The 115,343-nt window shown below is 61.5% G+C and carries 106 protein-coding genes and 3 pseudogenes (1 of these 109 only partly in view); 60 read left to right on the forward strand and 49 right to left on the reverse strand.

Annotated features, from left to right (window positions below; all coding sequences use genetic code 11):
- On the reverse strand, nt 1-620 hold a 620-nt coding region (locus JQ46_RS03965; RefSeq protein ID WP_034985870.1), incomplete at its 3' end, for an SWIM zinc finger family protein.
- A complete protein-coding gene (locus tag JQ46_RS03970) occupies nt 613-3,351 on the reverse strand; it encodes a DEAD/DEAH box helicase (protein WP_237744714.1) in 2,739 nt (912 codons plus the stop codon). The genes JQ46_RS03965 and JQ46_RS03970, both read right to left, overlap by 8 nt.
- Nucleotides 3,352-3,883: 532 nt before the next feature.
- Here JQ46_RS03970 and putP point away from each other — a divergent pair.
- The 3 genes from putP to JQ46_RS03985 all read left to right on the forward strand — a co-directional run bounded on the left by putP (nt 3,884) and on the right by JQ46_RS03985 (nt 6,713).
- Nucleotides 3,884-5,464, forward strand: a complete 1,581-nt coding sequence (gene putP / locus JQ46_RS03975; RefSeq protein ID WP_034985872.1) for a sodium/proline symporter PutP — start codon at nt 3,884-3,886, stop codon at nt 5,462-5,464.
- 132 nt (nt 5,465-5,596) lie between these two features.
- Nucleotides 5,597-6,172, forward strand: coding sequence for an HNH endonuclease family protein (locus JQ46_RS03980; RefSeq protein WP_237744715.1), 576 nt, complete (start codon nt 5,597-5,599; stop codon nt 6,170-6,172).
- Between the two features lie 55 nt (nt 6,173-6,227).
- Nucleotides 6,228-6,713, forward strand: coding sequence for a hypothetical protein (locus JQ46_RS03985; RefSeq protein WP_034985635.1), 486 nt, complete (start codon nt 6,228-6,230; stop codon nt 6,711-6,713).
- A gap of 274 nt (nt 6,714-6,987) precedes the next feature.
- Here JQ46_RS03985 and JQ46_RS03990 read toward each other — a convergent pair whose 3' ends face one another.
- Both JQ46_RS03990 and JQ46_RS03995 read right to left on the reverse strand, forming a co-directional pair.
- Complete coding sequence (locus tag JQ46_RS03990; protein ID WP_034985637.1) at nt 6,988-9,108, reverse strand: DEAD/DEAH box helicase; 2,121 nt, start codon at nt 9,106-9,108, stop codon at nt 6,988-6,990.
- A 115-nt stretch (nt 9,109-9,223) separates the two neighbouring features.
- Nucleotides 9,224-10,540 (reverse strand): NAD(P)/FAD-dependent oxidoreductase, encoded by a 1,317-nt coding sequence (locus tag JQ46_RS03995; RefSeq protein ID WP_034985640.1) that lies wholly within the window; start codon nt 10,538-10,540, stop codon nt 9,224-9,226.
- Between the two features lie 268 nt (nt 10,541-10,808).
- Here JQ46_RS03995 and JQ46_RS04000 point away from each other — a divergent pair, with 268 nt between their 5' ends.
- Nucleotides 10,809-11,342, forward strand: coding sequence for a hypothetical protein (locus tag JQ46_RS04000; protein WP_034985642.1), 534 nt, complete (start codon nt 10,809-10,811; stop codon nt 11,340-11,342).
- Nucleotide 11,343: 1 nt separating this feature from the next.
- Here the strand turns inward: JQ46_RS04000 and JQ46_RS04005 are convergent, their stop codons facing one another.
- Nucleotides 11,344-12,132, reverse strand: a complete 789-nt coding sequence (locus JQ46_RS04005; RefSeq protein ID WP_034985874.1) for a hypothetical protein — start codon at nt 12,130-12,132, stop codon at nt 11,344-11,346.
- Nucleotides 12,133-12,367: 235 nt separating this feature from the next.
- Nucleotides 12,368-13,882 carry a carboxylesterase/lipase family protein gene (locus JQ46_RS04010; protein ID WP_034985644.1) on the reverse strand — a complete coding sequence of 505 codons (1,515 nt, stop codon included), beginning with the start codon at nt 13,880-13,882 and terminating at the stop codon, nt 12,368-12,370.
- A gap of 87 nt (nt 13,883-13,969) precedes the next feature.
- On the opposite strand from JQ46_RS04010, the gene JQ46_RS04015 reads away from it, so the two are divergent.
- From JQ46_RS04015 to JQ46_RS04025, 3 genes are read left to right on the forward strand one after another with little or no spacing between them, the layout of a single operon-like run.
- Nucleotides 13,970-14,737, forward strand: coding sequence for a hypothetical protein (locus tag JQ46_RS04015; protein WP_237744716.1), 768 nt, complete (start codon nt 13,970-13,972; stop codon nt 14,735-14,737).
- Between the two features lie 41 nt (nt 14,738-14,778).
- Nucleotides 14,779-18,216 (forward strand): ABC transporter ATP-binding protein, encoded by a 3,438-nt coding sequence (locus JQ46_RS04020; protein ID WP_237744717.1) that lies wholly within the window; start codon nt 14,779-14,781, stop codon nt 18,214-18,216.
- 53 nt (nt 18,217-18,269) lie between these two features.
- Nucleotides 18,270-21,965 (forward strand): multifunctional oxoglutarate decarboxylase/oxoglutarate dehydrogenase thiamine pyrophosphate-binding subunit/dihydrolipoyllysine-residue succinyltransferase subunit, encoded by a 3,696-nt coding sequence (locus tag JQ46_RS04025; RefSeq protein WP_034985648.1) that lies wholly within the window; start codon nt 18,270-18,272, stop codon nt 21,963-21,965.
- Nucleotides 21,966-22,097: 132 nt separating this feature from the next.
- Here the strand turns inward: JQ46_RS04025 and JQ46_RS04030 are convergent, their stop codons facing one another.
- A complete protein-coding gene (locus JQ46_RS04030) occupies nt 22,098-22,697 on the reverse strand; it encodes a hypothetical protein (protein WP_034985650.1) in 600 nt (199 codons plus the stop codon).
- Between the two features lie 101 nt (nt 22,698-22,798).
- On the opposite strand from JQ46_RS04030, the gene JQ46_RS04035 reads away from it, so the two are divergent.
- The 3 genes from JQ46_RS04035 (at nt 22,799) to JQ46_RS04045 (ending at nt 25,855) form a co-directional block, all read left to right on the forward strand.
- Entirely contained in the window at nt 22,799-24,115 is a 1,317-nt protein-coding gene (locus tag JQ46_RS04035; RefSeq protein ID WP_034985651.1) for a magnesium transporter MgtE N-terminal domain-containing protein, read from the forward strand.
- 7 nt (nt 24,116-24,122) lie between these two features.
- Nucleotides 24,123-24,659 carry a DUF1003 domain-containing protein gene (locus JQ46_RS04040; protein WP_034985652.1) on the forward strand — a complete coding sequence of 179 codons (537 nt, stop codon included), beginning with the start codon at nt 24,123-24,125 and terminating at the stop codon, nt 24,657-24,659.
- Nucleotides 24,660-24,724: 65 nt separating this feature from the next.
- Nucleotides 24,725-25,855, forward strand: a complete 1,131-nt coding sequence (locus JQ46_RS04045) for an Mrp/NBP35 family ATP-binding protein (protein WP_034985654.1) — start codon at nt 24,725-24,727, stop codon at nt 25,853-25,855.
- Between the two features lie 31 nt (nt 25,856-25,886).
- Here the strand turns inward: JQ46_RS04045 and tatB are convergent, their stop codons facing one another.
- From tatB to sigE, 3 genes are all read right to left on the reverse strand, one after another.
- The gene (gene tatB / locus JQ46_RS04050; protein WP_034985655.1) at nt 25,887-26,474 is read right to left on the reverse strand and encodes a Sec-independent protein translocase subunit TatB; all 588 of its coding nucleotides are present in this window, start codon (nt 26,472-26,474) and stop codon (nt 25,887-25,889) included.
- A gap of 36 nt (nt 26,475-26,510) precedes the next feature.
- Nucleotides 26,511-26,879: an anti-sigma factor family protein gene (locus tag JQ46_RS04055; protein WP_034985657.1), complete on the reverse strand. Its 369-nt coding sequence runs from the start codon at nt 26,877-26,879 to the stop codon at nt 26,511-26,513.
- A 93-nt stretch (nt 26,880-26,972) separates the two neighbouring features.
- On the reverse strand, nt 26,973-27,557 hold the full coding sequence (sigE, locus tag JQ46_RS04060) for an RNA polymerase sigma factor SigE (RefSeq protein ID WP_034985658.1): 585 nt from the start codon (nt 27,555-27,557) through the stop codon (nt 26,973-26,975).
- A 205-nt stretch (nt 27,558-27,762) separates the two neighbouring features.
- On the opposite strand from sigE, the gene JQ46_RS04065 reads away from it, so the two are divergent.
- Entirely contained in the window at nt 27,763-28,443 is a 681-nt protein-coding gene (locus JQ46_RS04065) for an O-methyltransferase (RefSeq protein ID WP_034985661.1), read from the forward strand.
- Nucleotides 28,444-28,542: 99 nt separating this feature from the next.
- On the opposite strand, the gene glgC is transcribed toward JQ46_RS04065, so the two are convergent.
- Entirely contained in the window at nt 28,543-29,760 is a 1,218-nt protein-coding gene (gene glgC / locus JQ46_RS04070) for a glucose-1-phosphate adenylyltransferase (protein WP_034985662.1), read from the reverse strand.
- A gap of 146 nt (nt 29,761-29,906) precedes the next feature.
- On the opposite strand from glgC, the gene glgA reads away from it, so the two are divergent.
- Both glgA and JQ46_RS04080 read left to right on the forward strand, forming a co-directional pair.
- Nucleotides 29,907-31,091: a glycogen synthase gene (gene glgA, locus JQ46_RS04075; RefSeq protein WP_034985663.1), complete on the forward strand. Its 1,185-nt coding sequence runs from the start codon at nt 29,907-29,909 to the stop codon at nt 31,089-31,091.
- A 27-nt stretch (nt 31,092-31,118) separates the two neighbouring features.
- Nucleotides 31,119-32,687 carry a GH32 C-terminal domain-containing protein gene (locus tag JQ46_RS04080; RefSeq protein WP_034985666.1) on the forward strand — a complete coding sequence of 523 codons (1,569 nt, stop codon included), beginning with the start codon at nt 31,119-31,121 and terminating at the stop codon, nt 32,685-32,687.
- A gap of 32 nt (nt 32,688-32,719) precedes the next feature.
- Here JQ46_RS04080 and JQ46_RS04085 read toward each other — a convergent pair whose 3' ends face one another.
- The 5 genes from JQ46_RS04085 to dapE form a co-directional block, all read right to left on the reverse strand.
- Nucleotides 32,720-33,595, reverse strand: a complete 876-nt coding sequence (locus tag JQ46_RS04085) for a methyltransferase domain-containing protein (RefSeq protein ID WP_034985668.1) — start codon at nt 33,593-33,595, stop codon at nt 32,720-32,722.
- 124 nt (nt 33,596-33,719) lie between these two features.
- Nucleotides 33,720-35,198 (reverse strand): leucyl aminopeptidase family protein, encoded by a 1,479-nt coding sequence (locus JQ46_RS04090; RefSeq protein WP_034985670.1) that lies wholly within the window; start codon nt 35,196-35,198, stop codon nt 33,720-33,722.
- 3 nt (nt 35,199-35,201) lie between these two features.
- Nucleotides 35,202-35,597 carry a DivIVA domain-containing protein gene (locus JQ46_RS04095; protein ID WP_034985672.1) on the reverse strand — a complete coding sequence of 132 codons (396 nt, stop codon included), beginning with the start codon at nt 35,595-35,597 and terminating at the stop codon, nt 35,202-35,204.
- A 50-nt stretch (nt 35,598-35,647) separates the two neighbouring features.
- Entirely contained in the window at nt 35,648-36,541 is an 894-nt protein-coding gene (locus tag JQ46_RS04100; protein WP_034985674.1) for a TIGR00730 family Rossman fold protein, read from the reverse strand.
- A gap of 83 nt (nt 36,542-36,624) precedes the next feature.
- Nucleotides 36,625-37,779, reverse strand: a complete 1,155-nt coding sequence (gene dapE / locus JQ46_RS04105) for a succinyl-diaminopimelate desuccinylase (protein WP_034985676.1) — start codon at nt 37,777-37,779, stop codon at nt 36,625-36,627.
- Between the two features lie 137 nt (nt 37,780-37,916).
- On the opposite strand from dapE, the gene JQ46_RS04110 reads away from it, so the two are divergent.
- Entirely contained in the window at nt 37,917-39,347 is a 1,431-nt protein-coding gene (locus JQ46_RS04110; RefSeq protein ID WP_034985878.1) for an amino acid permease, read from the forward strand.
- A gap of 44 nt (nt 39,348-39,391) precedes the next feature.
- Nucleotides 39,392-40,423, forward strand: a complete 1,032-nt coding sequence (gene dapD, locus JQ46_RS04115; RefSeq protein ID WP_034985679.1) for a 2,3,4,5-tetrahydropyridine-2,6-dicarboxylate N-succinyltransferase — start codon at nt 39,392-39,394, stop codon at nt 40,421-40,423.
- 1 nt (nt 40,424) lies between these two features.
- Here the strand turns inward: dapD and JQ46_RS04120 are convergent, their stop codons facing one another.
- From JQ46_RS04120 to typA, 7 genes are all read right to left on the reverse strand, one after another.
- Complete coding sequence (locus JQ46_RS04120) at nt 40,425-41,342, reverse strand: pseudouridine synthase (protein ID WP_237744718.1); 918 nt, start codon at nt 41,340-41,342, stop codon at nt 40,425-40,427.
- Nucleotides 41,343-41,369: 27 nt separating this feature from the next.
- On the reverse strand, nt 41,370-42,506 hold the full coding sequence (dapC, locus tag JQ46_RS04125) for a succinyldiaminopimelate transaminase (RefSeq protein WP_034985691.1): 1,137 nt from the start codon (nt 42,504-42,506) through the stop codon (nt 41,370-41,372).
- A gap of 77 nt (nt 42,507-42,583) precedes the next feature.
- Complete coding sequence (gene fdxA / locus JQ46_RS04130) at nt 42,584-42,901, reverse strand: ferredoxin (RefSeq protein ID WP_005293116.1); 318 nt, start codon at nt 42,899-42,901, stop codon at nt 42,584-42,586.
- Nucleotides 42,902-42,970: 69 nt separating this feature from the next.
- Nucleotides 42,971-43,465, reverse strand: a complete 495-nt coding sequence (locus tag JQ46_RS04135) for a hypothetical protein (RefSeq protein ID WP_034985694.1) — start codon at nt 43,463-43,465, stop codon at nt 42,971-42,973.
- 29 nt (nt 43,466-43,494) lie between these two features.
- The gene (gene mshB, locus JQ46_RS04140) at nt 43,495-44,505 is read right to left on the reverse strand and encodes an N-acetyl-1-D-myo-inositol-2-amino-2-deoxy-alpha-D-glucopyranoside deacetylase (RefSeq protein WP_034985696.1); all 1,011 of its coding nucleotides are present in this window, start codon (nt 44,503-44,505) and stop codon (nt 43,495-43,497) included.
- Nucleotides 44,506-44,508: 3 nt separating this feature from the next.
- The gene (locus tag JQ46_RS04145; protein ID WP_034985697.1) at nt 44,509-46,254 is read right to left on the reverse strand and encodes an ABC transporter family substrate-binding protein; all 1,746 of its coding nucleotides are present in this window, start codon (nt 46,252-46,254) and stop codon (nt 44,509-44,511) included.
- An 83-nt stretch (nt 46,255-46,337) separates the two neighbouring features.
- Nucleotides 46,338-48,254: a translational GTPase TypA gene (typA, locus tag JQ46_RS04150; protein ID WP_034964386.1), complete on the reverse strand. Its 1,917-nt coding sequence runs from the start codon at nt 48,252-48,254 to the stop codon at nt 46,338-46,340.
- A gap of 300 nt (nt 48,255-48,554) precedes the next feature.
- Between typA and JQ46_RS04155 the strand changes: the two genes are divergently transcribed.
- On the forward strand, nt 48,555-49,241 hold the full coding sequence (locus JQ46_RS04155; protein WP_034964388.1) for a hypothetical protein: 687 nt from the start codon (nt 48,555-48,557) through the stop codon (nt 49,239-49,241).
- A 151-nt stretch (nt 49,242-49,392) separates the two neighbouring features.
- Nucleotides 49,393-50,016, forward strand: a complete 624-nt coding sequence (locus JQ46_RS04160; protein ID WP_034985699.1) for a DUF402 domain-containing protein — start codon at nt 49,393-49,395, stop codon at nt 50,014-50,016.
- 10 nt (nt 50,017-50,026) lie between these two features.
- Here the strand turns inward: JQ46_RS04160 and JQ46_RS04165 are convergent, their stop codons facing one another.
- On the reverse strand, nt 50,027-50,239 hold the full coding sequence (locus JQ46_RS04165; protein WP_034985700.1) for a hypothetical protein: 213 nt from the start codon (nt 50,237-50,239) through the stop codon (nt 50,027-50,029).
- Between the two features lie 75 nt (nt 50,240-50,314).
- Nucleotides 50,315-51,484, reverse strand: a complete 1,170-nt coding sequence (locus JQ46_RS04170) for an acyl-CoA dehydrogenase family protein (protein WP_034985701.1) — start codon at nt 51,482-51,484, stop codon at nt 50,315-50,317.
- A 240-nt stretch (nt 51,485-51,724) separates the two neighbouring features.
- Here JQ46_RS04170 and JQ46_RS04175 point away from each other — a divergent pair, with 240 nt between their 5' ends.
- The 5 genes from JQ46_RS04175 (at nt 51,725) to JQ46_RS04195 (ending at nt 56,988) form a co-directional block, all read left to right on the forward strand.
- On the forward strand, nt 51,725-52,453 hold the full coding sequence (locus JQ46_RS04175; RefSeq protein ID WP_034985702.1) for a DUF4232 domain-containing protein: 729 nt from the start codon (nt 51,725-51,727) through the stop codon (nt 52,451-52,453).
- Nucleotides 52,454-52,483: 30 nt separating this feature from the next.
- Complete coding sequence (locus JQ46_RS04180) at nt 52,484-54,289, forward strand: hypothetical protein (protein ID WP_237744719.1); 1,806 nt, start codon at nt 52,484-52,486, stop codon at nt 54,287-54,289.
- Between the two features lie 88 nt (nt 54,290-54,377).
- On the forward strand, nt 54,378-55,094 hold the full coding sequence (locus tag JQ46_RS04185; protein WP_034985703.1) for an SDR family oxidoreductase: 717 nt from the start codon (nt 54,378-54,380) through the stop codon (nt 55,092-55,094).
- A 15-nt stretch (nt 55,095-55,109) separates the two neighbouring features.
- Nucleotides 55,110-56,045 carry a DUF808 domain-containing protein gene (locus JQ46_RS04190; RefSeq protein ID WP_034985704.1) on the forward strand — a complete coding sequence of 312 codons (936 nt, stop codon included), beginning with the start codon at nt 55,110-55,112 and terminating at the stop codon, nt 56,043-56,045.
- A 64-nt stretch (nt 56,046-56,109) separates the two neighbouring features.
- Nucleotides 56,110-56,988, forward strand: coding sequence for a patatin-like phospholipase family protein (locus JQ46_RS04195; RefSeq protein WP_005293156.1), 879 nt, complete (start codon nt 56,110-56,112; stop codon nt 56,986-56,988).
- Here JQ46_RS04195 and JQ46_RS04200 read toward each other — a convergent pair.
- The 4 genes from JQ46_RS04200 to JQ46_RS04215 all read right to left on the reverse strand — a co-directional run bounded on the left by JQ46_RS04200 (nt 56,981) and on the right by JQ46_RS04215 (nt 61,053).
- Nucleotides 56,981-57,637 (reverse strand): hypothetical protein, encoded by a 657-nt coding sequence (locus tag JQ46_RS04200; protein ID WP_005293158.1) that lies wholly within the window; start codon nt 57,635-57,637, stop codon nt 56,981-56,983. The two genes, JQ46_RS04195 and JQ46_RS04200, sit on opposite strands and share 8 nt — an antisense overlap.
- Before the next feature lie 98 nt (nt 57,638-57,735).
- On the reverse strand, nt 57,736-58,974 hold the full coding sequence (locus JQ46_RS04205) for an MFS transporter (protein ID WP_034985706.1): 1,239 nt from the start codon (nt 58,972-58,974) through the stop codon (nt 57,736-57,738).
- Between the two features lie 167 nt (nt 58,975-59,141).
- On the reverse strand, nt 59,142-59,645 hold the full coding sequence (locus JQ46_RS04210; RefSeq protein WP_034985707.1) for a 2'-5' RNA ligase family protein: 504 nt from the start codon (nt 59,643-59,645) through the stop codon (nt 59,142-59,144).
- A 91-nt stretch (nt 59,646-59,736) separates the two neighbouring features.
- The gene (locus JQ46_RS04215) at nt 59,737-61,053 is read right to left on the reverse strand and encodes a metallophosphoesterase family protein (protein WP_034985709.1); all 1,317 of its coding nucleotides are present in this window, start codon (nt 61,051-61,053) and stop codon (nt 59,737-59,739) included.
- Between the two features lie 187 nt (nt 61,054-61,240).
- On the opposite strand from JQ46_RS04215, the gene JQ46_RS04220 reads away from it, so the two are divergent.
- The 6 genes and pseudogenes from JQ46_RS04220 to JQ46_RS04245 all read left to right on the forward strand — a co-directional run bounded on the left by JQ46_RS04220 (nt 61,241) and on the right by JQ46_RS04245 (nt 66,068).
- The gene (locus JQ46_RS04220) at nt 61,241-62,017 is read left to right on the forward strand and encodes a MerR family transcriptional regulator (RefSeq protein WP_034985710.1); all 777 of its coding nucleotides are present in this window, start codon (nt 61,241-61,243) and stop codon (nt 62,015-62,017) included.
- 62 nt (nt 62,018-62,079) lie between these two features.
- Nucleotides 62,080-62,757, forward strand: coding sequence for a YoaK family protein (locus tag JQ46_RS04225; RefSeq protein WP_034985713.1), 678 nt, complete (start codon nt 62,080-62,082; stop codon nt 62,755-62,757).
- Nucleotides 62,758-62,893: 136 nt separating this feature from the next.
- A pseudogene (locus JQ46_RS04230) lies at nt 62,894-64,042 on the forward strand (ABC transporter permease).
- The gene (locus tag JQ46_RS04235; RefSeq protein WP_034985716.1) at nt 64,039-64,731 is read left to right on the forward strand and encodes an ABC transporter ATP-binding protein; all 693 of its coding nucleotides are present in this window, start codon (nt 64,039-64,041) and stop codon (nt 64,729-64,731) included. Before JQ46_RS04230 ends, JQ46_RS04235 begins: the two are co-directional and overlap by 4 nt.
- Before the next feature lie 54 nt (nt 64,732-64,785).
- A complete protein-coding gene (locus JQ46_RS04240) occupies nt 64,786-65,352 on the forward strand; it encodes a TetR/AcrR family transcriptional regulator (protein WP_034985718.1) in 567 nt (188 codons plus the stop codon).
- 71 nt (nt 65,353-65,423) lie between these two features.
- Nucleotides 65,424-66,068 carry a hypothetical protein gene (locus JQ46_RS04245; RefSeq protein WP_034985720.1) on the forward strand — a complete coding sequence of 215 codons (645 nt, stop codon included), beginning with the start codon at nt 65,424-65,426 and terminating at the stop codon, nt 66,066-66,068.
- Between the two features lie 13 nt (nt 66,069-66,081).
- Here the strand turns inward: JQ46_RS04245 and JQ46_RS04250 are convergent, their stop codons facing one another.
- Together JQ46_RS04250 and JQ46_RS04255 are read right to left on the reverse strand one after the other, a co-directional pair.
- Nucleotides 66,082-66,732, reverse strand: coding sequence for a response regulator transcription factor (locus JQ46_RS04250; RefSeq protein ID WP_034985884.1), 651 nt, complete (start codon nt 66,730-66,732; stop codon nt 66,082-66,084).
- Between the two features lie 11 nt (nt 66,733-66,743).
- The gene (locus JQ46_RS04255) at nt 66,744-67,901 is read right to left on the reverse strand and encodes a sensor histidine kinase (RefSeq protein WP_034985885.1); all 1,158 of its coding nucleotides are present in this window, start codon (nt 67,899-67,901) and stop codon (nt 66,744-66,746) included.
- Between the two features lie 74 nt (nt 67,902-67,975).
- Here JQ46_RS04255 and JQ46_RS10940 point away from each other — a divergent pair, with 74 nt between their 5' ends.
- The 8 genes from JQ46_RS10940 to JQ46_RS04285 all read left to right on the forward strand — a co-directional run bounded on the left by JQ46_RS10940 (nt 67,976) and on the right by JQ46_RS04285 (nt 73,596).
- Complete coding sequence (locus tag JQ46_RS10940; RefSeq protein WP_237744720.1) at nt 67,976-68,695, forward strand: ABC transporter ATP-binding protein; 720 nt, start codon at nt 67,976-67,978, stop codon at nt 68,693-68,695.
- Nucleotides 68,692-69,900 (forward strand): FtsX-like permease family protein, encoded by a 1,209-nt coding sequence (locus JQ46_RS04260; protein ID WP_034985723.1) that lies wholly within the window; start codon nt 68,692-68,694, stop codon nt 69,898-69,900. Before JQ46_RS10940 ends, JQ46_RS04260 begins: the two co-directional genes overlap by 4 nt.
- A gap of 146 nt (nt 69,901-70,046) precedes the next feature.
- On the forward strand, nt 70,047-70,718 hold the full coding sequence (locus JQ46_RS10945; RefSeq protein WP_080719495.1) for a class I SAM-dependent methyltransferase: 672 nt from the start codon (nt 70,047-70,049) through the stop codon (nt 70,716-70,718).
- Between the two features lie 31 nt (nt 70,719-70,749).
- Nucleotides 70,750-71,523, forward strand: a complete 774-nt coding sequence (locus JQ46_RS04265) for a class I SAM-dependent methyltransferase (RefSeq protein ID WP_051876240.1) — start codon at nt 70,750-70,752, stop codon at nt 71,521-71,523.
- 152 nt (nt 71,524-71,675) lie between these two features.
- The gene (locus JQ46_RS04270; RefSeq protein ID WP_034985725.1) at nt 71,676-72,398 is read left to right on the forward strand and encodes an ASCH domain-containing protein; all 723 of its coding nucleotides are present in this window, start codon (nt 71,676-71,678) and stop codon (nt 72,396-72,398) included.
- Nucleotides 72,399-72,636: 238 nt separating this feature from the next.
- Entirely contained in the window at nt 72,637-72,882 is a 246-nt protein-coding gene (locus JQ46_RS04275; RefSeq protein ID WP_034985727.1) for a CopG family ribbon-helix-helix protein, read from the forward strand.
- 18 nt (nt 72,883-72,900) lie between these two features.
- The gene (locus JQ46_RS04280) at nt 72,901-73,143 is read left to right on the forward strand and encodes a hypothetical protein (RefSeq protein ID WP_034978290.1); all 243 of its coding nucleotides are present in this window, start codon (nt 72,901-72,903) and stop codon (nt 73,141-73,143) included.
- Nucleotides 73,144-73,245: 102 nt separating this feature from the next.
- Entirely contained in the window at nt 73,246-73,596 is a 351-nt protein-coding gene (locus JQ46_RS04285; RefSeq protein WP_034985729.1) for a VOC family protein, read from the forward strand.
- Between the two features lie 312 nt (nt 73,597-73,908).
- On the opposite strand, the pseudogene JQ46_RS11225 reads toward JQ46_RS04285, so the two are convergent.
- The 5 genes and pseudogenes from JQ46_RS11225 to JQ46_RS04315 form a co-directional block, all read right to left on the reverse strand.
- Nucleotides 73,909-74,593 (reverse strand): annotated as a pseudogene (locus tag JQ46_RS11225) (DUF305 domain-containing protein).
- A gap of 88 nt (nt 74,594-74,681) precedes the next feature.
- A complete protein-coding gene (locus JQ46_RS04300; protein ID WP_051876241.1) occupies nt 74,682-76,877 on the reverse strand; it encodes a copper-translocating P-type ATPase in 2,196 nt (731 codons plus the stop codon).
- 52 nt (nt 76,878-76,929) lie between these two features.
- Nucleotides 76,930-77,256, reverse strand: coding sequence for a heavy-metal-associated domain-containing protein (locus JQ46_RS04305; RefSeq protein WP_011273874.1), 327 nt, complete (start codon nt 77,254-77,256; stop codon nt 76,930-76,932).
- Nucleotides 77,257-77,370: 114 nt separating this feature from the next.
- Nucleotides 77,371-78,498, reverse strand: a complete 1,128-nt coding sequence (locus JQ46_RS04310; protein WP_034985732.1) for a sensor histidine kinase — start codon at nt 78,496-78,498, stop codon at nt 77,371-77,373.
- Nucleotides 78,495-79,217: a response regulator transcription factor gene (locus JQ46_RS04315; protein ID WP_034985733.1), complete on the reverse strand. Its 723-nt coding sequence runs from the start codon at nt 79,215-79,217 to the stop codon at nt 78,495-78,497. Before JQ46_RS04315 ends, JQ46_RS04310 begins: the two co-directional genes overlap by 4 nt.
- 404 nt (nt 79,218-79,621) lie before the next feature.
- On the opposite strand from JQ46_RS04315, the gene JQ46_RS04320 reads away from it, so the two are divergent.
- The 3 genes from JQ46_RS04320 to JQ46_RS11440 all read left to right on the forward strand — a co-directional run bounded on the left by JQ46_RS04320 (nt 79,622) and on the right by JQ46_RS11440 (nt 82,516).
- The gene (locus tag JQ46_RS04320; protein ID WP_034985736.1) at nt 79,622-80,197 is read left to right on the forward strand and encodes a CueP family metal-binding protein; all 576 of its coding nucleotides are present in this window, start codon (nt 79,622-79,624) and stop codon (nt 80,195-80,197) included.
- Between the two features lie 71 nt (nt 80,198-80,268).
- Nucleotides 80,269-81,744 (forward strand): multicopper oxidase family protein, encoded by a 1,476-nt coding sequence (locus JQ46_RS04325; protein WP_034985738.1) that lies wholly within the window; start codon nt 80,269-80,271, stop codon nt 81,742-81,744.
- 397 nt (nt 81,745-82,141) lie between these two features.
- Nucleotides 82,142-82,516, forward strand: coding sequence for a type IIL restriction-modification enzyme MmeI (locus JQ46_RS11440; protein ID WP_332253768.1), 375 nt, complete (start codon nt 82,142-82,144; stop codon nt 82,514-82,516).
- A gap of 102 nt (nt 82,517-82,618) precedes the next feature.
- Here the strand turns inward: JQ46_RS11440 and erm are convergent, their stop codons facing one another.
- Both erm and JQ46_RS10960 read right to left on the reverse strand, forming a co-directional pair.
- A complete protein-coding gene (gene erm, locus JQ46_RS10955) occupies nt 82,619-83,473 on the reverse strand; it encodes a 23S ribosomal RNA methyltransferase Erm (protein WP_065422277.1) in 855 nt (284 codons plus the stop codon).
- A gap of 349 nt (nt 83,474-83,822) precedes the next feature.
- The gene (locus tag JQ46_RS10960; protein WP_230580688.1) at nt 83,823-84,056 is read right to left on the reverse strand and encodes a recombinase family protein; all 234 of its coding nucleotides are present in this window, start codon (nt 84,054-84,056) and stop codon (nt 83,823-83,825) included.
- 323 nt (nt 84,057-84,379) lie between these two features.
- On the opposite strand from JQ46_RS10960, the gene cmtR reads away from it, so the two are divergent.
- The 5 genes from cmtR to arfB all read left to right on the forward strand — a co-directional run bounded on the left by cmtR (nt 84,380) and on the right by arfB (nt 88,219).
- On the forward strand, nt 84,380-84,739 hold the full coding sequence (gene cmtR / locus JQ46_RS04335) for a Cd(II)/Pb(II)-sensing metalloregulatory transcriptional regulator CmtR (RefSeq protein ID WP_005293231.1): 360 nt from the start codon (nt 84,380-84,382) through the stop codon (nt 84,737-84,739).
- A complete protein-coding gene (locus JQ46_RS04340; RefSeq protein WP_034985740.1) occupies nt 84,736-86,628 on the forward strand; it encodes a heavy metal translocating P-type ATPase in 1,893 nt (630 codons plus the stop codon). The genes cmtR and JQ46_RS04340 overlap by 4 nt, the downstream gene beginning before the upstream one ends.
- 203 nt (nt 86,629-86,831) lie before the next feature.
- Nucleotides 86,832-86,996 carry a hypothetical protein gene (locus JQ46_RS11325; RefSeq protein ID WP_192817235.1) on the forward strand — a complete coding sequence of 55 codons (165 nt, stop codon included), beginning with the start codon at nt 86,832-86,834 and terminating at the stop codon, nt 86,994-86,996.
- Nucleotides 86,997-87,012: 16 nt separating this feature from the next.
- Nucleotides 87,013-87,744, forward strand: a complete 732-nt coding sequence (locus JQ46_RS04345; RefSeq protein WP_237744721.1) for a putative glycolipid-binding domain-containing protein — start codon at nt 87,013-87,015, stop codon at nt 87,742-87,744.
- Between the two features lie 31 nt (nt 87,745-87,775).
- A complete protein-coding gene (arfB, locus tag JQ46_RS04350) occupies nt 87,776-88,219 on the forward strand; it encodes an alternative ribosome rescue aminoacyl-tRNA hydrolase ArfB (protein WP_034985742.1) in 444 nt (147 codons plus the stop codon).
- 54 nt (nt 88,220-88,273) lie between these two features.
- Here the strand turns inward: arfB and JQ46_RS04355 are convergent, their stop codons facing one another.
- From JQ46_RS04355 to JQ46_RS04365, 3 genes are all read right to left on the reverse strand, one after another.
- On the reverse strand, nt 88,274-88,534 hold the full coding sequence (locus JQ46_RS04355) for a HigA family addiction module antitoxin (RefSeq protein ID WP_034985889.1): 261 nt from the start codon (nt 88,532-88,534) through the stop codon (nt 88,274-88,276).
- Nucleotides 88,535-88,568: 34 nt separating this feature from the next.
- Entirely contained in the window at nt 88,569-88,850 is a 282-nt protein-coding gene (locus tag JQ46_RS04360) for a type II toxin-antitoxin system RelE/ParE family toxin (protein WP_034985744.1), read from the reverse strand.
- Nucleotides 88,851-89,158: 308 nt separating this feature from the next.
- Nucleotides 89,159-90,133 (reverse strand): NAD-dependent epimerase/dehydratase family protein, encoded by a 975-nt coding sequence (locus JQ46_RS04365; RefSeq protein WP_034985746.1) that lies wholly within the window; start codon nt 90,131-90,133, stop codon nt 89,159-89,161.
- Nucleotides 90,134-90,338: 205 nt separating this feature from the next.
- Between JQ46_RS04365 and JQ46_RS11445 the strand changes: the two are divergent.
- Nucleotides 90,339-90,584: pseudogene (locus JQ46_RS11445) on the forward strand (LLM class flavin-dependent oxidoreductase); the annotation flags it as partial.
- 46 nt (nt 90,585-90,630) lie between these two features.
- Here JQ46_RS11445 and JQ46_RS04375 read toward each other — a convergent pair.
- Nucleotides 90,631-91,020, reverse strand: coding sequence for a heavy metal-responsive transcriptional regulator (locus tag JQ46_RS04375; protein ID WP_005290994.1), 390 nt, complete (start codon nt 91,018-91,020; stop codon nt 90,631-90,633).
- 98 nt (nt 91,021-91,118) lie between these two features.
- Here JQ46_RS04375 and merA point away from each other — a divergent pair, with 98 nt between their 5' ends.
- The 3 genes from merA (at nt 91,119) to JQ46_RS11575 (ending at nt 93,468) form a co-directional block, all read left to right on the forward strand.
- On the forward strand, nt 91,119-92,540 hold the full coding sequence (merA, locus tag JQ46_RS04380; protein ID WP_034985748.1) for a mercury(II) reductase: 1,422 nt from the start codon (nt 91,119-91,121) through the stop codon (nt 92,538-92,540).
- Nucleotides 92,537-92,887, forward strand: coding sequence for a hypothetical protein (locus JQ46_RS04385; protein WP_034970986.1), 351 nt, complete (start codon nt 92,537-92,539; stop codon nt 92,885-92,887). Before merA ends, JQ46_RS04385 begins: the two co-directional genes overlap by 4 nt.
- Before the next feature lie 191 nt (nt 92,888-93,078).
- On the forward strand, nt 93,079-93,468 hold the full coding sequence (locus tag JQ46_RS11575) for a class I peptide chain release factor (RefSeq protein WP_015381421.1): 390 nt from the start codon (nt 93,079-93,081) through the stop codon (nt 93,466-93,468).
- A 3-nt stretch (nt 93,469-93,471) separates the two neighbouring features.
- On the opposite strand, the gene ychF is transcribed toward JQ46_RS11575, so the two are convergent.
- Complete coding sequence (gene ychF, locus JQ46_RS04395; protein WP_034985750.1) at nt 93,472-94,557, reverse strand: redox-regulated ATPase YchF; 1,086 nt, start codon at nt 94,555-94,557, stop codon at nt 93,472-93,474.
- A 320-nt stretch (nt 94,558-94,877) separates the two neighbouring features.
- Here ychF and JQ46_RS04400 point away from each other — a divergent pair, with 320 nt between their 5' ends.
- The 4 genes from JQ46_RS04400 (at nt 94,878) to JQ46_RS04415 (ending at nt 99,577) form a co-directional block, all read left to right on the forward strand.
- The gene (locus tag JQ46_RS04400) at nt 94,878-96,551 is read left to right on the forward strand and encodes a sodium-dependent transporter (protein ID WP_034985752.1); all 1,674 of its coding nucleotides are present in this window, start codon (nt 94,878-94,880) and stop codon (nt 96,549-96,551) included.
- Nucleotides 96,548-96,727, forward strand: coding sequence for a methionine/alanine import NSS transporter subunit MetS (gene metS, locus JQ46_RS04405; protein WP_011273883.1), 180 nt, complete (start codon nt 96,548-96,550; stop codon nt 96,725-96,727). The genes JQ46_RS04400 and metS overlap by 4 nt, the downstream gene beginning before the upstream one ends.
- A 72-nt stretch (nt 96,728-96,799) precedes the next feature.
- Nucleotides 96,800-98,617 (forward strand): AI-2E family transporter, encoded by a 1,818-nt coding sequence (locus JQ46_RS04410; RefSeq protein ID WP_237744722.1) that lies wholly within the window; start codon nt 96,800-96,802, stop codon nt 98,615-98,617.
- Nucleotides 98,618-98,644: 27 nt separating this feature from the next.
- Complete coding sequence (locus JQ46_RS04415; protein ID WP_034985757.1) at nt 98,645-99,577, forward strand: DUF6542 domain-containing protein; 933 nt, start codon at nt 98,645-98,647, stop codon at nt 99,575-99,577.
- A gap of 52 nt (nt 99,578-99,629) precedes the next feature.
- On the opposite strand, the gene JQ46_RS04420 is transcribed toward JQ46_RS04415, so the two are convergent.
- On the reverse strand, nt 99,630-100,616 hold the full coding sequence (locus JQ46_RS04420) for a 4-hydroxy-3-methylbut-2-enyl diphosphate reductase (RefSeq protein WP_034985758.1): 987 nt from the start codon (nt 100,614-100,616) through the stop codon (nt 99,630-99,632).
- Nucleotides 100,617-100,725: 109 nt separating this feature from the next.
- On the opposite strand from JQ46_RS04420, the gene xseA reads away from it, so the two are divergent.
- Together xseA and JQ46_RS04430 are read left to right on the forward strand one after the other, a co-directional pair.
- The gene (gene xseA, locus JQ46_RS04425; RefSeq protein ID WP_034985761.1) at nt 100,726-102,045 is read left to right on the forward strand and encodes an exodeoxyribonuclease VII large subunit; all 1,320 of its coding nucleotides are present in this window, start codon (nt 100,726-100,728) and stop codon (nt 102,043-102,045) included.
- Nucleotides 102,046-102,049: 4 nt separating this feature from the next.
- Nucleotides 102,050-102,337, forward strand: coding sequence for an exodeoxyribonuclease VII small subunit (locus tag JQ46_RS04430; protein ID WP_005293273.1), 288 nt, complete (start codon nt 102,050-102,052; stop codon nt 102,335-102,337).
- A 13-nt stretch (nt 102,338-102,350) separates the two neighbouring features.
- Here the strand turns inward: JQ46_RS04430 and JQ46_RS04435 are convergent, their stop codons facing one another.
- Nucleotides 102,351-102,989 (reverse strand): DUF4245 domain-containing protein, encoded by a 639-nt coding sequence (locus JQ46_RS04435; protein WP_005293275.1) that lies wholly within the window; start codon nt 102,987-102,989, stop codon nt 102,351-102,353.
- Between the two features lie 169 nt (nt 102,990-103,158).
- Here JQ46_RS04435 and glpX point away from each other — a divergent pair, with 169 nt between their 5' ends.
- The 4 genes from glpX to JQ46_RS04455 all read left to right on the forward strand — a co-directional run bounded on the left by glpX (nt 103,159) and on the right by JQ46_RS04455 (nt 109,090).
- Nucleotides 103,159-104,190 carry a class II fructose-bisphosphatase gene (gene glpX, locus JQ46_RS04440; protein WP_034964419.1) on the forward strand — a complete coding sequence of 344 codons (1,032 nt, stop codon included), beginning with the start codon at nt 103,159-103,161 and terminating at the stop codon, nt 104,188-104,190.
- A 176-nt stretch (nt 104,191-104,366) separates the two neighbouring features.
- Entirely contained in the window at nt 104,367-105,770 is a 1,404-nt protein-coding gene (locus JQ46_RS04445) for a class II fumarate hydratase (RefSeq protein ID WP_034985763.1), read from the forward strand.
- Nucleotides 105,771-106,805: 1,035 nt separating this feature from the next.
- Nucleotides 106,806-107,504, forward strand: a complete 699-nt coding sequence (locus JQ46_RS04450) for a TetR/AcrR family transcriptional regulator (protein ID WP_034985766.1) — start codon at nt 106,806-106,808, stop codon at nt 107,502-107,504.
- On the forward strand, nt 107,501-109,090 hold the full coding sequence (locus JQ46_RS04455; RefSeq protein WP_034985769.1) for an MDR family MFS transporter: 1,590 nt from the start codon (nt 107,501-107,503) through the stop codon (nt 109,088-109,090). Before JQ46_RS04450 ends, JQ46_RS04455 begins: the two co-directional genes overlap by 4 nt.
- Nucleotides 109,091-109,203: 113 nt before the next feature.
- On the opposite strand, the gene JQ46_RS04460 is transcribed toward JQ46_RS04455, so the two are convergent.
- The 4 genes from JQ46_RS04460 to JQ46_RS04475 form a co-directional block, all read right to left on the reverse strand.
- The gene (locus tag JQ46_RS04460) at nt 109,204-109,995 is read right to left on the reverse strand and encodes a GNAT family N-acetyltransferase (protein ID WP_237744723.1); all 792 of its coding nucleotides are present in this window, start codon (nt 109,993-109,995) and stop codon (nt 109,204-109,206) included.
- 63 nt (nt 109,996-110,058) lie between these two features.
- Complete coding sequence (locus JQ46_RS04465) at nt 110,059-111,450, reverse strand: PhoH family protein (protein WP_034985770.1); 1,392 nt, start codon at nt 111,448-111,450, stop codon at nt 110,059-110,061.
- Nucleotides 111,451-111,704: 254 nt separating this feature from the next.
- The gene (locus JQ46_RS04470) at nt 111,705-112,337 is read right to left on the reverse strand and encodes an LGFP repeat-containing protein (protein WP_034985773.1); all 633 of its coding nucleotides are present in this window, start codon (nt 112,335-112,337) and stop codon (nt 111,705-111,707) included.
- A 137-nt stretch (nt 112,338-112,474) separates the two neighbouring features.
- Nucleotides 112,475-113,182, reverse strand: coding sequence for a LysR substrate-binding domain-containing protein (locus tag JQ46_RS04475; protein ID WP_034985892.1), 708 nt, complete (start codon nt 113,180-113,182; stop codon nt 112,475-112,477).
- Between the two features lie 37 nt (nt 113,183-113,219).
- On the opposite strand from JQ46_RS04475, the gene JQ46_RS04480 reads away from it, so the two are divergent.
- The gene (locus JQ46_RS04480) at nt 113,220-113,588 is read left to right on the forward strand and encodes a DUF5997 family protein (protein ID WP_034985894.1); all 369 of its coding nucleotides are present in this window, start codon (nt 113,220-113,222) and stop codon (nt 113,586-113,588) included.
- Between the two features lie 709 nt (nt 113,589-114,297).
- Nucleotides 114,298-115,343, forward strand: partial view of an acyl-CoA dehydrogenase family protein gene (locus JQ46_RS04485; protein ID WP_034985776.1) — the 5' portion only. 130 nt of this gene lie beyond the right edge of the window; 1,046 of the gene's 1,176 nt are visible here — the first part of the coding sequence; the start codon lies at nt 114,298-114,300; the stop codon falls past the right edge of the window.

Raw genomic sequence — 115,343 nt, forward strand, 5'->3', positions numbered from 1 at the left:
CCCCAGCCCTGAACTGGGCGCAGCAGCTCCTGCGCGTTAAGCCCCCGCCATTTCAGCAGAATACTGGCGTCCCTATCCAGCTTCTCCGCCGCAGAATAGGCCAGTGCCACCACGTGCTTACAGACCGCGGACTTATCCGGGCAGCTGCAGTACACCCGGTTGACGTGCCCGGGGTGCATCAGCACCGAGGCGACGTCCATGCCCGGCGCGCCGCCACTTAAGAGGGAGCGGATGTGCGAGCTGTCGGAGAGCATCTCGTGGTACACGAAATCCCGCTGGCGGTCCGTGAGCCTCCGCAGGTGAATGGACGTTTCAAAAGGCTCCAGCTGCGAGCCGTGGATCAGCCCTGCAACCACATTCTCCGCGAACTCAACGCTCAGCACTTTGCCGCCGCGGAAGTATTCGCGGCCGCGCGCCAGCCTGCCGGAGTCTGTGGACCTGGAAATAGACTCCATCAGTTGCGAGCTGGCCCAGCTGTCCTCTCCACGGATGTGGGTGCCGTGCTGATCCCGCAGGCGGTCCATTTCTTGGCGTCGCTTGGCTCCAAAGTCAGCGAGCACCACGTTGTCGCCCCAGGTCGCATCCGTGCGCGTGCGCTTCTTCGGTTGCTTGCTAACCATCGTTTTCCTCCAGCTGAGTGGACTCGCGCAGCTGCAGCAGCTCGCTCAGCTCCTCATCGTCGAGGTTGGCGATCCACCCCTCGCCTGCGCCGACGATATCTCCTGCCAACTCCCGCTTGCTCATGATGATGTCGTGGATTCTCTCGTCGATGGTGCCCTGCACCACCAGCTTATAAACCTCCACGGACTTGTTTTGGCCGATCCGATAGGCCCGGTCCGTGGCCTGGTCCTCCACTGCCGGATTCCACCAGCGGTCGATGTGGATCACCACCGAGGCTTCCGTCAGGGTGATGCCGGTGCCGCCAGCCCGTACTGAGAGGATCATGATCGGCGGCCCATCGGCGCTCTGGAATTCGCGGACCATCTGCGTGCGCTTCGCACGCGACAGCCCGCCGTGTAGCACGGGAACCTCCACACCGAAAGTGCTCTGCAACTCCGGCGCCAGCATCTTGCCGAACGTCGGGAACTGCGTGAACATCAGCACCTTCTTGCCCTGCTCCAGCGCCTGGCCGGTGATCTCGAAGATGCGCTCAACCTTTGCCGAACGATGCTTGCCATCGGCCAGGATGCCGGAGCCGTCGCCCGCGAAGTGCGCCGGGTGGTTACAGATCTGCTTGATCTTCACCAGCGCCCCCAGGATGTTGGCCCTCCGCTTGCCACCGGGGAGCTGCAGGCGCATCTCCATGTCCTTAATAAAGGACTCGTACAGCGCCGCCTGCTCCCGGGACAATGGCACGCGCTCCACGATGTCCTGCTTCTCCGGCAAGTCCAGCCCAATCGCAGCGTCGTCCTTCAAGCGGCGCAGGATAAAGGGCTGCACCAGCCCGCGCAGGCGCCGTTTCGCCTCCTCGTCCCCATAGCGCTCAATGGGAATGGCCAGGCGGTTTTGGAAGGCTGCGGCGGAGCCGAAGATTCCGGGGTTAGCAAAGTCCATAATCGCGTACAGATCACTCAGCCGGTTTTCCACCGGAGTGCCCGTCAGTGCAATGTGGGTCTCTGCATTCAGCGAGCGCACCGCCCGGGACTGCTTCGTCGCCGGGTTCTTGATGGCCTGCGCCTCGTCGGCCACCACTCGGCCCCACTGAACCTGCTGGTAGCGCGCAGTATTCCTGGCCACGCGCCCGTAGGTTGTCACCACCAGATCCGGCTTCTTTTGCTTGCCCTCCAGCCCCTGGGACGTGGCGTCACCAAACTCCTTATCGGTGAGCAACCCCGAACCGTGATCAACCAAGACCTCCAGGCTCGGCACGTGCAGCGCGGCTTCGGCCCGCCAGGCTTCCACGACGGTGGTGGGAGCAACCACCAGTGTGGGGCCGGCGCAATCGTCGACCTCACGCTCCCAGGCCAACAGAGCGAGCACCTGCAGGGTCTTGCCCAGCCCCATATCGTCGGCCAGGATCGCGCCAATACGGTGACGGTGCATCCAGGCCAGCCAGCTTAAACCGCGGCGTTGGTGATCGCGCAGGGCGGTCTGCACCGCGGCGGGAGGCTCTACCGGCTCCGGCGGATCCACCTGCGCCCCGCCATCGAGCAATCGTTCCACCCAGCCGTCGGCCACCACGCGGAATTCGTGGTCTGTATCCACCGTTTCGCTGGCGCTCAACAGGTCGGCTTCCAGGATGTCGCGCACGCTCACGGTGGCTTCCCCCAGCGGCTTGTCCTGCTCCTTGGTCACTTCCGCGAACCACTTGCGGGCGGTCGAGAGGGCCTCCTGATCCAGGTAAACGTACTCGCCGTTGATGCGCACGATCGATTCGGCAGCGTTCAACAGCTCCTGGCGGGTGGCCTCGTCCAGTTCCTCACCGGTTCCGTCGGCACCATCGGCACCGTTAGCCCCTGCTGCGCCGCCGTCGCCCAGGCTGACTTCCCAGGAGAAGTTCATCAGCTGATCCATGCCAAGCTTGCCCGACCCCGGCCCCTGCCCCACCGGGGTGGCCTTAGCCTTTACCCGCGGGCGCACCTTGCCCCACCCACGCGGAATCATCACGCTAAATCCGGCTTCGCGCAGCGCCTCCGCCCCGTGGTCTAGGAAGCTCGCTAGTTCGGTGATGTCCAGGTTCGTTCCCAAGGTTGGCTGTGCGCTCGGCAGTTCTTCTGGACGCCACCATTCCCGCTCCAACCGATTCGAGCCGCTATTTACCCACGTCAGCAGGCTTCGTACGTGCGGATTGAACTCCTGCCACACGTCCTCCACCCTGTAGAGGCTGCGGATAACCTGCTCCCTCAGATCTTCGTTCATGGTGGCTGGGTTCAACGGCTCGAAGGGTCCACCGTTCTGGGAATAGGCAATCTGCAGCCACCAGGTTGGTTCGGAATCGACTTCTTCCACTTCGGAGGGCGTAGACAACAAGAACACCAGCTGCCCCGCCTGCGCTTCGGCCTCCCGCCGCCACTGGCCGAGGCTTACCACGGTGCTGGCTCCGCCCCGCCGGGTTGCCGTGCCCGTCGCCAGGGCCCGCACGAAGTCCGAGGTGAAGTCACTCAGCTCGCGGCGCAGGTGGGTCACGGCGATCCAGTGCGCAAACTCGTCGGCCATGCGATCCACTACGTCTGCGCCACCGTTGCGTGTCAGCACTCCCGGCACGCGCTCACGGAACTGCTGCAGCACGCGCATGTGGTCGCCTGCGGGCGCAAGCGTCCAGCGCGGGAACCACTGATCATCCACTCGCTCCATCCGCACCATCACGCGCCCGGCCCGCACAGCTTCCTCAACAAAAGCGCATAAATTCATAAGGAATTTAAGCTCCGGACCCAGCCCGTCAATCAGCCCACGCTTATCAGTAGCTCCAGTATCGATACTTTTATTCGCATACTCGCATAATTCCCTCATTAGCTCAACAGATTCTTCGGGTGTTAAAGCCACCGCCGGCACCGGTAATTCCTTAACCCTCCCCCGTGGAGTGGACAGCCAGATCCCACCCCTATTGCGCCATGGTCGCGACCCCAGCACATCCATACAAACCGCAGGTAGATCGTCAATTTCCAGCTCGTCGATATCGAGTACCACCCCGTGCCCCTCGACACGCTCTACCCACAACCACAGCCCGCCCGACGTGGGTGCAACAACGTGCATCTGATGCGTGAATCCCATGCTGGAAGTTCTACCACGTACCCCGGACACCCTTCGCAACGTAAACGTCTTCGCTAACGTGGATACCGAGTTGTGCGCGTCACACATACGCGCGCCTTCTGTACTTCGGAGCACAGAGAGCCCGAAAGCTGACGTATAGAACTTATACATTCAACTTGAGGAGATGATGTTTGTGACTGACCAAACATGGTTTGTCATAGCCATGGTGATCTATCTGATCATCATGCTGCTGATTGGACTTTATAGTTTCAACCAGACCGACGAGTATGAGGATTACATGCTCGGCGGACGTAACCTGCACCCCTTTGTCGCCGCATTGTCCGCCGGCGCATCAGACATGTCCGGCTGGCTCCTCATGGGTCTGCCTGGCACGCTCTACTTGCTCGGCTTCTCCGAGATGTGGATGGCCATCGGCCTGCTGATCGGCGCCGCAGTGAACTGGTACATCACTGCCCCGCGCCTGCGCGCCTACACCGAGGTGGCGAATAACTCCATCACGATCCCCTCCTTCCTGGAGAATCGCTTCAACGATCACACGCACTTCCTGCGCATCGCCGCCGGCATCATCATTCTGGTGTTCTTCACCTTCTACGTATCCTCCGGCATGGTTGCAGGTGGCGTTTACTTCGAGTCCACCTTCCAGGGCGACTACCTGACCGGCATGATCATCATCGCCGCCGTTACCGTGGGCTACACCTTCATCGGCGGCTTCCTGGCCGTCTCCTTCACCGACACCGTCCAGGGCTGCATCATGTTCGTCTCCCTGCTGCTGGTGCCGGTCATGGCGCTGCTGCACATGGATGATCCAGGCGCTATCTGGACCTACCAGCTAGAAAACGCATACGGTCTGGGCTCCATCGAGCCGAACCCGAACTGGTTCTCCCTGTTCACCGGCGTTTCCTTCATCACCATCATCTCCAACGCCGCGTGGGGTCTGGGCTACTTTGGTCAGCCGCACATCATCGTGCGCTTCATGGCACTGCGCAGCCCGTCCGATGCCCGCGCAGGTATGCGCTACGGCGTCGGCTGGATGTTCCTGTGCCTGGTCGGCTCTGTCATGGTCGCAGTCATCGGCCCGGCATTCTTCGGCATGGATCCGTCCATCGCCGTCGTTGACCAGGAGAACTTCGAGTCGATCTTCCTGGACATGGGCCGCATCCTGTTCCACCCCCTGATCGCTGGCCTGATCCTGACCGCTGTTCTGGCCGCGATCATGTCCACCATTTCCTCCCAGTTGCTGGTTGTTTCCTCCGCGCTGATTGAGGACATCTACAACGGCCTGATCAACAAGAACGCATCCGATCAGTCCCTCAAGAACCTCTCCCGCATCTCCGTGCTGATTGTCGCTATTTTCGCCGGCGTGATTGCTCTTAACCCGGAGTCCGGCATCCTTGGCCTGGTCGAGTTTGCCTGGGCGGGCTTCGGCGCCTCCTTCGGCCCGGTCATTCTGGCTTCGCTGTACTGGCGCCGCCTCAACGCTCCGGGTGCCGCCGCTGGTCTGGTCACCGGTGCTATCGTCGCCTTCATCTGGGGCGGCCTGCCGCAGTTCGGTGTTATGGACAAGCCGTTCGGCCTGTACGAGATGATCCCGGGCGTGGCTCTGAACGTCATCGTCATGGTCGCCGTTACCCTGATGACCAAGGCTCCGTCCAAGGAGATCACCGATACCTTCGACAAGGCAACCGAGCTTTCCAAGATCGCCATCAAGAAGGACATCGACTTCGAGGAAGCCGCAGAGGTAACCGCCAAGTAGCTCACCCGCTTTTCTTGAGCGAACCTTTCTAGCGCCGCTGCAGTCTAAGACTGCATGCGGCGCTTTTCCCTGTCTCACCCCTTCCGCCTCTATTGCCTGTTCCTGGTTGTTGTGGTCTGTGTCGTTTTTTGGGTGACGACGCCACATCGTCACCACCCGCAGGATCAAGCAACGGTTAGGGAGTACCTGCAACGCATTCACCAGATCCCCGCCCGTCCACGGGTACTGGGATACTCCCGCGCCCGATTCGGCGACGGGTGGGGAATGCAGGTTACAGAGTTCGGCGTCTGCGATACCCGGCACTTGCTGCTGGTGCAGACCTTCGGGGGTTCTGCCGGTGGATGTGCCAGCAACGACGGAGGCGGAACCCTGGGGAAACAAGGGGGCGTCGATCCCTATACGCATCACCCCATGGACCGCCACGGGGTGGACATAGACCACATCGTCCCGCTGGCGGCCGCGTGGGACTTAGGGGCTTATGCGTGGCCGGAAGAGCAGCGGCGGGCATTTGCAAACGACGTACAGCGAAATCTGCTGGTGACGGCATCCGAGGTGAACCGTGAGAAATCCGATTCCACCTTGAGCGAATGGCTGCCCCCGGTGGAACGCTGTGGCTACTGCGCGCGCTTCTTGCGGGTAGTCGGCGACTATGAATTGGCGCTTTCGGCAGCGGATGTGCAGGCGGCTCGGGAAGCCTGCGATCTATAGGGCGCGCGGCTTTTAAAGGTGACAAAGCCCCTGTTCATCTGTGAGGATAGAGGACATGTCTACTTTTATTGTTGCGCTTCACGTCCTGGCGGCGATCCTGCTGATCGGCCCCGTTGCTATCGCTTCTTCCATGTACGCTCCCCAGTTCCGCAAGGCACAGTCCGGTGACCCATCTGCTGTCGGTGCCCTGCGACTGGTGCACCGCATTACCCGCTCTTATGGCTTCATCTCCCTGCTGGTGCCGGTGCTGGGCCTCATCGCATTCTTCGTCGTAGACGGCGCAATGAAGAACACCGCGCTGCACTTCGCCCTGCTGCTGGCCATCGCTGCTTGGGGAGTGCTGATTGCCCTGGTTATCCCCCGTCAGCGCCAGGGTCTGGTTGCACTGAACGCTGTCGAGGCCGGTGACGCTCCGGCTTCCGAGGCAGAGGCTGCCAAGGCCGCAGACGCCGACGTTTCCAAGATTCCGGGCCAGGCGGCGATGTTCGCGGGCATCTTCAACCTGCTGTGGCTGGTCACGGCGATCCTGATGTTCGTCTAAGCCCCTTCAGCTTTTAAAGCTTTAATTAGAACCCGCGGATAAGATCGCGGGTACACGAAAAACGCACCCCACCCGGGGTGCGTTTTTATTTGATAGCCGCTGATATGGGTGCTTCAGCCTCAGCGGGCAAAGAGCCGATGTCGTTAGATCGAGAATACGTAAATGAACGACAGTCCCATTAACAAGAACGCGCAGTTCAGAGCGCTACAGAATTATTCTGTTCCTCGACCGAGCGTCCGTATTCTCGTTCTAACGACATTTGACCGCTTAGGGTCTAGCGGCGACCTCCACGGTGCCCGCGGTCAGACTTGAAACCGCGTCCGCCACGATCATCTCGGCGGTTGCGACCGCCACGGCCACCGTGACCGCCGCGTCCGCCACGATCATCGCGCTCGTCGAAACGGTTGCGTCCGCCGCGTCCGCCACGTCCACCACGATCCCCGCGCTCATTGCGGTGCTGGCGCTTGTGGCTGCCCGGACGACCAGCCGGAGCACCCGGATCCGGCTCAATGTTGATCAGCTGACCAGAAACGCGGGTCTGATCCAGCGCGTGGAAGACTTCCATCGGCAAATCCGCCGGCAGCTCCACCAGGGAATGCTCCGCGAAGATGCTGATGCGACCGAAGTCTCGGGAGTTCATACCACCCTCGTTGGCCAGGGCACCGACGATGGCACCCGGGCGCACGCGCTGGCGGTGGCCCACCGACAGGCGGTACACGGCCAGCTCCTTGCCGTTGCGATCCGTGATGCGCGGAGCTTCCTTATTGAAACGCTCGTCGAAGGGCTTGTACGCTCCGCCGCCGCTGCGGTTGTCGTCGCCATAGCGATCCCGGCGGCGCGGACGCTCCTCCTTCGGCTTCTCCTTCATCAGGAAGTCTTCGCCAGCTTGCAGCTGGGTAGCCAGGGCTGCCGCAATGTCCGACAGCTCGACCTCGTTGGACTCCGCGTACTCCTTCACCAGGTCGCGGAAGATACCGATCTGCGGGTCCGCCAGGGACTCCGTCAGGCTGTCGCGGAACTTCTCCTTGCGAGCCTCGTTCACTGCGTCCACCGTCGGCAGCTCAATCTCATTCAACCGAGACTTGGTTGCCCTTTCGATAGCCTTCAGCAGGCGGCGTTCACGGGGCGTCACAAACAAAATGGCGCGCCCCTTACGACCTGCACGGCCCGTGCGGCCAATGCGGTGCACATAGGACTCGGTATCGTGCGGAATGTCGTAGTTGAACACGTGGGTGATGCGGTCGACATCCAGGCCACGGGCAGCCACGTCGGTGGCCACAAGGATGTCCAGGCGGCCATCCTTCAGCTGATCCACGGTGCGCTCACGCAAGTTTTGCGGAATATCGCCGTTAATGGCGGCCGCATTGAAGCCGCGGGCGCGCAGTCGCTCCGCCAGCTCCTCGGTCTCGTTCTTCGTGCGCACGAACATGATCATGGCCTCGAACTCAGTGACCTCGAGGATGCGAGTCAGCGCGTCCAGCTTGTCGCGGTGGCTGACCAGCAGGTAATCCTGTTCGATGTTTTCACTGGTCCGCTGGGTGGCCTTAACCGTAATTTCCTGCGGATCGTTCAGGTACTGCTTCGACAGGCGACGAATACCGGAAGGCATCGTCGCAGAGAACAGGGCAACCTGCTTCTCGCTGGGGGTGTCTTCCAGGATGCGCTCGACATCCTCCTGGAAGCCCATGTTCAGCATCTCGTCGGCCTCGTCGAGCACCATGAAGCGCAGCTCGGAAATATCCAGGCTGCCCTTCTCTAGGTGATCGATCACACGGCCGGGCGTACCAACCACAATGTGGGCACCTCGGCGCAGGCCGGACAGCTGCACGCCGTAGGCCTGGCCGCCGTAGATCGGCAGCACGTGGATGCCGCCCAGGTGCTCGGAGAAAGATTGGAAGCTCTCGGCAACCTGCAGCGCAAGCTCGCGCGTCGGTGCCAATACGAGGGCTTGGGGGTGACGCTTCGACACGTCAATACGCGACAGAATCGGCAACGCAAATGCGGCCGTCTTACCGGTACCGGTCTGTGCGAGGCCGACCACGTCGTGGCCTTCCATGAGCACCGGAATGGTTTCTGCCTGGATCGGAGAAGGTACTTCGAAGCCGACCTTCTTGACTGCAGCTAGTACGTTTTCGGGCAATCCCAGCCCGTCGAAAGAGGGCTGCTGCTCTTCTTTACCCTGCTCTTCGCTTTGCTTATTGTCGTTTTCTGGAACTTTCGCTTCGGCGTTCTCAGACTCCACTGCCTCATTAGTCACATCTTGTGGCTCGTGCTTTTCCACGGCAGAATCCTGGGAAGAATTCTCCGTGAGGCCACCCTGCAGTTCATTCTGAGATACCGACTCGTCATTAACCGGCTGGTTCACGTCGCCGGTGACGTTTTCAGTATCACTCATCGTTGTCCAAGCCTACGCTGCCTTGACCGATAAAGCGATTCACGAAAATACCCCGGAAAATACCCCAGGGTTCAGCTGCCCGTAACGCAAGCTGCAGCTCAGGCTACAGCTCAGGCTAAAGCTCAAGCTGGGCGATCACGTGATTTGCCGCCCGCTGCCCGCTGCGGAGCACACCATCGATACTCGGCGTTGCGTGCTGGGCACCGGCCAAGGCGATGCGACCGCCTTGGAGTTCCCGCTCCCCCATTTCCTTGCCAATACGTTGCAGGCTTTGCGGGAGGATGAGCGGGATGGCGTCAATAAACTTCTGTTCCTTAACCAGCTCCCAACCGGAGGAATCTACGCCGAACAGCGACCCCAGACCGCGCTGCACCTCAGCCACCGACGGCCCGTCAGCTGGGTTAGAACCGCGCGGGTGCACGTGGTTAGCGGCCACCAGGTGCTTGCCAGGCGCATAGCTGGGGGCGGCGGCGGTAACCTCCGTGGCAGACGTAATGGGGGTTTTGCGGGTGCCATCCACGGTTAGCAGGCCTTCGTCCATCACCGGCTCGTCGGAGACAAACCACCAGGAAGAAACGCTGGTCGTGGGCACTTCCGGTGAGCCCAGCAGCTCGGATTCCCGCCGCGGATCGACGGCTACGATGACGTGTGAGAAATGTTCGGTTTCCGCCTCGTTGACCGTCACTCGTACCCCGTCGCCATCCTCCTCGATGGCGGTCACGAGCGAGTTCAGATGGAACTCGACCCCCGGTACGCGAGCGAGCGCCGCCGAGAGTTCGCCCATACCGTTTTCCAGCACAGCTAGGTTGCCGCGCAGCATCGTGGCGACCATCCACTTGGCGAAAATCGCGGAAGACTCGCTTTCAACGTCGAACAGGAATGCGCGCAACAACGGGTCGATCGCCACGGCGCGAGTGCGTCGGTGCACACCCCGCTGGTCCAGCGATTCGCAGGTCTTCACGTCCTCGTCGATGTGTTTCTGCTTGATGCTGCGCAGTTCCAGGCTAGAGCGGTGGGATAGCTCGGACTTTAGCCAGCGCCGTAGGGCTAGAAGGTCCCGGAAGGATAGAGCACTGCGCGCCTTTGACCGCATGAGGTTGGGAATCAGGTGTGGGGCACGGATCGGGTCGCAGATCAGCGCCAACCCGTCGTCTGTAAGCGTTTGGATCGCGGGCTGGAAGTAGCGGATCCCCAGCGCGGCGTACTCCCCTGGCTGCAGGATTTCTTTCACCGCCGGGTACCAGGAGTTGAAGGTCTGCAGTCCGTTGTCGATGGTCACACCGTCGATCTTTTCGCTGCGCACGCGCCCACCCAGGCTGTCGCTGGCTTCAAAAACGATGCAATTCACGTCACTTTTGTGCAGGGTTCGCGCCGCGGCGAGTCCGGCGAGCCCGCCTCCTACGAGGGCCACATTGGCTACGTTATCCGCCATGTCGCTGCTCCCTCACCTGTCTTTTCTCGCATGCTGTTTCTGCCTGCGCTCGCGCACCTGCTGCGCCCATGCTATCGCACTGATCAGTAGCTTCGGTTGCTCGCAACACCTTCCCTTATTCGATTGTGTGTTCTATTCTGTTTCTTAGTGACGCCACCTTGTCCACCCCATTGCCTACTCTGCATCCCTGAACGCAGACCACTGCTGGCAAGTCTCCACAGCGGATGGCCGGCACAGCTAATCAACACAAGTAAGGAAGTGAGCCACCATGAAGTCCCGCATCACCACTCGGCGAGCAACGGTTCCCCGCCCAATCGCTGGGCGTCCGGCACCCCGGCGCACGGACGCTACCCCGCCTTCTCTGCGGAGTTTCGCTTTGAGCGAGCCCCACCGTGCGGCGGCAGAGGCCCGCGCCATGTTGCGCCACCCGCGAAGCCTGATCCGCATTACCCCCGGTTGGCAAGCACCTCGCTTCGTTGTGGAGGCCGGCGACTCCACGGCAATGGTGCATGTCTCACGGCGGCGCATGACCCCACTGCTGTGGCGCCGACTCAGTGGGCAGCAGGCACCCGAGGAGCAGGACTTGTTCCTGGTCACGGTGTCGGTGGAGTGTCCACAGTGGATGCGCAACGAGTCCGCCCGCTTACTGGAGTTAATTCTCGGCCAGGCGTGGACTGTGCGGGAAGATCCGCAGGAATTCCGGGATCGCAATCATCAGGCTCAAGTCAGCCTGACGTGGCATGCACTCATGACGCAGGAGGATCTGCAAGTCGGCAAGGCGCCGGCTCCGCGTGCCGCGTGAGCTAGTCCTCGTCCTCTGCTGCGTCCCCGTCCTCGTCGTCAAACTCTTCGTCGTCAAATTCTCCGTCGTAGTAGTCGAACTCGTCCTCCAAGGGAACCAACAGCTCTTCCCACTCGGTGGCCTGCACCTGTGCAACCGCCAGGGCGTCAAAGAGCTGATCGAAGTCCGTGAAGGTGCCCAGTTCCAGAACCTCCTGGGTCATCTCGGCGGCATCTTCAAGGACATTCTGATACATCACTTCGCGTTCGAAGTCGCTTAGGCTCTCGTCGCTATCCAGCTCGGCCTCAGCCTGTGCCACCAGCTCGTCGTACTCCTCGCCGAAGGTTACAAAGGTCACGGTCGCTTCCGGCTCGTCAGTTCCGGAGCCCAGCATCACGGTGATCAGGGAGCCATTGCCCACCTCTGCGCGCACCAACATCGGCTCAATCAGATCCTGCTCAAACTCCAGGTCGGAGATCCTATCGTCAGTGCCTTCCAGCAGATCGTGCAACACGGTAATGCACTGGTCAGTCGCAATGTACTGCGCCACCACCGCAACGGCGGCCTCTACGGAGAACACCACGCCGACCAGGGTGTCCTCGAACTCCTCAATGCCTGCAACCTCGTCGAGCTCCCCCTTGGCCATGAACACATTCGCCGAGTTGATCCCTGCCGTGGTGCTCGTCTGCTCGATCTGCTGAAAATGAATCTCCAGCTCCGGCGCGATCGGTACAAACAACATGTCGTCGTTTACTCGCGACTCAATACCCTCAGCATCCAGCGCCTGAGCAATGTCCTCGTAGAAACCCACAGCCAACGTCTCCCTAGTATTTCCTAGTGTTTTATGAGGTGTTTCAGTCCGAAGCGAACGTGCATTCCGAGACTTGAGCACCATATTAACCCGATCCCGAACACCGCGTCTCCATGCAAAACCAATCGGGTGGCTAACCCCCTCATGAACTCACTTTGAACTCACCGTGAGCCCTCCGCGCCCCACCGTGAACCCACCGCACCCCTGCCGTGTCAGCCGCCCCCCCGTGCCCGCACTAGCGGCCGGGCCTGGGCATCGCCACGGAGCTCTCGTCACCTTCCCAACCGCCCATGTCGAACTTTTCCCACACTCGGCGAAACTCCGCGCGAGGGTCTTCTTCCAGCCTGAGCTCCCGCTCGAACACCTGCGTCGCCCGGTTTCCCAGCGTATACGGCTCCCAGCCCGGGTCTGCACCCCAGATAAACCTCTTCCAAGCCTGTTGCATGTGCTCGGAGACCGCGGCCATCTCCCCTCCCAGAACGAAGCTGGCTTTCGAGGACTTGGCGTCACCAAAAAGAGCCGACAGCTCCATCGAGTGCATCGCACCCACCCCGAGCCGCCGCAACATCGCGGGTGCATAGTCGAAGCGATACATCCATACGGGTGCCCCGGCCGCCTGGTGCAGCTCGGCGAGCCGGATGGACTGCGCCCAGAACACGGCGTCGGCAAGCATCTGGGCGAATACCCCGCGGCGCCCAATATCCCCATATGCGCTCTCGATCTGCTCAGCTAGCACCGGGTCGTGGGCGCGTAGCATCGTCCGAGCTGCCCTTATCCGCGCATTCTTAGAGAAGAAGAGCATCTGTGCAGCCGATAGCTCATCGTTGTTTGTCCCAATGAGTAACGGGATCCGCTGGTGTTCGGTGCGCTCGAAGACTCCCAAGGGGTGGTCGGCAACCAGTTCGCCGTCGATGGCGATGCCAAATGCCATATTCATCTCCCGCAGTCCGCCGCCCCGCCACAGCATCTGCTGCCCGGCGCGCACCACGTCGGCGAAAGGCAAGGCACGCAGCTCGGCGATGGACGTTGTGCGCGGAACCAGTCCGGAATACTGCGTGAGCTTGCGCGCCCAGAGGTTCGACTGCACGTTGGTGTGCACGCTCATCACGGGCGCCGACTGCAGAATCACCCGGTGAAACAAACCTCGCGCTGCGGGAATGGTCATCAGAGCGGCAGCGGAAGTCCCGCCTGCGGATTCGCCCATCAGCACCACATTGTCCGGGTCGCCTCCGAAGGCCGCGATGTTCTTCCGCACCCATTCCAGTGCCAAGAGCTGGTCGCGGGTCGCGGGATTGGGTTCACAGCTCGCTGCGTCGGGGACGTCCAGGGAGCTCAGGTCCACATATCCCAGCGCACCGAGCCGGAAGTTCAGAGCGACGTAAACTACGTCCAATTCTTTGGCGAAATTATGTCCGCGCAGCACTGCGGTGTGGGAAGCCCCGGCGAAGAACCCGCCGCCGTGTAGGAACACCACAACTGGCAACTTGCCGTCCGTGTCTGGCCGGACGATATCCAGGTTCAGGCAGTCCTCATCGCCGATGACTTCGTCTTTCCAGTTGTAGGACGTCTGAGGTGCGACGTTCCCGTACTCTTCCGCCGACCACTCCCCTTGCCAGCGCACCGGGCGTGGGGCTTTCCAGCGTTCCGCGGAGCCAAATGGAATGCCGCGCCATGTCCGCACGCCGTCCACCCGGATTCCGCGGACGACCCCACCCGTGGTCTCTACCCGCACGCCGTCCTGATTCATCATTTCACTATCCTAAGCACTAGCGCCTACCGACAGTCGGGCAAGCGCATCCCCTACCATCGGCGAACTTTTGGCCTACTGTTGGTGCCCATGGGAATTCTCAACTTCGGCAAGTCTGATCAACCGCGCGACGAGGCCACCGCTACCTCTGAGCTCATCCAGCAGGCGCGGCGTGCGCCCTATCCTTCCGGCCCGTTCGCTCGCCGCTTCTTCGAGGCAATCGATCGCACGGTCTCTGTCCAGGAGCCGCTGATCCGGTCCTATGTGACGAAGATCGAGAAGAAGCATGGTGACGCCACGCCCCAGCGCAAACAGGAAATTCTAGACACGCACTTTAAGAACCTGGCCACGGGCTCCGGCGCGGGTACCGGCGGCGTGGCCGCAGTCCCAGGCGTGGGTACGCTGCTCTCCTTGGCGGGTATCGCGGCGGAATCCGCGTTGCTCATTGAGGTTTGTGCGCTCTACGCCCTGGCCTCCGCCGAGTTGAATGGCATCGACATCTCCAAGGAGGAGACTCGCCGTGCGGTGGTGTACCTGGCGATCTCCGGGGCTACGGCCAAGGAGCTGGTGCAGGCACTGGCCGAAGACCGTACCTTTAGCTCGCTGCAGGCCGCCAACCGGCTGCGCGGTGCGCGCAAGCTGCGCAAAGCCGGCTCTGTCGAGCTAAAGCAGGCCAACAACGTCCTGGGGCGCTTCGCATTCCGCCAGGTGCGCAAGAGTTTCGGTGGGGCGATGTTTAAGAAGGTTCTGCCGTTCGGCGTCGGCGCTTATCTGGGGGCGAAGGCCAACCGGAAGATCGCAGAGCGCATGGTCGACAACGTGCACGTCTTCATCCGCGAGGCCGACGAGATCTTCTAGCTCGTCGGGGGTTGTCCGACCCCCGCGTTAGAATCATCGCCGTGTTCAGAGTCATCCGAGAATCCGCCCTGCGCCACCGGTGGCTATTCTCCGCCGTGGCGGTTTTCTCCGTGGTCTTGCCCACTATTGAGCTGCTGTTGCCGCTGCTCGCTGGTGCTTCCGTGGATGGCAGCACGCGCGCGATCGGGTTGCTGGTGGCGGTAGCCTGCGCGCGTTTCGTTACGCAGGCGTTGCGGCGTTTCCTGTCCGGCACGTTCAGCGTGCGCACTCAGCACAGTCTGCGCACTCGGATGTTTGCGGCGATCCAGGCGGTCGACGAGAACGCCGCACGGTCTTTCGGCACCGGCCAGGTGATCTCGCGCACCATTACGGATCTGACGAAGGTGCAGGGCATGGTCGCGATGCTCCCGCTGATGGCTTCCAGCATGCTCGAGCTGGTGCTGATCTTCGCCGTGGTGCTTTGGATTTCCCCACCCATCGCCGGGATTGTTGCGGTGCAGATCCCGTTGCTCTTCGCCGTGGCTTATGCCTCGCGTACGAAACTGTACGGCCCGTCCCTGGCTTCGCAGCGCCAGGCGGCGGTGGTTGCGGAGCAGGTTGAACGCACGGTTTCCGGTGTGCAGGTGATGAAGAGCTTCGCCCAGGAGCCACGCGAGATTGGCCGCTACCGGCGTGAATCGGCCCGGCAGTACGCCATTAACATGCGCGTGGGCAAGCTCAGCGCTATCTTCCAACCGGCCCTTTCCGCCCTGCCGAACGTGGCGCTAGTGGCGGCGATTGCACTCGGCGGCTGGCTGGCCATGCGCGGGGCGATCAGCGTTGGTGACTTCCTGGCGGTTTCCACGTTCATCACCATGCTCACCCGACTTACTCGCATGGCTGCGGGGACGCTCGTCAATGTGCACGTCACCCAACCGTGTGCGGATCGTATTTTCGAGATTATTGACGCCCCGCCGCGCCCCACCGGCACCACTCCTGTGCGCGACCCCATGGGGTTTGTCGGCAGCGTGCCAATCGCCCCGGGACAACCCCCGATTCGGCTGAGCATCGCCCCCTCGAGCACGACGATCGTGGAAGGCCCGGTAGCTTCGGGAAAGACCCGCCTAGCGCACGCCTTGGCCGGCTTGAACACCCAGGATGCGGCGGGCATCCAGGTGGTGAGTGCCGCCGACGGCACACCGATTCCGCTGCTGGAAGTTGAAGAATCCGACCGGCCAGCGCTGGTGATGGACGAGGCGTTCCTCTATTCCGGGACGATCCGGGAGAACATTCTGCTCGGCTACTCGGCCACGGAGGCAGAGGTCTGGGAAGCCGCTCGGCTGGCCTGCGCCGATCGCTTCATCCGTGAGGCGGGCGGGTTGGACACCGTCGTCGGCGAGCGCGGCATCACACTTTCCGGCGGGCAGCGCCAGCGGATCGCCATCGCGCGGGTGCTGCTTCGAGCCCCGCACACGATCATCTTCGACGACGCTACCTCGGCCATCGACCAGGCCACCGAGGCCCAGATTCTGGCTAACCTCCGCACCGCTTTGTCCCGCCCAACGGTGATTTACATCAGCCACCGCGCGGACGGCGGCTTCCGCGATCCGGATCAGACGATTTCCCTGCCTGCGGCGCGGCCGGGGGCTGCAACGGAAGAAATCTCAGCCACGGCCGAAACCTCCACTGCCTCCGACAGCGCTGCCGAACCCGCGAGTTACCCATCCGTAGAACCTAGAATCGCAGATCTTAACGACGGCGGAAGGTTCCGCCTGCGCACCCTGTTTGCCATGGTGCCCGGTCTCATCGCGGCGGTGGTCGTCACGCTATTCCTCTCCTCCGCCGCCGACATCGCCCTGCCCACCTTTATCCGCCACGCCATCGACGGCGGAGTGGCGAACAACGACATGGGGGCTCTGTGGATCACTTGTGGAGCCGCCCTACTCGTAGTGGCACTCTCCTGGGGCGCGCAGATCGCCAACACCGTACTCACCACGCTGACCGGCGAACGGCTGATTTTCACCCTGCGCAACCGGCTGTTCCGGCACATCACGGGGATGGATCTTCTGTGGTTCCACCACCAGTCGAGTGGCAGGATCATGACTCGCCTGACGACAGACATCGACTCTCTGTCCAGCTTCCTGCAGTCTGGACTTTCCCAAACAATCGTGTCCGCCACCCTGGCTTTAGGCATCCTCGGAATGCTTATCGGCACTGATCTCACGCTGGCCGGGATAGTCGCGCTATTCCTGCCAGTCATCGTGGTTGCCACGGTGGCGTTCCGCGTGATTTCCCGCCGCCTTTACACTCGAGCCAGAAGTCAGATCAGCCAGGTCAATGCCACCTTCCAGGAAGCTCTCATGGGACTCCCCACTGGCCAGGCCTTCGGCTATGGCGCTGCACTGCAGACCCGCCTGGACAACGAATCCCGCGAGTACCTCCGCCTGCGCACCCATTCGCAAACGGCGGTGAGCCTGTACTTCCCCGGTATTAACCTGCTCACCCAGCTCGCGCAGGCTGCGATACTCAGTGCAGGTGGGGCCCTCGTTGCCAATGGCCAGACCACGGAGGGCGCGCTGGTGGCATTCAGCCTCTACCTGACGATGATCTTCGGCCCGATCCAACAGCTTTCCCAGGTATTCGATCAGTTCCAGCAAGCTAGCGTCAGCGTCTCCCGGATCCGCGAACTGCTTAACGAACGTCCGGCCGTTACCGCGCCAGCTGACGCAGCGCTGCCCACCTTCATGAAAGGTCCGGCGATTCGGTGTGCGGGCGTCATATATAAATACAGAAACAATAAACACGCCGCGCCGACCCTAGACATCGACCACACTTTCCGCGGCACCACGGCGGTGGTCGGCGCAACGGGCGCGGGCAAGAGCACTTTACTGCGGCTGGTAAACCGGTTCATGGATCCCACGGAAGGGGTAGTACAAGCAAACGGAACGGACATCCGGAGTTTCGACGTGCGCGGATGGCGGCGCTGCATCGGCACCGTTCCGCAGGAGCCACATCTGTTTGCCGGAACCGTGGCCGAGAACATCGCTTACGGCGCGGACGACGCAAGCCACACGGGTCTGGCTAAGGTGCAGGCGGCAGTCGAGCGAATCGGCGGCGAGAGGATCCTGCAGACAATCCCCGGCGGGCTCAGCGCCCACATCTCACCCGGAACGAGCACACTCTCTGCCGGACAGAAGCACATGATCGCGCTGGCAAGGGCGGAATACATCCGACCAGCAATCATGTTGTTGGACGAGGCGACGGCCAACATCAGCGACGACGAAGAGGCGCAGATCGTCGAAGCGATCAACCGTGTAACTCGCAACCGCACCGCGCTCATCGTCGCGCACCGGCTACGCACCGCCGCCCGAGCCGACACAATCGTCGTGATGGATCACGGCCGTATCGTCGAAATAGGCGAACATAACAACCTACTACAAAACGACGGCCCATATGCCGAATTGTGGAATGCCGCACCAAGGCCCACAACGGGTTTGTAGTAGGGTGGAACGACGAGACTTAAAGTCATAAAGGAAAGAGGCGAGGACCTGCTGTGAGCAGCGCAAATTTCGGTCAAAACGAGTGGCTGGTCGATTTGATGTACCAGCAGTACAAGGAAGACCCAAGGTCTGTCGACGCTGAATGGCGCGATTACTTTGAGAAAAATTCCTCTCCCGTAAGTTCGTCGAGCAACACCCAGGCTGCGACGGACAACGGAGCACAAAAGACCACGGGCGGCCAAAGCTCCACCAAGAACACCGTCACCCCCACCCGGGATACGACGGCGGGTGGCAAGCAGCCTAAGGGCGCTGCATCCCAAAACCAGGACAGCAGCGTTAAGCCCACCCCGAAGCGCACCGCTCCGCCTGCTCCGAAGCAGCCGGTAGAGGCGCCGGAACCCGGCGAGTCCCCCATTAAGGGCGCCGCAAAGGCCGTAGTTAAGAACATGGACGCTTCCCTGGAGATCCCGACGGCTACGTCCGTGCGCGATATGCCGGCGAAGCTGATGTTCGAAAACCGCGCGATGGTCAACGAGACCCTGCGTGCACGCGGCGGCGGCAAGATTAGCTTTACTCACATCATCGGCTACGCCCTGGTGCAGGCAGTCAAGGCCCACCCGGATATGAACAACTCCTACGAGGTTGTCGACGGTAAGCCGACCCTCGTTACCCCGGAGCACATCAACCTGGGCCTGGCTATTGACATGGTGGGCAAGAACGGTCAGCGTTCCCTGGTGGTTGCAGCCATCAAGGAAGCCGAGAACATGTCCTTCGGCGAGTTCGTGGAAAAGTACGAGGACGTTGTTCACCGCGGCCGCGAAGGCAAGCTGACGATGGACGACTTCACCGGCGTGACCATCTCCCTGACCAACCCGGGCGGCATCGGCACCCGCCACTCCGTGCCGCGCCTGACAAAGGGCCAGGGCGCCATCATCGGCGTGGGCTCCATGGACTACCCCGCCGAGTTCGCGGGCGCATCCGAGGATCGCCTGGGCGAGATGGGCATCGGCAAGCTGGTGACCATCACCTCCACTTATGACCACCGCATCATCCAGGGTGCGGAGTCCGGTGAGTTCCTGCGCACCATGAGCCGCCTGCTGATCAACGACGAGTTCTGGGACGAGATCTTCCACGCCATGCGCGTGCCCTACGCTCCGACCCGTTGGAGCCAGGACCTGCCGAACATCGGCGTAGACAAGTCCACCCGTGTGATGCAGCTGATCGAGGCCTACCGCTCCCGCGGCCACCTGATCGCCAACGTCAACCCGCTGCAGTGGACCCAGCCGGGTCTACCTATCCCGGACCACTCCGACCTGGACATCGAGTCCCACGGCCTGACCCTCTGGGACTTCGACCGCACCTTCCACGTCGGTGGTTTCGCTGGCCGCGAGACCATGACGCTGCGTGAGGTTCTTTCCCACCTGCGCAAGGCCTACACCCTCAAGGTTGGCTCGGAGTACACCCACATTCTGGACGCCGAAGAGCGCACCTGGCTGCAGGAGCGCATCGAGGCTGGCCAGGAGGGATTCAGCCCGGCACAGCAGAAGTACATCCTGCAGAAGTTGAACTCCGCCGAGGCTTTCGAGAACTTCCTGCAGACCAAGTACGTCGGCCAGAAGCGCTTCTCTCTGGAGGGCGCTGAGACCCTGATCCCGATGATGGATGCCGCCATCGACCGCGCTGCCGACGCAGCCCTGGACGAGGTCATTATCGGCATGCCGCACCGTGGCCGCCTGAACGTACTGGCCAACATCGTGGGCAAGCCTTACGCACAGATCTTCACCGAGTTCGAGGGCAACATCGATCCGGGCGCCGCTGGCGGTTCCGGCGACGTGAAGTACCACCTGGGCCAAGAGGGCCACTACCACCAGATGTTCGGCGACAACGAGATCGACATCTACCTGGCCGCCAACCCCTCCCACCTGGAGGCCGTGAACCCGGTCATGGAGGGCATCGCCCGCGCCAAGCAGGATCAGCTGCACGAGAAGCACACCGTTATGCCGCTGCTGCTGCACGGCGACGCTGCCTTCACCGGCCTGGGTATCGTGCAGGAGACCATCAACCTGGCTCGCCTGGAGGCCTACGAGGTCGGCGGTACCATCCACATCATCGTGAACAACCAGATCGGCTTCACCACCACCCCAGATGCCGGCCGTTCCACCCACTACGCCACCGACCTGGCGAAGGGCTTCGACAGCCCGGTGTTCCACGTCAACGGCGACGACCCAGAGGCAGTCGTGTGGGTCGCACACCTGGCTGTGGATTACCGCAACCGCTTCGGCAAGGACGTATTCATCGACCTGGTTACCTACCGCCGTCGCGGCCACAACGAGGCCGACGATCCGTCGATGACCCAGCCGCTGATGTACAAGCTGATTGGGGAGACGAAGAGCTCTCGCGATCAGTACACCGAGACCCTGCTGGGCCGCGGCGACCTGACCGAGGAAGACATCGAGCGCGTGCAGCGCGACTTCCACGAGCAGCTGGAGACCGTGTTCACCCAGGTGCGCGAAGCCGAGAAGGGCTCGAAACCAAAGGAGCAGAGCGGCATTACCGGTTCCCAGGATCTGCCGCACGGTCTGGATACCTCTGTGGGTCGAGAGCTCATCGAGCACATCGGCGACCTGTTTGCCGATGTTCCTGATCACATCACCCCGCACCCGCGCGTAAAGCCGGTGATCAAGCGCCGCAAGGAAATGTCCCGCAACGGCAAGATCGACTGGGGCTTCGCCGAGCTGCTGGCCTTCGGCTCCCTGGTTGACGGTGGCAAACTGGTGCGCCTGGTTGGTGAGGATTCCCTGCGCGGTACCTTCACCCAGCGCCACGCTATCCTCTTCGATCACACCGACCACGATCGCTACAGCCCGCTGGAAGAGCTGGCACGCGAGTCTGGCAAGGGCGGCGGCTTCGAGGCCTACAACTCCGCTCTGACTGAGTACGCGGGCATGGGCTTCGAGTACGGCTACTCCGTGGGTAACCCGGATGCCCTGGTGGCTTGGGAGGCTCAGTTCGGCGACTTCGCCAACGGCGCCCAGACCATCCTCGACGAATACGTCTCCTCCGGCGAGGCCAAGTGGGGTCAGGTTTCCTCCCTGGTTCTGCTACTGCCGCACGGCTACGAGGGTCAGGGTCCGGACCACTCCTCCGCCCGCATCGAGCGTTTCCTGCAGATGTCCGCTGAGGGCTCCTGGACCATCGCCCAACCGTCCACCCCGGCGAACTACTTCCACTTGCTGCGTCGCCACGCTCTGGGCTCTTTGAAGCGCCCGCTGGTCGTCTTTACCCCGAAGTCGATGCTGCGCAACAAGATGGCTGTTTCCTCTGTGGAGGACTTCACCGAGGTGAAGAAGTTCCAGTCCGTGATCGACGATCCGAACCAGAACGGCAAGAACGAAAACGTCAAGACCGTCCTGATGTGCTCGGGCAAGATCTACTGGGACCTGGAGAAGAAGCGTCAGGCAGACGGTCGCGACGATGTGGCAATCGTCCGTGTGGAGATGCTGCACCCGATTCCGTTCAACCGCATCAAGGATGCGCTGGATAACTACCCGAACGCAGAGGTGCGCTGGGTTCAGGACGAGCCGGCCAACCAGGGCCCGTGGCCGTTCCTGGCTCTGCAGCTACCGGAGCACATCCCGGATATCCAGCTGAAGCGCGTGTCCCGCCGTGCACAGTCCTCCACCGCAACCGGTGTTGCGAAGGTGCACCAGCTGGAGCAGAAGCAGCTGCTGGAGGAAGCTTTCGAGTAAAGCGCTCCCCCGCCAGGCGTTAGCCCCGCGCTAGCGCCCAAGCAAGGCAAGAGCCCGCCACGAACCTCCAAGGTTTAAGTGGCGGGCTCTTTCGCGCTGCGCGCCTCATACAGCCGCAGGAAGCGGCTGCTCCTAGGCCCCGAGCATCTCCATCGACGTCCCCTGCGTAACGGAGTTCAACTGTCGGATTTCATCGCGCCCGACCACCCGCTTCGCGTACAGCACCACTGCGTTTTGCGGTAGCGAACTATCCGAGCAGGGGGTGGCTACCCCGGGCAAAGTCGCTCCAACCTCCTGCGGAAGGGAGCTCAGCAGCTCGTCGTAGACGAGGTACTTCTCATCCACCTCTTCCCCACTGCCATCTTCCCCGCTGTGGGCCTTCTTCAGTTCCTGCCGCAGTTCCATTGCCCGGTTGCGGTCCAGCAGTTCCAGCAGTTCGCCCGTACAGCCGAAGGTAACGTTAATTTCCCCGGTGCGTAGCTGCCGTACTCGCAGGTCCGCCGGTACAGGCTGGCGCTCTCCCTTACGATCCTCACCGTTGAGCTCCCGCACCAGGTAGCGCGCGAAAGCATCGGCGTAGCGCTCGGGCATCGGTGCATCGCCCACTGGCTTCTCCGGCACCCCAATCAGGAAGGGCTCGGGCTGTTCTTCAGCACAGGCCGTCAGGCCGCCGATGGCTGCCAGGCAGGTTGCTGTCGCGATTATTGACGCCACGTTTCGCCCGCCCAGCATTCGCATCTCTATCTTGCCCCTTTGTTCGCCGTACGCTATCCACGCGCCTACTAACTCGCCACATTCTACCCCGTGGTGGCTATGAAGTAACCTAAGTACCCATGAGTACTAGTCGTGTTTATGCAGGACGTTTGGCCGGCCTTGTTGTGCTGGGGCCGGATGGCGAGTCCGTCGGCCGTGTCCGCGATGTCGTCATCACCATCCACGGCGACAATGCGACTGCCCTGGGCTTAGTGGTGGAGATTGCGAATAAGCGCAAGATTTTCCTCCCGATGCTCCGCATCGCAACAATCACCGGCACGGACATCACCACCACGTCCAGTTCGGTGAACCTGCGCCCCTTTAAGTCTCGCTCTGCAGAGCTGACGATCTTCGAGGACCTCATCGGTTCGAAGGTGCACACGGACGATCCAGGGCACGAGGAGCTGCATGGCAAGGTCGTGGAGATCACGGACGTGGAGCTCACTCGCAGCCGTCGCCGCGAGTGGAAGATCCGCAATCTGGCCGTGACTCAGCGAAGCCGTTTGGGCCGCAAGACGTCAATCGACGTCATCCCGATCGAGCACATCCAGGGTCTCCACGCCTCGGGCACGGGCGCGGTGAACCAGGATGCGGAGCTGATCGCCTCGTTCCAGCAGATGCGCAACGCCGACGTGGCGAACGCCCTGGTGGAGATGGACGATGCGCGACGCAACAAGATCGCTTCCGAGCTGGACGATGAGCGTCTGGCGGATGTGCTGGCCGAGATGCCGGACGACGATCAGGCGGAGATTCTTGAACATCTGAACATCGAACGCGCTGCGGACGTCCTGGAGGAGATGGATCCGGACGATGCCGCCGATATTCTGGCCGAGCTGCCGGAGGACACCTCGGACGTCCTGCTGGAGCTGATGGATCCCGAGGAGTCGGAGCCCGTCCGTCGTCTCATGGACTTCTCGCCCGAAACTGTGGGTGCGTTGATGACGCCCGAGCCGATCATTTTGACGCCCCAAGCCACCGTCGCCGAAGCTCTCGCCCACGCGCGCAATCCAGAGCTGCCGACTTCCCTGTCTTCCCTAATCTTTGTTGTACGGCCTCCCCAAGCCACCCCGACAGGCAAGTATCTGGGCTGTGTCCACCTACAGAAGTTGCTGCGCGAACCCCCGTCCTCCCTGATCGGCGGCATCCTGGATCTGGAGCTGCCGGCGTTGTTCGCCGAAGATAGTCAGGAGACCGCGGCGCGCTACTTTGCGACATACAACCTGGTGTGCGGCCCAGTGCTGGACCACGACCAGCACCTGCTGGGAGCCGTGAGCGTCGATGACCTGCTGGACCACATGCTGCCGGAGGACTGGCGTGAGGAAGACTGGCGTGTAGATTCTCCGGCAACGACTGCAGCGCCGAACACGCCAGCAACGCCAGATGTGAAGGAGGTATAGGCACACCATGGCTCGCAAGTTTTCCCGCGCGGATCTCGATACACCAACCGATGCCACGCGCCAGAAAAAGAAATTCAACCTGGATGGCGATGGTGTAGGCCGCGTTGCCGAGAACATCGCCCGCTTCCTGGGAACCGGCAAGTACCTCTTCTATCAGACCATCATCGTGGTCGCCTGGATCGCCCTGAACCTGGGCGGCATGTGGTGGAACTGGGATCCCTACCCGTTCATCCTGCTGAACCTCGCCTTCTCCACCCAGGCGGCTTACGCCGCGCCGCTGATTCTGTTGGCACAAAACCGCCAGGATGACCGCGACCGCGTCAGCTTGGATGAGGACCGTCGCCGCGCCGCGGAAACCAAGGCCGATACGGAGTTCCTGGCCCGCGAGGTCGCCAGCGTGCGCATTGCGGTGGGCGAAACCGTCACGCGCGATTACCTGCGCCGCGAGCTGGAGGAGCTCAACGACATTCTGCAACGCATCGACGACAAGATCGACGACTCCCGCCGTGATGAAGAAGCCCGCGGGGATGCGCGCGAGGACTAACCCGTGCGCCCGCAGGCGAGGCCAAATTAACGTCTCGCCAGTCGTTCGATAGACTGAAACCCATCATGTCCCAAGTCACTGAATCCGCTGTACGCAGCGCGCTATCCCGCGTAGAGGATCCTGAACTAAACCGCACGATCACGGATCTCGGAATGGTGAAGTCCATCGACATCAACGGTAGTGATGTCGCCGTGGAGATCTACCTGACGATCGCCGGCTGCCCGATGAAAAACCACCTGACGGAAAAAACGCGCGAGGCCGCGGCTTCTGTCGAAGGCGTGGAAAACGTCACGGTCACCACCGACGTGATGAGCGACGAGCAGCGCCGCAATATCCGCCAGATGGTGCGGGGAGACTCGGCCGACCCGGTGATTCCCTTCGCCCAGGCCGATTCCACCACTCGAGTATTTGCAGTCGCCTCCGGTAAGGGCGGCGTGGGCAAGTCCAGCGTCACCGTGAACCTGGCTGTCGCGCTGCAGAAGCGCGGCCTTAAGGTCGGCGTAATCGACGCTGACATCTACGGCCACTCCGTCCCCGGCCTCATGGGCTCCACGGACAAGCCGCACCAGGTGGACGAGATGATCATGCCGCTGCAGGCGCACGGCGTGAAGCTGATCTCCATCGGCCACTTCATCGGCGATAACTCCCCCGTCGTGTGGCGTGGCCCGATGCTGCACCGTGCGATCCAGCAGTTCCTGGCAGATGTTTTCTGGGGCGACCTGGACATCCTGCTGCTGGACCTGCCGCCGGGCACCGGCGACGTGGCGATCTCGGTGGCACAGCTGGTGCCGAATGCCGAGCTGCTTATCGTCACCACTCCGCAGGCCGCCGCCGCAGAGGTTGCGGAGCGCGCCGGCTCGATCTCCCAGCAGACCCGCCAGCGCATCGGCGGCGTGATCGAGAACATGAGCTGGATGGACATGCCGGACGGCTCCCGCATGGAGGTCTTCGGCTCCGGTGGCGGTCAGTTCGTCGCCGACCGCCTGTCCCAGATCACTGGCGCTAAGGTGCCGCTGATGGGCCAGATCCCGCTGGATCCGAACCTGCGCGTCGGTGGCGACCTGGGCAACCCAATCGTGCTGTCCGAGCCGAACTCGCCGGCCACCATCGCCTTCGGTGGAATCGCCGATCAGCTAGCGGTGCGCCGTAGTTCACTGGCAGGTAAGTCGCTGAACCTCGGCGTCACAAAGAAATAGACGAATCAGGCACAGCGCCTAAGCAAAGGGCCTAGGTCACGTCCTCCCACCCGTAACCGGGTGCGGAGGGCTTTTCTTTAGCAGCATCCGCGTTCCCCGCGTCACCCGTCAACTGCTCGGCGGCATCGGCGACTGGGGAATCGAGGCCAGAGCGGGACTCGCCTGCGTTGGATTGCTGAGTCACGGCAATGCCGCCGTTGTCCGCGCTACCACTGGCCGGGGTGGGTTGGGACTGCGCAGAGGCCTTGTTCTTATCGGCTTTGAGGGATTCGCGCAGGTTCGGCTTGCGCACCGTATCGACGGTGTCCTTCACGTCCTGCTTCGTTTCGTTGAAGGAGGTCAGGAAGCTATCGTCGTCATCCAGAAGCGTCTTGGTGATGAAGCCCTTCGCGCCCATCTGGCGCACCGAGTTGAGCTCCTGCAGCGGCTTGGAAAACTCTCGGAAGTCCTCCCCCAGCTCTCCGTCGATCTGCTCCTTCGCCTGAGATACGGCCTTGCGCACCGCCAGCAACATCGCGCGGGCTTCCTTGATCAGCCCCGGCAAGCGCTCCGGGCCGATCAGGAACAGCCCAACGATCAAGAGTACGAGGACTTCGCCCCAACCTACATTGGAAAACACCTGTCTAACCTAACCTACTCCGCGGAGACTTTCACTTTACTTCCCACGGAAGGGGAGCTTTCGCAGCAATAGATCGACACGGTCGACGAGAGTTTCGGGGCGGCGGCAACCATCGACAGAGAAGCGGTGCGGGGTCTCGACTTCGTCGCACTCGTCCGGAATGCGCTGCAGCTTTTCCATTAGCCCGCCGGGGGTGTGCACCGCGGAGGCGTGCTCACGCAGACGGTGCGCTGCACTGCGTTGAGCGCGCACCTCCGCACGGCAGGTTTCGCAGTGCACCAGGTGGATCTTTGCGCGGTGTTCGGCACGGCGGGATAGCTCCCCATCAACCAGCGCGGCGATGGCTTCGGTGGACAGGTGGTCTACGGACAGCTCCCCCGGAAAATTCTCTACGAAAGATGTCACGTGCCGTCCTACCTGCCTTTCTGCATGTCCCAGTTGCGGTTACGCTCTATGTTTCTTAGCTACCAGTAGCAGCTAAGCCAGACCTGAACCGGCCTAGGCCTGGCCGGTGAAAACCAGTTCGCCTTGGTTACGCTCCAGGTTACCCCGAAGCTGCGCGCGGGCGCGGTGAATGCGGGAGCGCACGGTGCCCATCTTGATGCCAAGCGTCTGAGAAATCTCGTCGTAGCTCATGCCCAGCCCATCACACAGCACGACTGCCACGCGGTATTCCGGGGCCAGCTGATCCAGCGCCTGCTCCAGTGCCGGGTCGAGGTTGTTGAGCTCGAACGTGGCTGCGGGGTCGGCGATGCCGCCTTCGATGAGGTCGTAATCCTCCGGCAGCGCCTCCATGCGGATCTTCGCGCGGCGGCGAACCATGTCGAGGAACAGGTTGGTGGTGATGCGGTGCAGCCACCCTTCAAAGGTGCCCGGCTGGTAGCTCTTCAGGCTGCGGAAGACACGCATGAACGTATCCTGCGTGAGGTCTTCTGCGTCTTGCTGGTTACCCGCTAGCCGGTAGGCCAGGCGGTACACACTGTCGGCGTGCTCTTCGACCAGTTCCCCCCAGGTCGGAAGTTCACCTGTTCCTGCGTCGAATTCGGCGGTGGTTCGCGGAACGGGGTTCTGGTCTGCGTTCATGGCCGTAATTATGGCTAATCGTCCTCAAAAAGTTGTGCTGCTCACCTGGCAGTTTCCTGTGAGGATTTTACCCCTATCTGGGGAGCAAAGAAAGCTCGTCACTTCGGTCACTTGTGTTTACTCTCTTTTCTATTTTTGACGCCACCGTCTGACATGCCGAGGGCAAGCTCAACATCGGCGCATTCCTGCCCTATCGTGTGAAGGCGTGAATGCTGCATCATCTTCCCCCATTGAGGCCATCCGTGAGTACGTCCGGGCGACCACCGAGCCGGACGAGGTGACCACCGCCGCCGTAGAGGCAGCAGAAGAGTTTGGTCTGCTCACCCCCGATGCGATGACTGCCGAGTTCTTGGAGTTCATCGCCACCCGCGCTGGCGCGAACGCCGCTGCCCAGGGGCACACCCCCACCGGCATTATCGTTTCCCCCGCCAGCGGTGTGATTGGCCTGCACCTGTTTAAGGGACTGAACGCAGCACAGGTGGAAGGCCACCTAACGTGCATTGAGCCGGAGGTGCAGCACCAGCAGCTGGCCAAGCAGGCTTTCGCCAACGCAGGCCAGCGCCCGAATACCTTCCGCTTCCTCCCCAGCGCACCGCTGGACGTCATTCGCCGACTGGCAACCGATAGCTACGACATCGCGGTCGCAGAAGCAGCCACGGAAGAGTTCACGGCCATCGTGGAATCCACGCTCCCCGCTCTGCGCACAGGTGGCGTGCTGATCCTGCTGGACAGTCTGATGGACGGACTAGTCGGCGACGAAAGCCACACCGACCGCCAGACCGTGCGCGCCCGCGAAGCAGATCAGTTCTTCCGCGAGCTGGACAACGCCAAGGTCGCCCGCCTCCCCCTCGGCGCCGGTGCAACGCTGATCACCAAGACCAGCTAACAAGAAATCCCCGCGCCCAATCTGAAGGGTGCGGGGATTCTTCCCGGTACAGTTCTTCCAGGTGCGGTTCGCTTTTTACGACCGCGTTAGAAAACAGCGCTAGACGACCACGTTCTTGCCGATGCAGACCACGCCGCCCTTGGAAATGGTGAAGCGATCTTGATCCCGAGCGCGGTCCACGCCGATAATCTCGCCTGCGGAAACCTGAACGTTCTTGTCGATGATCGCGTGGCGCACGACTGCTCCACGGCCGATGCGTACGCCCGGCATGATCACGCAGCCTTCGACAGAGGCGCCCTCTTCCACAATCACGTTCTCGCTCAGAACGGAGTTACGCACTGTGCCGGCGGAAATAATGCAACCCGCCGAAACCATCGAGGACTGAGCAATGCCGCCCTTGACGAATTTCGCGGGCGGGAGGTTACCCGTCTCCGCGGTGTGGATCGGCCACTGCTGGTTGTACAGGTTAAACACCGGGTGCACGCTGATCAGGTCCATGTGAGCCTCGTAGAACGCATCAACGGTACCCACATCGCGCCAATAGCCCTTGTCGCGCTCAGTCTCACCCGGCACGTAGTTGTGGGAGAAGTCGTAGACGTATGCCTCCCCGCGGTCGACCAGGCGCGGGATGATGTCGCCGCCCATGTCGTGGTTGGAGTTCTCGTCCTCGGAGTCCTCCTTCAGCGTGTCGATCAGCGTCTGTGCGGTGAAGACGTAGTTACCCATGGAGGCAAAGGAGACCTCTGGGTCGTCCGGCACGCTCGGCGGCTCCGCAGGCTTCTCCAGGAACTGCTCGATCTTGTTGTTATCGTCCGCCTGGATTACGCCGAACGCCGTTGCTTCGTGACGCGGAACGCGCAGACCAGCGACGGTCACTCCAGCGCCGCTGTTGATGTGCTCCTGCACCATCTGCTCCGGGTCCATGCGGTAGACGTGATCCGCACCGAACACGATGATGTAATCCGGCTGCTCGTCGTACACCAGGTTGAGGGACTGCAGAATTGCGTCCGCAGAACCGGTGAACCAGCGCTTGCCGAGTCGCTGCTGTGCCGGGACCGGGGTGATGTATTGGCCGGTCAGGCCGGACAGCTGCCACGACTGGGAGATGTGGCGGTCAAGGGAGTGCGACTTGTACTGAGTCAACACGCAGATCTTGTAGTAACCGGCGTTGACCAGGTTAGATAGCACGAAGTCGATCAGGCGATAGTTACCGCCGAAGGGAACGGCGGGCTTAGCGCGGTCAGCGGTGAAAGGGTAAAGGCGCTTCCCCTCGCCACCGGCAAGGACAATGGACAGGACGTTTGATCTGCTCTTCACACTTTCCAACCTAGCGACACAGCTTTACTTTTGCTTGCCAAGCAGCCAATCGGGTAACCACCCGGTGCCCCCTAATTAGTCACCCGTGATGAGCAGCCCATTTGCTTGCCAGGACACGCAGCGCCCCGCGCGGTTAATCTGGAGGCATGCGTATCGCCATGCTGACAAAGGAATATCCCCCAGAGATCTACGGTGGTGCCGGCGTGCACGTCACCGAGTTGGTTCGTTACATGCGGAAGCTCGAGCACGTGGACGTGCACTGCATGGGCGGGCCGCGCGAGGAGCAGGATGTCTACGTCCACGGCGTAGATCCAGAGCTCAGCGAGGCCAACGGTTCCATCAAGACCCTTTCCACAGGGCTGCGCATGGCGAACTCTCTGGGCGACGCCGAGGTTGTCCACTCCCACACCTGGTACACCGGCCTGGGAGGCCATGTAGGCGGCCTGCTGAACGGCATCCCTCACGTGGCCACTGCTCACTCCCTGGAGCCGCACCGACCGTGGAAGCGCGAGCAGCTCGGCGGCGGATACGACGTCTCCTCCTGGTCGGAGAAGAACGCGATGGAGAACGCGGATGCCGTCATCGCCGTGTCCGCGAAGATGAAGGAATCCATTCTCGACGCATACCCGGCCATCGATCCGGATCGCATCCACGTCGTGCTCAACGGCATTGACTCCGAGCTGTGGCAACCCCGCCCAACCTTCGAAGCGGCCGTGGAGGCTGGCAATCGATCCGTACTCACGGAACTGGGCGTCGACCCCAATCGCCCCATCGTCTCCTTCGTCGGACGCATCACGCGACAAAAGGGCGTGCCCCACCTGCTCAAGGCGGTCGCGCACCTCGACCCAGAGATCCAGGTTGTGCTGTGCGCCGGCGCGCCGGATACCCCGGAAATCGAGGCCGAGGTCACCGCGCTTGTTGAGCAGCTGCAGGCAGAGCGCGACGGCGTGTACTGGGTGAAGGAAATGATGGACAAGCCGAACCTGCAGGAGATTCTGTCGGCCTCCGATGCGTTCCTGTGCCCTTCCATCTACGAGCCGCTGGGCATCGTTAACCTGGAGGCCATGGCGTGTGGCACGGCCGTTGTGGCCTCTGACGTGGGCGGCATTCCTGAGGTTGTCGTAGATGGAGAAACTGGCACCCTGGTTCACTACGACGAGAACGACGCCGAGACATTTGAGCGTGGCTTGGCCGAAGCGACGAATGCGCTCGTGGCGGATCAGCAGAAGGTGCGAGCCTTCGGCGAGGCCGGTCGCCAGCGCGCGGTAACGACCTTCAGTTGGGCCACCATCGCCGAGCAGACCGTGGACGTTTACAGGTCTCTGCTTTAAACAGAATCCGCTGGTATGAATGGGAGCATGCACTCTTCCTCCCATAAGCACCGCCCGGAACTGCACGTCACCGCAGAAACGGGGGTGCTGGAAGCCCCCGCAGGCGCCGTCTTCACAGGCCACGCCCTGCATGTTTTCCACCAGTTCCGCCCCCGCGCTGCCGAGGGGTCGCGCTGGGCACACCAGGTGGCCTCGGAGGCGACGTACGACTGGGACATCTGCGACGACGTCGTAGTTCCGAACCAGGGACTTCCCGCGCCAGATGGTGCTGCTCAAGATGCCGGCAACAATGTCTCCAACAGCGCCGAGGTGGACGTCCTCGCCGGCGCGGCGGTTCCGATGGGGCTGGGAGCTGAGCTGTTCTTCGTCACCACCCGCGCCACGGATGAGGCATCCGCAGACCAGGCTCTGGCTGCGGACATCCCCCATGGTCAGCGTGGGCCGCGCACCTTCACCATCGAACGCGCGGAGATCCCGAACCTGATGGAGGCCACGGAGGTTTCGGACGATCCGAGCCTGCCGGACCCCCACGTCCGCCGCCTGGGCCCCATCGACATCGACGATTCTGCCTTCCCCGTAGAAAACCTGGTGACCCCCAGCGTTATTCGCCACGAGGATCCCGCCAACCCGGACGAGGAATGGCTGATGGTCGCACTCTCCCTCAACGGCGACAAGGATGCGCAGATCGTCGTCCTACGCTCCGCCGACCGCCAGCACTGGCGCGTTCTGGGGCCCATCGAGCTGCCGGCCGAGGCCGCCCTGCGCCCCGGCCGCCCGTTCGCGCCGCGCATTGTTTCTATGGTGGACGCCGAATCTTCCGTTCGCCGCGATGTCCTGTTCGTGACCTTCCCCGGCGACGCTGGGGAATCCGATGAGGTCGCGGGGTACATCGTCGGCAACCTCAGTGGCACGTCGTTCAGCCTGACCAGCCCCTACACCGTCATCGACTTTGGCCACGACTTCACGCGCCCCCGCGTGATTGACCACACCACTCCGGTAATGTTCGGCCTGGTGGGCGCCCACCCTTCGCTGGAGGGGCAGTGGGCGAACTGCCTGTCAGCACCGCGATACCTCACGCTGGTGGACGGCGAACTTTTCCAGGACATCGTCGGCGCCCCAACCGCCGTGCGCACATTCTCGGACTACGCATTCCTCTGGACCGCTCAGCTGGACGCCACCCAGGGCAGTGTCGACGTCGACGTGACGGACGATTCCGGGCAGGTCATCGCAACCATCAGCTACACCGACGACTCCGTCTCCATCACCCGCCTGGGCGTGGACACGCGCACCGCTCCGTTGAAGGATGCGGATTCGGATACGCTGACGATCTTCCTCGACGGCCCGGTGTGTGAGATTTTCGCCGACGGCGGCGCCGTGACGCTGACCAGCGCTATTCCGGCGCACTCGCAGATCTCCGACATCGACGTGCGCGCTACAGGTGGAGCAAAGATCATCTCGTCCATGCAGACCGCCGGCCGGCACCTCATGCGTATGCAGGCTGGCCTGACCTCTCCGGAAGAGCAGGAGCGTTACATGGCTGAGGCCCTCATCGCGGACCGCGACGTGGCCGAGGGGATCCTCGACGAGGAGGACTAGCGACCGCTCGCTAGCGCGAGGCTAGCGCGGCTCTAGCGGTTAGCTTTCGCCAGGCGCGTGATGGCTGCGCGAGCCGTGACCTCCATGGTCTCCGGCAGCGCGGCGATACGCTCCTGCAAGACGTCCGGGTGGATGTGGCGCGCCGAGGGGCTCATGCCGATCTGCGCGGCAATGGAAGCCTGATCCAGTTGCATCGGGAACTCGATGTGCTCCGGATCCCCCACCGGCACCAGGTGGCCGGATGCCTGGTTGATCATCCGCTCCACCTTGCCTTCCTCCACATCCAGAATTCCCAGCGGCTCACGCAGCTCACCCAGGTGACCGACTTCCGCGGTCAGGACAACCACCTGTCCCTCCGGCGTAAGGATGCGGGCGAACTCTGCCGCATTACGCGGTGCGAAGACAACCATGATGGCGTCAACACTTTCCGAAAGAATCGGTAGGCGCGACCAAGCGTCGGCCACAACGGCCCCCACCCGAGAGTGCGACGTGGCCAGGCGCTTCGCCGCTGCAGTAGACACATCGATGCCTACGCCGCGGGAGCGCTCAATCGTGTCGAGGGTGTGCGCTAGGTAGTAACCCGTACCAGCGCCGATCTCCACGATGGACGGGGCGTGCTCGGCAGCAACGTTGCCGTCATCCAGCACATTCTCAACGTTGGCGGTCACGGCCTCCACGAAGGGGGCGAAATGCCCGCCGGACAGGAAGGTCTCGCGAGCGTCAATCATCGACGCATCGTCGCCCGAGTAACGCAGGCCGGAGCCTCCCGCCAGAGTCACGTACCCCTGCCGCGCGACGTCATAGCTGTGGCCGGATTCGGAAACCAGAGTGCGCCACTCGTCATCACCGGCGCTCAAGCGCGAACCGTCTACGGGATCGGCAAGGAGGTCAATGACATCTGCAAGCACGAACAGATTCCTTCCTAAAAAATTTTGCGAGTCTCCCGCGGGCGGGAGCTAATAAACGACCACCCCATCGTAAACCGTCCACCGCCCGAAATGTATATCGGGCAGGCGTGTAGCCGCGGGTGGTCTAGTGCATCAACCACTGCACCAGCGTGCGCGCGCCGAAGCCCGTACCCACCGGTGTGACTTCGTCGTAGGTGGATTCCGCGCGCCCCGGGCCGGCGATATCCAGGTGGATCAGCGGTACGCCACGGGTGAAACGGCGCAGGAACATTGCCGCGGTGGTCGCACCCGGCCCCTTCGGGGTCTGGCGCACGTCGGCGATCTTGGAGGTTACGTTTTCCTCCAGGTAGTCCTGCATCGGCATCGGCCACCAGCGCTCGCCTACGATAGCGCCGCGACGGGCGAGCTTGACGCCCGCACCCCAGTTATCGGAGAACACAGCACCGGTGCGCAGGCCCAGCGCCACCTTGGCGGCCCCCGTCAGCGTCGCTACGGTCACCACGGCGGCGGGCTTGTACTTCTTCGCTCCATAGCTCACCGCATCGGCCAGGATCATGCGCCCCTCGGCATCGGTGTTCGTCACTTCGGAGGTCAGCCCGCCGTAGTGTTCCACCACATCGCCGGGGCGGTAAGACTTTCCATCGATCATGTTCTCCGCCGTCGGAATCAGTGCCACAACCTTGCGCGGCACCTGCTGCTCGGCCAAAGCACGGAAGGCGGCGATAACACTGGCCCCGCCGGTCATATCGGTACGCATGGTGTCCATGCCCGCAGCCGGCTTCACGCTGATGCCGCCCGTATCGAAGGTCACGCCTTTGCCCACCAGCACAGCAGTGCGACGGCGACGGCGCTGATCCACCTTCTCCGGGTCCCACACCAGCTCGATCAGCATCGGTGGTCGGGAGGAACCCCCGCCGACGGCCAAAATGCCACCGAAGCCCTTATCCTTGAGCCATCCCGCGTCGCGCAGGCGCACCTTCACGCCGTCCAGGTCCTCCACGGCCTTCTTGGCCCGGGTGGCCAGCCACTCCGGGGACTTCACATTGGCAGGCGCATTCGCCAGATCGCGGGACAGGCAGGTCGCCCTTCCCAAGGCCTTGCCCTCCTTCACCGCGGCCACATAGTCAGCAGTGTCAAAGCCGTTGAATTCGTAGCCTTCCGGCAGCACGATATGAACATCGCGCACACGGGCGGGCTTGCGCTTATTGGTGGTGACGAAGCTGTGGTTGCCGACGATCAAACCGATGACCAGGGAGCGGACGTTGGCGGGGGTGAACTCCTCCGGCAGGTGCACCTGCACAATGTGCTTCTTCGCGCGCACGGGGTGGCCGTCGACGACCTTGCCGATGCGGCGCACTAGCCGGGCGCCAGCGCCCCGCCAGCCGTCTTCCAGGAACTCTTGGCCGTCGCTGAGGTCCAGCGGGCGGCTCGGCTCGGTCGGCACCCATGCCACAAACTGGCCGGCGGCATCCAGCTCAACCTCGCCCGGGGCGTTCGCGCCAGGCGCAACCTTCACCTGGGTTTCAATGATCTCGGAGCCCTCCGCGCGCGGGCCGATCGTCACACGGGTCACTTTCTGGGGAATGCTTGGGATCGGTGCCATTGCTTAACGCTCCTGTTCACGAGGGTCTGCGACGTCGGTTTCGACGGTGTTTGTTTCAGTGGTTTCTGTATCCGCAGCGTGGGCTTCTGCAGCGTGGTCTTCTACATCGTTGGTCACGCTATCTACTTGCTGCTCCAGCTCCTTGATGCGCCCGGCGAGGCGGTCGATGTAAAAGTCCACTTCAGCTTGGTTGTAACCGCGAATCTCCAGGGAGAATCCGATGTCCCGGATCCCCTCGGCGGTCAGCCGGCTGCTCTCGAGATTCTCCCAGTGCTGTAGCTTTGCGTTCCCCGCGGTCACGGGCGGCAGCGCCTCACCGCGGCCGAACACAGTACCGAGTAGATAAACCAGGAGCGCGCCGACTAGGAACGCTCCGACGAGAGACAACAACCAAAACATACCTATTAATCTACCGCCTCACGGGCTCGTTTCGGCGGCTTGTAGGGGGTCTACTTGGTTCCTAGCCCCTTCGTCGGCTTCCCCGTCGCCCCCTCCGCCAGCTCCGCCTCGTCGCCGAAGCGCTCCAGTTCTGCATCAATCCGCTCTTGCTCCAGCGCCAGCTCCTCCTGGCGGATCTTCAACTTCCGCACGTGGCTATCGTGTGCGTCCACGCAGATCTGCACAGCCTCAGCCGGGTCGTCAGTGACGTGGAACAGGTCCACGTCCTCCGGGGAGATCATGCCTTCCTCGACCAGTCGATCGTGGATCCAGTCGACCAGCCCTCCCCAGAACTCTTTGCCGATCAGGATTATCGGGAATCTGCGGATCTTTTCCGTCTGCACCATCACTAGTGCTTCGAATAGCTCATCCAGGGTGCCGTAGCCGCCGGGCAGGCAGATGAATGCCTGCGAGTACTTCAGGAACATGGTCTTGCGCACGAAGAAGTAGCGGAAGTTCAGCCCCAGATCCACCCACTGGTTCATGCCTTGTTCCATGGGCAGCTCGATGCCCAGCCCAATGGACATGCCACCGGACTCCTGCGCGCCACGGTTCGGGGCTTCCATCAGCCCCGGCCCGCCGCCGGTGATCGTCGCGTAGCCGGCTTCGTGGATCAGCCGCCCCAGTTCCAGCCCCTTCTCGTAGTACTCGTGGCCGGGCTTCACCCGCGCGGAACCGAATACAGTGATCGCCTTCGGGATTTTCGCCAGCGCGCCGAACCCATCGACGAATTCGGACTGGATGCGCATCACGCGCCACGGGTCAGTGTGCAACCAATCAATGCTGGCCTGCTCCCCCAGCAGGCGCTGGTCCGTAGTGGACTTCTGCTTCTGGCTGTGCTTCTTGCCGCGCAGCAGCATCGGTCCACGAAGCCGGAAGTCTCGGTTGTTCTCGCTGGTAGTCATGCGTAAGTGTGCCTTAAATGTCTGGTCGATCTTTATACTTCTTTATGCTTCTCACGCTACTGGTTGCGGGCTCGTGGCGCTCGTCAGCGAGAGAGAAACTGAATCAACTGGCGGCTAACCTCTTCGATCTGTGCCACCGGACAGCGCTCGTCTTTCGTGTGACACAGGCCCGGGTCGCCGGGACCGAAGTTCACAGCGGGGATGCCCAGCTCGGTGAAACGGGCCACGTCGGTCCAGCCGTACTTCGGGCGCACCCGCCCTCCGGTGGCCTCCACCAGCTTCGCCGCAAAGGGTTGGTTCAAACCTGGGGCGGCTGCGGCTGCGGCGTCATCAAGAAAAACAGAAAAACCTTCGGCAGGGCTATCGGGCGTGCCGACCTGCAGCACCTCATATAGGTGCGCCAGAGCCTCGTCCACGCTGCGGTTCGGCGCGTAGCGGAAGTTGATAAAAGCCCAGGCCTCGTCGGGAATGGTGTTGGTGGCCACGCCGGACTCGGCCACGACCGCGTTGAGGCCCTCCTTGTAGGTCAGCCCGTCGATCTCCACGTCCTGCGGCTCGTAATCCGCCACACGCACCAACACACGAGCCAGATCGTGGAGTGCATTGTGGCCGAGCCAGCTGCGGGCCGAGTGCGCGCGGGCGCCCAGGGCGGTGACCTTCACGCGAATGGTTCCCTGGCAGCCAGCCTCGATTATTGCCCCGGAAGGTTCGCCCAGCAGCGCCAGGTCACCGTCCAGCAGGTCGGGGTCGGACTGCACCAGGTGGTTCAGGCCGTTGTACTTGGTGGCTACTTCCTCGCCCTCGTAGAGAACCAGCGTCAGATCACAGGCCAGATCCGGGGAGTTGGCCAGGGTGGCGAAGGCATGCGCATAGCAGGCGGCACCTGATTTCATGTCCACAGAACCGAGACCGAAGATGGTCTGCTCTCCCGTCTCCGGATCCGGCCCCAGACGCGAGGGCAGGTTATCCGCCGGCGGCACCGTATCCAGGTGGCCCGCCAGAACCACCCGATCCTGAAGGCCGCGTTGGGTGCGGGCAACCAGGGTGTTGCCCCGGCGCGTGACCTCCACGTTCTCGATGGCTCGGAGGGCCGGTTCGACAGCGTCGGCGATCTCCTGCTCGTGGTGCGACTCGCTGTAGATGTCAACAAGTTGGCGAGTCAGGGGCACCGCGCCGGCTAGAAGGTCGATGGAAGGCGCTGAAGTTTTGGAAGATTCTGAAGTTTCTGCAGTACTCATTGCTTGCGATCCTAGACGAGCCCACTACCTACCGTCGGGGGCGGGCAGGTGGTTTGCGGGGTGAAAACTACCCGCCACAGGGGCTAAAAGTACCCATGCTGGCTTTTAGCAAGTGCGGTTGTGTTCTAATTTTCGGTATGAAGACTCGAAACTCCGATTCAGGTGCCGCGGAAGGCACCTCTAACCAGCTGGGGCACGGCCTAGAGACCCGGCACCTAACCATGATGGGCTTGGGCTCGGCCATTGGCGCTGGTCTTTTCCTCGGCACGGGCGTGGGCATCCAGGCTGCAGGCCCGGCCGTGCTGCTTTCCTACATTGTCGCCGGCATTGTGGTGATCGCCGTCATGCAGATGCTGGGTGAGCTCGCCGCCGCTCGCCCAGCCTCCGGTACCTTCGCCACCTACGGCCAGATGGCTTTCGGCCGCTGGAATGGCTTTGCTCTGGGCTGGCTGTACTGGTTCATGCTGATCATGGTGATGGGGGCCGAGATTACCGGCGCGGGAGCGATCATGGGCGCGTGGTTCGGCGTGGAAGGTTGGATCCCCGGCCTGGTGTGCGTGGTGCTGTTCACCATCGTGAACTTGGCTGGTGTCCGCGGCTTTGGCGAGTTCGAGTACTGGTTTGCCTTCATTAAGGTGGCCGTCATCATCGTTTTCTTGGTTATCGGCACGGGACTGCTGCTGGGGCTGTTCCCCAACTATGATTCCCCTGGCTTGAGCCATTTCTCCGACTTCGCCCCCAACGGCATTTCTGGCATGGCAGTAGGCCTGCTGGCCGTGGCCTTCGCCTTCGGTGGTATCGAGATCGTAACGATCGCCGCCGCGGAATCGAAGGATCCGGCGAACTCGATTGCCGCCGCGGTGCGCGCCGTCATTTGGCGCATTTCCGTGTTCTATCTGGGCAGTGTCTTCCTGATCTCCGCCTTACTGCCCTTCGAAACCCTGGGGGAGGCCGAGTCCGCTGAGGAGTCTCCGTTCACCCGCATCCTGGCTCTCGCCCAGATCCCGGGCATCGTGGAGATTATGGAGGCCGTGATCGTCCTGGCGCTGCTATCCGCTTTCAACGCACAGATCTATGCGACGAGCCGCCTGATGTACAGCTTCTCCCAGGAGCGTAACGTGCCGCGATGGTTCGGTAAGACAAATGCCCAGAAAGTGCCCTACCGCGCCGTATGGTGCTCTCTGTTCTTCGCTTTCGTCTCCGTGGCGCTGCAAGTGTGGGGCCCAGAGAACCTGATCAACATCCTGTTTAACGCCGTCGGCGGCACCCTGCTGGTCATTTGGATGGTTATCGTGTTAGCACAGATCAAGCTACGCCCCACCTTCGAACGTGACGGCAGCCTGACCGTGCGTATGGTGGGCTACCCTGTGCTGTCCTGGCTAACCTTCCTGGCGCTGATCGCCCTGACGGTCCTGATGCTCTTCGACGACGGCGCTCGCTTGCAGGTCCTCACCGTCACCATCGCCTTTGTGGTCCTGAGTGTGATCGGTCTGGTGCTGCAGAAAACGCAGGGACCGCAGGAGGCCGATGACAGCGCTGACACCGCCGGCACTGCTGCGGCAAACTAAAACTCCACCGCATAGGTACAAACACATATGTAGGATCGGCAACCATGACTTCTGCTTATGGAAATGGATTTGCCACTCTGACCGATTCCGGCGATGTGCTGGACACCTGGTTCTTCGAGTTCGACCTCGGCACAGCTGATGCCCGTGCCACTGAATCTGGCACCGCCGATTCCACCGAGGCGGGCACGCAGGTGCTCGATCTTTCTGACGCCACCGCCTCCGCCCCTGAACCCTTCCGTCCCCTGGTCAATCTGGCTGGCAAGGACGAGTTCCGCGGCACTCGCCGCGTAGCGGTGACCACTACCATCGCCGATTTGGACGCTCCGCCCGCCGATGCGTACGACGCCTACCTGCGCCTGCACCTGATCTCCGGCCGCAAGATCCAGCCCCACGGCTGCAACCTGGATGGCCTGTTCGGCCTGCTTAGCAACGTTGTGTGGACGAACCACGGCCCGTGCGCCGTCCCCGGTTTCGAGTCTGTCCGCGCCCGCCTGCAGGCCGAGCGCGGCCCGGTGACGGTCTACAGCGTGGATAAGTTCCCGCGCATGGTGGATTACGTGGTTCCCACCGGCGTGCGTATCGGCGATGCGGACCGCGTGCGCCTGGGCGCCCACTTGGCTGAGGGCACAACTGTTATGCACGAGGGCTTCATCAACTTCAACGCGGGCACGCTGGGCTCCTCCATGGTCGAGGGTCGCATCTCTGGTGGCGTGGTCGTGGGCGACGGCTCCGACATCGGCGGCGGCGCTTCCGTCATGGGCACTCTGTCCGGCGGTGGCAAGGAGGTCATCTCCATCGGCGAGCGTTGCCTATTGGGCGCGAACTCCGGCGTGGGCATTTCCCTGGGCGATGACGTTACGGTCGAGGCCGGCCTGTACATCACCTTCGGCACCAAGGTGACCCTCACCGACGAGGTGGCCAAGCAGTTGGGTAAGCAGGCAGGCGCATCCGTCAAGGCCTCCGAGCTTTCGGGCGCCAGCGGGCTCCTATTCCGCCGCAATTCCATCTCCGGCGCGGTCGAGGCCGTCGCAAACGCCTCCGCCGTCGAACTCAACGAGGCTCTGCACGCCAACTAGGTCAGCTCCCCCACTGGGCCCACGGGTCTTCCAGGCAGCGCTCAATTTCGATGCGCTGCCTGTTTTTTAATGACGCCACCAGTGCCAACTCAATAGCGACGGCACGCAAGCGCAACGCGCCCGCACCGGGACGGTATTCCGGGTACGTGTCATCGCCGTAGATGGGAGCGCCCAGGTGATTCATCAGTACCCGCAGCTGGTGCGTGTACCCCGTTAGAGGTTGTAGTTCGTACACGGCGGTGGGAGTGCCCGCGCGTGTAGCTTCCACGGGTCTGGCCTCCGCACCGGCACGGCTGGCCAGCTTCCGAATGCGCGTGACGGTCAGCCGTGACCGTTCCCCGTCCACCACCTTCACCTGCGGATCGTCCTTGATCTTCAGCATCGGCAGCTGCACCTCCAGCCACTGTGACCCGATCTCCGGGATGTCCGCGGCCAGTGCTTGATAAGTCTTAGAGACTTCGCGGCGCTGGAATTGGGTCTGCAGGAACCCACGGGTAACCGGGTTACGCGCGAGCACCAGCAGGCCGCGAGTGTCCCGGTCCAGCCGATGGGCTGCCACCAATTCGGGCTCCTGCAAACGTACTCGCATCAGAGACTGCGCGGTAGCACGCAGCAGCCTACCGTTGGGCGTAGACGGCAAGCCATGTGGCTTATCCACCACCACGGCATCCGAGCCGGAGTACAACACAGGAATGTCCGCCTCCAACAGCTCTGCCGGTTCTTCTGGAAAGTCGGGATAGACCCATGTGGGCGTCCGACCCGAAAGAACGAGCCCCGGAGCCAGCAACGTGCCGGGTTCATAGGGTGAATCGCCCGCAGCGGCGGCCAGGTAGGTGCGGCCATCGTCGGGAACACAGCCACTCAGCATGGCTTTAACGGCGGATACGCCATGGCGCGGCGGCGGGCGCCAGCGTTGCAAGGCCGGGATGGGGGCTCAGAGCTCCCTTTACTGGGCGGCTGCGGGATCTTCGCCGGTCAAGCGGCGGACAGCAGCCTCGATCCGCTCGTCGGTGGCGGTGAGACCCACGCGAACGAACTCTTTGCCCTTCGGACCGTAGAAATCGCCCGGGGCAACGAGGATGCCCTTATCGGCCAGCTCGGCGACAGTTTCGCGACCGTCGCGGCCCTGTGTGGCCCACAGGTACAGGCCACCGTCGGAGTATTCGATGTCGAAGCCAGCCTGCAGCAGGGCTGCCTTCAGCAGGTCGCGACGGTGGCGGTACAGCTGCTTCTGCAGAATCTCGTGGCCATCCTCCACCAATGCGGCCACCATGGCGGACTGTATGGGGCCGGGGTTCATCAAGCCCGCGTGGCGGCGGATGCCTAGCAGCTCCTGGATCAGCTCGTCGTCGCCGGCCAGCCAGCCGGCGCGATAAGAGGCCAGGTTGGAGGTCTTCGACAGCGAGTGCACCGCAATTAGGTTGGTGAAGTCTCCCCCACACACCTCCGGATCCAAGATCGACACAGGGCGCTCCTCGCTCCAACCCAGGCCCAGGTAGCACTCGTCGGAGACGATGATGGTGCCGCGTTCCCGGGCGAACTCCACGAATTTGCGCAGATGATCCACGCCCAGCACCTGGCCGTGCGGGTTCGCCGGGGAGTTCAGGTAGATCAGCGCCGGGGTCTGCGGCCCCAGCTTCAGCAGCGAATCGCTGCGCAGCACGTCGGCTCCGGCCAGGCGGGCGGAGACCTCGTAGGTCGGATAAGCCAGCTCCGGGATCACCACCGTGTGCCCCGCCCCGATCCCCAGCAGGGTGGGCATCCACGCGATGGCCTCCTTGGTGCCGATCACCGGTAGCACCTGGGTATCGGCATCCAGCCCCCGCACCTGGAAGCGGCGCTCCAGCGCCCCCACGATGGCCTCACGCAGCTCCGGGGTGCCCTTCGTCTGCGGGTAGCCTGGCTCCGCGGCGGACTCCGTCAGCGCCAGCTGAATGGCCGGGGAGACCGGATCTACAGGAGTGCCGACCGACAAATCCACAATCCCATCTGGGTGACTCGTTGCCTTGGCCTTAGCCTCGGCAAGCGAGTCCCACGGGAAGTCGGGCAGTCGGTCGGCTACTTTGGTGCGCTTGAAGGTCATGCTTGTACTTTATACCGCCTGCTTTGTGCGGCCGGCGCTAGCCGGTACAAGTGTGGGCGTCAATAAAGAAAAAGCAGTTAATTCTGCGGCGGCAGGTTGGCGATCAGCTCCGCGTCGAAGTCCTGCGGCCCCAGCTTGGCGGCGCCGCCCGGGGAACCCAGATCGTCGAAGAACGCGGCGTTCGCGTCGTTGTACTCTTCCCACTCGTCCGGCACGTCATCCTCGTAGAAGATGGCCTCAACCGGGCAGACCGGCTCGCAGGCGCCGCAGTCCACGCACTCGTCCGGGTGGATGTACAGCATGCGCTTACCCTCGTAGATGCAGTCAACGGGGCACTCTTCTACGCAAGCGCGGTCCAATACGTCTACACAGGGCTGCGCAATCGTGTAGGTCATCGTCTAAATACCTACCCTTTCTGGAAAGTTCGTCATACTCCACAGAGCTCTCTTTGAGCTTCTATTCTGTCACTTCAGCGGTTCCAGTGAAAACTGAGGGCGAAGCGGCCACGCGGCTGCTGCCATACCGACCACAAACAGCAGCATAGACCACACGGTCTGCGGCATTAACGTCGCCTCACCGAAAGGCAGCTCCGGCCACATCACGGCCAGCAGATAGCCGGCCAGCCACACGAGCGCGGGAATGCCCGCGATGAGCTTGTTATCGGTCCACAGAAGCGCGGTTTTCGTCACCGCGCGGTTGAAGAAGAACGCAAACAAGATGGTCCACGGCAGCGGTACAAGTGTGTCCCCCACCGTAATGCGCGAGCCGATGTATAAAACGCTGATGAACAGCCCGAACAGCGCGCCGATGGAGAGCCAGACGATGCCGGAAATGCGCTCAGCGCGCGTTGTGTCCTGGCGTGCCTGACTCTTGGTGGGGTGGCCCCAGTTGGGCTCGTCTTTCTTCGCGTTCACGTCGAACCATCCTAGTGCCCTACCCCGTAGGACCTCCAAGGCCACGCGGTGTGGGGCCTAAATGTCCCGCCGTCTCAGACCAGCTTTTCCCCCAGCGCGCGGGCGAAGAAATCCTCGGGCACGCCGGGGGCCGTCCAGCCCAGGCGATAGCTTTCGCTGTTCAGCAGCGGCTGCGTAATAAGGTTCGACAGGCAGAACAGGGTGGTTGCTGTGGGGGCCGGCGGGTTAGAGTCCCGCACCTGGTCATTGACGTCCGAGGCCGTGCCATCAGCCACCCAAATCTGGGTGGCGTGGGCACGCATGGCGGCCTGCTTGGCTGCCACGTCCTCTGCGGTTCCGTGAATCACCAGATCGACCTCCACAGAGGGCACGGTCGCGATCTCCCCTGCGGCAGGCAAGGTCCAGCCTTCGGGCACGGCCGCCGGGTCCTCCTCGAGGCCCTGCATCCCCTCGGCGAACTTCTCTTCCTCCGTCACGCACCACAGCACCTGGCTGGGGACGAATACATCTGCGCCCGCTCCGTCAGCAGCCGCAGCCACACTACTCAGCCGCCGCACGGCCTCGTGCACGATGCGGTGCGCCTGCTTGTGGTCCGGGTGCCCGTAGCCACCGTCAGCGGCATACGTCAGGATCACCTCCGGCCGAATGCGCTGAATCTGCTGGATCAGCTGCTCTACCTGCGTATCCAGCAGGCCCTGCCCTGCCTCTGTCTCGCGCGCAAAAGCCCGCGGATGGCGGATGGACTCACTGCCCTCCATGCCCGAATCCCGCCAGGCACCGCAGCCGCCCAGAAGGTTCGGCCCGTGCTGAACCCCCAGCGCATTGAGCGCCCGCTGCAGTTCCGCAATGCGGTAACCACCGAGCATTCCCGTGCCGTGCTCGTACTGCTGGGCGTCCACAAGAGCTTGGTACTTCTCCCCGATTACCTCGCCTTCCTCGCCGAGGGTGCAGGTGACCACGGCAACGTCGTGCCCCAGCCGCCGCGCCTTTGCCAGCGCCAGCCCCGTCCACAAGGTTTCGTCGTCCGGGTGCGCATGCACCGCCATCACGGTGATTTTCTGTGTTTCGGCGCGGGTGCTGGTCACGGGTTAATCCTCCTGGAGGGCGTTTTCTGCGGCGTTGCGTTTGTTTTCCTCGATGGGGCTTAAGGTCCACCGTGGCGCCGAGATCAGCACCGAGCTGCTGTTATCCAGCGGCCAGTCTTCCAGCCCCGGGGTCGGCCCGTTGAGCCTGTCCGATGTCACCACGGTGAAGCGGTCGGACAGTATCGGCAACACCGTGGAGATCTCCGCGATCCGCTCGTCCAGCTTCTCTCGCTCGTCGTTGAGGTCGGCGCGGCCTTCGCTGAGCTTGTTGAGGCGTTCTTCCAGGTCGCGGTCGCAGGTACCGCTGAGGTTGCCGCCCTTTGGGGTTTTGGGGTGTGACGCCCCTTCGTCCCCGCTGTCGCTACCCTCAGCCGGGTCCTTCGAGTCTGCGTCGCCAGACGGCTCCGCGGAGTCTTCCTCTTCGGGAGCGGTAGTGCAACCGTACTGTTCCACATAGTCGAAGGTGGCCTGCGGGCTGCGTTGCCACGTCACCACGCCGTCGACTTCTCCCTGCTCCACAGCCGAACCGAGAATCTCCCCCGCCTTGCCAGTGCGAACGGTGGCGGGAATTCCGGCGTGCAGCAGCTGGTCCACGACGGAGCGGGCAGCATCCACCGCCACCTGATCATCAGTGACCGCGCCGATGACGATGCCGTCTGGGCGTTGGTCGGACTGCAGGTCACGAGGCATCTCCGCGGCGGTCTTCGGGATGACATTCCAGCGCGGGGCCTCCACCTCGGGATCCTGGGAGACGATCCGCGCTATTCGCTCCGCGTTGATCGCTCCCAGAACCCGGCGGCGGGTTTCCTGGTCAGAGAAGATCGGGCTGGCCTGGTTGAGCTGCAGGTTCAACTGCACTCCCCGAGCGGTGTTGCGCATCTGCGTGTAGGGCAGCTGGTTAAGAGCCAGGTCGGTGGTGGCCGAACGGTGCGTCATGTACATCTGGATCTGCTCGGTGCGCATCATCTGCGCACCTGTGGATTCGTTAGGCACGGCGGTGAAGCGGATGATGTCGGTCTTGGCCGCCTTCGAACCCCAGTAACGGTCGTTGCGCTGCAGTTCCAGCAGGCCGCGCCCCTCGTCCACAGACTTCACGGAGAACTGCCCCGCAGACGCGACGGATCCCCCGTCCATCATCGTGTCGAAGCTACGCCCCTCCGCCCGATAAATATGGCTGGGCAAAAGGTGTGCGAACAGTCGCTTCCAGTTGTTCAGCGGCTTATCGAAGGTAACTTTGAAGCTCTTTTCCTTCTTCTCCGGCTCGATGGAGGTGATGTGGCGGTACAGCCCCTTCGCCTCTGCGAGGGGCTCGTCCACAATCGCTTTATGCAGGTATTGGAAGTCGGAGATAGTGATGGGCGTGCCATCGGACCACTGCGCCTCCGGCTGCAGGGTATAGACCACTTCCGTCGGATTCTCCCGGTCGTTTGGCTTGACCTCGCTGATCAGATCATCGTTGAGGTTCTCCCCCATCGAGCCATCTGTGTAGACACTCGGCAGGGTCAGATCGGCTACTGCCGCCACGACTGGGTTGCGATTGCCCACCAGGTGCGGATTGAGGTTGCCGGTGAAGCGATCCACGCCCACCGTGATCTCCCGCAGGCTCTCGTCAACCGGCTGTGGCTGCTGGGTTTCGGTGGAGGCGGAAGGGTCCTCCACCGTCGGAGCCTCGCCCGGATTCGCCTGGCAGGCGGCCAGCGTTAAGGCGAGTGTCGCCGATGTCAGGGCGGTCGCAGCGGTGGGCGTCACACTCCAAAAACCGCGACGGCGCGCGCCGGAGGAACGGCGCGTCGGCGAGCTAGACAGTGGAAAGAGCGGGAACAAGGGCAACTTTAGGAGTTTTTATTGCGCTGCTTCTCGCGGGAACGGGCGCGGGCGCGATCGGTGGCGTTCAGGGTTACCTTGCGCACTCGGATGACCTCTGGGGTCACCTCAACGCACTCGTCGAAGCCACAGAACTCCATGGCCTCTTCCAAGGTGAGGGTGCGAGCCTTGGCCAAGGTCACCGTCGCGTCCGCGGTTGCCGAACGCATGTTGGTCAGCTTCTTTTCCTTGGTGATGTTGATGTCCATGTCCTCGTCGCGGTTGTTCGCGCCGACGACCATGCCTTCGTAGGCCTCTGCGCCCGGCTCGACGAAGAAGGTGCCGCGGTCCGCCAGCTGGATCAGCGCGTAGGCGGTGATCTGGCCGGAGCGGTCGGCAACCAGGGAGCCGGAGGCGCGACCCTTGATCTCGCCCGCCCACGGCTCGTAGCCAGCGGAGTAGCTGTTGGCGATGCCGGTGCCGCGAGTTTCGGTCATGAAGACGGTGCGGAAGCCGATCAGGCCGCGGGCCGGGACGATGAACTTCATGCGGATCCAGCCGGTGCCGGTGTTGTCCATGGACTCCATGCGACCCTTGCGGGCGGCCAGCAGCTGGGTGACGGCGCCGAGGTGCTCCTCCGGCACGTCGATGATCAGGTTTTCGTAGGGCTCGTGAACCGTGCCGTCGATGGTGCGGGTAACCACCTGTGGCTTACCGACGGTCAGCTCGAAGCCTTCACGGCGCATGGTCTCCACCAGCACGGACAGAGCCATCTCGCCACGGCCCTGCACCTCCCAGGCATCCGGGCGTTCGGTGGGCAGCACGCGCAGGGAGACGTTACCGATCAGCTCCTGGTCCAGGCGGGCCTTGACCATACGGGCAGTCAGCTTGTCGCCGCCGCCGCGGCCTGCCATCGGAGATGTGTTCACGCCGATGGTCATGGAGATTGCGGGCTCGTCGACGGTGATGCGCGGGAGGGCGACCGGGTTTTCAGGATCGGCCAGAGTATCGCCAATCATGATGTCCTCGATGCCGGAGATAGCGGCGATGTCGCCTGCAATCATCTCCTCGGCCGGCACGCGGGTCACACCCTCGGTGCGCAGTAGCTCGGCCACCTTGGCGGTCTTGACGTGCTCCTTGCCGTCCTCGTCGTAGTGGATCCAGGCGACCTGCTGGCCCTTACGCAGCCGGCCAGCGTGGATGCGCACCAGGCCAATGCGGCCCAGGAAGGAGGAGGAGTCCAGGTTGGTGACGTGCGCCTGCAGCGGGCCATCCACATCTGCGGAAGGCTCCGGCAGAACGTCGTAGAGCACGTCGAACAGCGGCTGCAAGTCCTCGGAGTCCGGAACGTTACCGTTACCCGGGTTCTCGGTGGAGGCCTTGCCCTCGCGGCCGGAGGTGTACAGCACAGGAAGATCCAGCAGCTGCTCGGCGGCCTCTGCAGCCTCGTCGTCCTCCAGGGTGGAGGCCAGCTCCAGCAGCAGATCCTGGGACTCTTCGACGACCTCGTCAATGCGTGCGTCCGGGCGGTCGGTCTTGTTCACGCAGATGATCACCGGCATCTTGGCAGCCAGGGCCTTGCCCAGCACGAAACGGGTCTGTGGCAGTGGCCCCTCAGAGGCGTCAACAAGAAGAACCACACCGTCCACCATGGACAGGGCGCGCTCGACCTCACCGCCGAAGTCGGCGTGGCCGGGCGTATCGATCACGTTAATGATCAGGTCGCTGCCCTCTTTACCCAGACCCTTGCGGTGGATGGCGGTGTTCTTCGCCAGGATCGTGATGCCCTTTTCCCGTTCCAGGTCGCCGGAGTCCATCACGCGCTCTTCAACTTCGCCGTGCGAAGAGAAGGCGCCGGACTGGTGCAGCATGGCGTCGACGAGAGTGGTCTTGCCGTGATCGACGTGCGCGACGATGGCGACATTGCGGAATTCAGTCAAAGACACAGATCCGAACTTTCCTTTACTTGGGTGGTTAGAGTCTTGAGTTCAAGCTAGTTGTGCAGCGTAGGCACTTCAGGGGAACCTTTCACAGCCTACTCCTTTAGTCCTCCACAATAACGCATAGGGCGCGAAGAAGTTTTTCCCAAAACCTTGAGAAAAGCTTGCAGACAGGTGTTATTGTTTACAAAAGGTTCCTACCGAACGTTACCTGCGTGACAAATGTGACAGATGTGACTAATGTGGTTTCCATCTTCTGTTTAAACGCATTTAAGACGACTAGATAAAAACCCCGAAAGGTTCACCGTGGCTTTCTCTCGACGCTTGACCCGTGCCGCCGCTGCACTGACCACTGCCTGCGCACTGGCAGTCCCGACCGTGGTGGCTCCTACTACCGCCGGCGCCCAGGTACAGGGCTCCATTGATCACCTGGGCCGCCCCGCGCCACACGTCCTGGATCAGATCGAGGCTTTCGCCAACAACCCGCAGCTGCCGCCGAACGTGAAGGCTTCCCTGAAGAAGCTGGTCGGCTTCTTCCGTGGCGATGGCAAGCCGGGCGTTGACGTTCCGGAGAACGCCCCGGCGTTCACCCAGTTCGGCTGGCCGACCGTTTCCGGCAAGTGCATCGGTGGCAAGAACAAGGCCGTCGGCACCGCGATGGGCGTGCCCGGCCCGGCGAAGCTCCCGCTGCCAGGCGTCGGCGCCGGCGAGGTCAACTTCGTCTTCACCGCAATGGGCACCGGCACGGTTGCTAAGAAGCAGACCACCGCGATGAACGTCCACTGGATCAACATCAACACCGGCAAGATGGGCCGCACCCCGCTGGGCTTCACCGGCATCAACCCGAAGGGCCCGGCCACCGTCAACGGTGTTGCCAAGACCGGCAAGGGCACCGTCATCGCCCTGCTCGAGGGTGGCGTGACCACTCACGAGAAGGAGTCCGGCTACTCCAACTGCAACTTCCTGCCGACCGCGGCACTGCTACAGGTCTAGTAGCTTTCGCCTAGACTCCCGGGGCGCAAGCCCCCTCGGCCGCGCATATCTGCGCGGCCTTTTGCATATCCGCATCCATTACCCACACCTCACCGCGCTTAGCCCCCTTTCCAAACCCCGCCCGCACTACTAGCCACAACCACACAGAACAATGGCTGATCTGCACAAAGTAAAGCAAGAGACCTTCGACCTCTCCCGCGCGATCAACATCGACCCGAAGGGCTTCGAACGCGCCGTGGACGCCTACGAGCTGTCCCCCAACCAGCCCGCGGCCGTGCAGTCTGGCACTGCCCACCCCAACCCAGTGCTCTACATGCGCCGCCCCACTCCCGGCCACCCGCGGTTCCACTACCTTGAATCCTGGCTAGTCCCCCACCTGGACATTCGCCTCAACAAATTCCACTTCTTCGACGGGATCGAGCCCACGCAGGACCTCTATATAGACATCGCCTTCATCGAGATTGATGACGCCACCACCCCACCAACCTGGCGCACCCGCGACATTTACGTGGATGTGGTGACGCACCTCCGCAAGACCCCTTCTCCGGAACGAACTCAGTCGAGCTCTAGCTACGTCCCGGGCACATCCTCAAAGGCGCAAGTCCAGGTGCTGGACCTGGACGAGTTGGGCGAAGCACTCCTGGCGGGTTACATCACCGCCGACGAGGCCCGCCGAGCGCTGGATTCCACGCAGCGGCTGCTGGATGGGCTGCACGAACACGGCAGCGTGGCCGATTGGCTGGCCACCCAGGGCGTGCGTTGGGGCTACGGATAAGATGCGGTGCTTATTGCACAGGTCGTTCTACATAGTCCGGGCGGCATTCCTGCAAATGCTCACGCAGAAACTCGCCGTTCTCGCTTCCTGGTGAGAATAGAGAAAGAATCTTGTCCAGCATGTCAGGTGCGATAACCACCTCGGTGCCGTCGTTGAATAACACCGCAAACATCAACGCATACTCACATTCGCCGCCTAGATCTGCATCGAAAGCATCATCCAAGCCTGCTCAGACCCTTTGTCGCTGTAGCTACATTGCGGGAGCCTTCCCCCCCCCCTGGGAACGGGCTGCGGCCGGCTACGCCAGGATCTGGCGGCCCATCACCATACGGCAGATCTGGTTGGTGCCCTCGTAGATCTGGGTGATCTTCGCATCGCGCATCATGCGCTCCAGCGGGAAGTCGCGGGTGAAGCCGTAGCCGCCGAGCAGCTGGACGGCGTCCACCGTGACCTCCATAGCGATGTCAGAGGCGAAGGCCTTGGAGCCTGCAGCCATGAGGCCCAGCTTGGCACCATCCTCAGCCACGCCGCGCTCCGCGTTGGAAGCCGCGGTGTAGATCATCAGGCGGGCGGCGTCGATCTTCATCTTCATGTCAGCCAGCATGAACTGGGTGTTCTGGAAGTCGGCGATAGCCTTGCCGAACTGCTTGCGCTCCTTCACATAAGCGACAGCCTGGTCGAACGCACCCTGGGCAATGCCCAGAGCCTGCGCGCCGATGGTCGGACGGGTGTGATCCAGGGTCTGCAGAGCGGTCTTGAAGCCGGTGCCTTCCTCGCCGATCATGCGGGAAGCCGGAACGCGGCAGTCCTCGAACAGCAGCTCGGCCGTAGGGGAACCCTTGATGCCCAGCTTGTGCTCGTAACCGGAAACGCTGAAGCCCGGGTCGTCCTTGTTCACCATGAACGCAGAGATGCCGCGTGCGCCAGCCTCCGGATCGGTCACGGCCATCACGGTGTACCAGGTGGACTTACCACCGTTGGTGATGAAGCACTTGGAGCCGTTAATAACCCACTCGTCGCCGTCGCGGACAGCGCGGGTCTTCATCGCGCCGGCGTCAGAACCAGCCTCGCGCTCCGTGAGCGCGTAAGAGGCCATCGCACCGTTAGCAATATCCGGCAGCACTTCCTTCTTCAGCTCCTCGGAGCCCTGCAGGATCAGGCCCATGGTGCCCAGCTTGTTCACGGCCGGAATGAGGGAGGAAGATCCACAAACGCGGGCAACTTCTTCGATGACGATGACTGCTGCGAGGGAGTCGCCACCCTGGCCGCCGTACTCCTCCGGAACGTGGATAGCGTTGAAGCCCGCGGCGTTCAGAGCCTCTAGGGCCTCCTGCGGGAAGCGCTCTTCTTCGTCAACGTCCTTGGCGTGCGGAGCGATCTGCTGCTCAGCCAGGTCGCGGATAGCCTCGCGCAGTGCGAGGTACTCGTCGGGCAGACGGAATGGTTCGAAATCAGGGTTGAAGCCCATGGTTAATTCTTCGCCTCTCTAGCAGTGAAGTTGAGAACGTTCTTTCCCACCGAGTGTAATGCGCTCCGGCGATTCGGTGATCTGAAAGCGATATTTACATAAAGAACCTTACATACGGCTACGGCCGCCCCCTCAGTACTCCCCTCCCCGGATACGGCTACATCACTTTCCGCTCACCATTCGGTAACAAAACGCCAATCTCATTGGCCACATACATACCTTGTGTTTACAGTGTTATCCATGAAGAGCCTTCGTCGTCGTCCGGTTATCTCCCGATCCCGCGCTCCCCGCTCCGCCCTGGCCGCGGGTGCAGCCGCCCTGCTACTTGCCGGTGGTTCACTCACCCTGACCGCCTGCGATGACGAGGACACCACTCCCTCCAACGCAGCGTCTACCCAGGAATCCGCAGAGGAAAGCTCTGCCCAATCCCTCACTGATCACAGCACTGCCAGTACCGGCGCAGCCAACAGTAAGGCCGAAGACGGCTCCGTGGGCAAGGGCGGCATGTGTGCCACCAATGATCTAGAGATCACCACCGCCGACTCGCAGGGCGCAGCCGGCTCCACGCTGGTCAACGTCGTCTTTAAGAACACTTCCTCCAAGCCGTGCTCGATGCGTGGCTTCCCGGGCGTATCCATGGTCGCAAACCACAACGGCACCCAGCTGGGCAAGCCCGCGCAGCGGGAGAAGGACGTGCCCAGCAAGGACGTAAAACTCGACCCCGGCGCATCGGCCATCGCGCCCGTAAAAATCACTCAGGTCGGCGCCCTGGATCCGCAGGAGTGCAAGCCCCAGGATGCTGACGGCCTGCGTGTCTACCCACCGGAGCAGACCAAGGCCGCCTATGTGCCGATGAAGAACCTGGAGGGTTGCTCCGGGGAAGTCGAGTACCTGTCGGTACAACCCGTCAGCATGGGCGATCAAAGCGGCCAGGCCGGCACCGGCCAAGGCGACCAAGCCAGCGAGTAGCGCCGCCCACAAGCCCACGCCCCGCCCACCGTGCCTTCCCTCCACAGCTCTTCCCGCGCCGCACCCCGCCGGTTCACCGCATGGCTGGCTGCGGTGGCTTTGCTCTCCCTCCTCGTCCGTGGCCTCCAGCTGGGCCAGCGCACGTTCTACTGGGATGATTTCCTCATCCCCGCCACCTTCAGCGGCGGTTCCCTCGGCGACTATTTCGCCAGTTACGATGGGCACCTCATGCCGGCTTCCGCACTCGTGCAGGTGCTAGCCCATCGAATTGCGCCGCTCAATTGGTGGCTCCCCGTCACTGTGCTGATGCTGCTCAGCGCCCTCGCCGCGGCACTCTGGGCGAAGGTGTGCGTGCAGCTCGCCGGCCGCAGCCTCGCCACCCTGGGGCTTTACACCGCGCTCCTTTTCAGCCCTTTCCTCATGGACGCCGCCGGTTGGTGGTCCGCAGGCATCAACGCCTTGGCCTGGCAGATCGGCATGGCGGGATTCATGGTGTGCCTGCTCTCCGCGCGCCGGTCTCTCCCCCGCTACTCCTTGTGCGCCACCGGGTTTCTGCTTTTAGCCCTGCTGTTCACGGAAAAAGCTCTGACGATCGTCCCGGCCGCCCTCGCCCTCGCTGTGCTGGCAGGCATGGCCCGGCGCGACATCGCCCGCTTCTTCGCTGCGCCCGGCGCGCTCTTTGTCGTCTGGTCGCTGCTCTTCCTCACCCTCTCACCTCTGCCGCGCGAGGAGTCGAATAGCCAGTCGCTGTGGTCGGCGCTGCCCAATAGCCTGTTCGCCACCGTGATCCCCGGCGCGCTGGGTGGCCCGTTGTCGTGGGATCGTTGGTCGCCCTCCAGCACTTTCGCCACCGCTCCGACGTGGTGGAGTGTCGCCAGCGCTATCCTGCTGCTCGCCCTCGCCGCTTTCTGGCTGCGCCGCGATACTCGCCACCGTCTTCTCGGCCTGTTCCTGGTGCTCGGCTATCTGGCCGCCATCTACATACTGCTTGGCCGCGCCCGCAACAGCACCGGCACCTCTGGTCTGCTGCTTTCCTCTATGCACTACTTCGCGGACTGGTTTACCTTCGCCGTGCTGGTGGTAGGTTGTTGCTCCCTTTCTTATGGACGCCCCCACGTCGCCAACCGCCCCACCCCCAGCTTCGCGGCCGCGCGCTCCCGCTGGGTTGGGGTGGGCGCGATTCTCAGTGCTGTGGCCATCAGCATCGTCTCTACCTACACCTGGGTTGGCACGTGGAGCAATGACCGGACCGCCGACTACCTGGCCAACCTGCGCACCTCCACGAAGTTGGACGGTTCGGGGGAACCGCCGCAACTGCTGGATCAGCCGGTTCCGCTGGACATTCTCACCCCGGTGGTGCACCCCTACGACCGCGTCTCCGCGCTGACTGGCCAGCCCGCGGCAACGCAGGTAGACGAGCCACCACGGATCATCGACGAGTCGGGGAAGATTGTGGATGCGGAGGTGGTGGCGTCCGCAACAAGCACCGCAGGTAAAGAACCCGAGTGCGGGGTGCGCATCGCCGCGGGGCACTCCCAGGCTATCCTGCTGGATAACGCACTGCCGTTCGGGGATTGGACGTGGCAGCTGAACGCGACAGCCAGCACGGATATGACGTTGACCATCACCACCCCCAACGGGCTCGAGGATGCCAAGGAGACCAAGAGCCGTGCCGTCGATGTACACGTTGGCACGGAGCTCAAGCCCCGCTGGGTGCGGGTTTCCGGTGGTGGCGGAATCCTGCTGGTGCGAGCAGAAGCGGATTCCGGTGCATCTGACGAATACGTCTGCATCGGGGCGGGTGGCATCGGTCCGCTGGTGGCGAAGGCGGACTAAAGCTGGGATAGCTGGAATAGTGTGCCTTTCCGTACCGTTGAAGGTGCTTAGGAACGAACCAAAACGCACTTCTAGGAGGCGCTGACAGATGTCGACCCAGAACGCACGGAACGCACAGAACGTCATGATCCTCGGAGGCCACGGCAAGGTGGCGCTGCTGGCGTCTCCGAAACTTGTAGAGGCCGGCCACACGGTCACTTCCGTGGTGCGCAACCCCGATCACGTGGCAGACGTGGAGGCCACCGGCGCGAAGGCCGTGGTGCAGGACATAGAGCAGCTGAATGTGGCTGGCTTCGAGAAGCTTTTCGCCGATCAGGACGTGATCATCTGGTCCGCGGGTGTGGGCGGCGGCGACGATGAGCGCACCCTCCGTGTGGACCGCGATGCGGCGATCCGCTCCATCGACGGCGCCGGAACCAAGCGCTTTGTCATGGTCAGCTACTTCAATTCCCGCGCCGATCACGGTGTGCCGGAAGACCACTCGATGTTCGCCTACTGCGAGGCGAAGGCCGCCGCGGACGACCACCTGCGTGCTTCTTCCACCAAGTGGACGATCGTCGGCCCGTCTGCGCTGACGATGGACGAGCCGACCGCTAAGATCGAAACACGCTCCCCGAAGGCTGATGGCACCGCCAACGGCGACGACACGCTGCAGGCCAGCCAGGTCTCCCGCGCCGACGTGGCCGCCGTCATCGCCGAGGTTGTGGATCGCCCGAACCTGGTCGGCCACTTCATCGAGTTCAACACGGGCGACACCCCCATCACCGAGGCCCTCGACGCACACGCCGAGAACCGATCGGTCTAAGAGAAAGAGAATTTCATGGCAGCTGGCCTTGCGGCACTACTAGACGACATTGCGCTTATCGCTAAAAAGGCCGCGGCCACGACGGATGACGTCGCTGCCATCGCCGGGCGTACCTCGACGAAGGCGGCTGGGGTTGTTATTGATGACGCCGCCGTCACCCCGAAGTTCGTCGCTGGGGTATCCCCCGCGCGCGAGCTGCCGATCATTTGGAAGATCACCAAGGGCAGCCTCGTCAACAAGCTGATTATTATCCTGCCGATCATCTTGCTACTGAGTTGGCTGCTGCCCGGCGCGCTGACTCCCCTGCTGATGCTCGGCGGATTCTACCTTTCTTTCGAAGGCGCTGAGAAAGTCCTGGAGAAGGTAGGTCTGGGTAGCCACGGCGAGGGAGAATCAGACGATGGCGATGAGGAGAAAGACCAGTCCGAAAGCGCACTGGTGCGCGGGGCGATCCTCACCGACCTGATCCTCTCTGCGGAGATCATGGTGATTTCCCTGAACGAGGTTGCCGACCAGCCACTTTTGACGCGCGCCCTGGTGCTGATCCTGGTCGGCCTCATAGTCACTTTCGCCGTCTACGGCGTGGTGGGCGTACTCATCAAGATCGACGACATCGGACTTGCCCTCGCCAACAAGGAAGGCGCCAGCAAGGGGATGAAGAAGTTCGGCCTGTTCCTGGTCAAAGGAATGCCAAAACTGCTGACCGCCATCGGCATCATCGGCACCCTAGCCATGCTGTGGGTCGGTGGACATATCCTGCTGGTTGGCTTCGATGAGCTGGGCCTGCACTGGCCTTACCAGGCGGTGCACCACGTGGTGGAGAACTTTGAGCACCTCGGGGGCGCGGTAACCTGGCTGATGGAGACCGGTTTCAGCTTGCTGTTCGGCCTGCTAGTCGGCGCACTCATCGCCGTGGTGGTCGGCGGGGTAAAGAAACTGCGCGCCCGCTAAGCGCTGCAGGTGCGCTACACATGTAAATACAGAATTCCGCTAGAAGCCTAAGGAGGCTCACCTCTTGTCTGCGAAGGACGTAGCCCTCGTGCTCGAGGGCGGTGGCATGCGCAACAGCTACACCGCCGCCTGCATCGACCAGCTGCTGGAGCACAATATCGAGTTCGGCTGGGTCGGCGGCATCAGTGCCGGAGCTTCCCATACCGTGAACTTCCTTTCTGGCGATAGGAAGCGAGCCCGCGAGTCCTTCGTGGAATTCGGTGGACACCCAAAGACCGGCGGGTTCAAGTCCCTACTCAAGGGCACCGGCTACTTCAACGCGGAGTACATTTACGAGACCGCTGGCGCACCCGGCAACGATCTGCCCTTCGACTGGGAAACTTTCCAGCGTTCGAACTCCCAGGTATGCATCGGCGCGACCCGTGCGGATAACGGCGAGACAGTCTATTGGCGCCGCGAGGACATCAAAGACCTGCCGGATCTCATGCGCAAGGTCCGCGCCAGCTCTACCCTGCCGGGCCTCATGCCCGTGCCCACCATCGACGGGGTGGATTATGTCGATGGTGCCCTCGGAGATTCCGGTGGCCTGCTGATCGATGCCGCCATTGAGGATGGCTTTGAGAAGTTCCTGGTGCTGCGCACCAAGCCCAAGGGCTACGTCCGCCCCGCGCTACGGAGCCCAAAGCTAGTTAAGTCACTACTACGCTCTCGCCCGGCCGTAGCCCAGGCAATGATCGACCGGCCGCCGAAATACAACCTAGCCTCCGACAAGATCGCGGAGTTAGAGGCCAAGGGCCAGGCGTTGGTGTTCTACCCGGAGAAGATGAACGTCAGCAATACCGAGCGCCGGTTGGAACGCCTGAAGCAATCCTGGAGCGACGGGTTGGAGCAGACCAAGCGCGAATGGGAAACGTGGATGGAGTTTCTGGGCGAATCTAAATGATGCTCAGCAAACCCAGCACGATGAGCATCGCCGCCACCACATAGCCCGCCAGCGCCACCATCTGTTCCTTTCTATGGCGTAGCCCATCGATGAACCGAGCCAGTGCGCTTTCCGGCTTACGCAGAACAAAGCCCAGCGCCAGGCCAGACAGCGCCGGCAGGCTCAGCGCGAGCGTGGCATAGAGGAAGACCGCAAAGTATTTCGCCGCAGAGCTGATTCCCACGGTGCTCAAGTACGCCAGGCCAGCAAAGAAAGGCGCGGACGTCGCGGATTGGACGATTCCCAGGGCCATGCCCGAGAGGAAGGTCCCCCACGACGCTCGGCGGAGGGGGCGGGCCAGACGATTGATCATGGGGGTGGGATCGCCGCCTCGTAGCGTCAAGAAGGCACTTAGAAGACCCACCGCAATGAGGACCAGACCAAATATCGGCGAGGCCAAGGCGGTCTGCACGGCATCCGAAATCCCGTTGAACAGCAGCAACACAGCCAGCGACAGCAGGAACACTCCGAACCAGTCCCCCGCCACCAGCACTGCGGCGATGGGCGCGTAGCGGCGCGGCTTCGGGTGCATCACCGCGACAGCGAAAAGCACGCCGATGAGCAGCACGTTGACGGAATCGGCCAACGCGAAGCTCACGGCGTGCAGCATGCGGGGGATCCTTTCGGTGGCTCCCACAGCACCTGAACGATCTACCTGAACAATCTTGGGTCAGGGCGCGGGAAGGAGGGGTTGAACTCTAGCGAACTCTAGCTAACCTTCCGGCCGTGAACAAGGAAGTACACTGCGGCGCTGACGACGACCAACCCAGCAAGCATCGTGTACATCGCCTGGTAGCTGGTGGCAGAAACGATCATGCCCAGCAGGATCGGGCCAAAGCCCACGCCGACATCCAGCAGCAAGAAGAGCGTGGAAATGCCCGCGCCCATCTGGTGCGGCTCGACTGCCTTGACGGAGATTGCCTGCGCGGCTGGCATCAGCGAACCATAGCCCAAGCCCGTCAGCGCACCGGCCAAGACCACCATCCAGTCCTGAGTCGAGAACGCGAGGACAACCAGTGCGATGGCGAAGGTTACCAAGCCCAGGTAGATAACGATGTTGTCGCCCTTCTGGTCCTGAATCTTGCCCAGCACGAAGCGCATAACAAGGGTCACCAGTGCATAGGCCAGGAAGAAGTATTTGGCGCCGGTGACCAGGCCGTTGTCCTCGGAGTAGCTATTCAGGTAGGTGATCACACCTGCATAGCAGATACCGACCAGCAGCATAAAGAATCCAATAGGCGCGACCTTCGGGTGCACGATGGCCGAGAGGCTAAAGGTCGGCCGGTGATGATGCGCATCCGCCCCCTTGGGCTCTGGGGAACGAACCAGCAGGGACAGCAGGAAGGCCACGATGGACATGCCCACCACGACCTGGAACATGGTGGTGTAGCCAACGGAACCCACCAGCCATAGGCCCAGCGCCGGGCCGATCGCGGTGGCCAGTGTGGTCCCCAGAGCGAAGTAGCCGGTGCCCTCCGCGCGGCGTGCATTGGGAATCACGGACTGGGCGACGGCCATCACTGCGGTGCTGGCGAAGGCGTATCCGATGCCGTGGATAATGCGCACGGCGATCAGCAGCCCCAGGGAGTTCGCGGGAATGTAGAAAGCACAGGTCACGATGACCAGCACCAGCGCGGTGAACAGCACTCGCCGCCGCCCCACCGCGTCCACCAGGAATCCCGAGAATACGCGAGCCCCCGTCGCGCCGATAACGAAGGCACTGGAGGCCAGGCCCGCGCTCGCGTTATTGGCCGCAAACTCCTTGACGGCGTAGCCCGCCATGGTCGTCACGAGGACGTAGAAGATCATGAACTGGGCGAAGTTAACTAACCATGCAAAGACAAAAGCCGGTGTGACAACCGGCTCCTTCGCTGTGGCGTTCCCTTGCGCGTTGGGGTCTTCGTGTAGATTCTTCGGTTTATTCGCTGACGCGGACGTAAGAGACACCTTCTTCTGAAGTTGTGGTTTTAGCTACGGTCTATGGCTCCCGTTAGATCAGCCGTGAATTTTTACGCGAAGCAGCTTACCAAACATCTGCAGCCTCAGTGAGACAGGGTTCAGTTCTTTCTTGCTTTCTTTGTGACGCCCCTAGGCCCCCAACCCGCCACCAGGCATCAGGCAAGCACCACACGCTCCCCCACACTTGGCCTCCAATACGCCGCCTCAGCTGCAGTGATGGACTTTAACTCTCGCGGTGTGATCTGAGACAGGGCGTCAATATAAGAAGGAACAACATCCCGCGGCAACCTTAAACCGACCGTGAGGTGCGGCACCCAGCGCGGGCCGCGACCATCCGGGTTGAGTGCGCTGAGCTCGCGGGCGGCATTTTCCAGCTCATCCGTGGCTTCGAGTAACCACGCCACGGTCTGCTTCTTGCCTGTGCCGAAGACGACCACGCCCCGGCGGCTGAGCTCCGAGGGCACGGCGGATGGCAGGATCTCGCGGGCGCGCTCCACGACGTGCGGGGCCATACTCGGGGAAAACGTGACCGTGATGTGCGGAGTCTGGCGCTGGGACGGGAACCCGCGGGCGGCGAGCTCGTCGAAGATGCCGCGGACGGTGGCGGCCTGCTCGTCGGGCAGGTTCAGCAGGATGTTCTCAGGGGAATTGACGGACATTGCTCCCTATCCTAGCTGGCTGCACAGAGACCACCGGTGCGTCGCGTTGCCCGGCGGCGCAAAACCCGGCGGCACAGACCCCGGCGCCGCGCTACTTGAAGGACACGTACTCCGGAAGGTCGGCCGGCTTTTCCAGCGGCTGCTTCTTCGGGTTCATATCCAGCCCCAGCTCCTTGGCGAAAACCAGGCGGGTGGACTTGTAGACCCGTTCATCCGCCTCGTCCAGCTCGAACACGCGGGCGCCGCGCAGAGTGTGCATGGACCAGGTGCCGTCTTTCAACCCATAGGGGCCGAAGCCGGTGCCCGGGCAGTAGCCCAGCTCTACGCCGAAGTAGTTGCCGTTAAACGAGTTGATGTGGTCGTGGCCGCAGTAGATGCCCAGCACATCGCCGCGCTCGCGGACGGCTGTGTAGATGCCGGGGTTGAAGGCGCCGACGTAGACGTCCTCGTTTTTCACGCCTTCGATGCCATGGCGCTTCTTGGCCTCGCCGTGCTTGATGAGGTCGTTGTTGTACGGACCGCCGAACCACATGTCGCGGTGCTCGTAGGTCGGGATGTGGAAGTACATCAGGCCTGGAATCTTCTTGCCGTAGCGCTCCTCGTAACCCCGGGAGGTATCGCGGTACCACTGGATCTGGTCGCTGTGGATGTAGTCGTAGCCGGGGATCTCCTTGGTCTCCTGCCCCGCCAGCTCCTCGCCGATGTAGTTACCGGAATCCAGCAACCAGATAGCGAAAGCCGGGTTCGGGTTGGCGTTGCCCTGGACCAACAGGGATACGTTGGACTCGCCGTGAATCGGATCGTCTGCGACATTGAGGTTGTACTTGTACTTACGCACGAAGTTCAGCAGCGCGACCTCGTCGGCCTGGGTACCGTCTTCCATCGAGTCTTCGTCGTGGTTGCCGAAGGTGATGGCCCATGGGACCTTGCGGGATTCCATCGGCAGCACTACGTTGTTGACGGCCTGGAATGCCTGTTCGGTGGTCTTGGGACCAGAGGAGATCACGTCGCCGTTGATCAGCGCGAAGTCCGGCTTCTCCTGGTCCAACACCTTGCCCATGAACTCGATGGTGCGGCGATCAGTGAGGTGATCGTCTTGAGTGTCGTTGAACTGGACGATCTTGAACCTACCGTCGCCGTTGAACTTCAGCGGCGTGTCCGTGCCGCCGTTGTTGGCGCCACCGCTGCCGCCGTTGCCACGGCCTGAACCAAAACTGGAACCGGCCAGCGAGCCTGCCGACGAGTTCCACGCCTGTGCCTGCGCAGCCGGTGCAAGTGCAGCGGTGACGCCCAACGCTCCAGTTCCCGCCAGGAAATTCCGGCGGTTTACATTGAACCGCTTGAGCTTCTTCCGGCCTTCTGGCTGCTGAGAGTTAGACGGCGAATCAAAGGACGAATTATGGGACAAGGTGAGGGTGCTCCTTTTTCTGTTTCTGCGAGAATTGAACCTCCATAAGCTATCGCCAGCAGGTAAGCGCAGGGTTTCCTGAAGATGAATTCATAACAACTTCGCGTTTTCCCTCTCCACCGCTTGGACTCTCCACTTGACCTTGCCACTTGACCTTGCCGTTGCGGCAACCGAAAGGATGTAGCCCATGACCGAATACACGATTGGTGATGCTGCAGATTTTTTGGGTGTGACGCCCAAAGCCCTGCGCCATTGGGATTCCATTGGGCTGCTCAGCCCACAGTGGCGCACATTGGGCGACTACCGCCTCTATACCGAGGAAGATCTGCGCATCGGCGCGGCCATTGTGCTGTACCGGAACATGGGCTTCAAGCTGGCGGAGATTCCCGACCTGATTGAAGCGCCTTCCGATGCTGCCCTTGACCGTGCTCTCCGCTCCCACCGGGAAGCCTTGGCGCGCAAGCGCGACGAGGTGGAGAGCCAATTGCGTGCGGTCGAGGATTTGATAACAACAACCCGAGTGGAGGGATACACCATGGAACAAATGGACAAGATCAAGCAGTACTTCGGCGAGAAGATGCCCGCTTACCAGGAGGAAGCTCGCGAACGTTGGGGCGACACCCCGGAATACCAGCAGTCTCAAGAAAAGCTGGCCTCTATGACTGACGGCGACTTCCAGGAGGTTAAGGCCGACCACGACCGCTTCGTGGCGGATCTGGTAGCCGCCCGAGATGGTGGCGTCACCCCCGATAGCGAAGAAGCACAAGCCCTCGTGGAGCGGCACCGCGCCACGATTAACCAGTGGTACGAGGTTACGACCTCGCGGCAGCTGATTCTGGCGCGGATGTACGTGGCCGACGAGCGTTTTGCCGAGGCGTACCAGGGAGCACAGGATTACCTGCTTTCGCTGGTGGAACATCGTGCCCAGCAGGAGGGAATCACCAACCCCACCTGGGATGACTAGTCGAGGAAGCTAACCGAGCTTGTTAGGCGCCGGAGCTGCATCGGGGTTGCTACGATTGCGCCATGAAAGGCTACCGCACCGGAGAACACGCACTGGCTATCTACTTATCCTCTATCGCAGGATTCGTAGATACGCTGGGCTTTTTGTATCTGGGCGGGTACTTCCTGTCGTTCATGTCGGGTAACACCACGCGCCTGACAGCCGCCGTGAATGCGGGAAAATGGGACGTCGCGATGACGGCCGGCGGGGTAATGGTTCTGTTCCTGGTCGGCGTGGGTATTGGGGCACTAATCAGCCAGTTAGGGCGGCGCTATCTGCCCCGGACGCGTACACGCGAGGCAATTCTGCTATTCATTTGTGCCACCTCGACGATTGCCTCAGTACTGGTTTTGACCGGGCACGAACAGTGGGCGGTTTACAGCCTGTCATTCACCGTGGGCGCTATGAATTCCACGTTCGAGCGCGACGGCGAGGTAAGCATTTCCCTGACATACATGACGGGCACGCTAGTGAAGATGTCTCAGCGGTTCGTGGCCGCACTCTTCGGCGGCCCGCACTTGGATTGGCTGCGCTATTTCGCTCTGTGGATGGCGCTTGCCTGCGGAGCGCTGCTGGGCGGCTGGATGTATGTCCAGGTGGGCCTGCATGCGGTTCTGGTAGTGACGGGCATGCTGTACGCGGGAACCGTGACTGCACTGGTGTACCGCCAATGGCGGCGCAACCGTGGGCTGGCGGTTTAGTAAAGGACTGATCAACACACACTCCACAAAGGTTAGAAACACCCTGTTTTTATCTTGGCAACACATCGTTGCTAAAGTCTGTGTAGCGACTGATCAACCGCTCACCTCCCCAACCTCAACCCCAGGGAGTTTCATCATGTTTCTAGCCTTGCGCGAAATGCTTTTTGCGCGCACCCGGTCCCTTCTCATGAGCGTTGTGTTGACGCTCATGTCCTGACTGGTCGTCATCATCTCCGGCCTCACAGCCGGATTGGTTAACGACGGTGTTTCCGGCCTGAAGGCAATGGATAGTGACGTCATCGCTTTCGCCGATGGCACCCAGACCGATTCGGCCTTCACCCGCTCCGTCATCGACATCACAGAGTCCGACAAGTTCGCCAACATCGACGGAGTGGAAGAGGCCGCCCCACTGGGCCTAACCATTGCAAACGCTCACAACCAGAACGGCAAGGCCGTCGACCTCACCCTCCTCGGAGTAAAGCCCGACTCCTTCATCGCACCAGAGGGGCTGCCGGAACAAAGCACCGCCCCTAACGGCGGCGCCCCCACCAAAACCAAGCACGAAATCGTCGTGTCCTCCACCCTCCAAGACGAAGGCATCAAAGAAGGCGACACCATCACCATCGATCGCCTTGAGATCCCGTTGAAAGTCGTCGGCTTCACCGATGGCCAGCGCACCTTCGGCCACGTCGATGCCGCCTACCTGCCCCTCGACGTCTGGCAGGAAATCCACGCCGGCGTACGTAAGGGCGAAGAGGTAAGCCCGGAGGCGTACAAGGAAATATCCGTCATCGCCGCCAGCACGCAGGATAAGCCAGACACTGGGGCGCTCTCCGACGCCTCCGGCCTGGACGTCCGCATCCTCAAGGAAAGCTTCGATTCCTCCCCTGGCTACACCGCCGAAATGATGACCCTTTCCATGATCAAATGGTTCCTCTACGTCATCGCCGCCCTGGTGACCGGCGCCTTCTTCCTAGTGTGGACCATCCAGCGTGCCGGCAATATCGCCGCACTGCGCGCGATGGGAGCCACGAAGGGCTTCCTGCTCCGCGACAGCCTGGGCCAAGCCGTCATCATTCTGGGTGCGTCCGTCATCGTCGGTGCACTTATTGCCGTTGGCCTCGGGAGCCTCCTGGAAACCACGGCCATGCCCTACGCCACCGAACTCGGATCCGTCCTCAGCGGCAGCGCGATCCTCTTCGTATCTGGCCTGATCGGCGCACTGATCGCCGTCGTCCGCGTCACCCGCACCAACCCGCTCGCAGCCCTAGGAGAAAACCGATGAGCCCCGCCCCGCATCTTCCCGCCCTGGAACTTAAAGACGTCACGGTGACCTACACCGACGGTGATTCCCAGATCACCGCGTTGGACAAGGTGAACCTGACCGTCGAGCCCGGAGAGTTCGTCGCCGTCGTCGGCCCCTCCGGTTCCGGTAAGTCCACGCTGTTGGCCGTCGCTGGAGCGCTGACCAACCCGGCCGCGGGTGGCGTCAAGATCGGCGACGAAGACATCACCAACTACGACGACAAGGAACTAGCCCGCATTCGTCGCGACTACATCGGCTTCGTCTTTCAATCCTCCGGCAGTCTGCCGGGCGCCCTCACCGCCGAGGAACAACTGGAGCTCGCCGCGCGCGTTATGGGTAAGCACGGTCGTTACTCTGGTGCGGAGCTGTTGGAGAAGGTTGGTATGACGCCCCGAGCTAAGCACCGTCCGGGAAATCTGTCGGGTGGCGAGCGTCAGCGGGTGGGCATCGCCCGAGCTCTCGTCGGCGACCCACAGGTGTTGCTAGTCGACGAGCCCACCGCGGCTCTGGATCGCAAGCGTTCGCAGGAAATCGTGGAGCTGTTGGCCCGCGAGTGCCACGAATTTAACGTCGCGGGCGTGATGGTCACCCACGATCACGAGGTCTTAAACCACTGCGACAAGGTCTACGAGATGGTCGACGGGCGCCTGAGCGCTGCCTCCAACTAGGCATCCAAATAGGCCTGTACGCAGGCCGAAAAGCGGGTAGTAAACTAGGGAACCATGCCGAAGATCACGGAGACGACAGTAGCGGAGCACCGCGCGGTCCAGCACCGCGCGGTGCTGGAGGCCGCCGAGCGGCTGATCGTTACTGGCGGCGGCAAGGTTCCCTCCCTGGCAGAGGTGGCGGCCGAGGTTGGCCTTGCCCGTCCGAGCGTCTACCGCTACGTCTCCTCCCAGCATGACCTGATGGTTCAACTGCTGGTACTTAACAGCGAAACCTGGCATGACCAGCTGGAAGACAAGGTCAAAGCCGCCCCGCCAGAGCCCGAAGAACGCATCTGCTCCTACGTGGACGCGATGCTCGATCTCTTCGTTCACGGCTCCCACGGCCCTCTGATGGCCGCCGCCCAGCACTTCCCGGAAGCGTTCGCCGAGGAAAAGGTGCAGAGATCGCACGCCGGCTTCAAAGAGATCGTGGGTAGCTTCTGCCCCGGTGTTTCCTCCATCGACATCGGATTGCTGAATGCGGCGGTGGTAAGGGCGTCAGAAATAGCAAAAACCCCCGAAGACCTCGAACAAGCAACGGCAACACTGCACCGCATGGCGCGCGCCATTGTGACAGGTTAATTCGCCGAACCACCTGCCTGATTCTGCTGTTTTACCTGGACAGGACCGGGCGACGTTGTACGCTTAGCTTCATGCGAAATCGCCTTGTTGCACTCTCCGTTGCCGCGTTGACGGCTCTCTCGCTTGCAGCTTGTTCGGATGACGAGACTCCGCCTGAGCCGAGCGCTGCTCAGCCTTCGAAGAAGTCCGACGAAACTTCCGCCACCGCAGGACAAGAAGGCACTTCGGAAGAAGGGCAAGATGATAAGGCCTCTGGCAACACAGGTAACACAGACAACACTGGCAACGGAGCCAAGAAGCGCCCCAACCCCACAGCACCCAGCACTCCGAAGCCCGATAAGGTCGAGCTCGCCCCGAATGAAACGGCTCTAGAGGGCAAGCTGATGAAGGTGCACTTCAGCGACATGACCCCACCGGAGGACTTCGCACGAGTGGCGGACATCGTGGACGATAGCGTGGTCTACTACGCGATCAAGCTCGATCCGAAGAAGCCCGTGACGGCGAAGTTGGGGGCGGGCATTGGCACCCAGACTCCCGAATGGGCCATCGTTGGCAGCAGCAGTATGCCGAATGAAATGAACTGGGACTCTATGGTCGGGCGTAGGATCCGCGCCATCGCGCACAGGGATAACATGACCTTCGCGACGGACCCATCCGCTCCCCCGACAGCGGTGACGGTCGAAAACTCGGACTACAAGCCGGAGATCCTCGACTAGGGGATGTTTGTCCTTATCGCTCCGTATGCCGCAACCAAGCAAGCACTGCCTTTACGCGGCGATTGGCATCCTCGGGTGCAAACCCAAGCTTCATAAAAACACTAGCAACGTGCTTGCTCACTGCTCCCGCGGTCAGCACCAATTCATCCATGATCTCCGAGTTGCTCAGACCACGCGCCATTAAAGCAAGGACTTCCTTTTCCCGAGGTGTCAACGCAGCCAAGCCAGTCCGTCGCGCCGAAAGCAGTGCAGATACAACCTCTGGATCAACGACTGTTCCTCCCCGAGCAACCTCGTTAAGAGAGTGAACGAATTCATCCACATCAGAGACGCGTTCCTTCAAAAGATAGCCGAAGCCACCGTGCTCCAACAGCCGATCGAGATAGCTCGCCGCAACATACTGGCTAAGCACCATAACCGGTTGAGAAGGATACTGTTTGCGCAGTTCATACACGGCGCGCAGACCATCATCAGTCATGGTGGGAGGCATACGGACATCGGTGATAATCACATCGTATTTCTGTCCGTTTTCATCACTCGCCATCGTGGCATCACGCAACTCTGACGCATCGACCACCGTCAAGACTTCATGCCCGAGCGCCTTTAGTAACTGTTCTAGTCCGGCACGAAGCAACGCAGAGTCTTCTGCAAGCAAGACCTTCAAAATATTCTCCACTAGGTTGATTTGAGGGGTTCCGACAGGGGCAATTCAAGAATCAACTGCGCACCAGATTCATTTTCAACCGAGCCTTCACCATCCTTAGTGTTCTGGAATTTCACCGTTCCACCAAGTGCAGCAGCACGCTCGCGCAAACCTGCAATACCCGTACCGTCCAAGTGGCGTAAATCCATAGAAGGGGATTCAATAAAGCCCACCCCATCATCTGTAATAGACACTCGTAGCCGATTCGAAAAGGCGACTCTCACGTTTACGTGCTGAGCTTCGCCGTGTTTGGTTGCATTCGTCAAAGCTTCGGCGACGCAGTGGTACGCCAGTAGCGCCATAGTCTCGTCCAATTCCTGAGAGCTACCTTCGACGTGCAAAGCAGCGTCAACCCCTGCGTGCGCAATGAGCTCTTCAAGGGCTGCAATCAGCCCCCTATCAAAGAGCACCTGCGGAGCGATCCCCCGCACCGTCGCACGTAATGCGCGTAATGCCTGGGAGGCATTGTGTTCTGCATCCTCCAATGCCATCTCCATAACTTCAGAGGAAGCCTGATTCCTGTAATGCAATTTTGCAGTAGCGAGGTTGAGTTTTAGCGCTGTCAAATATTGTTGCGGCCCGTCATGGAGTTCCCGCTCGATGCGACGGCGTTCGCCAGAAAAAGCGTCGATAAGAGTGGCACGAGAAGCCGCGAGTTCCTTATCGCTGGGAGACAGCGCAAACCGAACTACAGCTATTGACGCCGCGGAAAGCAGCCGCGAGAAGATCATCAAAAGACCAATAGCAACGGCGCCCACACCCCAAGAAACAACAAAAATAAGAATTGGATTTGAGGTGGACCATTCGCCCAGAGAAAGCTCGCCGATAGGTAGGAATGGGATGGCAATTAGTACTCCTGCGAAGAAGCCCAAAGAAACCCATGTGAAGAAGGCAGCCGCAGCAAGCACAAGCTGCATCAACAGATGAAAGAACTGTGGCCAGTCGAACCAGTGGCTCGCTTTGCGAAACGGGACTTCTGCGCCCATCCACAACGCCCCACGTCTACAGATGGCATCCGCACCACGTGCAACAAAGGGAATCCAAGGCAGCATCAACAACGAGACAACGAATCCAGGTACGAAAAGGAGCGCGAGGACTGCGCTCCACCCCAAACTCTTCAATGTCTTCATCGATTTCAACACTAGTAGTCGCCTTTAAGGAAAACGGTAGAGCCAGCTCTACCTTTATGTAGGTAGTTGGCTCCATGGCTTCCATACTGTGTGACTGCTCTGATGAGAGTATGCAGAAATCAAAATCAAGAAGTCATGTCACCACTGCATCAGCTAACTCACCAGTCTCTCCGCGAGCGCTCCAAGCTCATAACCTTACGAAGCGATTCGGTAAGCACAAGGTGCTAGACGGTCTCGAACTGAGCATTAACTCTGGTGAATTCGTCGCCATAATGGGCCCGTCTGGGAGTGGTAAAACAACACTACTCAGAATTCTATCTGGCTTAGACAAACCTTCATCGGGCACAGTGAATTCCCCTAACCGTACCGAGCGCGCCTTCGTCTTCCAGGATTACAACCTGCTGGAATCCCTCACGGCAATGCGCAATGCGACTCTTACCGCCAGGTTTAGTGGGCGCCGCTGCTCCAAGGCTCAGGTCAAGACAATCTTTAATTCATTGGGACTTAGAGGATTCGAAAGCTATCTTCCAAATCAACTCTCCGGAGGTCAACAGCAACGTGTAGCCGTGGCTCGCGCGTTGCTTGCAAACGCACCATTCATCTTTGCTGACGAGCCCACGGGAGCTCTCGACGATCAAACTGCTGATGTGGTGTTAAGGCATCTCAAAACAGCAACCCAATCAGGATCGACAGTGGTAATGGTTACCCACTCCCAAAGAGCAGCCGCATATGCGGACCGCGTAATTGATCTCGCTAAAGAACCTCTGGCCACTCCTGGGAGCAGATACTCATGATTGTTTGGCTTAAAGACCTAAAGTCGAATTGGTTGTCATGGCTAGCGATTTCAATCACGATGCTCGTTTCTTCCGCTAGCTGCAGTCTGGCAATTTCGATGATCTCCGCAGATGGCAAAGACGCAATTCCCCTTGGCGGAACTATCCTTGGAATGTCAATCTGTGCCATCGTTCTAGTCACGTTTAGTCAAATGCGTTTGACCATCGAAGAACACCAACCGATTTATCAGAGTTGGCGCATGGTCGGCATGCCTGGGTGGATGATCAACCTCCTAATACTCGGCCAAGTTGCCGTAGTTAGTGCTACTGCCTCTTTAATCGGGGCACAACTCATTCGCCCAGCGCTGAGCCCAGCAGTCGAGACTCTTCGTGGTGATGGTATCCCCATGCCTGACCTATCGGTTGATGCCTCTGTGGTGATGTGGGTCGTACTTGCTTGTGGTGGGGCCGCTATAGCCGGCGCACTGCTACCGCTAAGACAGATTTTTCGACCACAGACCGACTCTCACCCGTTGTGGATCACAGTCCGGAGCGCGGTTGCTACGGTCGCTATTGCTGGATGCAGTATTGGAGGCGCCTGCATCGAAAAAACAGAAGATGTACTCGCCTGGGCGATGGGAATGTCAGTCCTCATACCGCTACTACTGCCCTGGCTGCTCCCCCTTCTTGACCAGTGGACACGTGTACTCGGCATTGCAGGAGCCAACGTTCGCGTCCGACGTAACTTCTCCTCGCCGCATATCGTTCCATGGGTATTATTCGGAAGCCTCATCATCGGTGTGGGTTCAGGGCTTCGCGTAATCAAGGACGCAGAACCTGGGAGCTCAATGTCGGCATGGCAAGTTTTTGTAGTTGTCCTTGGTCCAGTTTTTGCCCCCAGCATCGCTGGCGCCGTTATGACTTCGCTCATCATGCACGCCCGAATCACAAGTGATATCCGCGGGCTTCGCCTTGCAGGTGCGCCCGGTAGGTCGTGGATTCTAATTCAAATAGGCGAAGCCTTCGCGCTTACCGGAACGGCTGCACTGGTGGTTTTGGTGTTCACGGTTCTGACCGTTGGAATAGTAAATGACCATCTCACCGGCTTTGTTTCTTTCCACGGGATTTGGTGGACAGCGTTTGGCAGCACCTTTGCTGCGATGTTCTTGGCTCTATGCAGTATCAAACTGGCGGTGGCGTCGAGCTTAGAAACGAATCAGAAATGACAAGCTCCTAGCTCCAATTCACCGCGCCCCTAGTTCACCGCACTGAGTGGAGAATAGCGCAGCTATTCCACAAGCCAAATGATGCCATCACAGGTCTCACGCATTACGAAAACATAAGGTCAGGCGTACCGCAGTAGACTGTCGGCATGTTGTCAGATGTCTTGACAAGCACAACTCGGTTCGTACGGAGCTCACTAGATCACTTCAACGCACGCCACCCGTGGAGCCACAACGACGCATTCCACCCATGGATCTTTACCCAACTGCCGAACAACCGTGCCCGAGCGCTCGACGTTGGTTGCGGGCACGGCGTACTCGTAGCCAAGCTTGCGAAGCATTTCGAGCACGTGCACGGAATCGACCCGGATAGTTCGATGCGTCGGGCCTCAATTGACCGTTGCGCGGGACTTTCCAACGTAACCATCGACGGCACCACACTCGCCGACGCTTCCCCCGGGTTCGACCTCATCACCATGGTCGCAGTTCTGCATCACATGGATTTAATCACAGGATTACAGCAGGTGCGGGATCACCTTGCGGAGGGAGGGCGCTTCCTTTGTGTAGGACTCGCCCACAGCGATTCGATGGCCGATCACGTATGGGACATCGTCTGTGCCTTGACGAACCCATTGATTGGATTCATGCGCCACCCTTGGCCAAACTACGCACTATCGACCGCTCCCCTCCCTACACGCAACCCAGACCTGTCGATAGCAACAATCCGGACGGCGGTCGATCACGTTTTGCCAGGTGCGCGCGTTCGCCGTCGACTAGCGTTCAGGCACACTATCGAGTGGACCAAACCAGCCCCACAGTAAAAGAAAACGCTTTTCAGATAGGGTGGGCAACATGAGTTCCCCCAGCGATGTCTGGTCCGCCAGCGACTACGCCCCGACAGCTGCACGCCTACGACCGATCTCTGAACTGGTCGCCGCGGAATTGGCCCGGCGCTTGCCCACCCCTGCAACGGTTGTCGACATCGGATCGGGGCACGGCGATGGCGTCACAGCGCTCGTCACCGAAGGCTACACCGTGACCGCTATCGAGCCGACCGCCCGAATCCGCGCGATCGGGCAGTGCAACGCGCCAAACGCCACGTGGATAGATGCACTGGGCGAAGCCACCGGCTTGGAAGACTCATCCGTTGACGCCGTCACGAGTACCTTTGGGTCGATGTTCTGCAACCCAACCACCGGACCAGCAGAATGGGCTCGCATCCTAAGGCCGGGAGGCGAGCTGGTGATGACTGCTTGGAATCAAGAAGGCTTCCTCGCCACAATGACAGACGCGATGATGGAATCGGTAAACCCTGGAGGCTCGAAGCAGACCCCGCCACACATGGCCTGGGGTATCACCGAGGTGGCTCACGAACGCCTATCGCAATGGTTCGAAAGCATCCACATCGAGAACCGCGAGCTGGAGTGGACATTCGACAGCGTCGAAGACGGTATGCAGCTCTACCGCGAGGGCAGTCCAACGCATGTATGGATGGCCGACCATGCCGGCTCCCGCCGAGAGGCTCTATGGGCCGCCTTGCGCGACCACCTCAAAGCTCATGCAGATACCTCAGGACGGATCGAATCCACGACCGGCTACGTACTCATCACAGCGCGACGGCGTTGACGTCCGGGACCCTTGTCGAAAAGACGAGGCGCCTAAACGCTGAACTTGAACACCACCGGGTTCAAGCACGTACTAAGCTCTAGGACGCACGCCCGCAGGCACGGATTCGCCGGCTTCGGCGTGGCTTGCTCTCCGGCTGATAGTGTCGAAACATGATCACCGCCACACTCCGACAGCTTGTAGAGACCGCCACTGCCCATGCGCAGCGGTGCAACGATGACCACGACCACACAGTCGCCGCCGCCTTGCTGACCAGTTCAGGCCAGACCGTACTTGGCTTGAACGCCTTCCACTTCCTCGGCGGCCCATGCGGCGAAATCTCCGCACTGGCCAACCACGCGGCCACATGCGCCGATGACCCCATTGTCGCCGTGGTCGCGGTATACGGCCCGACAGGCCAAGTGATCTCTCCGTGCGGAAAGTGTCGTCAAGTGTTGTTCGACATCGACCCCGCCATCCAATGCATTGTCCACGGCAGCAACGGGCTCGAAGCGCTGAGCCTCTCCGAGCTACTTCCCTGCGCCTATGACTGGCGTGCCATGGAACTCCCACAAAAGGTCTTCATGTGGGAAGGCTACGAGCCGGCCATCAGAGATGGATCCAAACGCCAGACCATCCGCGTCGACGATCCCTTCCGACCCGGGCCAGCCCAGCTCGTCTTTGAGAAGGAGAACGGCGAGGTCACCACCATCGACGCGAAAGTCACCTCCGTGATTGCTACACGCCGTTGCGACCTCACTGAGGAACAAGCACAGCGTGACGGCTTCGCCTCATTGACCAAGCTGCACAAAGCCCTCGACATGCATTATCCCGGCCTCGAAATGGAAGATAACGTCGACGTCGTGACCTTCGAATTGAGCAGCGCCGCAGAATGAGAATCTAACCCCCAAGGTTAGCTATTGAAGCGGAACTCCCCCATGTAGCCGCGGAGATGACCATCTGTGGACCACGGGAAACCCCATCCACCCGCTCAGGATTTGGACCACACCAAGAGGTAACGGAACAGCGGCAGCCCAGACGCCTAGCTAAACGTTGAACTTAAACTCCACTGAGCGTCGAAAGAAAGTAACCTCACCCTAGCCGATAGAACCTTTCCGTAATACGATTACGTTCATGAAAACTATCAACGGCAAGCCAGTCAGCGAAGAGCAAATCGACGCATGGGTAGCCGAAGCTGAAAACGGCTACGACGTGGAAACGCTTCATCGCCGAGGCAGGAAACCTCGCAACGAAGATACTGCGAAGGTTATCTCCATTCGGCTCTCTCCTCGCGAAATCTTGGACCTCGACAAATACGCAGCCGCCCACGGATGGTCCAGATCCCAGGCAATCCGCGAAGCGTTAAAGAACGCCATCTAGACATGGACACATGTAGGCATGGACGTACGGCGTAGCGCCACGAAACACGGCATCAAGCCGGAAGACTCAGTTACTGCTGCGACATCAGGTTGCGTTTTTGCGGCCCCGCTCGACGAAGAGAACCCTCAACGGGAATTACGCCTGGGTTTCGACGGTTCAATGAGGCTGCTCGAGCTCGTCATTCTCATCTGGGACGACGGCACCGAAACGATCATCCACTCAATGAAGGCGCGCAAACAATATCGCAGCCTGCTCGACTAGTCACGAATAGCTTCAAAGAAACCCGGTGGTCTTCGCAGATACAGCAATCATGCGCTCGCCAGGGCACTGCAAATGTCAGATCCCATCCTTAAAATGGAGACCATGAGTGATGCCAATCTCACGATCCGGCAGATCACCTTCGACTGCCACGATCCCTCAAAGCTTGCCGAATTTTGGTCCGCAGCAACAGGCTGCGAGATCGCTGCAGATTACGGCGACTTCGTTATGGTCGATTCCACCCCGACGTTGGGATTTCAGCGCGTTAAGGATCCGACGCGCGGGAAAAACCGCATGCACATCGACGTTGGCGGGGCGGAGCGCGAAGCCTTGGTGGAACTACTGAAGGGGCTAGGGGCAACCGAACTCGGCACCCACGAGGCGCCAGGACTCGTGTGGACCGTCATGCAGGATCCGGAAGGCAACGAGTTCTGCGTGGGCAATCCCGAAGCCTAGCTAAACGTTAAACTTGAACTCCACACCAACGCCGTGTCCACTACTCGGGGGACACCCCCAACATTAATGCTGCCCTGCCGGCAGACCAGGGCGGCCGTGTGAGTATCGGACAATAATGCGTAGTCCTCCAAGGGTCTGGACACAGAGGCTTTCCCCCTTTCCTCAGTGGTGCGACCAGAGGGAGTAGAAACATCCACCCCGGTGCACCCGCTGCGGTGACAACGACCCACCGCCCGCAGCAGGTGGCAATCGTCACGGTTATCCCTCTTTTTCAGATTCCTGTCCTCGGGATCAGAAAAAGACGGGGACCTGTCATAGGTCAGTGAGCATTTGCTGCATCTGGGCGATCTCGGCCTCCTGGTCGTTGATAATTTGTTCGGCCAGGGTGGTTGCATGGGGATTCTGGCCGTCAGCCACCTCGTCACGGTCCATGTCGACCGCACCTTCGTGGTGGGCGGTCATCCGCTCCAGGTAAAGGCGGGCGGCGCCGGTGCCCTGGGCTTCCTCAAGGGCTGTCATGTCCTCCTGGCTCATCATCCCGCTCATGCCACCCATCTCGCCGTGATCCATTCCACCTATCTCATCCATGGTCCCCATGCCCCAGAGTCGGTGACCGGCTGCTGGCCCCAGGCCTCGAGCATGGCGTTCATCCGGTCAATCTCCGGTCCCTGGGCGTCAATAACCCCCTGGGCAAACTCCACGACCTGGGCGGGGATGCCCTCCTTGGCCAGGAGCATCTCACTCATTTCCACGGCCTGCTTGTGATGGGGGATCATCATCTGGGCAAACATGATGTCCGCGTCGTTGTGATCGGCGGAGATCTCCCCGTCCTCCTCAGTCGCCGCCCTGGTGGTCTCGGTCGTCTCAGCGGTAGTCGTCACAGTGGTGGTGCCGAGGTGGTGGCGTCGGTGTTGCCTGAGTCGGTGGCCTCACCGCAGGCGGCCAGCGCCAGGATGGAGGCTACGGCGAGAGCGGAAAGAACAAGGGTGCGCTTTATGGTGGAGCCCTTTCAGGGGCATATGGGGGCAGTGGAGAGAAGTGATGGATCAGTGGACGGCGGTGGATTTCGGAATAGGCGTGGTGTGTTACTCCTTCGGACTGGTGGGAGCCAGGTGGGCCGGGTCCAGATCAATCCGGCGCAACAGCTGGGCGTTCAGGGCCACCACGATGGTCGAGGCAGACATCAAGATCGCGCCCACGGCCGGGGACAGCACGAACCCGATCGAGGCGAGCACTCCGGCGGCCAGCGGCACGGCAAGGATGTTGTAGCCAGAGGACCAGACCAGGTTCTGGATCATCTTGCGGTAGCTGGCCTGGGACAGCTCAATCATCGACAGCACTGCCCGCGGGTCATCACTGGCTAGGACCACCCCGGCAGATTCCATGGCCACATCCGTGCCGGCACCGATGGCGATACCGACCTCCGCGCGGGTCAGAGCGGGGGCGTCGTTGACACCGTCGCCGACCATGGCCACGCTCAGGCCACGCTCCTGTAACTGGGTGACCTTGGTGTCCTTGTCCTGGGGCAGGACCTCGGCGAAGACCTCATCGATCCCCAGGTCCTGGCCAACCGCCTGGGCCACCTGCTGCGCGTCACCGGTGATCATCGCGACTTTCACCCCGCGGTCCTGCAGGGCTTTCACGGCGGCGTGGGATTCGGGGCGGATCTTGTCCTCGACGGCCACCGCACCGATGATCTGACCGTCGCGGACAATATGGAGCACACCGGCCCCACGCCCGGTCCAGGCGCTGGTGGTGTCGGTGAGCTCGGCCGGGGTGGTGAGGTTGAACTCGCGCAGCATGTTCGGCCCGCCCACGAGGATCTCAGCGCCATCGACAGTGGCCCGGACCCCCCGGCCGGAAGCGGCGCTGAAACCAGTTGCACGGATTTGCCGACGGGAGGCCTCGGGATGGGCGGCCGCGGCCGCCACGATGGCGCGGGCCACGGGGTGCTCGCTGTCGGCCTCCGCGGCGGCGGCCAGGGCCAGCAGCTCGCCCTCGGTGACGCCGCCAGCTGCCGCGACACCGGTGACCGCGTGCGCTCCCTCGGTCAAGGTGCCGGTTTTGTCGAAGAGCATCACGTCGATGGTGCGCATCCGCTCGAGCGCCATCCGGTCCTTGATGAGCACCCCGGATTTCGCGGCCCGCTCGGTGGAGATCGCAATGACCAGCGGAATCGCCAGGCCCAGGGCGTGCGGGCAGGCGATGACCAGTACCGTGACCGTGCGCGCCACGGCATCGTCCGGGCTGCCGATGATGGTCCACACCACCGCGGTGATCAGAGCGGAGATCAGCGCGAACCAGAACAATAACGCCGCCGCCCGATCCGCCAGGGCCTGGGCCCGGGAGGAGGACTCCTGGGCGTCGGCAACCAAGCGTTGGATCCCGGCCAGGGCGGTGTCCCCGCCGGTAGCCTCCACCCGGATGCGGACGGTGTTGTCGGTGGCCACAGTACCGGCGACCACCTTGTCACCGGTGTCGCGGAAGACGGGACGGGATTCGCCGGTGATCATCGCCTCATCGAATTCGGCGGCTCCGTCGAGGATGGTTCCGTCGGCCGGCACCCGGGCACCGGCCCTCACCAGCACGACGTCGTCGACGGCCAGCTCGGAGATGGCCACGGTGCGGGTGGTCCCGTCGATGACTTTCTCGGCCTCATCCGGCAGCAGGGCAGCCAGCGCGTCAAGCGCGGAGGACGCGGCCCCGAGAGCGCGCATCTCCAGCCAATGGCCCAGCAGCATGATGGTCACCAGCAGAGCCAGCTCCCACCAGAAGTCCAGGTCAAAACCGCCCAGCCCCAGAGTGGTGACCCAGGAGGCGACAAACGCCACGGTGATGGCCATGGCGATCAGGAGCATCATCCCGGGTTGGCGGGATTTCAGTTCGTTCCATCCGCCCTTGAGGAAAGGCGTTCCGCCGTAGACGAAGATGATCGTGCCCAGCACCGGGGGGATCCAGGTGGATCCGGGGAATGCCGGGAGATGGTAGCCGAGCAGCTGGGCGACCATGGGGCTGAAAATAACGACGGGAATGGACAGAATCAGCGACCACCAGAAGCGTTCCCGAAACATTGCGGTGCTGTGTCCGGCGTGTTCGCCGTGACTATGAACGTGGTGGTCGTCGTCCATGGCGGAGTGCGGGTGATCGTGGGGCATCGCCTGGCCGTGGGTGTCGGCATTTGCGTGGTGTTCGTGGCTGGCATGATGCGGGTGGTGGGTGTGGTCTGTTTCCGGAGCGGGGTGATCACCATGGTGATCACCGGAATGGTGGGGAGTGCTCATGACGTTCCTTTCCACTCAACCCGGTCGGGGTCGAGATGATGGGTAGAACTGATCAGGATAAGACGGTGTAGCCGGCCTCTTCGATGGCCCGGCGAACCATCTCCGGAGGTACGACACCGGTGACCGTGACGGTAGAAACACCACCAGCAGCGAGGTCAATCTGGACGTCGTCGACCTGGGGGAGGGCCTGAAGGGCCTGGGTCACGCTTTTCACGCAGTGCCCGCAGGTCAGGCCGGTGACCTGGTAGCTCGGGGAGGATCCTCCTGCTGACGAGTCGCTGGCGGCAGGGATGGAGGCGGTGTCGGCACGTGAGGCAGGTCCGCAACAGCTGCAGCCGTTGGAGGCCATCGGCAAGAGGCGGGGCGGGGAGGTGATCATAGGAAAGCTCCTTCGGTTCGGTGGGGTTCGGCGATGCCGCTCTCCAGCGTATACCCCCCCGGGGTATACTTTCAAGGGGTGGAGGGCACGGCCCTCACGCGGGGCACGGTGTAGTCACCGAGCAGCCTCCTCACTATCGGGAGGGGACATCGGGAGGCAGAGGGCAAACACCGCTCCACGACCAGGTCCGGGGGAGGTGGCGGTGAGAGTGCCGCCGTGGGCCTCGATCAATGCCTTGGAGATGGTCAGACCGATACCGGCCCCGCCGTTGTCCCGGCTGCGAGCGGCATCCCCCCGGTAGAAGCGTTCGAAGATGTGTCCGAGCTGGCCAGGTGGGATGCCCTCGCCGTCATCGGCGACGTGGATGAGCGCGGTGGACGCCCCCTGTCGGTGGACGCTGATCCGGACCTGCCCGCCGGCCGGGGTGTGCCGTAGCGCGTTCGACAGGAGATTGCTCATCACCTGGCCGAAGCGTTGCCGGTCCACGAGCACCCGGGCGGTGTCCGTAATGGTCTCGACCTGTAGATCGACGCCTTTGTCAGCATAAGCTTCCCCCGCGGCAGCAGCGGCGGTATGGAGCAGATCCCCGAGCCCTTCCTCCGCCAGGTCCAAATCGATCCGGTGTTCCTGGGCCCGGGAGACATCGTCGATGTCTTCCATCAACCGGGCCAGGCGGGTGAGTTGGTCAGCCATGATCGTGTGGGTGGCATTATTCCAGTCCACGACCCCGTCCTGGAGACCATCGAGGTAGACCGTGAGCACCGATAAGGGGGTGCCCATTTCGTGGGCCAGATCAGAGAGCATCTGGCGGCGGACCTGTTCGGTGTGTTCCAGCCGGTCGGCCATGGTGTTGAAGGCATGCGCCAGGGTGGTGATCTCGGGGCCTGCTTCTCCGGCGGGCACGCGGATACGGGAGTTGCCGGCCGTCAGGCTGGTAGCGGCGCGGGTGAGATCCTGCAGGGGGGTGCGCAGACGACGCGATAACCACAGGCTGGCCAGCAGGGCGCTGATCAAGGCGGTGGGCAGGGCGACGGCCAGGGTGATCAGGTTGGCGCCCCGGTAGGCCTGCTCGGCATGGAACAGCTCCAGCGAGGGGTCCTCCCGGCCGGTCATCAACATATGATCATGGAACAGGGTCGGGCCCACCATCGTGGCCACGGCCGCGGCCACCAGCAGGCTAATCACCACGACCAACACCTGGGCGGCCAGGAAGCGGAAGGTCAGGCCGGGTCCGTGATTCATGGCCGCCCCACCCGGTAGCCCACGCCACGCACGGTGTCGATAAACCCCCGGCCCCGGGTGTCGGTGCCGAGCTTGCGACGCAAGTTGCCGATGTGGACATCGACGATGCGTTCATCACCGACCCAGGTGGTGTCCCAGACCTCGGTGACCAGGTCGTGGCGGGTCAGCACCTGGCCGGGGCGCAGGGCCAGGGCAACCAGCAGCTCGAACTCCGTGCGGGTGAGCTCCACAGTCGTCTCCCTCACCCGCACTTGATGGGCGACGGGGTCAAGGATGAGGTCACCAACGATCAAGGGGGTGGTCACCTGCGGTGGGGTGGTGCTGGTGCGCGGGCGGCGCAGCACCGCATGCACCCGGGTCACCAGTTCCCGGATGCTAAAAGGTTTGGTGATGTAGTCATCCGCCCCCAAGGTCAAACCGCTGATCTTGTCGTCCTCGCTGCCACGCGCGGTGAGCATGAGGATGTAGCAGTCCGAGAAGGTGCGGATCCGTCGGCACACCTCCAGGCCGTCGAGTTCGGGCAGCCCCAGATCCAGCACCACAACATCAGGGGAAAAGCGACGGGCTTCGTCCACGGCCTGGGTGCCGGTGTGCGCCTGGCGGGTATCGAAGCCGGCCCTGATGAGGTAGGAGGCCACCATCTGAGCCAGGGGTTGTTCATCATCGACGACCAGCACCCGCCCCGGGGGCGTGGCGGTGGTCGGTGTGCGGTCAGCCATAGACCCCAGTATTGCTCCGGCCAGGGGGGAATACCACCCTCGCTCAGTGCCCGGCGGGGAAATCTTCATCAAATCTTCAAACATCACCCATCGACCGCCGTCACCCCTGTGCCCCACCCCGGGCCGGCGGCATCGCCTCCCCTGGTCGGTTCAGCAGACGCCACCAGGGATTTCACTGCCTGCACCGCATACCCGGGGCGGGTAGAAAGACATCGCCCACGGCTGTGGGGTGGTGTCCCGGTGGTGACCCAGCCCACCGAATCCACCCCCTTTTCGCCCTGTTATAAGGCTGTGAGCAGGGCTTTTGATTTCTAGTCCGTCAGGAACCCGTGCTAGATAAAGGTATGACATCGACCTTGAGGCGGTGTCTTCTCACGGTCTTACCACGATCCAAGGAGATTGACGTGAAACGAGCAGCGATCGCAGCCGCCACCCTTGCCCTCACCCTCACGGGGTGTTCGGCCGCCGACCCGGAACCCACCGCCGACGAGACGGTGTCCCAGGATACATTCCTGACTACCCATGGCCTGGCCGACATGGACGCGGTGGAGATCATTGATCACCTCGACCGGCAGAAGGTCACTGAGCGTCCCACGGATCTGATCGCCTCAGTGCGTAACGATGAACTGCTGCTCTCGAGCGATGACCAGGAAGTCGTGGTCGATCTTCCCGACAATCAGACGTATGTCTCGATCGCACCCTATCTCACCTCCACCCACGACTGCTTCTACCACAGCCTCACGACCTGCCAGGGGGAACTCGACAATGAGGATATCCAGGTCACGATCACCGATGAGGCGACCGGTGAGGTGCTGGTGGACGAGGCGACAACCACCTTCGACAACGGGTTTGTCGGCTTCTGGCTTCCCGATGATGTCACCGGCCTGATTGAGGTCAGCTACCAGGGGCGTACCGCCACCACGGAGTTTTCCACCACCGACGACGGTGCCACCTGTGTCACAGACCTGCGCCTGACGTGATGGCTCAGCAGGATCCTCACCTGCGCCTGTCTCCCGTGTCACTGAAATCTTGCACCAAGAAAGGTTAAATCATGACGAACACGTTTTCCCGACGACAGTTTCTGCTCGGCGGGCTCGTCCTCGCCGGCACCGGGGCCTTGGCCGCCTGCACCAGCGACCCTGGACCCGCTGCCTCGGCACCAGGTTCCTCCCTTCGCCCCACCCCCACTGCGCTCGGTGAGCCGACGGTGCGCCGGACACTGACCGCCCGGCCCCTCTCCCTGGATATCGGCGGCATCGAAGCCAAGACGTGGGGATACGTCTCTGACACCGGGGATGCGGCCATTGAGGCCACTGCCGGCGACGTCCTCCAGGTCGATATCACTAACGAACTGCCTGAGAGCACCTCCATCCACTGGCATGGCATCGCACTCCACAACGCAGCCGACGGTGTGCCCGGCATGACCCAGGACCCCATTGAACCTGGCGCGTCTTTCTCCTATGTTTTTGAAGTCCCCCACGGTGGCACCTACTTCTACCATTCCCACACCGGCCTGCAGCTTGATCGCGGCCTCCACGCCCCACTGATCATCCGTGACCCGCAAGACGCTGAAGACCACGACGTCGAGTGGACCATCGTGCTCGACGACTGGGTCGATGGCATTCAGGGCACTCCCGACGATGAGCTCGACAAGCTCACCGGAATGGGTTCGGGCGACCATAACGGGGGTATGGGAATGGGAGGTCACGGCCAGATGATGCACGGCACCCCGGACCGGGTACTGGGCGGGGATGTCGGCGATGTGATGTATCCGCACTACCTCATCAACGGACGTATCCCCCGTGCTCACCGGACCTTCGAGGCTCGCCCGGGCGACAAGGCCCGCCTGCGGTTTATCAACTCCGGCGGTGACACCATCTTCAAGGTGGCCCTCGGTGGTCACCGCATGACCGTCACCCACACCGACGGCTTCCCCGTCCAGCCCCGGGAGACCGAATCGATCTACCTGTCGATGGGCGAGCGTGTCGACGTCGAGGTCATCCTCGGCGACGGCATCTTCCCGCTCACGGCTTTGGCGGTGGGTAAGGACGACCGCGCCTTCGCCGTCATCCGCACCGCCGGCGGCCAGGCCCCCCACCCCGATGTCGACTTCCCCGAGTTGTCGTCCACCGGACTGCTCCTGTCCTCCCTGAAGCCAGCAGACCGTGCACTCCTACCCGAGGACACACCAGACCGAGAAGTCAGCATCGACCTGGGCGGGCAGATGATGCCGTATGAATGGAGCATTCTCACCGACGGCCAATCCTCCTCCGCGACCGTGCAGGAGGGCCAGCGCCTGCGGATGGTCATGCGCAACAGGACCATGATGCCCCACCCCATGCACATCCACGGCCACACGTGGGCGCTGCCCGGCAGCGGCGGACTACGCAAGGACACCGTCCTTCTCCGCCACGGTGAAACCATGATCGCCGACCTGATCGCTGACAACCCCGGTGAGTGGGCATTTCACTGCCATAACGCCTATCACATGGAAACCGGGATGCTCAGCTCGCTTCGCTACGAGTAACCCCCACAGCAGGGTATCGAGCGAGATGCGAAGGTAAATGGCAGCACGTGTTGTTATACGACTAACACTAGCGCGCCTTAGGTTACGTTGAACTTGAACTCCACGGAGTGTCGGCGATAACTAACCATTTGATGCGCGCGTGCGGAATTAACAACGAAATACCGCTAAAACAGACAACATATGGGGTGCACAGAAACACATATAGGTTCTGCGGAAAACCTATAGGGCGCGTCGCTAAAAACCGCTGTGCGCGGAAAACATAAAGGGTTTACGGACCCGGTCCCAGACCCCTCAATACTCTGAGCCGGAAGAATGGAAAGTGGAAGGTTGATGTATCCCCGCTATTTATTTTTTCCGTTTTTCGGAGTACATCGGGAGCTACAACTGCGGACCAGCTCTGTGTGAACTAGATGAGAAGGCGCAGCAGCGAATCATCGACGCTGGACAGTTGGTGCTGCGGGCACGCGAGCGGCACCCCCGGCGGTCACTCGCGGAGCACTACAACCCGTTATCGATGGACCCAATTCTGCTCAAGGCTCACAACAACTTGGACCAGGAAGTCGATAAGGCTTTCGGTGCGGCACGCAAACTCACCAACGAGCGCCACCGCCAGGAGCTACTGTTCGCCAGCTACGGGGAGTTGGCGAGGGGCTATGTCTCCTCGCTTTCATCAAAATCGAAACCACCAGCAGGGTCGTTCCCCGTGCGGGTGATTTTGATCGGCCCGCTGCCGGGTGTAGAACCCTGTCGCTGGCAACGCCGGGAACTATGACTGTGCCCGACGAGAACACGTCACTGTCATAACGCGGCTCACGGTAGACGAGCATGGGTCGTTCACTACTACTGGTGGATTTCGGTTTTGGTGGTGGGGGGATTACCGCCGCCGGCCTCGTTTTTTCCGTTGAGGAGGGCGTTGACTACTTCCCGATTGTGAAATGGGCCGATGGCGCGGTGGAGAGAAACCAGTCACCTGGAAGAGATCGATCCAGTCGCTGGTGCGCAATCTGGGAGGTAGGGTTGCGGGGTCGATTCCTCGCGAGCGCAACCATGATTGTGTCTCTGAACGTGATGAAAACAACCCTGCCCTTCGGAGAATTTCCCCTATCCCGCGTCCCCGGGCGGTGAAAACGGTGTGCACCATCGCCTGAAAGGCTTTGCGCTGCTCTATCGGGATCTTCGGGTCACCCACCCGGCGGATCACTAAGATCCCCCCGTCAACGTTTGGCTGTGGCCGGAAAGCAGACCTTGGTACTCGGGAACCAAGGTGAAATGTGAACCATGGGGACCACTGAGCCGTCATCATTGTGCTTGCGCCTACCCCGGCCCGGCGGCGAGCGACTTCCCACTGCATGAGGAGTACAGCGTCAGTCCATGCCGGCGCATGCAACAACTTTCGAAGAATGGCAGTAGTGAGGTGAAAGGGAATGTTTCCCACAATGACGCAGGGAGTGGCGGGTAACGGGAAGTTAAGGAAATCATCATGGACCACTTCGACCGACGCCGAGGCGGTCTTTTTTGTGAGTTTGGCAGCTAGTTTTGCGTCTACCTCAACTGCCGTTATTGGCCTCCCCAAGCGGGATAGCGGGTGAGTGAGGGCACCGCTTCCTGGCCCGATCTCAATGATGGGGCCAGAGGATTGTTTTACAAGATCGACGATGGAGTTGATGATCTTGTGGTCTGTGAGAAAATTTTGGCCATGTTCGTGACGGCCGTATCCGTATGTAGACATCAGGTGTGCTCCGTGGAGTTGAAACGAAGCCGGGCATGGCAAATGGCCGCCCGGCTAAAGGACCGGAGCGGTTTCTAACCTGCGGGAGGGAGAAAACCGCCTTAGCGGCTGGTGAGCGGCCGCATGAAAACGGAACCTGAAATCAACATGGGCCTATCGTATCCAATTAATTTCGCAGGGTCCAATACGGTGAGAAAGAAGACAACCGCACCGCAACAGTGCAAGACCTCTCTGGATTGGAATTTGTCCTACTTTCGGCTCGTCGTACAGACGCCACTGGCGTATTTTGTCTCTGGGCAACGAGGGGGAGTTACCCCCACCTCCGGATGTTTTTAAGGTGCACCCCTGATTACGCTGTGGTGCGGGAGTAATTTTGTCCGACCGATCGGACTATCCACCGACGTGGGGCGGGTAGTTCGAGGTCCCAGCAGATGATCGCGTCGATTTCGCCGCGTTCAAAGGACGCCACCATGGCGTCGTAGTCGGGGCGAGCCACATTCTTCTTTGACGCGGAAATGGACTGATCGACGTAGTTATGTCCTATGTCCAACGTGCAAGCCACGCTGCTTTGCAATGGCTTCACAGTCCTGACGCTGCCGGTCGATGGTGAGGCCATCCACGTCAGCGTCTCGTGAGATACGAAGGTAAATAGGAGCGCGTGTTGTCAAACGCTATTAATAAGGCCCTTAGCTACACATTGAACTTAAACTCGACGGTATGTAGTTGCAAAGTTACTTTCTCGAGAACCTCGCCGCCCACGTCGTTCCCGCGTTGGGTGGCAGCCGAACCACAAAGGATCAGTCATCTGCTATCCCATCGACTAATTCTTGCAGGTCGCAGGACCTTCGCGTAACTGTCAGTTCAGCGCATTTTGAATAGTTCAGCACACGATGTATTGTTCAGCACATGCTGACCATTGTTTCACGCCTCGACGTCATGAACCGGCTCGGCCGGGCCATGGCGGATCCGACGCGCTCCAGAATCCTGATGACACTACTCGACGGCCCGAGCTACCCGGCCGTGCTTTCGCGCGACCTGGACCTGACCCGCTCGAACGTCTCGAACCACCTGACCTGCCTGCGCGACTGCGGCATCGTCGTCGCCGAGCCGGAGGGCCGCAAGACACGCTACGAAATCGCCGATCCGCACCTCGCGGCAGCGCTCAACGCGCTGGTGAACGCGACGTTGGCTGTCGACGAAAACGCCCCGTGCATCGACCCTGAATGCTCGGTGCCCGGCTGCGGCGAGAAGGGAGCGGACGCATGAGCTCGGCGTGTGGATGCGCACACGAACCCGCCACAGAGATCGAAGAACTCGATCGGCCATGGTGGAAGGACCCCGAGTTGCTACTGCCGATCTTCTCCGGCGTAGCCCTCGGCATAGGTCTGGCGCTGGACTGGTCCGGGGTAGAGACACCCGCGACAGTACTGTTCTGGGTCGGCCTGCTGCTAGGGGCGTATACGTTCGCGCCCGGCGCGATCCGAAACCTTGTCACGAAGCGCAAGCTCGGCATTGGTTTGCTGATGACGATCAGCGCGGTCGGCGCGGTAATCCTCGGTTACGTCGGAGAGGCCGCGGCGCTAGCGTTCCTGTACTCGATCGCCGAGGCGCTGGAAGACAAGGCAATGGACCGGGCACAGGGCGGGCTGCGGGCACTGTTGAAGTTGGTACCGCAGACCGCGACGGTGCTGCGCGACGGCACGTCGGTCAAGGTCGCAGCGAAGGACCTCGTGGCTGGCGAACTGATGCTCGTGCGCCCCGGAGAGCGGATCGCCACGGACGGCATCATTCGGTCTGGACGTTCCAGCCTTGACACCTCAGCGATCACCGGAGAATCCATTCCGGAGGAGGTTGCACCCGGCGACGAGGTGCCCGCGGGTGCGATCAACTCCGCCGGTGTGCTGGAAGTAGAGACGACCGCAGCTGGAACGGACAACTCGCTGACCACACTCGTGGACCTGGTCGAGCAGGCGCAGGCGGAAAAGGGCGACCGCGCCCGGATCGCCGACCGGATTGCCCAACCCCTAGTGCCCGGGGTGATGATCCTGGCGGTGCTGGTCGGCGTGATGGGCTCGCTGCTGGGCGACCCCGAGACGTGGATCACCCGCGCGTTGGTGGTCCTGGTCGCTGCGTCGCCGTGCGCGCTGGCAATCTCCGTGCCGCTGACGGTCGTGGCCGCGATTGGCGCGGCCAGCCAGTTCGGCGTGGTCATCAAGTCCGGCGCGGCGTTCGAGCGACTTGGCGGCATCCGTCACCTGGCGGTGGACAAGACCGGAACCCTTACCCGCAACCAGCCCGAGGTTACCGACGTGGTCCCGGCAGACGGATTCGATCGGGCGCAGGTGCTTGCCTTCGCGGCGGCAGTTGAGCAGCAATCGACGCACCCCCTCGCCGCGGCGATCGCGGCAGCGGGGCCCGAAGCGCCCGCTGCCTTGGACATCAGCGAGGAGGCCGGGCATGGCATCGGCGGCACCGTCGAAGGTCGACGGGTGCTGGTGGGCAGCCCCCGGTGGATCGACGCCGGGCCACTAAAGGCAGACGTTGAGCGCATGGAGTCCGAGGGCCAGACCTGCGTCCTAGTAACCGTCGATGACGCCCTCTCTGGGGCGATCGGGGTCCGCGACGAGCTGCGGCCCGAGGTGCCCGAAGCTGTGCAGGCCCTGCACGCCAACAACGTGGAAGTGAGCATGCTCACCGGCGATAACACTCGCACCGCCCGGGCGCTGGCTGAAATCGCCGGAATCGACGACGTGCGCGCCGAGCTGCGACCGGAAGACAAGGCAAGCATCGTCGCCGAACTCTCCTCCAAGACGCCGACGGCGATGATCGGCGACGGCATCAACGACGCCCCGGCACTGGCGGGCGCAACGGTGGGCATTGCGATGGGAGCAACCGGCTCTGACGCCGCGATCGAGTCCGCTGATGTCGCCTTCACCGGCCACGACCTCCGACTGATCCCGCAAGCGCTGCAGCACGCTCGCCGAGGCAGCAGGATCATCAACCAGAACATCGTGCTGTCTCTGGCCATCATCATCGTGTTGATGCCGCTGGCGATCAGCGGCGTGCTGGGACTGGCCGCTGTCGTTTTGGTTCACGAGGTCGCTGAAGTCATTGTCATCTTGAACGGCCTGCGGGCCGCACGAGCGAAGCGCTGAGACACACCTTCGCCCAGCGCGCTGGCTCTCCAGCGCGGATCTTGGAAGGATCGAGCTGCTCAGGGACCAAGCGTCGCCTCAAAACTTTTGATGCCGAGCTTCATCGACACGGTCCGCGACTACCTGGGCAGTGTGTTTGGCAACGGGCCCCCACCCATCAGTGTTGCCGAGGCGTCGCCGGTCCAGTTGCCGTAACCGACCAGATGCAGATTCGTCATCGCGGTTTCGCGGCCGCGCATGAGGTGGCGGAATGGACTGAGGGCCGGACGGAAACCAGTGCACCAGATCAGACGGTCGTGGTCGAGCTCGCTCAAGCTATCGAAGATGGGGGTAGCGGCGAGCTGGCCGGAGTCGCGGAGCTCACGTAAATGAGGAAGCGCGACAATGTCCCCGAGGTTCGGGCCGGAATCGCCACCGAGAATCCGGCGGCGGCTGCTCGCGTTACACGTTGAACTTGAACTCCACCGAGTTTCAGTCGAAAGCTACCTGCCTTTTCGCACCATCAAGCGTGGTAAAATCCTCACCATAGAGCGCACGTATAAGTGGGAGCATGTCGAGACTCCCCTCATCCGGCACGAGGCCGCAGTTCATTTTTTAAGAGCCGGCTTGACCGCTTCCGGAGTGCAATACGGCGATGGATACGAGGCCACGTGGGAGCTGCGCGCCGCGGAGAACTGGGTGACCGAACGTGTGTCGGTGAACGTTGAAGGCGACGGATGGGGGCGAAGCCTCGAGCTGTTTAGGTCCGAGCAAGGCGTGTGGTCGGCGGAAACCAATGAAGAGGGCGCCCAGCCTGAAGATCTGCCCTCCCCCGGTATCGTCCAGTCAGCCGACCTGAAAGCCGCACTCGATTGCGATCTCGGTCTGTGCCCTCTCACCAACACAATGCCTATTCGTCGCTTGACGCTGCTTGAGACTCAGGTTCCGAAAACGCAGCTGATCATGGCTTGGATTGATATACCGTCCCTCCAGGTGATCGCATCAGACCAGTACTACAGCTCCGTCGATGCTGAAACTGTCCGATACGGAAGCGGAACACGGGGAGTCGACGTCGAGTTGGAGGTCGACGGTGACGGAGTGGTCGTACACTACCCTGATCTCGCACGGCGGGTCTGATCCGGAAACAACTCTAACTAAGCTGGGCGGTATGAACGACCTGACCATCGCACCCGGCCCGGGTATCCCCGGCGGCCTCGTCGTCGCCGCCGCGGATCTGACGGAGCGGTTCGCGAAGTCGTCGGGCCCCGGCGGCCAGGGCGTCAACACCACCGACAGCAAGGTGCAGCTCTCCATCGACATCGGGGCGTGCGCATCGCTTTCCGACGCCCAACGCCGCCGCGCCCTCTACAACCTCGAACACCGCCTGGACGGCACTGTGCTCACCGTGAGCGCGTCGACGCAGCGCTCGCAGGTCCGTAACCGCGCCGAGGCGCGAGAGCGCATGGCCTCCCTATTGCGTGAGGCGCTCGCCCCACCACCTCCCCCGCGACGGAAAACGAAGCCGACGCGCGGCTCGGTGCGGCGCCGTCTCGAAGCGAAGAAGCGGCGCTCGGAACTCAAGTCCACGCGACGGCGGCCCCAAATTCCCTAGTTCGAACCATCCGCGTGCATATCCTCACGCTGACGGACCTGGTTCGGGTAACCGCTACGCCGAGACCGTGTGAACCGGCTGAATCCGCTCGATCTCGGCGAGGATTTTGTCTTCCGCCACATCCAGGTCGTACTGGGTCTGCAACCCGAGCCAGAACTGGGGGCTCATCTCGAAAAACTTCGCTAGACGAAGGGCCGTGTCAGCGGTTACAGCGCGCTTACCGTGAACAATTTCGTTGATCCGGCGGGGCGGAACGCCGATGGAGACGGCGAGCTTGTGCTGGGTGATCCCCATTTCTTTGAGAAAGTCCTCCATGAGGATCTCACCGGGGTGAACCGGAGGGAGCTTGTCAGTGGTAGTCAACGATCTCAACCTCCTCTGGCCCCGCGGCGGACCACCGAAAACAGATCCGCCACTGGTCGTTGATTCGAATGCTGAACTGACCCCGCCGATCACCTTTCAACGCCTCAAGCCGGTTTCCCGGGGGAATCCGTAACTCATCAAGAGTCTGTGCGTACCCAAGCTGGCGAAGCTTACGCAGCGCTACTGAGTGAATGCGGGAATCGATCGAGCGAACCCGCTCTCGATTCCACAGACACTCAGTGTCCTTGTCAGCGAACGACTGGATCATGCTTCACCCTATCCCCCATAACGCGAAGCGTCAATAACGTTAGACGTTAAACTTGAACTCGACCACGTTTCAGTACAGGGTAACCGCTGAATCGATAGGAGGCGCTTCCGCCGCAGTCGCCCCGGCAGCTGCGGGGGCAGGAGCGTAAACGGTCTTCAAGCTCTACCCGTGACTGCCAGCTCGTGGGCCCCATTTGAGACTCGCGTGTAATGGACGTTCCTGAAGTATCTATGTAAACCTCACAGTCAGTCGCGGAACAAGAACAACTCAGCACGGTCCCGACTGCAACTAAAACTGTTCCTCCGAAGCTAAATACCATCTTCTAACCGCTGGCGAAGCACGACTTCCTCTTCATCGCTGAGTCCAGCGAGTCTTTCACCCTGCTGTTCTTCTTCGAATCGCAGCGCATCCGCCAATGTTTCTTTCAACGGGCGAATCCGCAGGCCAGCTTCGTAGGCTGCGGCGCAATCGAGTAGCGCGATGTTGCGAAACTGTTCACCTGATACCCACAACGGCAACGATTTTGGACCCATCCACGGGGTTACATCATTAGCGAGAAGCAGTTCATCAGAGCAAGGTCGCTCAGTAGCCTCCGATGCGGTTAACTCACGCGAAATCTTGAACACATCAGACATGGAAGTAGCAAACCCCGTAGCGTTAAAGGTTCCGAAAGTCCCAACTTCTGCAGACTCAACTATCCAGCCTGCAAGGTCTTTCACATCAATCATAGCGACGGGAAACGCCGGGTCTGGGACGATCACGTTCTCACCCGTGGGATGCGCGAAACGCCACGGATAGTAACCACTGCGCCCTGTTTCGTCGCCGTAGCCGGCAATCAGACCGGGTCGAACTACCATTACCGACCGATTTGTGCTGCGATAAATCGTTTCGCAAGCAGACTTTGCGGCTGGGTACTGCCCCATGTTCTCCATGTAGTCATTTTCAAGCGGTGCGACTACGGAATCAGACTCGGAAGAAATACTTCCCTGGTCCTCATATACGCTGCTCGAAGACACGAATATACGATGCTTGGCCTGGAGTTTCGCCGCCGCATCCCGCGCATGCTTCGGCTGACTCGTCAGATCCACAATGGTGTCCCAAGTTTTCCCCGCAACCTCATCGTACGCACCGTCACGGTCACGGTCTGAACTCACAAACTCAGCTCCGTTGGGAACCTTCCCGTTACCCCGTGCAAGGCAAGTAACTTGATGTCCTCGCTCGACTGCTGCAAACGCAATGTGTCCTCCAAGGAAACCGGTACCACCGAGCAATAAAAAGTTCATGTACCTAATTGTACACGAAACCTTCTCACACGTGACCAGTCTTAATCCCAGCGCATCAAAGCTAGATTCAGATGTCAGAGCAGGGTTACCCCACCATCTGCCAGGGATTCTTATTTGGCTAATCTACACATTGAACTTAAATTCCACGGTATGTCGTTGCAAAGTTACCCCCTCTCGTTAACACCATCAAAAGGAGTGTTATCCAATGAAAGCGTTCGGCTTCTTAAGCTTCGGGCATTACGCCTTCGGCAGCTAGTGCGAGCCATCTGCGGAAAAGATCGCCAAGACTCGTCTGGAGATCACCCAGGCTGCGGACGAAATCGGCGTGAACAACGCGTCCTTCCGAGTCCACCACTTCGCGCTGCAGGCCTCCGCCCCGATGCCGCTGCTGTGTGCTATCGCGGCCACCACCAAAATCATCGAGGTGGGCACCGGCGGCATCGACATGCGCTAGCGCATATCGGGGTTGTAGCGTTTGAGTCATTGACTCCCGCCGTCTACAAGTACCTACACACTTGATCGGTGCTGCACGTTTCAGGATCCGGGTGCGCGGCGTCCTGGCTAAGGTCCGCGATAGTGTCGCGCAGCACGGAGAGCTGCGCGATCTGCTGCTCGATCTCAGCGAGGCGCACGTCAAGCAGGTCGCGCACGTGCTCGCAGGGCGCATGGCCGCCGTCGCGGATGTCGAGGATCTGGCGGATCTGGGCGAGGGTGAGGCCCGCGGCCTGGCCGCGGTGGATGAAGTCGATCCGAGCGACCGTCTCGGGCGCGTAGTCGCGGTATCCGGACGGCGTGCGCTCGGTCGGGGGCAGAAGGCCCTGTTCCTCGTAGAAGCGAAGGGTCTTCGCGGTAGTGCCCGCCCTCTCGGCGAGTTCTCCGATCCACATTGCTGTCTCCCTCCGTGGCCGCGCTTGACCTTCCCCTGCACTGGAAGGTCCAGTATGGCTGAGACAGAGCAGAAAGCCAAGAGTTGGCAGGAGCAGCGATGCCTACGAAGTACGATCTCGCCATCATCGGATCGGGAGGCGGCGCGTTCGCCGCTGCGATCCGCGCCAGCACGCTCGGGAAGTCGGTGGTGATGATCGAGCGCGGGACGCTCGGCGGCACCTGCGTGAACACGGGCTGCGTCCCGTCGAAGGCGCTCATTGCCGCGGCCGGCGCGCGGCACGTCGCGGTCGACGCCGCAACCCGGTTCCCCGGGATCGCGACGACGGCGGATCCCGTAGACATGCCCGCGCTGATCGCTGGGAAGCAAGCGTTGGTGGAGTCGCTGCGCGGCGAGAAGTACGCCGACGTCGCCGACTCCTACGGCTGGCAGGTCCTCCGCGGCGACGCCTCGTTCGTGGGCACCCCTGATGCGCCGGTTCTCGATGTTGCCGGATCCGACGGAAGCGTCGAGACCATCGAGGCCCACCACTACCTGGTCGCGACTGGTTCTCGCCCGTGGGCACCGCCGATCGACGGCCTGGAGGAGACCGGATACCTGACCTCGACCACGGCGATGGAGCTGACGGAGGTCCCCGAGTCGCTGCTGGTGCTCGGCGGCGGCTACGTCGCCCTGGAGCAGGCGCAGCTGTTCGCCCGCCTCGGCTCGCAGGTCACGCTGCTCGTGCGGTCCCGGCTCGCCTCGAAGGAGGAGCCGGAGGTGTCGAAGGCGCTCCAGGAGGTGTTCGCCGACGAGGGCATCCGCGTCGTCAGCCGCGCAGTGCCCACCCGGGTCTCCCGCGGCACGGGAGGCGAGGCCGTCGTGACCGCCGCCTTGTCCGGCGGCTCGCAGGAGTTCCGCGCCGACCAGGTCCTGGTCGCCCTCGGACGCCGTCCCGTCACCGATGGCCTGAACCTCGATGCGGTCGGGGTGAATACCGGAGACTCCGGCGAGGTGGTCGTCTCCGACCGGCTGCAATCCTCGAACCCGCGGATCTGGGCCGCGGGCGACGTGACCGGGCACCCCGAGTTCGTCTACGTCGCCGCCCACCACGGCACCCTCGTCGCCGAGAACGCGTTCGCCGACGCCGACCGGTCCGTCGACTACGCCCGCCTGCCGCGGGTGACGTTCACCGAGCCCGCGATCGGCGCGGTCGGGATGACCGAGAAGGACGTCCTCGCCGCGGGGATCCGCTGCGACTGCCGCGTCCTGCCCCTGCACCACGTGCCCCGCGCCTTGGTGAACCGCGACACCCGCGGGTTCATCAAGATCGTCGTGAACGCCGAGACGAACGAGATCCTCGGCCTGACCGCCGTCGCCAAGGACGCCGGGGAGCTCGCCGCCGCAGGCGTCCACGCGCTCGGCAGGACCGTCGCCGAGGTCGCCAACGCCTGGGCCCCCTACCTGACCATGGCCGAGGGCATCCGGATCGCCGCGAAGGCTTTCACCACCGACCCGTCGCTGCTGTCGTGCTGCGCATGAACGGCAACACAGGCAATCGGGGAGATCTCATCCTGAAGCAGACGATCAGCGCCGATCAGGACCGCGACGAATGGCGCGCCGGTCCCGTCGTCGCTGCAGTGACCGGGCTGCTCTTGCTGGCATGCTGCGCGCTTCCGTCGCTGCTCTGCTGCGGCCTGCCGTTCATCGCGGCGGGCGGAGCACTTGCAGGCGTCGGTGGGCTCCTCGGTAATCCCTGGATCATCGGTGCCGGGACCGCCGTCGTGATGGCCGTCATGGCGGGGATGCTCGTCAGGCTACGGCGGCGGCACCGGCGCCGCAGGTCCGGCTGCTGCGAAAATCCTTCGACCGCTGATCGGAACCGGTAGTTCGAGGGATCCAGCGATCACTGCCACCTACGGAGGCCGCTGAAATCGAAGCCCGACGGGAGAAGGAGGAGCAAAAAGCGTTCGAATCAACCGGTGACGCGGATAATACTGAGGCTGGATCCCGGCCGTCGCGACGCGGTCTCCGCTCCCGCCGAGACGAGAAAGGGTTGTGGGCACCTAGGCTGGGCGGCATGAACGACCTGACCATAGCGCCCGGCCCGGGGATCCCCGACGGTGCGGTCATCGCCGCCGATCTCGCGGAGCGTTTCGCGAAATCGTCGACTCCAGGCGGCCAGGGCGTCAACACGACGGACGGCAAAGTCCAGCTTTCCATCGATGTCGCCGAATGCGCATCGCTTACCGACGCCCAGCGTCACCGTATCTCGCGCAACCTCGAGCACCGCCTAGACGGCTCCGTCTTTACCGTGACTGCGTCGACTCAGCGGTCTGTGTTTCGCTCCTGGTCCTCTCGCTTGCACCTGCGACACAGCCTCGTGTCCCCGGGCCGTAGCGTTCGGGGGAGCACAATAGCCCCAGTCCTCATCACGTCCCGGGATCAAAGAGTTCATCGCAGAGGTTAAGCACTACACGTTGAACTTGAACTCGACCACGTCACCGTCAGCCATCACGTAGTCCTTGCCTTCCTGGCGCACCTTGCCGTGGGCGCGGGCCTCGGCCATAGAACCGAGCTCGTCCAGGTCCTCGAAGGCTACGATCTCTGCCTTAATGAAGCCCTTCTCGAAGTCCGTGTGGATCACACCCGCAGCCTGCGGGGCAGTATCACCCTTATGGATCGTCCATGCGCGAGCCTCCTTCGGCCCGGCGGTTAGGTAGGTCTGCAGGCCGAGCGTTGCAAAGCCAGCCTTGGCCAGCGTCTGCAGTCCTGGTTCGGTCTGACCGACAGATTCCAGCAGCTCAGCTGCCTCCTCGTCATCCAGCTCCAGCAGGTCGGCTTCTGTAGCGGCATCCAGGAAAACGCAGTCCGCCGGAGCCACCAGCTCGCGCAGCTCCGCCTTCTTGTCCTCATCCGTCAGCACGGACTCGTCGGAGTTGAACACATATAGGAACGGCTTGGCTGTCAGGAAGTGCAGGTCGCGCACGGTCGCCAGGTCGATCTCCCCCAGCGCAGCAGCGCTCGACAATGTGCGGCTATCCTCCAGGATTTCCTGGGCCTTCTTAGCTCCCTCCACCTGCTCAGCAAGGTCCTTATTCTTCCGCGCTTCCTTTTCCAGGCGCGGCAGAGCCTTCTCTACCGTCTGCAGGTCGGCCAGGATCAGCTCCGTCTCAATGACGGAAATGTCGCTGGCCGGGTCCACACGCCCATCGACGTGGATCACGTTGTCGTCGGAGAACGTACGCACCACCTGGCAGATCGCGTCCGCCTCGCGGATGTTCGCCAGGAAGGCATTACCCATACCCTCGCCGTCGGAGGCGCCCTTCACGATGCCGGCAATGTCCACGAAGGAGACGGTCGCGGGCAGGATGCGCTCGGATTCGAAGATCTCCGCCAGGCGCGTTAGGCGCGGATCCGGAAGTTCTACCAGCCCCACGTTGGGCTCAATGGTTGCGAACGGGTAGTTCGCAGCCAGAACATCGTTGCGGGTCAGGGCGTTAAACAGCGTGGACTTGCCCACGTTGGGCAGGCCAACAATTCCAAGAGTAAGAGTCACGTACCCCATCCTATCGCCCGGCCGTCGCTGCCTCCAATGCGCCCTTTCTATTGCCTCTATTGCCATACTTATTGCTTCTTTTTGACGCCCACCGCTGCCCACCCAAAGCCGCTCCAGTACCCCCACATACCCCAGACCGGCTACCCCCGCCCTTTCATTAGGTAATCAATCCGAGGAAAGAATTGTGAAAACCCACTATCAGAGCCTGTCAACCGCCATATAGTAAGTGCACCTTAGAAAACCTTGAGGCTTTACCACCCATTAAGCCACTTCTATTAATCCTTCGCCTTGCGAGATGCCTGCTAGAAAGTTGCACCTCAATGACCACTTCATCCTCCTCGCCTGAAGCTAGCACCCGTCAGAGACGGGAAACATTCAACACCCGCCTCGTGTTCCTCATGGCCGCAATTGGCTCTGCGGTCGGCCTGGGTAACATTTGGCGCTTCCCCTACGTCGCCTTTGAAAACGGCGGCGGCGCCTTCCTGATCCCCTACCTGGTCGCGCTCCTCACCGCGGGTATTCCCCTGCTGTGGTTCGACCTTGCCATGGGTCACCGCTTCCGCGGCTCCACTCCCCTGACATTCCGCCGCACCAGCAAGTACGCAGAGCCGATCGGCTGGCTGAAGGTAGGTGTGAACTTCTTCATCGCGGTCTACTACGCCGCCATTATCGCCTGGGCGGGTATCTACACCTGGAAGTCCATCAACAAGACATGGGGTGAGGACGCAGAGTCTTATTTCCAGGCTGAATTCCTGAAGCTTGATGACTCCTCTGCATGGACCGGTGACTTCGTCATCCCGGTTCTGCTGGTCATGGTCGCCGTCTGGGCGATCTGCATCTTTACCCTGGCTCGCGGAATCAACGAAGGCATCGGCCGCGTCACCATGTTCTTCGTGCCGGTACTGATCGTCCTGTTCGTGGTCATGGTGGTCCGCGCCCTGTTCCTCGACGGTTCTGCCGAAGGTCTGAACACATTCTTCATCCCTAACTGGAGTGTGCTGTCCGATACTTCCGTATGGATCGCCGCTTATGGCCAGATCTTCTTCTCCCTGTCCATCGGCTTCGGCATCATGATGACCTACGCCTCTTACCTCAAGCCGCGCACGAACCTCACCGGCACCGGTATGGTCACGGCCTTCGCTAACTCCTCCTTCGAAGTTCTGGCCGGCATCGGCGTGTTCGCCACCCTGGGATTCATGGCTGCCCAGTCTGGCACCTCCGTCGAGGAATCGGTCTCCGGCGGCATCGGCCTGGCGTTCATTGCCTTCCCGACCATCATCAACGAAATGCCGGCGGGACCCCTGTTCGGCGTGCTGTTCTTCGGCTCCTTGTTCCTTGCTGGCATTACGTCGCTCATCTCCATCATGGAGGTTGTCATCTCCGCTGTGAAGGACAAACTGAACCTGTCCCGTGAGGTCGCCTCGATCAGCATTGGTGGCATCATGGCCGTCGTCTCCTGCCTACTGTTCTCCACCACGTCCGGTCTGATCACCCTGGACATCATGGATAAGTTCACCAACAACCTGGGCATCGTGATCTGCGCCGTCGCCGCGGTTCTGACCATTGGCTGGGTTCAGGGGCGCCGTAACGAGATGGCACAGCACCTCAACGCTGTTTCGGAGCTGCGCCTCGGCCTCGCGTGGAAGGCATGCGTCTTCGCCATCACTCCTGTAGTACTTCTCTACTTCCTGTTCGAGGAGATTCGTACTCTCCTCTCCGAAGGCTACGAGGGCTACGCTTCCGGAACGATCTTCGCTTATGGCTGGTTGGTGCTCATCATCATCGGCCTGGGCGCGGTGGTATGGAGCTTCGTGCCTTTCCGCGGCAATCTGTTCCTCGATGGTCTGCCGAGTTCGGACTACGGCGTGCCTCCAAAGGGGCGACCGAAGAACACACCGAATCCGCTCGCGACTGACACTGCCGCTGCTGCTACCTCTGCTACCTCTGCCTCCGATTCTAACAACGGCGCTAACAATGGAAAGGAACTATCATGACCGGCCCCGCAATTCTCCTGATGGCCCTGTTCATTATCGTGATCTGGGGTGGGCTCGTTGCAGCGATTCTTATGCTCGCCAAGACTGATGACGCCACCACTGGCGAGCTGGGTTCTGCTCCCGGCACGGACAACGAGTCCCTACTCCAGGTGAACACATCCTCCGCGGCGCATTAGGCCGCCAGATAACACGCCCCGGGGTGCGTCATAAACTCCCGTTTTGGACCTGCGTGAGGCAGAATGGGGAGAATGAACTCCCAGAACCCCCACGACAGGTCCTTTCCTCGTAAGGATGGCCGTGATTTTGCAGACTTTATCGCGGGTTCCCATCGCATGGATACGGAAAACATCCCAATCCCGGGTGACGATAGAGACGAAGAACGCCTCGGCCACGGTCAGTTCGCTGACGAACCGCAGGCAGCCAAGCACCCAACCGTAAGTCCTGATTCCCCCGAGGCCGAGCTGGTCGAGGACAGGCGGGCGGAAACTTCCCCCACCGTGGAGGAAAAGGGGGATTCCTACGTCCAGGAGCGCAACACAGCCCGCGCCACAACAGGCACGGAAAAGCCACTGGATGAAGATCACGAGCCGGATGGGGAGACAGAAACCGACGATCACCCCGGCCTTCGTTCTCATGCCGCAAAGGTTAAAAAGAAGGCCAAGAAACCAGCCAAGAGGTCTCCCATAGATGAGGAGCTGAACCCTGAACTACGCGACCGTGCGGAGGTCATCGGCACCACGGGTCGCTGGTTTGCAGGCTGGTGCTTGCGCTTCATCATCATCGCTGCGGCTCTCTACCTAGGTTTCCAGGTATTCGGCAAGCTTTGGGCAGGCATTCTGCCGGTCTGTCTGTCGGTGATCGTATGTACCGTGCTGTGGCCGGTCGTGCGCCTGCTCCGCAAGTTAAAGATCCCCAACAGCTTGGCTGTGCTGATCTCTATCCTGGGCTTCTTCGCCCTCATCATCGGCACCTTCGCCGCCATCGCACCTAGTGCCGTGGATCAAGGTAAGACGATCGTTAACCAGGCCAGCGACGGCATCGGCCGGATCCAGGACTGGCTGCAAGGTCCTCCCGTTAACTTGCAGGAAAGCCAGTTCAACGACGGTGTTCAGCAGATCACCGACTGGCTGCAGAACAAGTCCGGCGACATCGCAACCAGCATTGCCGCTTTCGGCACGGAGACTGCTTCCCTGCTGGTCACTCTCTTCGTGATGTTGGTTCTGACGTTCTTCTTCTTGAAGGACGGAGAGAACTTCCTGCCAATGCTGCGCCGCGTGACCGGCCGCCGTGTCGGCTGGCACCTCACTGAGGTTCTGACCCGCTGCTGGAACACACTGGGTGGCTTCATCCGCACCCAGGCCATCGTGTCCGCGATCGACGCCATCTTTATCGGTCTGGGTCTGGTGCTGCTGAACGTGCCACTGGCCGGCCCGCTAGCTATCCTGACTTTCTTCGGTGGATTCATCCCGATGGTCGGCGCATTCGTCGCCGGTGCTCTGTCTGTGTTGATCGCTCTGGTGGCAGTCGACTTCAACACCGCCGTTATGGCGCTGCTCCTGGTTGTTGCCGTCCAACAGCTGGAGGGCAACATCCTGCAGCCGGTGCTGCAGTCCCGCGCGATGAACGTCCACCCCGTCATCATCCTGCTTTCCGTCACCCTGGGCTCCACCCTGTTCGGCATCATCGGTGCATTCCTGGCTGTGCCCTGTGCCGCCATGATCGCCGTAATTCTGCGTTACATGGGCGACCTAACGGACCTTGCTACGGGCGAGAAAACCTCCCGGGATATCGAGTTTGCTACCACTGCCGGTTCCCTAACGGGCGAACAATCAGAGCGAGCCGCCCAACGCTGGCAGGAGCTGCGTAAGGCCATGATGCTGAACAGCTCCGATAAGACTGATTCCGCCGAGTCCTCCAAAGCCACGACCACCGCGGCGGTCAGCGACGCTCCTACGGAGACGGCAGCAGACGCAGACGAGGGGGCGTCATCCCTCAGCGACAAGAGAGCACAGATCCGCGGTAAGGTGCAGTCAATTTATAAGTCCCTCCGTGGCAATAACGAGTAGAGCAAGCCGAAGAAGTAGCATTACCCCGTGACCGAAAGCAGCCGACACAGAAGCAATAGCCGCACCGCACACCGAGGCGTACGCAGCCGCGGCAAGGCTGAGGTGGCGCATGATGATTCACCGGCGCACTGGTTCCCCGTCTGGGCACCCGTACTGGTGATGCTGGCCATTGTCTTCACCGGCCTAGTGCTCGCCAATGGCGATACCACGATCCCGACTCTTTTCTTCGGCCTCTTCGCCGTAGGAATGATTGCCTCTACCATCTTCGTCGAGCCGCGCGGACTCTTCATCACCGTCGCTTCGTTCCCACTGTTTTACCTGTTCGGATCGCTTTTGATTGGCTGGTTCAGTTCCGGAAGGGCGACAATTGCCAGCCGGAAGACGAAGGTCATCACCTCGATCTACCCCGCCATTGAGCACTACCTGTGGCTACTGATCCCCTTCCTCGTCGCAGTGGGTATTGCGGTTTTCCGCTGGTGGAACTTCCGCGAGTCCCTCACCCGCAAGGCCGCGAAGCTGGAGATGCAGCGCCGCCGTCGCAGCGAATCCGACCGCAGCAATATTGAGACCTACGGTCGCGCACAAGAGCGTTCGCACGCTCGAAGCCACGCGCGCAGAAGTGCTCGTTCTTTTAATGACGCCCCCAGCTACGAACCGCGGAAACGTTCAGAACGAACGGCACAGCGTGGAACCCGCATTCCCCGGGGCGGGGATTCGGTTCCTGCCCCCTATCAGGAGCGCGCCGCCAGGAGCTTGGATAGGGATTCCGACAGGAGCATCGATAGGGACGAGGAATTCCTGCGCCTTGGAGAGACCTCCAGCGCCGACAACTCCCGTACTAGCGCCAAGCGGGTCACCCGAAGCTCTGAGGAGTTACGCGAGAACGCTCAGCGCCGCCGGATCCCCTTCCCGGAGCGGCGCATGTCCCCCAAGCGCTACCTCGACGACGAGCGCGAATAGCTGATCTGGCTCTGGCGCTCTGCGGTTAGCTCCCCCCCCTATCGGGTTTGGTTTATTTCTGGGTCCGCGGCGGACGCAGCTCGCGTGGCAGGGAGAAGATCAGATCCTCTGTGGCGGTGGTGACTTCCTCCACCTCGCCATAGCCCTTCTCCGCCAGCAGCTCCAGCACACCGCGAACGAGGATCTCCGGGACGGATGCGCCTGAGGTTACGCCGACGTGCGTCACGCCATCCAGCCAAGCGGGATCGACCTGTTCTGCGTAGTCCACCAGGTGGGCATCCTGCGTTCCGTGCTGCAGGGCTACCTCCACCAGGCGCTTGGAGTTGGAGGAGTTCTGCGAACCAACCACGATCATGAGCTCCACCTTCGGAGCGATGGCCTTGACCGCGACCTGACGGTTCTGAGTGGCGTAGCAGATGTCATCGGACGGCGGATCTTGGATGTGCGGGAACTTCTCGCGCAGCAGTTTCACGGTTGTCATAGTTTCGTCCACGCTCAGGGTGGTCTGGGACAGCCACACCAGCTTCGTATCCTCCGGGAAGTCCAGCGCATTCACGTCGTCCTCGCCGTCGACCAGGTGGACGACATCCGGGGCCTCACCCGCGGTGCCCTCGACCTCTTCGTGGCCGTGGTGGCCGATCAGAATGATCTGGTATCCCTGCTTAGCGAAGCGCGTGACCTCGTGGTGGACCTTGGTGACGAGCGGGCACGTGGCGTCAAAAGTCTTCAACTCGAGCTGGCGTGCCTCCTCATGCACGGCGGGCGATACACCGTGCGCCGAGAACACCACATTGGAGCCACGAGGAATCTCCGAGGTCTCGTCGACGAAGATCACGCCGCGATCCTCGAAAGTCTTCACAACGTGCTTGTTGTGCACAATTTCCTTACGCACGTACAGCGGCGCACCGTGCTTTTCCAAAGCCTTCTCGACGGACTCGACGGCACGATCGACTCCGGCGCAATAACCGCGCGGAGCAGCTAGATAAACCTTCTTCGTGTCGGCAGTTGCCTCGGTAGTTGGGGTACTCATGTGCCCCATCGTAATGGAAGTACCTGACAGTGCCCATCCCCTGCCCATCCGCTGCCTTTGTACTGCTCATCCACTGGTCATCAACTGGTGTCCGAGCCGTCATTTAGAATGCTTAACCATGAGTGTTCCAAACTCCCCTGAAGCCCCGTGGGCGGTCGGGCAGCTAAACGACCAGGTGAAGAACTGGATCCAAAGGTTGGGGTTCATCTGGGTAGAAGGCCAGGTCACGCAGGTAAACATGAAGAGCACCTGGCGGTTTTCCTACATCACTCTGCGCGACGTGAACCTGGAAGCTTCGGTCTCCCTGACCGTGGAGACGAGCGCGCTGAAGAACCTGGCCACTCCGGTGAAAGACGGCGACCGCATTGTCGTGCACGGCAAGCCGTCGTTCTATTCCAAGCGCGGCAGCTTTTCCCTGTGGGTCACGGAAATCCGACAGGTCGGTATCGGCCAGCTGCTCGCGCAGATCGAACAGCTGAAGAAGGCCATGTTCGCCGAGGGACTTTTCGATCCCCGCTTGAAGGCCACCCTGCCCTTCCTGCCCACCACCGTGGGTTTGATTACCGGTCGTGGTTCGGCGGCGGAGCGGGACGTGATGGAGGTGGCCAAGCGCCGCTGGTCCGCAGTGCGCTTTCGGGTGATTAACACAGCCGTCCAAGGCCCGAAGACGGTTCCGCAGGTCGTCGATGCTCTACACGAGCTGGAGCAGGACCCGGCGGTCGACGTAATCATCGTCGCGCGCGGCGGTGGCTCTGTGGAAGATCTGCTGCCGTTTTCCGAAGAAGCACTGGTTCGCGAGGTATCCCGCCTCCGCACCCCAGTGGTTTCGGCCATCGGGCACGAGCCGGACAATCCCCTGCTGGACTACGTGGCCGACGTCCGCGCGGCCACTCCCACAGATGCGGCCAAGACAGTGGTCCCGGATGTGGTTCAGGAGCTGCGAATAATCAGCGAAGCACGCCAGCGCGGCGCCGGTGCCCTGCGTAACTGGGTCTCACACGAGCGTAAGGGGCTGGCGCAGATCCGCACCCGGCCCGTGATGGCGGACCCCAGCCTGCCAGTCACCCGTCAGAAAGACATCATCGCGGAGGCTCTGCAGCGCAAGGATCGCGCGCTCGGCGTGCATGTCCGTTCGCTGCGTTCCTCCATCGAATCGCTGAAGGCGCAGGTCAATGCCCTGGGGCCGTCCCAGACCCTTGCGCGTGGCTATTCCATCGTGCAGGTCATTCCGCGTGACAAATCTGGAGCCCAGGTGGTCACCACGGTGGATCAGGTTGATCCCGGTTCACAGCTGCGCATCCGGGTCCCTGACGGATCCATCACGGCCGCGGCGATGGGTGTACAGGCGGCGCCTGGGGGCGTCATGAATAGAAACAGCAACACCACAGACAGTACCGGCAGCACAGACAGCACCGAGAACAGCACAGGAGAGGCTTAAGACGATGGCGAACAACACCAGCAACGGCACCAACAACACCGAAAACGGCGAGCAGCAGAAGTTTCGCCCACTCGACCAGCTGAGCTACGAGCAGGCACGCGATGAACTGGTGGAGGTTGTGAAGATCCTCGAGCTCGGGCAGATGAGCCTCGACGAGTCGCTGAACTACTGGGAACGCGGCGAGGAGCTGGCCGCATACTGTGAGGACTACCTCAATGGCGCATCCAAGCGCATCGAGCAAGCGCTACAGCAGCGCGAAGCACGCAACGCCGAGGCGCAGGGCGAAAGCTAGCCAGCGCCTGGGGCTAATTAGCTGTTTCGGCGCTACTGGGCTCGGCAGCCGCTCCCGCAGCATCGGGACTGTCGGAAACGTCGGTGACGTCAATTGGCTGCGTCGCAGCAATCTTCTCTGCGGCAGTGCGAGTCTGCTCGTGGGAGGCCATCGCCTCTATAGCCAAGCGCACATCCCCCAGGTCAGCGACCCACAGCGGGCGGGCGTCGTCTCCGGTGAAGATGTGCCACTCGACGTCCCCCGTGGTCTCCGTTCCAGTCTCTTCCCGCACGGAATCATCAGGCTGAGAAGCAGCCTTAAAGTCGGCACCGGTTTGGGTCAAGGAAATGTAGTTCTCCCCGTTAATAACCCAACCGACCAGGCTCGACGGCTCGCCGCCGACCATCACACGACGGGCGGAGTTGGCCACCCAGCCTTCCGGCATCTCCGGATTACGGATCGGGAAGTCGAAGGTCCGGGCATCCATCTGCAGCACAGTATCCTTGTCGACCTCCTGCACAGGACCCGAGCGATCAGCCTCTCCAGGGTTATAGGAGCACAGGCCCGTAAACCCGACCGTCAGGAACATGGCAACCAACAGCACCACCAGGGAAAGCACAATGTCCTTGGTGGATTGAAACGCACGGGGTTTTTGAATCTGCACGCCCGCCATTATCGCATTGCCTCCGCTGGCCTGGCCAAATCAACCCTAGGTAAGGCTGGACGGCAAAAGATAGGGCAAAGCATGAAACAACGCCCGGGGTAAATGAGGCACAATGGAAGAAGAGTGGAAACAATTACCTATCAGCCACCAATCAGCAACAGAAAAGAGCTTGAAGATCATGTCTACTGAGCACATCCCTGCTGTCTCCCCCAACCCGGAGGCTCCGGATCGCAACCTGGCGATGGAGCTGGTCCGCGTGACCGAAGCCGCCGCCCTCGCCTCCGGCAAGTGGGTTGGCCGTGGACAGAAAGAATCCGGTGACGGCGCAGCCGTGGATGCGATGCGCCAAATGATCAACTCCGTGGAAATGGACGGCGTTGTCGTGATCGGCGAGGGCGAGAAGGACGAAGCCCCCATGCTGTTCAACGGCGAGCAGGTCGGCACCGGCAACGGCCCGGCAGTGGACATCGCCGTCGACCCGGTCGACGGCACCACCCTGATGGCCGAAGGCCGCCCGAACGCCATCTCCGTGATCGCCGCCGCCGAGCGCGGATCCATGTACGACCCGTCTGCTGTGTTCTACATGAAGAAGATCGCCGTTGGCCCGGAGGCCGTGGGCAAGGTGGACATCGACGCTCCGGTCGCTGACAACATCAACGCCGTCGCCAAGGCCAAGGGCACTGTCCCGGGCGACATCACCGTCGTCGTGCTGGACCGCCCACGCCACGAGGATCTGATCCGCGAGATCCGCGAGGCCGGCGCGAAGGTCCGCCTGATTGGCGACGGCGACGTTGCAGGTGCCGTGGCAACCGCCCAGGACACCGCCACCAACTCCGTGGACATCATGATGGGCATCGGCGGCACTCCGGAGGGCGTTATCGCCGCCGCCGCCATGAAGTGCATGGGCGGCGAGATCCAGGGCAAGCTGTGGCCGAAGGACGAGGCTGAACGCCAGAAGGCCCTGGACGCAGGCCACGACCTCGACCGCGTGCTGACCACCAACGACCTGGTGAACTCCGAGCACTGCTACTTCGTCGCCACCGGCGTGACCAACGGCGATATGGTGCGCGGTGTCTCCTACCACCAGAACTCCGCCACCACCCGTTCCCTGGTCATGCGCTCTCGCTCCGGCACGATCCGCTTCATCGAGTCGCAGCACCAGCTGGCGAAGCTGCAGTCCTACTCCGTGCTGGATTACACCCGTAACTAGCCCTTTTTATGACGCCCCCACGCCGCCGCCGTACAGCAGGCCTTTTAGGTAGATTGGGCGGTGTCCGTGCGGGGCACGAAAGACTATCCGCTTTCCCACGGTTCCCGACTTTGAACCCTTCGGTGGGTTCGGAGCGGGAGGCGTCAAAAAGCTAAGAAGATAAAGGTGATGAAAGAATGACCGAGCAAGAATTCCGCATTGAACACGACACGATGGGCGAGGTTAAGGTTCCCGCGAAGGCTCTGTGGCGTGCGCAGACGCAGCGTGCCGTGGAGAACTTCCCGATCTCCGATCGCCCGCTGGAGTCCGCACAGATCCGCGCGATGGGTCTGCTGAAGGCGGCCTGTGCGCAGGTGAACAAGGATCGTGGCCTACTGACCGACGAGCAGGCGGATGCCATCATCTCCGCTGCCAAGGAAATCGCTGACGGCAAGCACGACGCTGAGTTCCCGATCGACGTGTTCCAGACCGGCTCCGGCACCTCTTCCAACATGAACACCAACGAGGTCATCGCCTCCATCGCCAAGAACAATGGCGTGGAGATCCACCCGAATGACCACGTGAACATGGGCCAGTCCTCCAACGACACGTTCCCGACCGCTACCCACGTGGCCGCCACCCAGGCTGCTGTCAATGACCTGATCCCGGGACTAAAGGTCCTGCAGGAGTCCCTGGCCAAGAAGGCCAAGGAGTGGGAGACGGTCGTGAAGTCCGGTCGCACCCACCTGATGGATGCCGTTCCGGTAACCCTGGGCCAGGAGTTCTCCGGCTACGCACGCCAGATCGAGGCAGGCATCGAGCGCGTTGAGGCCACCCTGCCCCGCCTGGGTGAGCTGCCGATCGGTGGTACCGCAGTCGGCACCGGCCTGAACACCCCGGCTGACTTCGGCGCGAACGTGACCGCCGAGCTGGTGAAGCTGACCGGCGTGGAGCAGCTGCGTGAGGCAGAGAACCACTTCGAGGCGCAGGCCAACCGCGATGGCCTGGTTGAGTTCTCCGGTGCTATGCGCACCATCGCTGTCTCTCTGAACAAGATCGCCAACGACATCCGCTGGATGGGCTCCGGCCCGCTGACCGGCCTGGGCGAGATCCACCTGCCGGACCTGCAGCCGGGCTCCTCCATCATGCCGGGCAAGGTCAACCCGGTTCTGTGCGAGACCGCAACCCAGGTTGCTGCGCAGGTCATCGGTAACGACGCTGCCGTTGCCTTTGGCGGCTCCCAGGGTGCCTTCGAGCTGAACGTGTACATCCCGATGATGGCTCGCAACGTGCTGGAATCTTCGAAGCTGCTGGCTAACACCGCCCGCGTCTTCGCAGAGAAGCTGGTCGACGGCATCGAGCCGAACGAGGAGCGTATGCGCACTCTGGCTGAGTCCTCCCCGTCCATCGTTACCCCGCTGAACTCTGCCATTGGTTACGAGGCTGCAGCAAAGGTTGCCAAGACTGCCCTGAAGGAAGGCAAGACCATCCGCCAGACGGTCATCGACCTGGGCTTTGTCGACGGTGAGAAGCTAACCGAGGAGGAGCTGGATAAGCGCCTCGACGTCCTGGCTATGGCAAACACCGACCGCGACAAGTAGGCGAAAACTAAGTTCTGACGCTGTTGCGGGGCCAGCTGGCTAGGCGCGCTGGCACGGCTGGTTGGCTGGCACACTTGCCGGGCCGCACTTGCCGGGTCATCCTGGCTGGCCGCACTTGCCGGGTCATCCTGGCTGGCCGCACTTGCCGGGTCATCCTGGCTGGCCTACAAGCTGGGCCGACACACCTGCTGTTGTTCTCCGAAGGCACTAGTAGTCATTAGTGCTACTAGTAGGCACTGGCCACCGTCTTTGGAGGAGCGACAGCGGGTTTTCCTATTTGCCGTGCATTTAGCCCCTGTCCCTCTGACCCCTCTCGCCACCACCGATGGGGCGAAATGTCGCTAGACCGAGAATACGTTCAGCTTCGAGACCGGCTGTAGAAAATCACAACACCCTGAACTGGACTTTTACCTTACTGGAATTTGATCCCATTAAAGTATTCTCGTTCTAGCGACACTCAGCCTCTCCAGCACTGACCAGTACCCGCTGCCTGCCGCCACACCGCCAACCAACCACTATCCTTCAAAAGCTATTGGTCACACCAGCACCACACGTTTCATAAATGTCGGAAAAGCTGCAAAACGCCTCCCCTCCAGAATTGGCGCCTTCCGCAACACCCCCGTGACCTGCACTTTTGCACTATTGGAAATCTGCCCCGACAAGGTTGTGCAACTTTTCCGACATTTAACCCACCGGAGTGCAACTTTTCCGACATTTAACCCACCGGAATGGAACTTTGCCGCCACATGAACCACCGCATATCCACCCGCAACACCAGTCACTCCCCGCCACAGCACACCCCTTACCACACGAACCGTTAACCACAGCACACCCCCTACCACACGAACCGTTAACCACAGCACACCAGGCAAACCCGTATGAAGAATCACACAAACCTTGCACTGGATACAACTTTGCACTGGGTGTAAGTTTGGCTAAGTGATGCATTCAAACCCCTCCGATCTCACGGACCCCTCCGATCTCACAGATCCGACAGATCCCACGGATCCCCAAAGTCCGACAGATCCCACAACCATGGGGCTGCGCGAGCGCAAACGCCTGGAAACCAGGCTAAGGATCGAGGACGAAGCCACCCGCCTCTTCCTCGACCGATCCTTTGACGGAGTCACCCTAGAAGAAATCTGCGAAGCGGCCGACATCAGCCGCCGCACCTTCTTCAACTACTTCTCCTCAAAGGAACACGTTGCGGTCGGTAAACAACCCCCATTGCTCACCAAGGACGACTTCAACAAGCTCGAAAGCTTCTCCCCCACAGAAGGCAGCCTGCCTCAATACCTCTACGACATGCTGACCAAGAAGCGCATCGAGGAGGCTAAAAAATCGGACAATGCCAACCTCGATCCGGAACTGGCGGAGTCGATAAGGTGGCGTCGATCCCAAATAATAAAGAGATTCCCCAGCCTGGCACTTGCGAAGCTCGCCAGCTACGAAAAGCTGCGCAGCGACCTTGCCGAGGCGGTGTACAAGAACCTCGAAGGCCACCCGGGCAACCGCAGCACTGACATGAAGGCGATGGAAGAAGCGCACCTCATCGTCACCGCGGCAACAACGGTGCAATGGGCCGCAGCAACCTCAGCCACACGTCATGGTAAAACGCTGACCAGCACAAATGACTTCGACATCGCGCTTGCAGGCCTGCAAAAGATCTTCAGCGCCATCGAACCAGCCACCCCCGAACCAACAGCAGAAACAACCAAGGAGAACCGCCAATGAAGGATACTCGCGAAGAAGCCGCAGCAGCCAAGGCGCGGCTCGACGCGGCAGAGAAGCAGCGCCAGGAAAACCCCAACAACGTCCCCCTAGTCTTCGGCTGCCTGATGCTGGGCATGCTGATGTCTTCGCTAGGGCAGATGATCTTCTCCACGGCCCTGCCCACCCTCGTTGGCGAGCTCGGCGGCGCCGACAAAATGAGCTGGGTCATCACCAGCTTCCTGCTGACCATGACCATCGGCATGCCCGTCTACGGCAAGTTGGGCGACCAGATGGGCCGCAAGCCGCTGTATCTGGTGGCAGTAGCCCTATTCCTGACCGGCTCCGTCATCGGCGCGCTGGCGCAGAGTATGGACATGATGATCGTCGCCCGCGGTGTGCAGGGCCTCGGCGCCGGCGGCCTGATGATCGGCGCGCAGGCAATCATCGCCGACGTGGTTCCCGCGCGCGATCGCGGCCGTTACATGGGCATCATGGGCGCCGTCTTCGGTCTGAGCTCCGTGCTGGGGCCATTGCTGGGTGGCTTTTTCACCGACGGTCCGGGCTGGCGTTGGGCGCTGTGGTTCAACGTTCCGCTGGCGGTCATCACGTTCCTGATGGTGTTTTTCAACCTCCATCTGCCGAAGCGTGGCTCGGGCGCCCGCCTGGACGTCCCCGGCACGGTTCTGATGGCCGGCGCAACTAGCTCGCTGATTCTGCTGCTCACCTGGGGTGGGCGCGATTACGCCTGGTCCAGCCCCGTCATTATCTGCTTGGGCATCGCAGCAGTCGTCTTGGCTACCCTGTTTGTGCTGGTGGAACGCAAGGCGAAGGATCCGCTGATCCCGATGCAGCTGTTCACCGTCCGCAACTTTGTGGTCACGACTGCGGCCGGCACGATCACGGGTGTGGTCATGTTTGGCGTGTTGGCTTACATGCCCACGTACATCCAGATGGTGCACGGCATGACCCCCACCAAGGCCGGTCTAATGATGATCCCGATGATGGCCGGCATGATCGTCACCGCCACCGCCTCCGGCCAGTACGTGTCCCGGACAGGTCGCTACAAGTGGTTCCCCGTCGCGGGTCTGCTCGTTGCCGCCACTGCGGTTGGTCTTATGGGACTTTTTGACGCCCACGATTCCCTCGTGCACCTCGGTCTTGTCTTGGCTCTCATGGGTGTTGGCCTGGGGCTTTCGATGCAGATTTTGGTGCTGATTGTGCAGAACTCTTTCCCGATCTCGATGGTGGGCACTGCAACTGCTTCGAATAACTTCTTCCGCCAGATTGGTGGTACGGCTGGCTCAGCGATCATCGGTTCGCTGTTCACGCACCGCGTGGCTGATCTGATGGGTCAACGGCTACCCGGCGCGCTGCAGGAGCTGGGCCCGCAGGGAGCTAAGTTCGCGCAGGATTTCCAGGGTGGCGGCAGTGCTCGGCTCACCCCGGAGATCGTCGATACACTGCCTGGCCCGCTGCACGACGCGATCACTACCTCGTATAACGACGCCCTAGTCCCCGTGCTCGGCGCCATGGCGCCGGTAGCCGTGTTGGCTGCGCTGATTCTGGTCTTGGTGCGTCAGGACAATTTGAAGGAAACCATCGAATAGTCCCCGTTGGGATTCCACGCAAGCGAAAGGCGACCGCGCTAATGGCTAATGCGGTCGCCTTTTGCTGTGTCTGAGCTCGCTTAGGAAACGTGCTCGGAAAAGTGCCTGGAAGGTTACTCGGACTTTTCTGCCGATCCCTCAGCGCCCCTAGCGTTGTGAGCGCTGCCAACGTTGTCGGTGTTGCCAGCGCTGTCGGCGCTACCCTCGTCGGGGTGGTCTAGGTTCTCCTGGTAGTACTTCCAGGCCGGGCCGCCCTCGAGGATCTTCTCCATCACCATGTTGTGGCGCCACGTGCCCTTCTTCGGCCCGTAGTTCATGTGGGACATGCAGTGGAATACTCCCACTTCCTCGAAGCCTCGAGAGACGTGCAGTCGCACGGAGCCCTCATTCTCCGGGAAGATGCTGGAGTGCATCGCCCAGTGGCCCTGCTCGGCGGCGTCCTTGAGCAGCCTATCGAGCAGGCTGCCGGCCACGCCCTTGCCCGCGGCATCCTTGTGGACGTAGATCGAGTCCTCCAACACCCCGTCGAACACGTCACGGTGGCTGGCGGAGGTGGCGGTGATCCACCCCAGGATTTTCTCCTCATTCTCCCCAAGCCCCGCGGCCGCCGCAGCTGCGGGATCCGTGTCGATGGCAACGAAGGAGAGCTCGGGCAGGCGGTGGCGCATGAAGTCATCCCACGCTTCGGGCGCGCTTTCCTCAAAGGTAGCCTCGCCCGTATCCATACCGGTCTGCAGGATCTTCTGGACTTGCGGATAGTCCTTCTTCTCCATCAGGCGGATGGAGATAGCCTGCTTGGCACTGTTCTTGGCGTTGTTGCCAGCACTGCTATCTGCGGCGCTCCCTGCAGTATTCGCAGCGTTCCCAGTATTCGCAGTGTTCCCTGCGGTGTTCGCGGAAGTCATGGAAGAAATTGTGCCCTAAGACCCAGCGGTTACGCCACCTGACTACCGGCAGCTGTGAGCGAACTATCCCTTTTCCAGCAGATTCGTCACCAGCTCAGCGATCGCGGAACGCTCGGATCGGGTCAGCGTGACGTGCGCGAACAGCGGATTATTCTTCAGCTTTTCGATGACCGCCTGGATGCCATCATGGCGGCCTACGCGCAGGTTATCGCGCTGCGCAACGTCGTGAGTCAGCACGACGCGGGAGTTGCGCCCCAGGCGGGAGAGCACGGTCAGCAGAACGTTGCGCTCGAGCGACTGAGCCTCGTCCACGATGACGAAGCTATCGTTCAGGCTGCGGCCGCGGATATGCGTCAGCGGCAGGACCTCCAGCAGACCGCGGGCGTCGATCTCTTCCAGCACGTTATCGCTCACCACCCCTTCCAGGGTGTCGTACACCGCCTGCGCCCACGGGTTCATCTTTTCCGTCTCACTGCCAGGCAGGTAGCCCAAGTCCTGTCCACCTACGGCATACAGGGGGCGGAAGACCACGATTCGCTTGTGCTCACCGCGTTCCAGCACTGCCTCCAAACCGGCGCACAATGCCAGAGCGGATTTGCCGGTGCCCGCGGAACCGCCGAGGCTTACGATGCCAACCTCGTTATCCAGCAGCAGGTCCAGCGCCACGCGCTGCTGGGCGCTGCGCCCGCGGATACCGAACGCTTCCAGGTCGGTGGGAACCTGGCGCACCATGCCGTCACCCATCGAGCGCGCCAGAACGGATTGGCTGCCCGCGGTCAGCTGCAGGCCGCAGTGGATCGGCAGCTCGTCGACCTCGTCGCCGTCTACCGTCAGTGCGCCGGAGATGTCGGCCTCCCCCACGTCGTACAGTTCGTCGATGATGCTGGAGGGCACCTCCGCGCGAGCCATGCCGTTGTATCCGGTGAGCACGACGTCCTGGGCATGGTATTCGTCGGCGTCAAGACCAACGGCGCCGGCCTTCACGCGCAGTGGCACGTCCTTCGTCACCAGCGTGACGTTGTGCCCTTCAGCCCGCAGGTTCAAAGCACAAGCCAGGATGCGGTGGTCATTCTGCTCTCCGCGCAAACCAGTAGGAAGCACGGACTGGTCAACGTGGTTCAGTTCGACCTGGATGGTACCGCCCGTTTCGTTGACGATGCTGGGCATGTCCAGTCGGCCATGCTCCTGACGAAAGTCTTCGAGCATGCGTAGAGCCTGGCGAGCAAACCAGCCAAGTTCCGGGTGGTGGCGCTTGCCCTCGAGTTCACTGATGACGACGACGGGGAGGATGATGCGGTGTTCCGCAAACTTGATGAGTGCCCAGGGATCGGAAAGCAACACCGAGGTGTCAAGGACATAGGTGCGTAGGCCGAGCTCTGCGTCGGAATGGGCGTTGAGAGCCTGCTCTGCCTGAAAGTTCTGATTTGCCTGATCGGTGGGCGCGGCGGAAGTCATGGAGGTGGTGCTCCTTGTAGGGGATTATGAGTCGATCAACCCGGACGTTCCACGCCGCAAAAGCTACGCTTTACATCCGGGAAACGGATGAGGTGGGTAGTTGTTACTTGCTTCGGACACCCTCGACGTTATGCGCACCGCATGGAAATTACATTGTTGTCAGATGAACTCTGGGTAAACATAAAAAGCCCCAGGCTTCGGGGCAGTTCCTGCCCCTCACCTGGGGTTATCAAGCTCTACTTTAAGGTTAGAACTTAGCGCTTCTCGATGGTCTCGGAGAACTGACCGGACTCATCCTTAGCCCACGTGATGGTGCCGTTTTCGAAGGACTGAGTCCAGCCGTTGGCTGCGTCGCCCTTCTCCGGAGCGGTCGGCAGACCCAGCTCGTTATCCAGGCCGCCACCGTTGTTCCAGGTCTCGCCGATCTTGCCGATCAGCGGAACAGCACCGTGATCCTTGGAGTAGGCGATCCAGCCCTTTTCGAAGGTTGCCAGGGAGCCGTTCTCGCCCTCGGTGAACTCGGCCAGCTTACCGAAGGAACCGGACTCGCCGCCCTCGTTGTCCCAAGCGGTCTTGACGTCCTTCGGCAGCTCCACCTCTTCACCGCTAGCGGTCTGGACCTTCTCGGTCTCACCCTCGGCGCCCTCTGCGTCTGCGCCCTCAGAGTCAGCACCTTCAGCCTCGGACTCACCGTCCTCGCCTTCACCGGCCTTCGCGGTAGCGGAGTCGGCAGCCTCGCCAGCCTTCTCAGTAGCGGAGTTTGCTGCGTCGCCAGCCTTATCCTTGGCGTCCTCGGCATCGTCAGAGCATGCAGCAACACCGAAAACCAGGGATGCACCTGCAGCCAGTGCCACTGCGGAACGACGGAAGCGCTTGTTGGAGTTCATTACTAATACCTTTCTGTTTCTGTCGGTTTTCTTCAGCTCTCGCTCATCGCAAAAGCAATACCCCTCCATTCTTAATAGTGTTCCAACGAAAAATGCACGTGTTGTTTAGGATCTTTAACCCAATCGAAATCAGTTCTTTATTTTCGCCGCGCGCTTTGGGAGGTCTTCTTCTTCCCGCTTTTCTTTGTTTTATCTGCATTTTTATGGACGCCACCACGCCCGCGCTTAGCCACCTGTCGCGAGCTGCTCGCGGTGCGCCCTTTACATATCCCGACGAAGTCTTGGATGACGTCACTGTCGGATTCAGTAAGCCACATCAGGGCCACACGGGTGCGGGGGCACGTAGTGGCGTCAATCCCAAAAAGGTCCCGGTGAACCACCCCGCGCTGGTTGATAGCCCGCAGCAAGGGGCGCGGCGCGACGGCAATACCAACATTGGCGGCAACAACCTGCAGAGCTTCGCGCAGGGCTGCCACATCATCCCAGCCGGTAGGCGGGGTGACGTACATAAGTTTCTCGTCGGCCAACTCCCGGAAGTTGATGGAATCCATGACCCTGGCGGGATGCTCCTTGGGTGCGGCAACGCCGATCTGCTCCTCGTAGAGGGCAACTTCGTGCATGTCAGCCGGGCGTTCGAACCCCTCCGCCGGGAGGCGAACCAATGCAACATCCGCCTGGCCTGCGCGAATATAGGGCAACGGATCGTCGGTGCCCGCGCTGGCGATCTTCCACCCGGGAACCCGCTCGTCAAAACGGCGGAACCACTTATCCGGCTGCACGCCAGTGCTAAAGACAACTTTTAGGTGCTGACGCGACTTCGCGGTGCGGCTCTGCTGAGTGGGCATGGCACCAATAATAGAGCCGTTCATTAGAATGATGAACATGACTGACGCGAACCCGAGTTACAAGTCCGGCCCGCCCATGAAACCTGCCACCGCCGCAAAGAAGCTGGCCATCTACCTTCCAGCCACGCCACAGGAGTTCCAGGATTCCGCACTTACCCATGAGCAATTCGTGGAGCTGCAGAAGAACCCGCCCGAGTGGCTACAGGCGCTGCGCCGAGAGGGGCCACACCCTCGCCCCGAGGTAGCTCGCAAGCTGGGCATTAGCATTACGTCGCTGAAGAACAATGACATGGACAAGCCACTGACGACCGCGGAGATTAAGGCATTGCTTGAAAAGCAGCCGGAGTGGCTGCGAGAAGCTCGCCGTAAGTTGGCTAGTGAGCGCGAGGAGACGGGGCGCCAATAAGTTCAGCTAGAGGCGGCACAAGAATAAGAAAAAGGCGAGGATAAGCCCGATATTTCGGACCTTTCCTCGCCTTTTCGCCTTCGATGGTGACGAGCCATCAGAAGCTGGTATCCGGTAAGCAACCGCCAGGTGACGAAGCTGACGGTTGCCGGATAACCGGATGAACAACCACAGCACCTCGGAGGAGAAAGCGGTAACCGATGCTCATGCGCTTCGGGGAGAAGAGAGAAACCCTCGTCGCATGATTGGTGCGCCGGCAACTGACCTTTCGACAGATGCTGCAACATATTCCACAACTGCAGTGCGCCTCAGGTGACTAGCCTGTGACACACTCAAGAGGTTAGCCAAGCCTCACCTAGCTTGTCAATATTTAAACAACAAAAATGTTGAATAAATCCCTGAACTGGGGTTTTGTAGTGCGGGGGTGGCTAGCTTTCGATGTAGGGGTGAAGCAACAACCGTGTGTGGCACATAACAGCGTGTTTTCGCCCAATATCGAGGGGTTTCCTTGTACTTTCGCCCCAAAGAAATGCTATTCTCATAAGCAACGCAGAGATGCACGTCACAATAACGACGTAACATCGAGCTGCAACACACAGAAGTCTCTATAACCGACATTGCTGCCCTCTGGCGCTACGCACACTGCTGGCATCCCAGTAGTCCAAGTTCGACAGTTCAAGCAGCCAACGTCTTGGTTTGAAAGGAACCCATGAAGAACTTCCTGCCACGCAACATTTTCGAAGAAGAGCACAATATGTTCCGCGAGGCCTGCGCGGACTTCGTGAAGGCCGAGATCGCCCCGAACGTTGATCGCTGGCACGAGCAGGGCTACTGCGACCGCGAGATGTTCCAGAAGGCCGGCCAGCAGGGCCTGCTGGGCATGATGGCTCCGGAGGAGTTCGGCGGCGGCGGTATGGAGAACGACTACCGCTTCAACGCTGTGCTGACCGAAGAGCTGGCTAAGGCTGACTCCGGTTCCGTTATCGTGGGCATCCAGACCATCAACGACCTGGTCATCCCCTACCTGCAGCGCTTCGGCAACGACGAGCAGAAGGAGCGTTTCCTGAAGCCGCTGTGCGCCGGTGAGAAGATCGCCGCACTGGCCATGACCGAGCCGGGCGCAGGTGCCGACCTGGCTGGCATCCGCACCTTCGCTAAGAAGGACGAGAACGGCGACTACATCGTCAACGGTGCGAAGACCTTCATCTCCAACGGCGTTCAGGCAGACTTCACCCTGCTGGTCGTCGTAACCAACCCGGAGAAGGGCCGCGCAGGCGTTTCCATGCTGATCGTTGAGGACGGCATGGAGGGCTACACCAAGACCGGCCCGCTGAAGAAGGTCGGCCTGAAGTCCCAGGACACCGCTGAGCTGTCCTTCGAGGACACCCGCGTTCCGAAGGAGAACCTGCTGGGCGAGGAGGGCGCCGCATTCGGCTACCTGCGCACCAACCTGGCACAGGAGCGCCTGTCCATCGCCGTGGGCTCCATCGCTACCTCCCGCCGCGCATTCGACCTGGTTTACAAGCACTCTCAGGACCGCAAGACCTTCGGTCAGCGCCTGATCGACCACCAGGCATACCGCTGGGAGCTGGCCAAGATGGCCACCAACATCCAGGGCTCCCAGTCCTTCGTTGACGCCTGCATCATGGAGAAGGTCAACGGCACCCTGGACGAGGTCACCGGTGCAATGGCTAAGTACCAGACCACCGAGCTGCAGATCGAGGTTGTCAACGAGGCTCTGCAGCTGCACGGCGG

Source organism: Corynebacterium jeikeium (assembly GCF_000738175.1).
Taxonomy (GTDB): Bacteria; Actinomycetota; Actinomycetes; order Mycobacteriales; family Mycobacteriaceae; genus Corynebacterium; species Corynebacterium jeikeium_C.

Bases quoted from the DNA above. Each gene is read 5' to 3' on its own strand.
- JQ46_RS03970 (WP_237744714.1), bottom strand. From the start codon at position 3,351: ATGAATTTATGCGCTTTTGTTGAGGAAGCTGTGCGGGCCGGGCGCGTG.
- JQ46_RS03985 (WP_034985635.1), top strand. From the start codon at position 6,228: ATGTCTACTTTTATTGTTGCGCTTCACGTCCTGGCGGCGATCCTGCTG.
- JQ46_RS03990 (WP_034985637.1), bottom strand. From the start codon at position 9,108: ATGAGTGATACTGAAAACGTCACCGGCGACGTGAACCAGCCGGTTAAT.
- JQ46_RS03995 (WP_034985640.1), bottom strand. From the start codon at position 10,540: ATGGCGGATAACGTAGCCAATGTGGCCCTCGTAGGAGGCGGGCTCGCC.
- JQ46_RS04000 (WP_034985642.1), top strand. From the start codon at position 10,809: ATGAAGTCCCGCATCACCACTCGGCGAGCAACGGTTCCCCGCCCAATC.
- JQ46_RS04010 (WP_034985644.1), bottom strand. From the start codon at position 13,882: ATGATGAATCAGGACGGCGTGCGGGTAGAGACCACGGGTGGGGTCGTC.
- JQ46_RS04015 (WP_237744716.1), top strand. From the start codon at position 13,970: ATGGGAATTCTCAACTTCGGCAAGTCTGATCAACCGCGCGACGAGGCC.
- JQ46_RS04030 (WP_034985650.1), bottom strand. From the start codon at position 22,697: ATGCTGGGCGGGCGAAACGTGGCGTCAATAATCGCGACAGCAACCTGC.
- JQ46_RS04035 (WP_034985651.1), top strand. From the start codon at position 22,799: ATGAGTACTAGTCGTGTTTATGCAGGACGTTTGGCCGGCCTTGTTGTG.
- JQ46_RS04040 (WP_034985652.1), top strand. From the start codon at position 24,123: ATGGCTCGCAAGTTTTCCCGCGCGGATCTCGATACACCAACCGATGCC.
- JQ46_RS04045 (WP_034985654.1), top strand. From the start codon at position 24,725: ATGTCCCAAGTCACTGAATCCGCTGTACGCAGCGCGCTATCCCGCGTA.
- sigE (WP_034985658.1), bottom strand. From the start codon at position 27,557: ATGAACGCAGACCAGAACCCCGTTCCGCGAACCACCGCCGAATTCGAC.
- glgA (WP_034985663.1), top strand. From the start codon at position 29,907: ATGCGTATCGCCATGCTGACAAAGGAATATCCCCCAGAGATCTACGGT.
- JQ46_RS04080 (WP_034985666.1), top strand. From the start codon at position 31,119: ATGCACTCTTCCTCCCATAAGCACCGCCCGGAACTGCACGTCACCGCA.
- JQ46_RS04090 (WP_034985670.1), bottom strand. From the start codon at position 35,198: ATGGCACCGATCCCAAGCATTCCCCAGAAAGTGACCCGTGTGACGATC.
- JQ46_RS04095 (WP_034985672.1), bottom strand. From the start codon at position 35,597: ATGTTTTGGTTGTTGTCTCTCGTCGGAGCGTTCCTAGTCGGCGCGCTC.
- JQ46_RS04100 (WP_034985674.1), bottom strand. From the start codon at position 36,541: ATGACTACCAGCGAGAACAACCGAGACTTCCGGCTTCGTGGACCGATG.
- dapE (WP_034985676.1), bottom strand. From the start codon at position 37,779: ATGAGTACTGCAGAAACTTCAGAATCTTCCAAAACTTCAGCGCCTTCC.
- JQ46_RS04110 (WP_034985878.1), top strand. From the start codon at position 37,917: ATGAAGACTCGAAACTCCGATTCAGGTGCCGCGGAAGGCACCTCTAAC.
- dapD (WP_034985679.1), top strand. From the start codon at position 39,392: ATGACTTCTGCTTATGGAAATGGATTTGCCACTCTGACCGATTCCGGC.
- dapC (WP_034985691.1), bottom strand. From the start codon at position 42,506: ATGACCTTCAAGCGCACCAAAGTAGCCGACCGACTGCCCGACTTCCCG.
- fdxA (WP_005293116.1), bottom strand. From the start codon at position 42,901: ATGACCTACACGATTGCGCAGCCCTGTGTAGACGTATTGGACCGCGCT.
- JQ46_RS04160 (WP_034985699.1), top strand. From the start codon at position 49,393: ATGGCTGATCTGCACAAAGTAAAGCAAGAGACCTTCGACCTCTCCCGC.
- JQ46_RS04170 (WP_034985701.1), bottom strand. From the start codon at position 51,484: ATGGGCTTCAACCCTGATTTCGAACCATTCCGTCTGCCCGACGAGTAC.
- JQ46_RS04175 (WP_034985702.1), top strand. From the start codon at position 51,725: ATGAAGAGCCTTCGTCGTCGTCCGGTTATCTCCCGATCCCGCGCTCCC.
- JQ46_RS04185 (WP_034985703.1), top strand. From the start codon at position 54,378: ATGTCGACCCAGAACGCACGGAACGCACAGAACGTCATGATCCTCGGA.
- JQ46_RS04190 (WP_034985704.1), top strand. From the start codon at position 55,110: ATGGCAGCTGGCCTTGCGGCACTACTAGACGACATTGCGCTTATCGCT.
- JQ46_RS04200 (WP_005293158.1), bottom strand. From the start codon at position 57,637: ATGCTGCACGCCGTGAGCTTCGCGTTGGCCGATTCCGTCAACGTGCTG.
- JQ46_RS04210 (WP_034985707.1), bottom strand. From the start codon at position 59,645: ATGTCCGTCAATTCCCCTGAGAACATCCTGCTGAACCTGCCCGACGAG.
- JQ46_RS04220 (WP_034985710.1), top strand. From the start codon at position 61,241: ATGACCGAATACACGATTGGTGATGCTGCAGATTTTTTGGGTGTGACG.
- JQ46_RS04225 (WP_034985713.1), top strand. From the start codon at position 62,080: ATGAAAGGCTACCGCACCGGAGAACACGCACTGGCTATCTACTTATCC.
- JQ46_RS04235 (WP_034985716.1), top strand. From the start codon at position 64,039: ATGAGCCCCGCCCCGCATCTTCCCGCCCTGGAACTTAAAGACGTCACG.
- JQ46_RS04240 (WP_034985718.1), top strand. From the start codon at position 64,786: ATGCCGAAGATCACGGAGACGACAGTAGCGGAGCACCGCGCGGTCCAG.
- JQ46_RS04245 (WP_034985720.1), top strand. From the start codon at position 65,424: ATGCGAAATCGCCTTGTTGCACTCTCCGTTGCCGCGTTGACGGCTCTC.
- JQ46_RS04255 (WP_034985885.1), bottom strand. From the start codon at position 67,901: ATGAAGACATTGAAGAGTTTGGGGTGGAGCGCAGTCCTCGCGCTCCTT.
- JQ46_RS10940 (WP_237744720.1), top strand. From the start codon at position 67,976: ATGGCTTCCATACTGTGTGACTGCTCTGATGAGAGTATGCAGAAATCA.
- JQ46_RS04260 (WP_034985723.1), top strand. From the start codon at position 68,692: ATGATTGTTTGGCTTAAAGACCTAAAGTCGAATTGGTTGTCATGGCTA.
- JQ46_RS10945 (WP_080719495.1), top strand. From the start codon at position 70,047: ATGTTGTCAGATGTCTTGACAAGCACAACTCGGTTCGTACGGAGCTCA.
- JQ46_RS04265 (WP_051876240.1), top strand. From the start codon at position 70,750: ATGAGTTCCCCCAGCGATGTCTGGTCCGCCAGCGACTACGCCCCGACA.
- JQ46_RS04270 (WP_034985725.1), top strand. From the start codon at position 71,676: ATGATCACCGCCACACTCCGACAGCTTGTAGAGACCGCCACTGCCCAT.
- JQ46_RS04275 (WP_034985727.1), top strand. From the start codon at position 72,637: ATGAAAACTATCAACGGCAAGCCAGTCAGCGAAGAGCAAATCGACGCA.
- JQ46_RS04280 (WP_034978290.1), top strand. From the start codon at position 72,901: ATGGACGTACGGCGTAGCGCCACGAAACACGGCATCAAGCCGGAAGAC.
- JQ46_RS04285 (WP_034985729.1), top strand. From the start codon at position 73,246: ATGAGTGATGCCAATCTCACGATCCGGCAGATCACCTTCGACTGCCAC.
- JQ46_RS04300 (WP_051876241.1), bottom strand. From the start codon at position 76,877: ATGAGCACTCCCCACCATTCCGGTGATCACCATGGTGATCACCCCGCT.
- JQ46_RS04305 (WP_011273874.1), bottom strand. From the start codon at position 77,256: ATGATCACCTCCCCGCCCCGCCTCTTGCCGATGGCCTCCAACGGCTGC.
- JQ46_RS04310 (WP_034985732.1), bottom strand. From the start codon at position 78,498: ATGAATCACGGACCCGGCCTGACCTTCCGCTTCCTGGCCGCCCAGGTG.
- JQ46_RS04315 (WP_034985733.1), bottom strand. From the start codon at position 79,217: ATGGCTGACCGCACACCGACCACCGCCACGCCCCCGGGGCGGGTGCTG.
- JQ46_RS04325 (WP_034985738.1), top strand. From the start codon at position 80,269: ATGACGAACACGTTTTCCCGACGACAGTTTCTGCTCGGCGGGCTCGTC.
- erm (WP_065422277.1), bottom strand. From the start codon at position 83,473: ATGTCTACATACGGATACGGCCGTCACGAACATGGCCAAAATTTTCTC.
- cmtR (WP_005293231.1), top strand. From the start codon at position 84,380: ATGCTGACCATTGTTTCACGCCTCGACGTCATGAACCGGCTCGGCCGG.
- JQ46_RS04340 (WP_034985740.1), top strand. From the start codon at position 84,736: ATGAGCTCGGCGTGTGGATGCGCACACGAACCCGCCACAGAGATCGAA.
- JQ46_RS11325 (WP_192817235.1), top strand. From the start codon at position 86,832: ATGCAGATTCGTCATCGCGGTTTCGCGGCCGCGCATGAGGTGGCGGAA.
- JQ46_RS04345 (WP_237744721.1), top strand. From the start codon at position 87,013: ATGTCCCCGAGGTTCGGGCCGGAATCGCCACCGAGAATCCGGCGGCGG.
- arfB (WP_034985742.1), top strand. From the start codon at position 87,776: ATGAACGACCTGACCATCGCACCCGGCCCGGGTATCCCCGGCGGCCTC.
- JQ46_RS04355 (WP_034985889.1), bottom strand. From the start codon at position 88,534: ATGGAGGACTTTCTCAAAGAAATGGGGATCACCCAGCACAAGCTCGCC.
- JQ46_RS04360 (WP_034985744.1), bottom strand. From the start codon at position 88,850: ATGATCCAGTCGTTCGCTGACAAGGACACTGAGTGTCTGTGGAATCGA.
- JQ46_RS04365 (WP_034985746.1), bottom strand. From the start codon at position 90,133: ATGAACTTTTTATTGCTCGGTGGTACCGGTTTCCTTGGAGGACACATT.
- JQ46_RS04375 (WP_005290994.1), bottom strand. From the start codon at position 91,020: ATGTGGATCGGAGAACTCGCCGAGAGGGCGGGCACTACCGCGAAGACC.
- merA (WP_034985748.1), top strand. From the start codon at position 91,119: ATGCCTACGAAGTACGATCTCGCCATCATCGGATCGGGAGGCGGCGCG.
- JQ46_RS04385 (WP_034970986.1), top strand. From the start codon at position 92,537: ATGAACGGCAACACAGGCAATCGGGGAGATCTCATCCTGAAGCAGACG.
- JQ46_RS11575 (WP_015381421.1), top strand. From the start codon at position 93,079: ATGAACGACCTGACCATAGCGCCCGGCCCGGGGATCCCCGACGGTGCG.
- JQ46_RS04400 (WP_034985752.1), top strand. From the start codon at position 94,878: ATGACCACTTCATCCTCCTCGCCTGAAGCTAGCACCCGTCAGAGACGG.
- metS (WP_011273883.1), top strand. From the start codon at position 96,548: ATGACCGGCCCCGCAATTCTCCTGATGGCCCTGTTCATTATCGTGATC.
- JQ46_RS04410 (WP_237744722.1), top strand. From the start codon at position 96,800: ATGAACTCCCAGAACCCCCACGACAGGTCCTTTCCTCGTAAGGATGGC.
- JQ46_RS04420 (WP_034985758.1), bottom strand. From the start codon at position 100,616: ATGGGGCACATGAGTACCCCAACTACCGAGGCAACTGCCGACACGAAG.
- xseA (WP_034985761.1), top strand. From the start codon at position 100,726: ATGAGTGTTCCAAACTCCCCTGAAGCCCCGTGGGCGGTCGGGCAGCTA.
- JQ46_RS04430 (WP_005293273.1), top strand. From the start codon at position 102,050: ATGGCGAACAACACCAGCAACGGCACCAACAACACCGAAAACGGCGAG.
- JQ46_RS04435 (WP_005293275.1), bottom strand. From the start codon at position 102,989: ATGGCGGGCGTGCAGATTCAAAAACCCCGTGCGTTTCAATCCACCAAG.
- glpX (WP_034964419.1), top strand. From the start codon at position 103,159: ATGTCTACTGAGCACATCCCTGCTGTCTCCCCCAACCCGGAGGCTCCG.
- JQ46_RS04445 (WP_034985763.1), top strand. From the start codon at position 104,367: ATGACCGAGCAAGAATTCCGCATTGAACACGACACGATGGGCGAGGTT.
- JQ46_RS04450 (WP_034985766.1), top strand. From the start codon at position 106,806: ATGGGGCTGCGCGAGCGCAAACGCCTGGAAACCAGGCTAAGGATCGAG.
- JQ46_RS04455 (WP_034985769.1), top strand. From the start codon at position 107,501: ATGAAGGATACTCGCGAAGAAGCCGCAGCAGCCAAGGCGCGGCTCGAC.
- JQ46_RS04460 (WP_237744723.1), bottom strand. From the start codon at position 109,995: ATGACTTCCGCGAACACCGCAGGGAACACTGCGAATACTGGGAACGCT.
- JQ46_RS04465 (WP_034985770.1), bottom strand. From the start codon at position 111,450: ATGACTTCCGCCGCGCCCACCGATCAGGCAAATCAGAACTTTCAGGCA.
- JQ46_RS04470 (WP_034985773.1), bottom strand. From the start codon at position 112,337: ATGAACTCCAACAAGCGCTTCCGTCGTTCCGCAGTGGCACTGGCTGCA.
- JQ46_RS04475 (WP_034985892.1), bottom strand. From the start codon at position 113,182: ATGCCCACTCAGCAGAGCCGCACCGCGAAGTCGCGTCAGCACCTAAAA.
- JQ46_RS04480 (WP_034985894.1), top strand. From the start codon at position 113,220: ATGACTGACGCGAACCCGAGTTACAAGTCCGGCCCGCCCATGAAACCT.